The 115343-nt window shown below is 46.4% G+C and carries 95 protein-coding genes, 9 tRNA genes and 2 riboswitches (1 of these 106 running past the window's edge); of the genes, 14 read left to right on the plus strand and 90 right to left on the minus strand.

Going from position 1 to position 115343, the window contains the following annotated elements:
• Window positions 1–138: 138 nt before the first annotated feature.
• From DW694_RS07165 to tsaE, 8 genes are all read right to left on the minus strand, one after another.
• Window positions 139–227 (minus strand) — tRNA-Ser (locus DW694_RS07165).
• Between the two features lie 138 nt (window positions 228–365).
• Window positions 366–451: transfer RNA gene (locus tag DW694_RS07170), tRNA-Ser, on the minus strand.
• 190 nt (window positions 452–641) lie between these two features.
• A complete protein-coding gene (ispD, locus tag DW694_RS07175; RefSeq protein ID WP_059086829.1) occupies window positions 642–1346 on the minus strand; it encodes a 2-C-methyl-D-erythritol 4-phosphate cytidylyltransferase in 705 nt (234 codons plus the stop codon).
• A gap of 21 nt (window positions 1347–1367) precedes the next feature.
• The gene (gene tsaD, locus DW694_RS07180) at window positions 1368–2387 is read right to left on the minus strand and encodes a tRNA (adenosine(37)-N6)-threonylcarbamoyltransferase complex transferase subunit TsaD (RefSeq protein ID WP_015525918.1); all 1020 of its coding nucleotides are present in this window, start codon (window positions 2385–2387) and stop codon (window positions 1368–1370) included.
• 4 nt (window positions 2388–2391) lie between these two features.
• Window positions 2392–3303, minus strand: a complete 912-nt coding sequence (locus DW694_RS07185; protein ID WP_118752818.1) for a ribonuclease Z — start codon at window positions 3301–3303, stop codon at window positions 2392–2394.
• Window positions 3304–3380: 77 nt separating this feature from the next.
• Complete coding sequence (gene rimI / locus DW694_RS07190) at window positions 3381–3824, minus strand: ribosomal protein S18-alanine N-acetyltransferase (RefSeq protein WP_118752771.1); 444 nt, start codon at window positions 3822–3824, stop codon at window positions 3381–3383.
• The gene (tsaB, locus tag DW694_RS07195) at window positions 3821–4546 is read right to left on the minus strand and encodes a tRNA (adenosine(37)-N6)-threonylcarbamoyltransferase complex dimerization subunit type 1 TsaB (RefSeq protein WP_021651509.1); all 726 of its coding nucleotides are present in this window, start codon (window positions 4544–4546) and stop codon (window positions 3821–3823) included. The genes rimI and tsaB overlap by 4 nt, the downstream gene beginning before the upstream one ends.
• Entirely contained in the window at window positions 4543–4983 is a 441-nt protein-coding gene (tsaE, locus tag DW694_RS07200) for a tRNA (adenosine(37)-N6)-threonylcarbamoyltransferase complex ATPase subunit type 1 TsaE (protein ID WP_015525922.1), read from the minus strand. Before tsaE ends, tsaB begins: the two co-directional genes overlap by 4 nt.
• 93 nt (window positions 4984–5076) lie before the next feature.
• Here tsaE and DW694_RS07205 point away from each other — a divergent pair, with 93 nt between their 5' ends.
• Window positions 5077–5595 (plus strand): peptidylprolyl isomerase, encoded by a 519-nt coding sequence (locus DW694_RS07205; RefSeq protein ID WP_021651510.1) that lies wholly within the window; start codon window positions 5077–5079, stop codon window positions 5593–5595.
• Between the two features lie 104 nt (window positions 5596–5699).
• Here the strand turns inward: DW694_RS07205 and DW694_RS07210 are convergent, their stop codons facing one another.
• Complete coding sequence (locus DW694_RS07210; RefSeq protein WP_022426677.1) at window positions 5700–6356, minus strand: YigZ family protein; 657 nt, start codon at window positions 6354–6356, stop codon at window positions 5700–5702.
• 178 nt (window positions 6357–6534) lie between these two features.
• On the opposite strand from DW694_RS07210, the gene DW694_RS07215 reads away from it, so the two are divergent.
• Window positions 6535–9171 carry a PBP1A family penicillin-binding protein gene (locus tag DW694_RS07215; protein WP_118752772.1) on the plus strand — a complete coding sequence of 879 codons (2637 nt, stop codon included), beginning with the start codon at window positions 6535–6537 and terminating at the stop codon, window positions 9169–9171.
• Window positions 9172–9348: 177 nt separating this feature from the next.
• Here the strand turns inward: DW694_RS07215 and DW694_RS07220 are convergent, their stop codons facing one another.
• The 4 genes from DW694_RS07220 to ftsH form a co-directional block, all read right to left on the minus strand.
• Entirely contained in the window at window positions 9349–10284 is a 936-nt protein-coding gene (locus tag DW694_RS07220) for an ROK family glucokinase (protein ID WP_021651514.1), read from the minus strand.
• A gap of 13 nt (window positions 10285–10297) precedes the next feature.
• Window positions 10298–11245, minus strand: coding sequence for an HPr(Ser) kinase/phosphatase (gene hprK, locus DW694_RS07225; protein WP_021651515.1), 948 nt, complete (start codon window positions 11243–11245; stop codon window positions 10298–10300).
• Window positions 11246–11355: 110 nt separating this feature from the next.
• Window positions 11356–13203: an excinuclease ABC subunit UvrC gene (gene uvrC, locus DW694_RS07230; protein WP_118752773.1), complete on the minus strand. Its 1848-nt coding sequence runs from the start codon at window positions 13201–13203 to the stop codon at window positions 11356–11358.
• Between the two features lie 72 nt (window positions 13204–13275).
• Window positions 13276–15414, minus strand: a complete 2139-nt coding sequence (ftsH, locus tag DW694_RS07235) for an ATP-dependent zinc metalloprotease FtsH (RefSeq protein ID WP_021651517.1) — start codon at window positions 15412–15414, stop codon at window positions 13276–13278.
• Between the two features lie 175 nt (window positions 15415–15589).
• Between ftsH and DW694_RS07240 the strand changes: the two genes are divergently transcribed.
• On the plus strand, window positions 15590–17074 hold the full coding sequence (locus DW694_RS07240) for a DUF1846 domain-containing protein (RefSeq protein ID WP_118752774.1): 1485 nt from the start codon (window positions 15590–15592) through the stop codon (window positions 17072–17074).
• 110 nt (window positions 17075–17184) lie between these two features.
• Here the strand turns inward: DW694_RS07240 and DW694_RS07245 are convergent, their stop codons facing one another.
• The 4 genes from DW694_RS07245 to DW694_RS07260 are packed head-to-tail and all read right to left on the minus strand — an operon-like array spanning window position 17185 to window position 21102.
• Entirely contained in the window at window positions 17185–18033 is an 849-nt protein-coding gene (locus DW694_RS07245; protein WP_021651519.1) for an MBL fold metallo-hydrolase, read from the minus strand.
• Between the two features lie 13 nt (window positions 18034–18046).
• The gene (locus tag DW694_RS07250; RefSeq protein ID WP_021651520.1) at window positions 18047–18865 is read right to left on the minus strand and encodes a carbohydrate ABC transporter permease; all 819 of its coding nucleotides are present in this window, start codon (window positions 18863–18865) and stop codon (window positions 18047–18049) included.
• A complete protein-coding gene (locus DW694_RS07255; RefSeq protein WP_021651521.1) occupies window positions 18865–19752 on the minus strand; it encodes a sugar ABC transporter permease in 888 nt (295 codons plus the stop codon). Before DW694_RS07255 ends, DW694_RS07250 begins: the two co-directional genes overlap by 1 nt.
• Window positions 19753–19812: 60 nt before the next feature.
• Complete coding sequence (locus tag DW694_RS07260) at window positions 19813–21102, minus strand: extracellular solute-binding protein (RefSeq protein ID WP_021651522.1); 1290 nt, start codon at window positions 21100–21102, stop codon at window positions 19813–19815.
• Between the two features lie 156 nt (window positions 21103–21258).
• Between DW694_RS07260 and DW694_RS07265 the strand changes: the two genes are divergently transcribed.
• Together DW694_RS07265 and DW694_RS07275 are read left to right on the plus strand one after the other, a co-directional pair.
• A complete protein-coding gene (locus DW694_RS07265; RefSeq protein WP_118752775.1) occupies window positions 21259–23004 on the plus strand; it encodes a histidine kinase in 1746 nt (581 codons plus the stop codon).
• On the plus strand, window positions 23001–24572 hold the full coding sequence (locus DW694_RS07275) for a helix-turn-helix domain-containing protein (protein ID WP_182465484.1): 1572 nt from the start codon (window positions 23001–23003) through the stop codon (window positions 24570–24572). Before DW694_RS07265 ends, DW694_RS07275 begins: the two co-directional genes overlap by 4 nt.
• On the opposite strand, the gene DW694_RS07280 is transcribed toward DW694_RS07275, so the two are convergent.
• The 4 genes from DW694_RS07280 to DW694_RS07295 form a co-directional block, all read right to left on the minus strand.
• Window positions 24566–27850 (minus strand): SMC family ATPase, encoded by a 3285-nt coding sequence (locus tag DW694_RS07280; protein ID WP_021651525.1) that lies wholly within the window; start codon window positions 27848–27850, stop codon window positions 24566–24568. The two genes, DW694_RS07275 and DW694_RS07280, sit on opposite strands and share 7 nt — an antisense overlap.
• Window positions 27850–28995: an exonuclease SbcCD subunit D gene (locus DW694_RS07285; RefSeq protein ID WP_118752776.1), complete on the minus strand. Its 1146-nt coding sequence runs from the start codon at window positions 28993–28995 to the stop codon at window positions 27850–27852. Before DW694_RS07285 ends, DW694_RS07280 begins: the two co-directional genes overlap by 1 nt.
• A complete protein-coding gene (locus DW694_RS07290; RefSeq protein WP_118752777.1) occupies window positions 28992–30032 on the minus strand; it encodes an aldo/keto reductase in 1041 nt (346 codons plus the stop codon). Before DW694_RS07290 ends, DW694_RS07285 begins: the two co-directional genes overlap by 4 nt.
• Before the next feature lie 161 nt (window positions 30033–30193).
• On the minus strand, window positions 30194–31990 hold the full coding sequence (locus tag DW694_RS07295) for an L-fucose isomerase (protein ID WP_015525941.1): 1797 nt from the start codon (window positions 31988–31990) through the stop codon (window positions 30194–30196).
• A 206-nt stretch (window positions 31991–32196) separates the two neighbouring features.
• On the opposite strand from DW694_RS07295, the gene DW694_RS07300 reads away from it, so the two are divergent.
• Window positions 32197–33045 carry an AraC family transcriptional regulator gene (locus tag DW694_RS07300; protein ID WP_118368604.1) on the plus strand — a complete coding sequence of 283 codons (849 nt, stop codon included), beginning with the start codon at window positions 32197–32199 and terminating at the stop codon, window positions 33043–33045.
• 614 nt (window positions 33046–33659) lie between these two features.
• On the opposite strand, the gene recQ is transcribed toward DW694_RS07300, so the two are convergent.
• Window positions 33660–35489 (minus strand): DNA helicase RecQ, encoded by a 1830-nt coding sequence (gene recQ / locus DW694_RS07310; RefSeq protein ID WP_118752778.1) that lies wholly within the window; start codon window positions 35487–35489, stop codon window positions 33660–33662.
• Window positions 35490–35777: 288 nt separating this feature from the next.
• On the opposite strand from recQ, the gene DW694_RS07315 reads away from it, so the two are divergent.
• Window positions 35778–37088, plus strand: a complete 1311-nt coding sequence (locus DW694_RS07315) for a hypothetical protein (RefSeq protein ID WP_110104060.1) — start codon at window positions 35778–35780, stop codon at window positions 37086–37088.
• A gap of 110 nt (window positions 37089–37198) precedes the next feature.
• On the opposite strand, the gene DW694_RS07320 is transcribed toward DW694_RS07315, so the two are convergent.
• The 16 genes from DW694_RS07320 to DW694_RS07395 all read right to left on the minus strand — a co-directional run bounded on the left by DW694_RS07320 (window position 37199) and on the right by DW694_RS07395 (window position 52384).
• On the minus strand, window positions 37199–38425 hold the full coding sequence (locus tag DW694_RS07320) for a cob(I)yrinic acid a,c-diamide adenosyltransferase (protein WP_118752779.1): 1227 nt from the start codon (window positions 38423–38425) through the stop codon (window positions 37199–37201).
• Between the two features lie 344 nt (window positions 38426–38769).
• Window positions 38770–39921: a 1-propanol dehydrogenase PduQ gene (locus DW694_RS07325; RefSeq protein ID WP_118752780.1), complete on the minus strand. Its 1152-nt coding sequence runs from the start codon at window positions 39919–39921 to the stop codon at window positions 38770–38772.
• Between the two features lie 136 nt (window positions 39922–40057).
• Window positions 40058–40822: a DeoR/GlpR family DNA-binding transcription regulator gene (locus DW694_RS07330; protein ID WP_118752781.1), complete on the minus strand. Its 765-nt coding sequence runs from the start codon at window positions 40820–40822 to the stop codon at window positions 40058–40060.
• Window positions 40823–40894: 72 nt separating this feature from the next.
• Complete coding sequence (locus DW694_RS07335; protein ID WP_015525948.1) at window positions 40895–41443, minus strand: BMC domain-containing protein; 549 nt, start codon at window positions 41441–41443, stop codon at window positions 40895–40897.
• Window positions 41444–41459: 16 nt separating this feature from the next.
• Window positions 41460–42788: a 4Fe-4S dicluster domain-containing protein gene (locus tag DW694_RS07340; protein ID WP_015525949.1), complete on the minus strand. Its 1329-nt coding sequence runs from the start codon at window positions 42786–42788 to the stop codon at window positions 41460–41462.
• A 4-nt stretch (window positions 42789–42792) separates the two neighbouring features.
• Entirely contained in the window at window positions 42793–43059 is a 267-nt protein-coding gene (locus tag DW694_RS07345; RefSeq protein ID WP_015525950.1) for a EutN/CcmL family microcompartment protein, read from the minus strand.
• A 68-nt stretch (window positions 43060–43127) separates the two neighbouring features.
• A complete protein-coding gene (locus DW694_RS07350; protein ID WP_118368605.1) occupies window positions 43128–43772 on the minus strand; it encodes a phosphate propanoyltransferase in 645 nt (214 codons plus the stop codon).
• Between the two features lie 108 nt (window positions 43773–43880).
• Window positions 43881–44159 carry a BMC domain-containing protein gene (locus DW694_RS07355; protein WP_005427721.1) on the minus strand — a complete coding sequence of 93 codons (279 nt, stop codon included), beginning with the start codon at window positions 44157–44159 and terminating at the stop codon, window positions 43881–43883.
• Window positions 44160–44231: 72 nt separating this feature from the next.
• Window positions 44232–44573 (minus strand): BMC domain-containing protein, encoded by a 342-nt coding sequence (locus DW694_RS07360; RefSeq protein ID WP_118368606.1) that lies wholly within the window; start codon window positions 44571–44573, stop codon window positions 44232–44234.
• Window positions 44574–44616: 43 nt separating this feature from the next.
• Window positions 44617–44892 (minus strand): propanediol utilization microcompartment protein PduA, encoded by a 276-nt coding sequence (gene pduA, locus DW694_RS07365; RefSeq protein ID WP_015525952.1) that lies wholly within the window; start codon window positions 44890–44892, stop codon window positions 44617–44619.
• Window positions 44893–44977: 85 nt separating this feature from the next.
• Complete coding sequence (locus DW694_RS07370; protein WP_015525953.1) at window positions 44978–45292, minus strand: BMC domain-containing protein; 315 nt, start codon at window positions 45290–45292, stop codon at window positions 44978–44980.
• Between the two features lie 24 nt (window positions 45293–45316).
• Window positions 45317–46549 (minus strand): zinc-binding dehydrogenase, encoded by a 1233-nt coding sequence (locus DW694_RS07375; RefSeq protein WP_015525954.1) that lies wholly within the window; start codon window positions 46547–46549, stop codon window positions 45317–45319.
• Window positions 46550–46567: 18 nt separating this feature from the next.
• Window positions 46568–47956: an aldehyde dehydrogenase family protein gene (locus DW694_RS07380; RefSeq protein WP_015525955.1), complete on the minus strand. Its 1389-nt coding sequence runs from the start codon at window positions 47954–47956 to the stop codon at window positions 46568–46570.
• Between the two features lie 31 nt (window positions 47957–47987).
• Window positions 47988–48869: a class II aldolase/adducin family protein gene (locus tag DW694_RS07385; RefSeq protein WP_118368607.1), complete on the minus strand. Its 882-nt coding sequence runs from the start codon at window positions 48867–48869 to the stop codon at window positions 47988–47990.
• Between the two features lie 186 nt (window positions 48870–49055).
• A complete protein-coding gene (locus tag DW694_RS07390; RefSeq protein ID WP_118368608.1) occupies window positions 49056–49847 on the minus strand; it encodes a glycyl-radical enzyme activating protein in 792 nt (263 codons plus the stop codon).
• A gap of 11 nt (window positions 49848–49858) precedes the next feature.
• The gene (locus tag DW694_RS07395; protein ID WP_092070145.1) at window positions 49859–52384 is read right to left on the minus strand and encodes a glycyl radical protein; all 2526 of its coding nucleotides are present in this window, start codon (window positions 52382–52384) and stop codon (window positions 49859–49861) included.
• Between the two features lie 353 nt (window positions 52385–52737).
• Here DW694_RS07395 and DW694_RS07400 point away from each other — a divergent pair, with 353 nt between their 5' ends.
• Window positions 52738–53454: a phosphatase gene (locus DW694_RS07400; RefSeq protein WP_118368609.1), complete on the plus strand. Its 717-nt coding sequence runs from the start codon at window positions 52738–52740 to the stop codon at window positions 53452–53454.
• 107 nt (window positions 53455–53561) lie between these two features.
• Here the strand turns inward: DW694_RS07400 and DW694_RS07405 are convergent, their stop codons facing one another.
• From DW694_RS07405 to argC, 43 genes are all read right to left on the minus strand, one after another.
• A complete protein-coding gene (locus DW694_RS07405; protein WP_173723397.1) occupies window positions 53562–53849 on the minus strand; it encodes a cysteine-rich small domain-containing protein in 288 nt (95 codons plus the stop codon).
• Between the two features lie 266 nt (window positions 53850–54115).
• Window positions 54116–54286, minus strand: a riboswitch (cobalamin riboswitch).
• A gap of 231 nt (window positions 54287–54517) precedes the next feature.
• Window positions 54518–55978: a C40 family peptidase gene (locus DW694_RS07410; protein ID WP_110104064.1), complete on the minus strand. Its 1461-nt coding sequence runs from the start codon at window positions 55976–55978 to the stop codon at window positions 54518–54520.
• A gap of 283 nt (window positions 55979–56261) precedes the next feature.
• The gene (locus DW694_RS07415; RefSeq protein ID WP_270391069.1) at window positions 56262–57752 is read right to left on the minus strand and encodes an N-acetylmuramoyl-L-alanine amidase family protein; all 1491 of its coding nucleotides are present in this window, start codon (window positions 57750–57752) and stop codon (window positions 56262–56264) included.
• A 273-nt stretch (window positions 57753–58025) separates the two neighbouring features.
• Complete coding sequence (locus DW694_RS07420) at window positions 58026–59012, minus strand: diaminopimelate dehydrogenase (RefSeq protein WP_015525965.1); 987 nt, start codon at window positions 59010–59012, stop codon at window positions 58026–58028.
• A gap of 193 nt (window positions 59013–59205) precedes the next feature.
• Entirely contained in the window at window positions 59206–59853 is a 648-nt protein-coding gene (locus DW694_RS07425; protein WP_114002793.1) for a J domain-containing protein, read from the minus strand.
• Complete coding sequence (locus DW694_RS07430) at window positions 59847–60695, minus strand: DUF5685 family protein (protein ID WP_118608083.1); 849 nt, start codon at window positions 60693–60695, stop codon at window positions 59847–59849. The genes DW694_RS07425 and DW694_RS07430 overlap by 7 nt, the downstream gene beginning before the upstream one ends.
• A 1-nt stretch (window position 60696) precedes the next feature.
• On the minus strand, window positions 60697–61110 hold the full coding sequence (locus DW694_RS07435; RefSeq protein ID WP_118752782.1) for a hypothetical protein: 414 nt from the start codon (window positions 61108–61110) through the stop codon (window positions 60697–60699).
• A 74-nt stretch (window positions 61111–61184) separates the two neighbouring features.
• Window positions 61185–62387 carry a class I SAM-dependent rRNA methyltransferase gene (locus tag DW694_RS07440; RefSeq protein WP_059086808.1) on the minus strand — a complete coding sequence of 401 codons (1203 nt, stop codon included), beginning with the start codon at window positions 62385–62387 and terminating at the stop codon, window positions 61185–61187.
• A 232-nt stretch (window positions 62388–62619) separates the two neighbouring features.
• Complete coding sequence (locus tag DW694_RS07445; RefSeq protein WP_022426414.1) at window positions 62620–64323, minus strand: DUF1002 domain-containing protein; 1704 nt, start codon at window positions 64321–64323, stop codon at window positions 62620–62622.
• Window positions 64324–64568: 245 nt separating this feature from the next.
• Window positions 64569–65672, minus strand: a complete 1104-nt coding sequence (locus DW694_RS07450) for an ABC transporter ATP-binding protein (protein ID WP_021651559.1) — start codon at window positions 65670–65672, stop codon at window positions 64569–64571.
• A 3-nt stretch (window positions 65673–65675) separates the two neighbouring features.
• Window positions 65676–66695, minus strand: coding sequence for an iron ABC transporter permease (locus tag DW694_RS07455; protein WP_118608086.1), 1020 nt, complete (start codon window positions 66693–66695; stop codon window positions 65676–65678).
• 97 nt (window positions 66696–66792) lie between these two features.
• Window positions 66793–67938, minus strand: a complete 1146-nt coding sequence (locus DW694_RS07460; RefSeq protein WP_118608087.1) for an ABC transporter substrate-binding protein — start codon at window positions 67936–67938, stop codon at window positions 66793–66795.
• A complete protein-coding gene (locus DW694_RS07465; RefSeq protein ID WP_118608088.1) occupies window positions 67935–68834 on the minus strand; it encodes a hypothetical protein in 900 nt (299 codons plus the stop codon). Before DW694_RS07465 ends, DW694_RS07460 begins: the two co-directional genes overlap by 4 nt.
• Before the next feature lie 121 nt (window positions 68835–68955).
• Window positions 68956–70248, minus strand: a complete 1293-nt coding sequence (locus tag DW694_RS07470) for a sirohydrochlorin cobaltochelatase (protein ID WP_118608089.1) — start codon at window positions 70246–70248, stop codon at window positions 68956–68958.
• 161 nt (window positions 70249–70409) lie between these two features.
• Window positions 70410–70585, minus strand: a riboswitch (cobalamin riboswitch).
• Between the two features lie 319 nt (window positions 70586–70904).
• Window positions 70905–72284: an FAD-dependent protein gene (locus DW694_RS07475; RefSeq protein WP_118752783.1), complete on the minus strand. Its 1380-nt coding sequence runs from the start codon at window positions 72282–72284 to the stop codon at window positions 70905–70907.
• A 119-nt stretch (window positions 72285–72403) separates the two neighbouring features.
• Entirely contained in the window at window positions 72404–74680 is a 2277-nt protein-coding gene (locus DW694_RS07480) for a DNA internalization-related competence protein ComEC/Rec2 (RefSeq protein ID WP_118752784.1), read from the minus strand.
• Window positions 74681–74715: 35 nt separating this feature from the next.
• A complete protein-coding gene (locus tag DW694_RS07485; protein ID WP_118752785.1) occupies window positions 74716–75672 on the minus strand; it encodes a GerMN domain-containing protein in 957 nt (318 codons plus the stop codon).
• A 10-nt stretch (window positions 75673–75682) separates the two neighbouring features.
• On the minus strand, window positions 75683–77113 hold the full coding sequence (locus DW694_RS07490; RefSeq protein WP_021651567.1) for an ATP-binding protein: 1431 nt from the start codon (window positions 77111–77113) through the stop codon (window positions 75683–75685).
• A 3-nt stretch (window positions 77114–77116) separates the two neighbouring features.
• The gene (locus DW694_RS07495) at window positions 77117–77806 is read right to left on the minus strand and encodes a response regulator transcription factor (RefSeq protein WP_015525979.1); all 690 of its coding nucleotides are present in this window, start codon (window positions 77804–77806) and stop codon (window positions 77117–77119) included.
• 10 nt (window positions 77807–77816) lie between these two features.
• Window positions 77817–78644 (minus strand): ComEA family DNA-binding protein, encoded by an 828-nt coding sequence (locus DW694_RS07500; protein ID WP_118752786.1) that lies wholly within the window; start codon window positions 78642–78644, stop codon window positions 77817–77819.
• A gap of 110 nt (window positions 78645–78754) precedes the next feature.
• Window positions 78755–79186, minus strand: coding sequence for a DMT family transporter (locus DW694_RS07505; protein ID WP_118513181.1), 432 nt, complete (start codon window positions 79184–79186; stop codon window positions 78755–78757).
• Between the two features lie 109 nt (window positions 79187–79295).
• Window positions 79296–80612 (minus strand): nitrogenase component 1, encoded by a 1317-nt coding sequence (locus tag DW694_RS07510; RefSeq protein WP_118752787.1) that lies wholly within the window; start codon window positions 80610–80612, stop codon window positions 79296–79298.
• Window positions 80609–81952 (minus strand): nitrogenase component 1, encoded by a 1344-nt coding sequence (locus DW694_RS07515; protein WP_118752788.1) that lies wholly within the window; start codon window positions 81950–81952, stop codon window positions 80609–80611. Before DW694_RS07515 ends, DW694_RS07510 begins: the two co-directional genes overlap by 4 nt.
• The gene (locus tag DW694_RS07520) at window positions 81946–82713 is read right to left on the minus strand and encodes a nitrogenase iron protein NifH (RefSeq protein ID WP_022426403.1); all 768 of its coding nucleotides are present in this window, start codon (window positions 82711–82713) and stop codon (window positions 81946–81948) included. Before DW694_RS07520 ends, DW694_RS07515 begins: the two co-directional genes overlap by 7 nt.
• Complete coding sequence (locus DW694_RS07525; RefSeq protein WP_021651574.1) at window positions 82710–82979, minus strand: TM1266 family iron-only hydrogenase system putative regulator; 270 nt, start codon at window positions 82977–82979, stop codon at window positions 82710–82712. Before DW694_RS07525 ends, DW694_RS07520 begins: the two co-directional genes overlap by 4 nt.
• A gap of 27 nt (window positions 82980–83006) precedes the next feature.
• On the minus strand, window positions 83007–84014 hold the full coding sequence (hypE, locus tag DW694_RS07530; RefSeq protein ID WP_118752789.1) for a hydrogenase expression/formation protein HypE: 1008 nt from the start codon (window positions 84012–84014) through the stop codon (window positions 83007–83009).
• A 130-nt stretch (window positions 84015–84144) separates the two neighbouring features.
• Complete coding sequence (hypD, locus tag DW694_RS07535) at window positions 84145–85188, minus strand: hydrogenase formation protein HypD (RefSeq protein ID WP_110103326.1); 1044 nt, start codon at window positions 85186–85188, stop codon at window positions 84145–84147.
• The gene (locus DW694_RS07540) at window positions 85188–85397 is read right to left on the minus strand and encodes a HypC/HybG/HupF family hydrogenase formation chaperone (protein WP_022426401.1); all 210 of its coding nucleotides are present in this window, start codon (window positions 85395–85397) and stop codon (window positions 85188–85190) included. The genes hypD and DW694_RS07540 overlap by 1 nt, the downstream gene beginning before the upstream one ends.
• 90 nt (window positions 85398–85487) lie before the next feature.
• The gene (hypF, locus tag DW694_RS07545) at window positions 85488–87860 is read right to left on the minus strand and encodes a carbamoyltransferase HypF (RefSeq protein ID WP_118752821.1); all 2373 of its coding nucleotides are present in this window, start codon (window positions 87858–87860) and stop codon (window positions 85488–85490) included.
• Window positions 87861–87938: 78 nt separating this feature from the next.
• On the minus strand, window positions 87939–88976 hold the full coding sequence (locus DW694_RS07550) for a nitrogenase component 1 (RefSeq protein ID WP_118752790.1): 1038 nt from the start codon (window positions 88974–88976) through the stop codon (window positions 87939–87941).
• The gene (locus DW694_RS07555) at window positions 88973–90277 is read right to left on the minus strand and encodes a nitrogenase component 1 (protein WP_118752791.1); all 1305 of its coding nucleotides are present in this window, start codon (window positions 90275–90277) and stop codon (window positions 88973–88975) included. The genes DW694_RS07550 and DW694_RS07555 overlap by 4 nt, the downstream gene beginning before the upstream one ends.
• A complete protein-coding gene (locus tag DW694_RS07560; protein WP_021651581.1) occupies window positions 90274–91047 on the minus strand; it encodes a nitrogenase iron protein NifH in 774 nt (257 codons plus the stop codon). Before DW694_RS07560 ends, DW694_RS07555 begins: the two co-directional genes overlap by 4 nt.
• Window positions 91048–91518: 471 nt before the next feature.
• Window positions 91519–91875, minus strand: coding sequence for a heavy metal-associated domain-containing protein (locus tag DW694_RS07570; protein WP_021651583.1), 357 nt, complete (start codon window positions 91873–91875; stop codon window positions 91519–91521).
• 18 nt (window positions 91876–91893) lie between these two features.
• Window positions 91894–92091, minus strand: a complete 198-nt coding sequence (locus tag DW694_RS07575) for a FeoB-associated Cys-rich membrane protein (RefSeq protein ID WP_092070282.1) — start codon at window positions 92089–92091, stop codon at window positions 91894–91896.
• A 222-nt stretch (window positions 92092–92313) separates the two neighbouring features.
• Window positions 92314–94497: a ferrous iron transport protein B gene (gene feoB / locus DW694_RS07580; RefSeq protein WP_110103322.1), complete on the minus strand. Its 2184-nt coding sequence runs from the start codon at window positions 94495–94497 to the stop codon at window positions 92314–92316.
• 58 nt (window positions 94498–94555) lie between these two features.
• Window positions 94556–94774: a ferrous iron transport protein A gene (locus DW694_RS07585; protein ID WP_015525998.1), complete on the minus strand. Its 219-nt coding sequence runs from the start codon at window positions 94772–94774 to the stop codon at window positions 94556–94558.
• 103 nt (window positions 94775–94877) lie between these two features.
• On the minus strand, window positions 94878–95090 hold the full coding sequence (locus tag DW694_RS07590; RefSeq protein WP_015525999.1) for a FeoA family protein: 213 nt from the start codon (window positions 95088–95090) through the stop codon (window positions 94878–94880).
• 301 nt (window positions 95091–95391) lie between these two features.
• On the minus strand, window positions 95392–96396 hold the full coding sequence (locus DW694_RS07595) for a cytidylate kinase-like family protein (RefSeq protein ID WP_022426396.1): 1005 nt from the start codon (window positions 96394–96396) through the stop codon (window positions 95392–95394).
• A gap of 15 nt (window positions 96397–96411) precedes the next feature.
• Complete coding sequence (locus DW694_RS07600) at window positions 96412–97851, minus strand: sodium:proton antiporter (protein WP_118752792.1); 1440 nt, start codon at window positions 97849–97851, stop codon at window positions 96412–96414.
• 300 nt (window positions 97852–98151) lie between these two features.
• Window positions 98152–99342, minus strand: coding sequence for an aspartate aminotransferase family protein (locus DW694_RS07605; RefSeq protein ID WP_022426394.1), 1191 nt, complete (start codon window positions 99340–99342; stop codon window positions 98152–98154).
• The gene (argB, locus tag DW694_RS07610; RefSeq protein WP_022426393.1) at window positions 99329–100225 is read right to left on the minus strand and encodes an acetylglutamate kinase; all 897 of its coding nucleotides are present in this window, start codon (window positions 100223–100225) and stop codon (window positions 99329–99331) included. The genes DW694_RS07605 and argB overlap by 14 nt, the downstream gene beginning before the upstream one ends.
• A 694-nt stretch (window positions 100226–100919) precedes the next feature.
• The gene (gene argJ / locus DW694_RS07615) at window positions 100920–102143 is read right to left on the minus strand and encodes a bifunctional glutamate N-acetyltransferase/amino-acid acetyltransferase ArgJ (protein WP_118752793.1); all 1224 of its coding nucleotides are present in this window, start codon (window positions 102141–102143) and stop codon (window positions 100920–100922) included.
• A 101-nt stretch (window positions 102144–102244) separates the two neighbouring features.
• Window positions 102245–103285 (minus strand): N-acetyl-gamma-glutamyl-phosphate reductase, encoded by a 1041-nt coding sequence (gene argC / locus DW694_RS07620; RefSeq protein ID WP_110103318.1) that lies wholly within the window; start codon window positions 103283–103285, stop codon window positions 102245–102247.
• 528 nt (window positions 103286–103813) lie between these two features.
• Here argC and DW694_RS07625 point away from each other — a divergent pair.
• Both DW694_RS07625 and DW694_RS07630 read left to right on the plus strand, forming a co-directional pair.
• A complete protein-coding gene (locus DW694_RS07625; protein ID WP_110103316.1) occupies window positions 103814–105046 on the plus strand; it encodes an argininosuccinate synthase in 1233 nt (410 codons plus the stop codon).
• A 124-nt stretch (window positions 105047–105170) separates the two neighbouring features.
• The gene (locus DW694_RS07630) at window positions 105171–106118 is read left to right on the plus strand and encodes a DMT family transporter (RefSeq protein ID WP_182465485.1); all 948 of its coding nucleotides are present in this window, start codon (window positions 105171–105173) and stop codon (window positions 106116–106118) included.
• Window positions 106119–106176: 58 nt separating this feature from the next.
• On the opposite strand, the gene DW694_RS07635 is transcribed toward DW694_RS07630, so the two are convergent.
• Window positions 106177–106566, minus strand: coding sequence for a metal-dependent transcriptional regulator (locus DW694_RS07635; RefSeq protein ID WP_118752794.1), 390 nt, complete (start codon window positions 106564–106566; stop codon window positions 106177–106179).
• Between the two features lie 262 nt (window positions 106567–106828).
• Here DW694_RS07635 and DW694_RS07640 point away from each other — a divergent pair, with 262 nt between their 5' ends.
• From DW694_RS07640 to DW694_RS07650, 3 genes are all read left to right on the plus strand, one after another.
• Entirely contained in the window at window positions 106829–108580 is a 1752-nt protein-coding gene (locus DW694_RS07640; RefSeq protein ID WP_118368619.1) for an ABC transporter ATP-binding protein, read from the plus strand.
• Between the two features lie 11 nt (window positions 108581–108591).
• Window positions 108592–110478 carry an ABC transporter ATP-binding protein gene (locus DW694_RS07645; RefSeq protein ID WP_118752823.1) on the plus strand — a complete coding sequence of 629 codons (1887 nt, stop codon included), beginning with the start codon at window positions 108592–108594 and terminating at the stop codon, window positions 110476–110478.
• A gap of 201 nt (window positions 110479–110679) precedes the next feature.
• Window positions 110680–111672, plus strand: a complete 993-nt coding sequence (locus DW694_RS07650; RefSeq protein ID WP_353615805.1) for a transglutaminase domain-containing protein — start codon at window positions 110680–110682, stop codon at window positions 111670–111672.
• A 131-nt stretch (window positions 111673–111803) separates the two neighbouring features.
• Here the strand turns inward: DW694_RS07650 and DW694_RS07655 are convergent.
• The 7 genes from DW694_RS07655 to DW694_RS07685 form a co-directional block, all read right to left on the minus strand.
• Window positions 111804–111883 (minus strand) — tRNA-Leu (locus DW694_RS07655).
• Window positions 111884–111950: 67 nt separating this feature from the next.
• Window positions 111951–112023 (minus strand) — tRNA-Lys (locus DW694_RS07660).
• A 10-nt stretch (window positions 112024–112033) separates the two neighbouring features.
• Window positions 112034–112105 (minus strand) — tRNA-Gln (locus DW694_RS07665).
• Between the two features lie 10 nt (window positions 112106–112115).
• Window positions 112116–112189 (minus strand) — tRNA-His (locus DW694_RS07670).
• 5 nt (window positions 112190–112194) lie between these two features.
• A tRNA-Arg gene (locus DW694_RS07675) sits at window positions 112195–112268 on the minus strand.
• Between the two features lie 18 nt (window positions 112269–112286).
• Window positions 112287–112357: transfer RNA gene (locus tag DW694_RS07680), tRNA-Gly, on the minus strand.
• Window positions 112358–112384: 27 nt separating this feature from the next.
• Window positions 112385–112459 (minus strand) — tRNA-Pro (locus tag DW694_RS07685).
• 257 nt (window positions 112460–112716) lie between these two features.
• On the opposite strand from DW694_RS07685, the gene DW694_RS07690 reads away from it, so the two are divergent.
• Window positions 112717–113490: a hypothetical protein gene (locus tag DW694_RS07690; protein WP_118752796.1), complete on the plus strand. Its 774-nt coding sequence runs from the start codon at window positions 112717–112719 to the stop codon at window positions 113488–113490.
• A gap of 68 nt (window positions 113491–113558) precedes the next feature.
• On the opposite strand, the gene DW694_RS07695 is transcribed toward DW694_RS07690, so the two are convergent.
• Window positions 113559–115343, minus strand: the 3' portion of a protein-coding gene (locus DW694_RS07695; RefSeq protein ID WP_118752797.1) for an HD domain-containing phosphohydrolase. Its footprint extends 759 nt past the window's final position; 1785 of the gene's 2544 nt are visible here — the last part of the coding sequence; its start codon lies beyond the right edge, outside the window; the stop codon is at window positions 113559–113561.

A 115343-nucleotide genomic window follows, 5' to 3' on the forward strand; every position in this document is an offset into this window, starting at 1 on the left:
TATGTGTTTCACTGTTTAGTTATCAAGGTTTGTTGTGTCTGTCTCTCGGACAGCTTGTTCATTTTATCTCATTCTCAACTGCTTGTCAAGAACTTTTTTTAATTTTTTTGAAGTATTTAGTCTTCAAAAAAATCAAAACGGAGAAGGAGGGATTTGAACCCTCGCGCCGCGTTAACGACCTACTCCCTTTCCAGGGGAGCCCCTTCGGCCAGCTTGGGTACTTCTCCAAATTGCCCTACTTACTAAGTAGTTCCGATATTTATCTCTGCCGTTCTCAGCGACAGGTGATATTATATCTCGTATCTTTTATGTTGTCAAGTACTTTTTTAACTTTTTTAAAAAGTTTTTATTCTGTATTTGACAAACGGAGAGAGTGGGATTCGAACCCACGCGCCCTTGCGGACAAACGGTTTTCAAGACCGCCTCGTTATGACCACTTCGATATCTCTCCATATAATGTTTTTCAACATTTTTTGTGCTGTTTTGTCAGCGCATGTTGTATTCTATCATCAAATATCTCCCCTGTCAATAACAAATTTGATATTTTTTTCAAAAAATTGGACATATAGCTTCAATTTCTGCTATATGTCCATATTTACCGGGATTTTCACCCTGTTCTACTCTCTGTTCTACTCTCTATTCTACTCTCTGTTTTCCTTCAAAAATGCCTCCGCAACCACCAGATCTTCCGGTGTTGTGATCTTGATATTGCGATAAGAACCTTCTGAAAAGCGGATCTTCACCCCGGTCTCATGTTCTGCAACCATGGCATCATCTGTAATTCCTGTCATTTCCTTCTGCCGAATGCTGGTATATGCGCCATAGATCAGTGGGTACTGAAAGATCTGCGGAGTCTGGACGATCCATACACTGCTGCGATCCGGAGTTTCACTGACATTCCCATCCTCATCTGCGATCTTAACTGTATCCTTGGAAGGCATGCCTGTAACACTGGCACCTGTCTGTGCTGCTGCCATAAGTCCTCTTTCAATGATCCCATGATCAATAAATGGTCTGGCACCGTCATGGATCAGCACATACTCTGTGTCTTTACACGCACGAAGTCCTTCATAAACAGAATCGTACCGTTCTTTTCCGCCGGATACTACAGCAGAAATCTTTGTAAAACCATATTTTTCCACGATTTCTTCTTTGCACCAGAAAACATACTCCTCCCCTGTTACCAGGATCACATCCCTGATCAGCGGACTTTCCTGAAAACAGCGCAGAGAATAACAGAGCACCGGCATCCCGTCAAGCTCCATAAACTGCTTCTGTATTTTGCTGTGCATTCTCTTTCCCTGGCCTGCTGCCAGGACAATAGCTGTATTTCTGCACTCTCCCATGATCAATTACCCCGGATTCTTTTATCTTTCGCCAAGCTTCAGGTTCGGAACCGCATTCAGATCCCAGCTGTGGCGTGTTCCCCTGATATATTCATAGTAAGCTGCCACACCGATCATCGCTGCGTTATCCGTACAGAAGATCGGTGACGGACGGTAAAATTTGTATCCACGTTCTGTACATGCTTTTTCCATAGCAGTGCGAAGTGCTCCGTTGGAAGCAACACCTCCTGCAATGGCAACCTTTTTCATGCCAAAATCAGCTGCTGCCTGCATGGTATGCTCTACCAGTACGTCAACAACCGCCTTCTGGAAGGATGCCGCGATATCTGCACGGTTTACTTCCTCACCTTTCATTTTTGCCCCGTTTAAATAATTAAGAACTGCGGACTTCACGCCGCTGAAGCTGAAATCATATGGATTTTCGCCGATTTTTGCACGTGGAAACTCGATAGCGTCCGGATTTCCTTCCTTTGCCAGCTTATCGATCTTCGGTCCTCCCGGATATCCCAGCCCAATGGCACGTGCAACCTTATCAAATGCCTCACCTGCCGCATCGTCTCTGGTTCGGCCCAGGATCTCAAACTGGCCGTAGTCCTTCACAATAACAAGATGGGTGTGTCCACCGGATACAATGGCACAGAGAAACGGCGGTTCCAGATCCGGATGCTCAATATAATTGGCAGAAACATGGCCTTCTATATGATGCACGCCTACCAGTGGCAGGTTTCTTGCATAGGCAATAGCCTTGGCTTCTGCCACACCTACAAGAAGTGCACCGACAAGCCCCGGTCCATAGGTTACACCGATAGCATCAATATCATCCAGAGTGACATTTGCCTCGTCCAGCGCTTCCTGGATGACCTGGTTGATCCTTTCTATATGATTTCTGGAGGCGATCTCCGGTACAACACCTCCGTACAGTTTATGGATCTCGATCTGTGAGGAAATCACGTTTGATAAGACAGTCCTTCCATTTTTTACAACGGAAGCTGCCGTTTCATCACAGGAGCTCTCAATACCAAGAATTAATGTATCTTTCATTTTTTCAATCCTCTTCAAAATTCAGTTCCACACTCTTCCCGTCTTTTCCCGGCCATGCCTTCGGAAAGATCTCACGTACTGTATCCATGTAATCATCCGGACGTACCAGAGAAGGGCTGTAATGGGTCAGCCACATTTCCCCCACTTCCGCATCACGGGCAAGAGTGGCCGCTTCACGAAACGTCATGTGTTTGTAGCCTTTTGCCTTTTCGATCTTGTCATCTTCACCGTACATTCCCTCACAGATAAAAAGATCGGAATCTTTTGCATTACGTAAAATAGACTCTGTCGGTCTGGTATCTGTGGTATAGGTAAGCTTGATCCCTTTTCTTGGCGGACCAAGCACCATATCCGGTGTGTAGATCCTTCCTTCATCCTCCACAGTCTGTCCCTTCTGCAGCGGATTCCAGAATTTCAGCGGGATCTCATGTGCACTGGCACTGTCAGGAGAAAATTTTCCCTGGCGCAGGATCTCAAGGGTATATCCATAGCAGGTAACATTATGGTTCACCCGAAATGCAGTGATCCGGTAACCGTTCAGTTCCAGAACCTCCTCCGGTTTCGTGATCTCGATAAATTTAATTTCAAAGGGCAGCTCCGGTGCGATCACACGAAGTGCGCTTACCACACGTTCCAGTCCTCTTGGGCCTACCAGAGTCAGCGGTTCTGTGCGGTCTGCATTTCCCATAGTCAAAAGGAGTCCCGGAAGTCCGCTGATATGATCCCCATGATAATGGGTAAAACAGATCACATCAATAGGCTTGAAGCTCCAGCCCTTTTCTTTAATGGCCACCTGAGTGCCTTCCCCGCAATCGATCATCAGACTGCTGCCATTATAACGGGTCATCAGTGCGGTAAGCCATCTGCGTGGCAGCGGCATCATTCCTCCGCAGCCAAGTAAACAAACATCTAACATATTTTTCCTCTTTTCCTGTTCTGTGGCAAAGTTTAGCATACTTATCCCGTACAGACAAGTACCTCTCCCGGGTAAGCCTATTCAGAAGCTGCGGTGCGTGTCATAAGAACAGCATCCTCTGTGGGATCTGTATAGTATCCCTTTCGCAGGCCATCTCGCACAAATCCCTGACGTTCATAAAGCCGGATCGCAGTCTCATTTCCTGCCCGGACCTCCAGATGGATCATGGTGATCCCACGCTCTTCTGCCAGACGGATCATACTTTCCATAAGGAAATTTCCGATTCCCTCTCTCTGACGGTCTCTGCGGACAGCCACATTGGTCACATCCCCCTCATCCAGCACCGTAAGAAGACCACAATATCCCAGGATCCGGCCCTTTTCTTCCACAACAAGAAACATCCCATTCTCTTTCATAAGAAATGTCAGAAATCCCTCTTTTGTCCAGGGGACTGAAAAAAGTTCCTCTTCGATCTCCATAACCTGATCCAGATCATCCACAAGCATTTCTCTTAAGATCATGCGTTTTCCCCTTCTGATCCTTTTTTCAGTTTCTGGGCACGCTCCCGTTCAGCCTGTGAAACACGGAGATAATCCGGTTTGTGCTCAGCCGCTGTCTCGGTTCTGCCTTCTTTATAATAAAGGACACCAAGTGCACCTACAGCACCTGCTCTCTGTCTGGAAAGATGGGCCGGTGCAAAAGAAAACGGTACAGTAAGCTTATCTGCGATGATATCTTTAAATACCGGGACTCCGTCTCCGAGGAATGTTACGGCTTCTCCCATCTCATTCAACATGGAAAGAAGCTCCTCAATTCCCACTGCCATCTGATCCTTTACCGTCATGAGCCTGTGATCCTCGTAACGATAGATTCCCGTATAAACCTGCTTTCTTCTGGCATCCATGATCGGACAGATCAGTCCCTTTACATCATAGAGATTATAGGCCAGTGCCTCCACAGTCGGAATCCCGACCAGTGGTTTGTCAAGGGCAAGTCCAAGTCCCTTGGCTGTGGCAGAGCCAATACGGAGTCCGGTAAAAGAGCCCGGTCCCTTGGCTACCGCAATAGCGTCAATCGTCTTCAGATCCAGCTCTGTCATCTTCACGATCTCATCCAGCATGGGAAGAAGAGTCTGGGAATGTGTTTTCTTATAATTAACTGTATATTCCGCTACCAGTGTATCGTCCTCCACAACGGCTACGGATGCCACGATTCCGGAACTGTCCAGTGCCAAAACTCTCATTCTGTCTTTTCTCCTCTCTCCTCAATGGTGATCTTTCTGTATTCAAAGCCCTTCTCAAGATCTTTTTCAATGGTAACTTCGATCCTTTTTTCCGGCAGGATCTCCTCAATGAGTTCCGCCCATTCGATCAGACAGATTCCCTGCCCGAAAAAATAATCATCGTATCCGATCTCTTCCATTTCTTCCAGATCCCCGATACGATATACATCAAAATGATAAAATGGCAGACGTCCGTCTTCATATTCCTGGATAATGGTAAACGTAGGGCTGTTTACAGGTTCTGTAATTCCAAGACCTGCTGCCACTCCCTGTGTGAACACGGTTTTTCCAACTCCCAGATCGCCTGTCAGTGTGTAGATCTGTCCCGGCTTCGCATTCATTCCGATCGTCCTTCCGACCTCGAATGTTTCCTCAGGATCATGCGTTTCTATGACCATATTTTCCACCTTTTTCTTGCACAATTATTCTTTGCATATTATAATAGAGCGAACAGCGAAATACAATACTTTTTGAAAAGGAGTGCGAAAACTATGGCAAATCCTATCGTTACCATCACAATGGATAATGGCGATGTAATGAAAGCGGAATTATATCCGGAAGTTGCCCCGAACACAGTAAATAACTTCATCAGCCTTGTAAAAAAAGGCTTTTATGACGGCCTGATCTTCCACCGTGTCATCAACGGCTTTATGATCCAGGGCGGATGCCCGGACGGAACCGGTATGGGTGGCCCGGGATACAGCATCAAGGGTGAGTTCTCCCAGAACCGTTTCAAAAACGACCTGAAGCATACACCAGGTGTTCTCTCCATGGCAAGAGCCATGAATCCGAACTCTGCCGGAAGCCAGTTCTTTATCATGCACAAGGCTGCTCCGCATCTTGACGGAAGCTATGCTGCATTCGGTCAGATCATTGAGGGTATGGATGTTGTAAATGCTATCGCAGAGACAGACACGGACTACAGTGACCGTCCTCTTGACGAGCAGAAGATCAGCTCCATGACTGTTGATACCTTTGGTGTGGATTATCCGGAACCGGAGAAATGCTGACAGAAATAATTTTCTAAAATAAAAAAGCCCCGCGAAGAGCAGACTGTAACGCAGATCATCAGCCCTCTTCCCGGGGTATTTTTATACTGACATTCTCTTTTCTTTTACTTTTCGAAGGTCTTCACTTCTCCGTTTACTTTCGCAAAATACAGTTCTGCATCCTTCTCAAGTCCGGCTCTTCCGTTTGTTCCTTCTGTGATCGCCTTCTTCACCTCTTCGACCTGATCATCCGGCACAAGAAGCTTCAGGACAACCTTGTCGGTATATTCGGAATCCAGGATCGGCAAACTTCTTTCTCCTGCGATATACTGGATCTTTCCGATCCCTGTATAATCCGTCGTCACTTGAAGAGAGATCCCATGATGCTTCTCAATGACGGTACTTGCCGCCAGTCCTGCCTGGACTGCACCGGAATATGCCCGCACAAGCCCTCCTGTCCCAAGAAGGACACCTCCAAAATATCTGGTCACCACAATGGCCGCATTATAGATCCCGGCTCCCAGAAGCACATCCAGCATAGGCCTTCCGGCTGTTCCGGATGGTTCTCCGTCATCACTGCAGCGGGTGGCTTCCCGGTTCATCCCTACGGAATATACATAGCAGTTATGACGTGCATCCCAGTATTTTTTTTTCATTTCTTCGATAAAGGCAAGGGCCTCTTCTTCTGTTTCCACAGGACGGACGGTTGCGATGAAACGGGATTTTTTTTCCACAAGTTCGCCTTCGCCGCCTTCGTATATGGTTTTATAATGTTCCAGCATGGTTTACGCCTCCGTTATCTATATCCAACCCTCTGTTTCAGGCAGAGTTTTCTTTATTGTATAATAATTATCTTCATTGCACAATGTATAAGATATCATGAATTGTGAAATTTTTTTTAAGGCTTTATTTGGCTTTCCATATTTGTTATAATGAAACGGATTATAAAGGAGGAATATTATGAACTACGGAAAAAGATCCACTTCCAAGAAGCGGAATGCTCTGATCTCCCGTACTTCCATGCTGGAAAAAAGAGCACACGTTTCGTTTATCCGGGTTTTATTTACAGCTCTGATCGCAGTCTGCGTCATGGTTGTCTGCCTTGGTATCGGCTCCTTCCGGGGCGTGATCGCCGGAGCACCTGACGTCAACGATGTGGATATTTCACCTCTCGGATATGCAACCTTCCTGTATGATGACCAGGGAACACAGATGCGACAGCTTTCAGCCCCTACATCCAACCGTCTTCCGGTCTCCCTGGACCAGATCCCGGTCAGTCTGCAGCATGCAGTGGTAGCCATTGAGGATGAGCGTTTTTATGAACATAACGGTATTGATGTCCGCGGTATCGCACGTGCCGCAATGAAGGCGATCACCACCGGTAACTTTTCCGAGGGTGCCAGTACCATCACACAGCAGCTTCTGAAGAATAATGTTTTCACTGACTGGACCAACGAATCCACACAGCTGGAACGTTTCACACGTAAGTTCCAGGAGCAGTACCTTGCGGTACAGATTGAAAAAAAATATGACAAAAATGTGATTCTTGAGAATTACCTGAATACCATTAACCTGGGTGCAGGTTCCTACGGTGTACAGGCCGCTTCCAAAAAATACTTTAACAAAGACGTATGGGATCTGAACCTTTCTGAATGTGCCACCCTTGCCGGCATCACACAGAACCCTACCAAATTCAATCCGATCACCAATCCAAAAGCAAACTCCAAGAGACGGAAGGAAGTCCTGGATCACATGCTGGATCAGAATTACATCTCACAGGATGAATATAATGCAGCACTGAATGATGACGTTTATTCCCGTATCCAGGCCGCACAGCTTGAGAACACCGAAGAAGAAAGTACCGTTTACACGTATTTCGAAGATGAGGTTACCAATCAGGTCATCAGCGACCTGATGAACATTAAAGGATATACCAAGACACAGGCTACCAATCTTCTTTACAGCGGTGGTCTGAAGATTATGACAACCCTGGATTCCAACATGCAGCAGATCCTTGATGAGGAATATGCAAACCCTGATAACTATCCGGCCAATGTTCAGTATGAACTGGATTATGCACTGACTGTACAAAGCCCGGATGGAAAACAGACAAACTACAGCAAAGAAATGCTGCAGCTGTATTTCCGTGATCAGGATCCGGAATTTGATCTTCTCTTTGATTCTCCCGAGGAAGGTCAGCAGTATGTGGATCAGTACAAGGCTAACATCCTGGCAGACGGAAGCACCGTAGTATCTGAGCGTGTAAACTTTGCGCCACAGCCACAGTCTTCCATGACTGTCATTGACCAGCATACCGGTTACGTAAAAGCCCTGATCGGAGGCCGTGGCGAAAAAACAGCCAGCCTGACCCTGAACCGTGCCACTGATACGACCAGACAGCCTGGTTCTACCTTTAAGATCGTTTCCACCTATGCACCTGCTTTGAACGAAAAAGGCGATACACTTGCTACAACCTTTATGGATGAGCCTTACGAATACCCGGACGGATCTCCTGTCAACAACGCCTCAAGAAGCTACGGCGGCGAGACCACCATCCGCAAAGCGATCCAGAATTCCATCAACGTTGTAGCTGTTAAATGCCTGGAGCAGGTTACCCCGGCTCTCGGCCTTAAATATCTGGATGATTTCGGTTTCACCACACTAGCTCACGGAACTGAGGCAGATAAAGATGCCAACGGAAATATCTGGAGTGACGCCAACCTGGCTACTGCTCTTGGCGGTATCACCAAAGGTGTCAAGAACGTGGAACTTTGTGCTGCATATGCAGCCATTGCTAATGGCGGGAACTATATCAAACCGATCTATTATACACAGATCCTTGATCATGACGGAAATGTTCTGATCGAGAACTCCTCCGTTTCCAGATCTGTGATCAAAGACAGTACCGCTTATCTTCTTACAAGCGCCATGGAAGACGTTGTAAAAAAAGGTACCGGTACCGCCTGCCAGCTGGACAATATGACTGTAGCCGGAAAAACAGGTACTACAGAGGACTACAATGACCTGTGGTTCGTAGGCTACACACCGTACTATACCTGTGCAGTATGGTCCGGCTATGACAACAACGAAAAAATTCCGGAAGATGCCCGTAACTTCCACAAAAACCTCTGGAAAAAGGTTATGACCCGTATCCACGAGGGCCTGGAGGACAGAGATTTCGATATGCCTTCCAGTGTGGAAAAAGCCAGTGTCTGCGCAGAAACCGGTCTTCTTCCAAGATCCGGATGCCCGACTATCACAGAGTATTTTGATATCTCCAGTCTTCCCACCGAATACTGTGATCAGCATTTCTACGGCAGCAGCGATTACGATGAAGAGGACTATTATTATAACGAAGATACGGACGCCGATACCGATGCAGCAGCTGAAGCGATTCCAAGCGCAGCTCCGGACAGTACTGACAGCACCGACACTGACAATACTGACAATTCCGATGACGGTTCCGATAATACCGGTGATGATACTGACAATTCCGGAACAGACGACAACACCGGTGGTGATGACGGCAGCTATGATAACAGCAATGATACCGGTGGCGATGACACCGGCGAAGATCCGGTAGAATATTATGAATGATCTCCATTATAGGTATCTTTCATAAACAACATATAAAAAAAGTGGTTTCCTGAAATATGGAAACCACTTTTTTTACTTTTAATAACTTCTTACTGTCTCGCAGTTTATCAGTTCAGGCAAGTCCCACCCACCGCTTATTACTTTTCGCAATTGAAGCAGGGTACTTCCCTGGTTCGGTTAAAGTACCATCTTGGCTGCACCGTAGATTCCTGCATCATTGCCAAGTGTCGCGATCACGATAGGAGTATCCTTGCAGGATTCAAAAGCATACTCTCTGTAATATTTCCGGATACAGTCAATAAGCGGCTGTCCGGCCTTGGAAACTCCTCCGCCGATAACAATGGTCTCCGGATCTGTCACACAGCAAATAATGGCAAGAGCACCACCCAGCTGCTCTCCGACCTTTTCCATGGTTGCTACAGCTACCGGATCATTCTCCTTAAATGCGTCCAGAACTGCTTTTGCTGAAATCTCTTCGGCATCTCTGAGAACACTGTTCTCACCGGAAGCTGCAAGCTCTTTTTTTGCCATGCGGACAATTCCGGTCGCAGAAGCATACTGTTCCAGACAGCCCCTGTTTCCGCAGTTGCAGGATTCTGTTTCATGATGATCCACATTGGCATGTCCGATCTCACCGCCAGCTCCGTGATGTCCGGTCACGATCTTTCCATCAACAATGATACCACCGCCTACACCTGTTCCAAGTGTGACCATGATCACATCGGAGGAGCCTGCTGCAGCACCCTTCCATGCCTCTCCCAATGCCGCTACATTGGCGTCATTTCCAGCTTCCGCATGAAGACCTGTAAGTTCTTCCATCTCTCCCACAACGTTCTTATATCCCCAGAAGAGATTTACTGCACGTGATACTTCGCCTTTGGAGTTTACCGGTCCCGGAACACCGATCCCGACGCCTTCCACCTCCTCTTTGGAGATACCCTTTTCTTCCATCTTGGCATTTACTGCTGCTGCCACATCAGGAAGGATCTGATCTCCATTGTTTTCTTTACGGGTTGGAATCTCCCATTTCTCAACAAGAGTACCATCCGTACGGAAAAGTCCGCATTTTACAGTTGTTCCACCTACATCGATTCCAAAACAATATGTTCCCATTTCTTACCCTCTCTTATTCTTCGTCATCCGGATTTTCTCTTTTTTTCGCAAGATTTGCCTGTACACGCTTGTACAGAGCCTCTGCCGCATTGTATCCCATCTTCTTCTGTCTGTGATTGACAGCCGCTGCCTCAACGATGATCGCCAGGTTACGGCCCGGACGGATCGGAAGAGAATGGCATACTACCTTATTTCCAAGGTACTCTGTATACTCCTCATGCAGTCCAAGACGATCGTATTCCTTGTCTCTGTCCCACTCCTCAAGCTTGATCACGAGATCGATAGACTGGGTATCCTTAACGCTCTCAACACCGAACAGTGTTTTTACATCGATGATACCGATACCACGAAGTTCGATAAAGTGACGTGTGATATCCGGCGCAGATCCCACCAGTGTTACGTCACTGACCTTACGGATCTCAACAACATCATCACTGACAAGACGATGACCTCTCTTGATCAGCTCCAGGGCTGCCTCACTCTTACCGATACCGCTCTCACCTGTGATCAGGATTCCCTCGCCGTAAACATCAACCAGCACACCATGAATAGAAATACATGGTGCAAGCTGCACGCCCAGCCAACGGATGATCTCTGCCATAAAACTGGAAGTTGTTCTTTCTGTCACGAATGTCGGAACATTATATTTAACAGCCAGATCGATCATGTCCTGAGACGGACGAGTCATGGTACTGAAAATAACACATGGGATCTTGCTGGAAATGAAACGTTCATATTTAAAACGTCTCTCCTCCTCATTAAGCTGCATCAGATACGTATACTCTACATATCCGATGATCTGAACTCGTTCATTGGCAAAATGCTCCAGATATCCGGTAAGCTGAAGCGCAGGTCTGTTGATCTCCGCAGTCTTGATCACGATGCCTGACAGGTCGATCTCCGGAGTCAGATTATTAAGCTCCAGTTCCTGTACCATCTTTGTCAACTGTACACCCTTCATACTTTTGTCTCCTTTTCGCTGAAAGTTTGCATTCTCACTGCCGTTTTACCGAGGCGTGAGACACCTTATCTTTAATTATACACAATCACTGCTGAAACTGCAATGCAGCATCAGGATTTATGAAAAAATTCATAGACCTGACGGGCGCTTCTGGCATTCATGCTCTCTGTCTGTGCCAGTTCTTTCTCCGATGCATCCCGGATATTTTCCACAGATTTAAATTTACGCAGAAGGGCTTTCCTCCTGGTATCACCGATCCCCGGGATATCATCCAGGATAGAATGGACCTGTTCCCTGCTCCTGAGGGAACGATGGTATTCAATGGCAAACCGATGGGCTTCATCCTGGATCCTGGTGATCAGACGGAAGCCTTCGCCGGATGTGTCAATAGGAATCTCCACATTGTTGAAATACAGGCCTCTCGTCCGATGATGATCATCCTTGACCATACCGCAGACCGGGATGCTTATCCCAAGCTCATTCAACACCTTCAGAGCGATATTTACCTGCCCTCTTCCACCATCCATCAGGATCAGATCCGGAAGCCTTGCAAAGCTGTCAAATTCTCCGTTACTCTCATGAGTGAATCTTCGGGTCAGAACCTCTTCCATGCTGGCATAATCGTTGGGTCCCTGTACCCATTTGATCTTGAACTTACGGTAATCACTGCGTTTGGGACGTCCTTTTTCATAGACTACCATGGATCCCACAGACTCAAAGCCACTGATATTTGAAATATCATAGGCTTCCATGCGCACCACATTTTTCAAGCCCAGCCATTCTTCCACCTCGTGAACAGCTCCGATGGTTCGTCCTTCCTCCCGCCTGATCCGTTCTCTATCCTTGGCAAGTACCATACGGGCATTTTCCAGGGCAAGTTCTACCAGCTTTTCCTTGGTTCCCTTCTTCGGGACCCGAATGTGTACCTTCTGCTTTCTCCTTCCTGACAGCCACTCCTCTATGATATCTACATCTTCGATCTCACTCTGCAGCATGATCTCAGATGGGATAAATGGCGTTCCCGCATAAAACTGTTTCAGAAAGCTTGAAAGGACCTGCGCCTTTGTATCACCTTTTGCCACACGGAGATAAAAATGATCTCTGCCGATCAGCCTGCCATCCCGGATAAAAAACACCTGGACAACCGCATCCTGATCCCTGAGGTCTTCACTGTCATCCATGGCTACTGCAATGATGTCCCTGTCTTCCTGCCCGTAGCCGGTGATCTTCTGCCGTTCCCCGATCTTCCGGATACTGCTGATCAGGTCCCGGTATTCCATAGCATCTTCGTAGCGCATTTCCTCCGAAGCTTTCTGCATTTTTTCCATCAGCTCACTAATGGCGTCCTGAAAATCTCCATTCAGAAATTTGATCACCTTATTGATATTCTTCCGGTATTCTTCCTGGCTGACATATCCCTGGCAGGGTGCCTTGCACTGTTTCATATGATAGTACAGACAGGGCCGGTCCTTTCCGGTATCTCTCGGAAGACTGCGGTTGCAGGAGCGCACCTGATACAGCTTTCGCACCAGTTCGATCACGTCCTTTACTGCTCCGCCGCTTGTATAGGGGCCAAAATATTTTGCCTTGTCCTTTTTCATTCTCCTGGCAAAAAGCACTCTCGGGTATGGCTCATGAACTGTCACCTTAATAAACGGATAGCTCTTGTCATCTTTGAGCATGGTATTATATTTCGGACGATGTTCCTTGATAAGATTACACTCCAGCACAAGGGCTTCCAGCTCCGAATCCGTAATAATGTACTCAAATCTGGTAATATGTGTAACCATCCGTTCAATCTTGGCACCTTTATTACGACTGCTCTGGAAATACTGGCGCACACGATTCTTAAGGCTTATGGCTTTTCCCACATAGATGATCTCATCTTTCTCGCCATGCATGATATAAACTCCCGGTTTTGCCGGAAGCTTCTTTAATTCTTCCTCGATTATGAACATACTTTATTCTCCTGTTTTACTATTACAGTAATAAGAAAACCGGGATTTCTCCCGGTTTTCTTATGATCTGTTTTATGCCTGTGATCCCGGCTTTTCTTCTGTTTCTGCATGATCGCTATCTGTTGTCTGAGCAGATTCTTCTGTTTTCTCCGGTGCCTGCATATCCTCTGTCAGTTCCTGTCCGGATATCTCCGGTCTGAACTGAACCGATTCTGTACTTTTTGCAGCCTCGTTATTTTCCGCAATCATTTCAATATCCTGTTTATTGGACACTTCTTTTTCATCCTCGGAAAGTACCAGATCATCCAGATTCTCCGGGATATCCAGGCCCTGCTGAACTGCACGGAGGATCTTCATGAACTCTTTGCCTGTAATGGTTTCCTTGCGGATCAGATATTCCGCGATCTTATCCATCTCTGTTCTGTGACTTCCAAGGATCCTCTTGGCTTCCTCATAGGAATGGTGGAGAAGCTTCATCACCTCATGATCGATCTCTGTTGCGGTATCATCACCACAGTTTAAAACTGCTCTTCCGCTGAGATACTGGTTCTCCTGTGTGGCAAGTCCCATCAGTCCGAACTTCTCAGACATACCATACTGTGTGATCATGGCTCTGGCCACCTTGGTAGCCTGCTCAATATCATTGGCAGCACCTGTAGTGACTGTGTCAAAAACGATCTCCTCTGCAGCACGTCCGCCAAGATAACCTACCAGCATAGCTTCCAGCTCTTTCTTGGTGTTGAGATATTTTTCTTCCTCAGGTACCTGCATAACGTAACCCAGGGCTCCCATGGTACGGGGTACGATGGTGATCTTCTGTACAGGCTCCGCATCCTTCTGGAGTGCATTTACCAGTGCGTGTCCGACTTCATGGTAGGATACGATCCGGCGTTCCTGTTTGCTTAAGATACGGTCCTTCTTCTCTTTTCCCACCAGAACTACCTCTACGGATTCTTCCAAGTCCTTCTGTGATACAGCTTTACGTCCCTTCTTGACTGCAAGGATCGCAGCCTCATTGATCATATTGGCAAGATCAGAACCTACCGCACCGGAAGTTGCAAGTGCAATAGCTTCAAAATCAACGGTGTCATCCAGAAGCACGTTCTTGGCATGTACCTTCAGGATATCCACCCTTCCTTTAAGATCCGGTCTGTCAACGATCACACGTCTGTCAAAACGTCCCGGACGGAGAAGAGCCGGATCAAGAACCTCCGGTCTGTTGGTCGCAGCAAGGATCAAAAGTCCCTTGGATGTATCAAAGCCATCCATCTCCGCAAGCAGCTGGTTCAATGTCTGCTCACGCTCATCATTTCCGCCGCCATAGCGGGAATCACGGCTTTTACCAATGGCATCGATCTCATCGATAAATACGATACATGGAGCATTCTTCTTGGCTTCCTCGAAAAGGTCACGGACACGTGAGGCACCCACGCCCACAAACATCTCCACAAATTCCGAGCCGGAAAGAGAGAAGAACGGTACCTGCGCTTCACCTGCAACTGCCTTGGCAAGTAATGTCTTACCGGTTCCCGGAGGGCCTACAAGAAGTGCGCCCTTAGGCAGCTTGGCTCCGATGGCTGTGTATTTTCCGGGGTTGTGAAGAAAATCCACAACTTCCTGGAGAGATTCCTTGGCTTCATCCTGACCTGCCACATCCTTAAAGGAAACGCCCGTTTCCTGCTGCACATATGCCTTGGCTTTGCTCTTGCCTACGCCCATGCCCATGATCCCGCCGCCTTTGTTCATGCGGCGCATGGAGAACATCAGAAGTCCGAACAGAAGCAGTGTCGGCAGAACCACGCTCAGGATCATTGCAACAAACTCACCAAAAACATCCGGCGGATCAGTCTCAAACTTGATTCCCTTTCCTTCCAGTCTCTTGGTAAGTGCTGTACTGTCTTCGGTCTTCGTGGTGTAATAGCTCATATCCTCGTACTTGGAATTCTTTTTCTTGGGTACGATCGTCAATGTACTGGACTGGATCGTTACTTCCTTAACCTGGTCCTTATCCACCATATCGATAAATTTATCATAGGAGATCTCACTGCTGTTATCCTTCAGCATATTGGTAAACAACGCGAAGCACACCAGTGTGACCAGGAGGCATATCAGAAAAGCCAGAATCGACTGATGATTTTTACCTGATCCCTGCCTGGGATCTTTGTTGTCAGGTCGCTTCCCGTCCTGATCATTATTCAGTTGATTATTCATTTTTTTCCTCCTCTTGTCATTTCTTTATTATAAAGAGAAAAACCATATAAATCAACTGCGAGATTACAAAAATACCATCGAAAAAACACCGCATTGGATATTGCCAGTGAACGTAAAGTTGTAGTATACTGTTCCCAGTGAATTGGAAAATTAAAGAGGAGAGGAAATCAGACAAATGAAAATAGGTTTTGATAATGACAAATATCTGAAAATGCAGTCAGAACACATCCGTGAAAGAATCGGTCAGTTCGGCAACAAGCTTTATCTTGAATTCGGCGGCAAACTGTTTGACGACTACCATGCATCCCGTGTTCTTCCGGGTTTTGAACCGGACAGCAAGCTCCGCATGCTGATGCAGCTTTCTGATCAGGCGGAGATCGTTATTGTTATCAGTGCCAATGACATTGACAAGAATAAAATACGTGGCGATCTTGGGATCACCTATGACGAAGATGTACTCCGTCTTATGGATGAGTTTACAAGCCGTGGCCTGTATGTGGGAAGCGTATGCATCACACAGTACTCCGGCCAGGAAAGTGCCGATCTCTTCAAAAAACGTCTGGAGAAACTGGGAATCCGTGTCTACAAGCTTTACCTGATCCCCGGCTATCCAAGCAACACTTCCTTTATTGTAAGTGACGAGGGTTATGGAAAGAATGATTATATTGAAACTACCAGACCTCTGGTCGTAATCACAGCACCGGGACCAGGAAGTGGAAAGATGGCAACCTGCCTTTCCCAGCTTTACCACGAATACAAACGAGGAGTAAAAGCCGGCTATGCAAAATTTGAGACCTTCCCGATCTGGAACCTTCCTCTGAAACATCCGGTAAACCTTGCCTACGAAGCTGCCACTGCAGATCTGAACGATGTCAACATGATCGACCCGTTCCATCTGGAGGCTTACGGCAAAACTACCGTCAACTACAACCGTGACGTAGAAGTTTTCCCTGTTGTACAGGCCATGTTTGAGAAGATCATGGGCAGTTGCCCTTATAAATCTCCGACAGATATGGGTGTCAACATGGCAGGTAACTGCATCGTTGACGATGAAGTATGCCAGGAGGCTTCCCGCCAGGAGATCATCCGCCGTTATTATAAGAGCATGAACGCTCTGGTTTCCGGCTCCGGCACAGAGAATGAGGTACGTAAGATCGAGCTTCTTCTCCAGCAGGCTCATGCAGAGATCACTGACCGTAAGGTTGTTCCGGCTGCCCTCGAAAAAGAAAAAGCAACCAATGGCCCTGCCGCCGCTCTGGAACTTCCTGACGGAAAGATCGTATGCGGAAAAACCTCCGATCTTCTCGGCGCATCCGCTGCGCTTCTTCTCAATGCCCTGAAAGAGCTGGCAGGAATCGATCACGAGCTTCATGTGATCTCTCCGGATGCCATACATCCGATCCAGCAGCTGAAGACCAAATATCTTGGAAGCAAAAATCCACGTCTTCACATTGATGAGATCCTGATTGCCCTTTCCATGAGTGCCGCAACCAGCGATGCCGCACGCCTTGCCCTGGAACAGATTCCGAATCTCCGTGGATGCCAGGCTCATACTTCCGTAATGCTTTCCGATGTGGATGTGATCAGCTTCCGTAAGCTTGGTGTTGAGCTTACCTGCGAAGCCAAGGCTGAGAAAAAGAAAGAATATCAGAAAGTCTGATCTTATAAACACCAAAATCCCCTGTGCCGGATCTACGTACAAACGCCGAACCGTACAGGGGATTTTTTTGAGGGAATCTATAATCAATCAACTTGCCGATATTTTCCTATTTAATTCATCCTATCTTTCTGATAGACAATACCACCTGTTGTAAATTTCACAACACTTCCGTTTTCGACCATATGAAAATAAGGTTCACCTTTCTGTTCTCCTGAAAATATTTTCTCAATTCCGTCACAATATATATTTATAATTTCCGGAGATAACGCATACTTTTTATAACAGTCTTTTTCTTTTTCGCAGACATGAGCAGGAAAAACGCTGCTTACTTTTTTTCTGATTTTCTTCAATTTTAAAAGGCTTTCATAGTATACACGCAAAGAAGCAGATGGGGCAAGCGGACTTTTTCCAGGATTCAAATGTCCCCACACTTCCCAGGTGAGCATGATATCTCCTGTAAAAAGCCATCCTTTCTTCTCCTCAAACAATGCAATACACCCCAGGGTATGACTGGGAACTTCCAGAACTTTAAGTTTTTTATCTCCCAGATCAAAGATATCCCCATCCCTGACTGTACAGATTTTTCTTGCCGGTCCGGGATTCCACATTTCAAACGAAAATCCCTCTTTTTCAGGAATTTCAAAGAACATGAGCTCAGACATTTCTCTCAGCTCCTGGTCTACGATCTGATGGGAAAAAGGTTCGTCATACCTTCCCACACATACTTCTTCAAATTGATAATTTCCTGAATTATGATCCACATGAGCATGAGTATTTACAACAATCAGAGATTTTTCTCCACAAAGTTTCAAAACTTCTTCTTTTAAATCGGTAAGTCCCAGTCCCGTATCCAGAAGAAGAGCTCTTTCTGTTCCATTTATCACATACATAACCGTCTTATCTATTTCATTGATCGCCCACAGATCTTTTTCCAACGGAATGATCCTGAATAACTGCATCTTTATTCCTCCTTTATTTTACAGCTCCCATTGTCAGTCCGCTTGTAATATATTTTTGTGCACAGATGTAAAGGATAATTGTGGGAATAATACACAAGGTAAGTCCTGCAATAAACAGATTCCACTGTGTGCTGGTAGCACTTCTGAACATGAAAAGATTTACCGTCAGCGGTCTCAGTTCACTGTCTCCAATGAGAATACTGGGAAGCAGAAAGTCATTCCAGGACCACATAAAAAACAATACACCAATGGTAACCGTTGCTGGTTTAACAAGTGGAAATACGATCTGCGTCATAATTCGAAAAACTCCACATCCATCTATTGCGGCTGCTTCTTCCAGCTCCCGAGGTACATTTTTCAAAAATCCCGTAAACGTCAGAATTCCAAACGCACAGAAGAATCCAATATCAAGAATGATAATTCCTCCAAGGGAATTGGTAAGATTGGTATTTGTAGCAAGTACAGAAATAGGAATCATAACTGCATGAAACGGCACGATCTGTCCGAAAACAAAATACAGATACAGATTCTGTGAGATTTTCCCACGAAGATGTGAGATTCCGAAAGCACCGGCAAACGATACGAACAGCCCTCCCAGCATAGCTCCCAATGTAATCACAACAGAATTTTTTAATGCAACTAAAAAATTCATGCTTTCCATGGCATTTTTAAAATTATCAAGATATAAAGACTTTGGTAATGCCAGAAAATCAGCCGCAATTTCCGGACTTGTTTTAATTGAATTCATAACGATCCACAATACCGGTAAAATAAAAATAAAGCCTAATATAAACATTGCTGCGGTACCTGCAATTTTCTTTTTCCATGTCATTATGACTGCACCTCTCTTTTTCTAGTAATATTAAGCTGAATCAAGGAAATTGCTGCTATGATCAAAAACAGGATCACCGATTTCGCACAGCCATACCCCATATTAAAAGTTCCAAATGCGTCATCATAAATATTCATGGCGATCGTCTGTGTTGTTTTTGAAGGTCCGCCGCCGGTTAAAGCGTAGTTAATATCAAATGCTTTAAATGCATTTGCAATAGATACAAACAGATTGATCGTAATCGTTGGCATCAGAAGCGGAAGCTGGATTTTTATAATACGATTCAGTCCCACACATCCGTCAATGCATGCCGCTTCCATCACATCAAGAGGAATCGACTGCAAACCTGTGATGTAAAGGATCATCAAAAATCCCAGGCCCTGCCACACGGTAACCACTGATACCGCCGCAAATGCTGCCGTTGAACTCCCGAACCAGCTAAACCCTGTTACTGCTTCCGAATGTAAAAGTTCTCCAATTATTGGCGTTACTTTCTGAAAAATAAATGTCCACGCCAGGGCGATCATAACTCCACTGATAATATTCGGAATAAAAAAGAACGCCCGGATCACTGGCTTACCGAAAATATGTGTATTCAACGCCAGAGCTATAAAAAAAGCCAGTACATTGGTCAGAACAATCGTAACCACTGCAAGTTTAAACGTCAAAAACATAGATTGTATAAAATCTCTATCATGAACCAAATCGACAAAGTTTTTTATTCCGATCCAGTTATGCGTTCCTTTGATCAGATTCCAACTGAAAAACGAATTCGGGATCGTTCCAAAAATTAACGGTCCTGCCAGCGCAAAAGTATAAATACACAGTGCCGGCAGCACAAGAAGGAAATAATATTTTTTCTGTTTTCTGTATAAAATGTCCGACATGTTTCCTACCCCCGTATATAGCAGGCGGACTTTTAAAAGTCCGCCTGTTTTCCTGTGTGTTTATTCTTCTGCAAGCTTTTTAAATCCTTCATCAAGAGCATCCAGTGTCTGATCTTCATCGGTTATTCCTGCAAAATATCCCTGAACATCATCGCCCAGAACATCGCTTGCTCCGCTTGGAAGCTGATTCCACAAAGTACTTCTGACCTTTCCTGCATCCATATACGCTTTCAGATCTTTATAATAATCCTTACTTGCAATTTCATCATCTGCTTCAATGTCCATGCAAGCCATAAAGCCGCCGTAGCTGTTGGTCACTGTTTTCAGCCAGTCCCCGCCATCTCCGATATAATCAAGCACTTCCAGGGCTTCATCCAAGTGTTCCCCGTTTGCGTTGGCCACGATCGCATCTGTTGCACATGCCACAACTTCTGCATCATCTGCGTTATCACTTACTGGAACTGCAAAAAATCCGATGGGAAGATCCTGTGTTACACTTCCTACAGAAATCGTTGCCGCATCTGAAAGAAAGATCATTGCTGCTTCCTGGTTTGCAAATGCATAAAATCCTGTGGCCGCATCCGAATCCATATAATTCTGTCCGGAATTTTCTTTCATAAGATCCATAAAATCAAAAACTCTGTCTACGCCATCCACCTTAAAGCTCCCTTCTCCCTTATTCATGGAATCCAGCCAGCTGTCGATCTTATCTTTTCCACCAAGTACTCCTCCGAATAAGGAGCAGAATTCCTGACTTACTGTCCAGTTATCTTTATAAATAGCGGTAAATGGTGTAATATTCGCAGCCTGAAGTTTTTCACAAACTGCTTTCATCTCATCAAAAGTTTCCGGCACTTTTTCAATTCCTGCTTTTTTAAAAAGATCTTTATTATAAAGTACACCCCACCATTCATACATCTGTGGAAATCCCCACACTTTGCCATCATAAGTAACTGCTTCTTTTGCATTGTCATAAAGTTTGTCCACAAACTCATGATCGCTTACGTCTGCCAGCAGCCCGTTCTGTGCAAAATCATATACCTGGGAATAAGAACTTACTTCAAAAAGATCCGGCAGATCTTTTGCCGCTGTCTTTGCTCCAAGATACTGGTTATAATCTCCGGACTGCATCTCCACAGATAATTTTATATTATCATGAGTCTGATTAAACCCTTCCGCTGCTTTATTGTAAATATCCGCAGCTCCGGAAGTCCACACTGCCATCTTGATCTCAACTACATCGTCTGCATTTTTCAGATTGCTTTTTGCGTAAACCGGCATCACTGTTCCAACAAGCCCCATTGCCATGAGCGCTGCCATTGCGCACGCTGTCACCTTTCTTCTCTTCATTTGTAAACCCTCCGTTCTTTTTTGATGAACTCATTATATTATAATTTTTAATATCAAAACAGTGCACACTTCTTGACATTATGTGTCACTTTTCATAATATGTATTGGTTTTTTTCACTCATCATTATATAATAATGCCAAAAGGAGGGGTAAGAATTGTTTTCTATTACTGCAAAATTTAAAGAACACTCTATAAAATTTCGAATTCTTGTCATCGTTCTTCCAGTTGTGATCCTCAGTTATATCATTTTGTTATCTTCTTTTTATATGATTTATGTAAAAGAATCCCGTAACAATATTCTTCTGGAACATGAAAAGAATACTCTGTCTATCGCCAAAAATACAGCCAGTTATTTTTCCTCACTGAACTCCAACATTGATCTGTTGCTTTACGGAACAGAAATTCAGTCTCTGATCCATTCCTATGCAGATAAAAAGCTCAGTCCGGAAAAAGTTCAGTCCCAGTGTAACACCCTTTTCTCCACATATCTTTTAGGTGCTCAGTCTAAAATTCAACGGGTTTATATTGTTCTGACCGATAATGGGATCATTTCCAATCAGACTATTTATAATTCCACCCTGGAACAACAGGAGCAAAAACTGGAGCAGCTCAGTGAGTATCTAAAACAACCAAAGGGAACTCTCTGTTATTACTATTCTCCAAAGGAACCTTATACCATCACTGCTGCCAAAAATATTTTTGACATTCAGAAACCGGAAAAGAAGATCGGTATTTTACTGACTGAGATCAATATCCGGTTTATGGAGAATATGATCACGGAGCATCAGGATTCTGAATATAGTTATTATTCCCTTTTTCAAAATAGTGACCTGGTATATACAACTTCCCCCTATGCCCCACCCGTCACAGCAAGCATGAATATGAATTATCACTCCCACAGGGGGAATAGTAATTTTTATGCCATCCGCTATTCTGTAAACGATTTCTTACAAATCGGAGGGCTTCTCAACACAACCGGCGCATTTCATTCGATCAATCGTGTATGGCGTCAGCTACTGGTTATTTCCATATTTTTTCTCTTGATACTGGTTTTCGCTGTTATTCAGATTTCAAGAACCATATCCCAGGAATTTCAGGTTTTTATCACTAAGTTAAAACAAACTTCTGTTGCCGATGAAACCGCCCTGATCCACACAGTTTCCAGCAACGAATTTTCTGAGCTGACAAAGGAATACAACCATATGCTCCTGCGCCTTCAGGAATCCGGAAAGAAAATCACGGAACAGCAGATTCTTCTGAAAAACGCAGAGCTGAAAACGCTTCAGGCACAGATCAACCCACATTTTCTTTACAATACCCTGGACTGTATCTCAAGCCTGGCATCTCTTGAAAAAACAGCGCAGATCACAGATATCGTTCCAAAACTGGCTGATATCATGCGAATGAGCATCAAAGGCCCTGATCTTCTTCCTATTTCAGAAGATCTAAATTACGTAAGAGAATATTTGGATATTCAGAAAATGCGTTTCCAGGATCGGCTTCTTTTTCTGATCGAATGTAACGATTCCATGGAAGATCTGTATATCCCAAAACTGATCATACAGCCGGTCGTTGAAAATGCTATCATACATGGTATCAGTGAATCTGTGGAAAATGGCTTTCTTTCTATTCAATTATTTACTTTTAAAGACGATGTACTGATCAAAGTCTATAACACCGGCCCCCTGTTTTCTCACCAGGTAATTGAAAAGATTCACTCTGTATCACAAACTTCTTTTTCCGACCAGAAAAGCATTGGGCTTATAAATATTCAGATGCGGCTACGGTCCCAATTCGGAAATTCCTATGGACTGCTTCTTGAAAATATGGAAGACCGTACTTCTGTATGTGTTACGATCCGTATTCCACAAATACATCAAAGGGAGGACCTGACAAAATGAAAATTCTGATCGTTGATGATGAAAAGATCATCCTGGAAAAACTTAAAATGTATATTTCACAGATTTTTACAGAAAAAGAGAATATTTTTACTTCTGACAATGCAGCAAAAGCACTAGAGATCATATCCTCCCGGCAACCAGATATCATTCTTACGGATATCCGTATGCCTGGAAAAGACGGCCTGTATATTTCTTCTTTCGTGCATAATAATTTTCCAGATAAGATCGTAATACTGATTACCGGTTTTTCTGATTTCAAGTATGCACAGACAGCGATTAAAAACCATGTTTTCGATTATATCCTAAAACCAGTAGACGAAAACGTCCTGAAAGAATCCGTATTGAAAGCTATACATACTATCACAGAACGGAAAAATCAGGCGATCATGCGCAAAAAATATGAATCCTATCTAAAAGAAAATATCAGAAATCTTCAAAAAGATTTTTTTGAACGGTTGCTTTTCAGGAACACTACTTCCCTTTCTTCTTCTTTTCATGAAGAAGTCACCATGCTCCGCCTGGATCATATTAAAAGCTATTACCTTTTATACTGCAAATGTTCTACAACAGTTTCAAAAGATCTGGAAAAAGAATATTACTTTACGCATATCGCCGAACATTATCTTCAGGAACAGATTCCGGGAGCTCTTATTTTTTCTTATGGAAACGCTTTGTATTCCTTATGTCCGGACATTGATGAAAAACAACTTACAAAAATAACTAATTTCATACATGGGGAACTGAAAAAGAATCACGTTCTCATGTCCGCAGCCATCAGCAGTCACTCTGAGAATCTGTCTGAAATTCCCCTGCTTCGAACCCAGACTGTAGAAATTTTTAATACCCTGAAAAATTCCAGTCATTTTGTCATGCTCTACCGTGATCTGGAAACCAACCCCGTTGCTGTCATGTATGAAAAATCCAACTATTTTCAGGTTCTTCTCAATTCCCTGTCTTCCGGTGACAAAACAATGATTCAAAAGCATTTTGATGAGATCTCCCAGTTTTTCACCCGGCAAACTCCTGATGAGTTCAACAGTTTCATGTATAGTTTTATGACTCTTTTTCTTTCTTTTTTTCAGTCAGCTTCCACGGAACTGTCAGATTCGGTACGTCAGATCACCAAAACACAGAAAGAGCTTTTTTCAACCTCCTCACTTCCGGAAAAAAAGACTGAAATATTTCAGGACTGGATGTTTCAGATTGCAGGCCTTCTGAATACTGATAAAATTAATAAAAACAACTACCTGACCAGTCAGCTGATTGAATATATCCGCGCAAATTATGAAAAACCTCTGAGCCTATACAGTATCGCCGATGAATTTAACCGAAGTACTCCTTATATCAGCAGACTGATCAAACAGACAACCGGCAAAAATTTTACGGATCTTCTTACCGATCTGCGTATCCAGAAAGCTAAAGAATTGCTGAAAACTTCTTCCTATCACGTAAATGAGATATCCCACATGGTAGGATATCCCAATTTTCGTTACTTCAGCCGTATTTTCAAGCAGCAAACTGGTATGACTCCCAATGATTATCGGAAGATTTCCTGCCGTTTTCACTGAATTTTTATACTGCTTCCCACACCATCCCCACCACATTTTTTGGTGACGATGATCTTATTTTCGATCCGTTCCTTCAGTTCTGACACATGTGAGATAATTCCTACCAGACGTTTTCCGTCGGCCAGACTTGTCAGGGCTTTCAGGGCCTGTTCCAGGGATTCCTCATCCAAGGATCCGAAACCTTCATCTACAAACATGGAATCCAGCCGGATTCCCCCTGCGCAGGCCTGGATCTCATCAGACAGGCCCAGTGCAAGGGACAGAGATGCCTGGAAGGATTCCCCACCGGACAATGTCTTTACACTTCGTTCTGTTCCGTTATAGTGATCTATGACATTCAGATCGAGACCTGCTTTTTCTTTCTGATTTTTGCTCTGCTCCTGGCGTTTCAGTTCGTACTGACCGCTACTCATGGTCATAAGACGGAGATTGGCTCTTCGCAGGATCCGGTCAAAATATGCCATCTGGATATAAGTTTCCAGCTCGATCTTTGCCTTTCCGTTCAGTTTTCCATTGGCTGTATCCGAAAGATTTTTCATCCAGACATATTCTTTTTCCGCCGCAGTCATTTCCGTCTGACGTACCTGCACTTTCTGATATATTTCCTCATTTCCCTTCTGAACAGAAAAAAGTGCTTTTCGTTTTTCCGAAAGCTGTGTTTTCTCTTCCCTAAAACGGCTGTACTGCTCTCTGAGCGCATCCTCATCTACTTCTCCGATTTCTTTTTTCTGCTCCTCAAAGTTTTTTACAACCGCTGTTATTCTTTCCTTTTCCGCCCGGATCTCCTGTAATTTCTGTTGAGCTCTTCTGCTGCTTTCTTTCAGCTCTTCATACAGCTTCCTCTGTGTTTTTATTTCCTGTTCCAGAGATTCTTTTCCACCTTCTCCGATCTCTTCATTCAGCTCATCCACTTTCTGTGCTTTGTTCTTCCTCTCTGTTTCCAGACGTACGATGTCCTGTGCGGCTTCATTGATAACTCTTCCCAGTTCTTTCAGAGTCTTTTCTCTTTCTATGATCAGCTTCTCAAGATCCTGTTTCTGTTTTGCTTCTTTTTCCTTTCCCTGAACTTTTTCTGACAGGCAGCTGAGCATATCCTGTATCTGTCTTTCAAATCCTGCAGCTGTGTTGTCCGTCACTTCTCCATTTCCTGCCACCAGACTTTTCTGAATCAGTTTTCGGATCTCTTCTGCTGTTATCTGCTGCTGCTTTTTGTTTTCCACGTCTCTTGTCTGAAGACCGGCCTGTTTTCTGTCACATTGATTTTTCTCTTCCTGTAACTGAACGATCTCTGTTTCCAGCTTTTCGATCCACGTTTCTGTTTCGTTCTTCTTTTTTTTACGTTCTATTGCTATGCGAATCTCTTCCTCGCTATCTGCCAGCTGCTTTTCACATTGGTCCTGTTTTTCTTTCAGCAAAGGGATCAGCTTTTTCCATTCCGTCTCATGTAAAAGCTCTTGTGCCTCCCTCTGGATCTGATGCCATAATGTTTTCTGGCGTTCTTTTCGTTTTCCTGCTTCCACACTCTGCGTATTTGCGTCATTCTCCAGTCTGTCCAGTTTTTGTTTCTCTCTGTCCAGGATTTCCTGATCCACAACCTGTCCTTTGGGAAGTATTCCCGGACGCGGATGCTCGAAAGAACCACATACCGGGCATGGGCAGCCCTCTTTCAGTTCCTGCGCCAGGAGCCCTGCCTGCGCGTCCAGAAAACTCTGAAACAGTTTCTGGTAAACTTCTCTCTGCTTTTGTACTTTTTCAATGGAAATCTTATATTTTTCCTGCTGCTCTTTCGTGGCATTATAAGCCCCTTGAAACTCCTTAACCAGAGCAATCAGTCCTTCTAATTCTTTCTTTTTCCGAAGCCCTTCTGTCTTTTTCGTCTCTGCCTTCTGAAGTTCCAGCTCCGCGCTGTCCAACAGCGCCTTGTCTTTCTTTTGCTGCTCCAGCTCTTCCTTCTGCTGCGTTTCTTTCCGGATGATTTCTTCCTGCCATCCATCTATCTGTTTCTGTTCTTTTTTGATCTCTTCTTCCGTCAGCAGACAGCTGTCATAGCTTCGTTTTTCACTGTCCAGTTTATCGTACTCAAACTTGTATTTTTGTAGTTCTTCTCCTGCATCTGCCAGTATTGAAAGGCGTTTTTTTTCTTCCTCATCTTTTTTCTGCAAAAGCTGCTCTTCGGAAATATCCTTCTCTTTTTTTTCACTGACTGTTTCAAGCTTTCCTTCGATTGTTTCCAGCTCTTTTTTCAGCTTTTCCAGCTCCTGATATTTTTTCAGCTTTTCTTCTTTTTCACGGATCCTGATTCCAAGCTCTTCACATCTGTGATCTGCATCTTTATATTTTTCCGCCTCTTCTACTGCAAGCTGTAGAAGTGGTGTTAATTCTTCCAGATCTTTTTCCGCTTTTTTCTTTTTCAGCTCCAGATTTCGTTTCTGAGCCACAAGATTTTGTGCCTCTTCTGCTTTTCGTATATCCTGATTAAGCGAGTCTTCTTTTTCCCGGAGCTCTTTTTCCTGTGCTTCACCATATTCCAGAAACTGCTTCAGAAGTTCCAGACTCCGCTCCAGTTTTCCCTCGAATTTTATCTTTTTCAGTTCATCAAATTCCTCTGCCTCCTGCCATGAAGCAGTCTCCGTTTTCACTCCATCCAAATACTGGGCAATACTGCGGCGCATTTCATCATATTCCTTATATCTGGCTATTGACGCATCCTTAAGTTTCATCTGAATCTGCTGATAAAGTCCTGTGTGAAAGAGCTGTCGGAAGATCTCTCCTCTCTGTGTAGTTCCTGCCAGAAGTAATTTCTGGAAATCCCCTTGGGCGATCATTGCGATCTGTGTGAACTGATTATAACTCAGTCCCAGAAGCTGTTCCACTGCCGCAGTAACATCTTTTGCCTTTGTCACCGGCTGACGTTCATCCGGATAGATCAGCTGTGCTTCAGCTTTTCTAAGAGTCTGTCCGGTGCCTCTTTTTTTCGGAGCCATATATTCCGCACTCCGGCGCACGTGATAATTTTTCCCCTGATAGGAAAAAACAAGCTCCACAAAGGTCTCTGTGGAAGGCTCTGCATATTTGCTCCGAAACATGGCCGGATCTCTTACCTCTCCACTGGCTCTTCCATATAACGCAAAGGTGATCGCATCAAAGATCGTGGTTTTTCCCGCTCCGGTGTCACCGGTGATCAGGTAGAGACCTCCCTCTCCAAGCTTTGAAAAATCAATCTCTGTTTTGTCCGCATAGGGCCCGAAGGCACTGATGGTCAGTTTTTCCGGTCTCATTATTTCACCTCCTGGATCTTACGGATCAGGTCTTCGGAATATTTCCGCTGTTCTTCATTCATGGGCTGGTTATTCTGCAGTTCAAAAAATTCCTCGAAATATTCCAGCTCGGATTTCCTTTTCACCGTTTCTGTACCTGCGATTTCCTGGTTTTCTCTTGTACGTCGGTTATCATATTCCAGCCTCATCAGATTCGGATAAACAGTACGGAGCTTCTGCATTCCATCTACGATATCTTCTTCATCTGTCAGCGTGATCTGCACATAATCCTCTGTGTTTGTGTCCTGATAACTGGACAGTGATGTGATCTCCATGTATGTGCCTTTCAGTTTTCGCATATCCCGAAGAGGCTTCAGCGGAATCGCCCTGATCCTGAAATTTCCTTTTTCCAGAAGCTCCACAACTGTCACGGATTTCTGCTGTCCTGCCTCGGAAAAAGAATATTTCAAAGGAGTTCCGCAGTAGCGGATGTGCTCGCTTCCCACATTCTGAGGACTGTGGATATGGCCAAGTGCCACATAGTCAAAATCCCGGAACACATCTGCCTCCACCTGGTCGATACCTCCAACGGAGATCTCTTCAGAATCACAGCGCATGGCACCGACCACAAACTGATGGGCGATCAATACATTGCGATAACGTTTATCAATCTCCATATGTGCAACTGCCGCCTGCACTGCCTCCTGGTAGGTACGGATCTCATCCACCTCTTCTTCTCCTTCCAGTCCGTGCCTCACAGTTGCCGGACGCACAAATGGAAGCAGATGGATCCAAACTTCTCCATAGCTGTCCGTTAAACAGTACTTTTCTGTTTTTCCATCGTATACCGGGGACATACAGATCCCGCTGCTGCTCATGATCTGTGAACCGAAAGCGATCCTTTCCGCACTGTCATGATTTCCGCTGATGGCATACACCGGGAGCTTCCGCTTTGCAAGCCTGGTAAGAAACCGGTCAAAAAGCTGCACTGCCTCCGCAGAAGGAACCGGCCTGTCATAAAGATCTCCCGCAAGAAGAATTCCATCCGGTTCTTCTTTATCAATGATTCTCAGAATTTCATTCAAAATATATTTCTGATCTTCGATCATGGAAAACTCATTGACTCGTTTTCCTAGGTGAAGGTCTGATAAATGGATCAGTTTCATCGATCACCTCCTGCGCTCACCCAGCCTCCGAACAGTTCCGGTGCAAGATCGATCTCACAGGCATCCAGTACATCTTTTAGCTGTGAAGGATTGCTGACGCCGGTTACAGGCACAGTCTGGAATGGCTGATGGAAAAAGTATGCCAAAGACAGGGCCTGCAGGCTGTGGCCGGTTTCTTTCTGCAGCTTTAACAGCTTCTGATAGGTGCGAAGGTTTGTCTCGTTCCAGTAGGATCTTTTCATACTTTCTGAAAGACCTGTGATCTGTGTTTCCTTCTCCCGCATCCAGGATGCATCCACCTCTGCATCTGTACAGGAAAGCCCCATTTTCTGAAGTTTTGAAAAAAATCCCATTGCAGTGGAAGAAAACGGAACGGAAGCAGCGCCTGTCTCACAGTGCCACTGATATTCTTCCCTGGAAAACTCCACAAGTGTAGGATCCGGATTTGTATTTCCTCCGGGATTGATTCCTGCAAGACTCCACTGATTGGATACTGCTGTGATCCCTGAAAGACTTCGTTCTCTCAGACACTGCGCAATTTCTTTCAGCCTCTCTGTGCGGTAATTGGAAAATCCATAATAACGGATCCGGCCTTCTTTTTTCAATTCTTCCAGAGTATCCACGATTTCCTCCACCGGTTTTTCCGGATCATCTCTGTGAAGCCAGTAAAAATCCATCTCATCTTTTCCCAGTGTGCGGCAGCTCTCATCCAGGTCCATGCGGATATCTTCTTTGTTCACTCTGCTGCGGCCCGGATCCTCAAAGGAATAGTGCGCGCCCTTCGTTGCCACAATAACTTTTCCCTGCATGCCACTCTCTTTCAGCCATTTTCCTATGATCTGCTCACTGCAGTTTCCATGTCCTTTTAGCCATTTGCAATAGACATTTGCCGTATCAATAAAATTTCCGCCTGCCCATACAAAGGCATTCAGAATCTCAAAGCTTTTTTCCAGGTCTGATTTATCTCCAAATCCTGCTGTTCCGAGGCAGATAGGACTGATGTTCAGATCTGTATTGTTCAGCTGTATATATTTCATCTACGTAACCTCCCGTATTCATATATATCTTTTTCTATTATAACTTTTTTCCGTAGATCCGAACAGTATATTTCCCAACTATCCATATACTATGGCACAAAAAAATCCTCCGGCACATGCATGCCGGAGGATTTGATATTCCGTTATCTTAACAATATGATTTATTTGTAAAGTGGTCCATAGTTCTTGCAAGCGCGGAAGTCTGCACCCTCTTTTTCCATACCGAATGCGTTCCAAGCTGCCGGACGATAGATATCCTTCTCAGGAACGTTGTGCATGGATACCGGGATTCTCAGCATAGAGCACATTGTGATCAGGTCTGCACCGATGTGTCCGTAGGAGATCGCACCGTGGTTAGCACCCCAGTTGTTCATTACATCGTAAGCTGTTTTGAACGGTCCCTCTTTGCCATCGCATCTTGGAGCGAACCATGTACATGGCCATGTGTAGTCTGTACGTTTCCAGAGCTTATCAGATACCTCTTCCGGAAGGGCTACTGTCCATCCCTCTGCGATCTGAAGAACCGGTCCAAGTCCTTTTACAAGGTTCAGACGGATCATAGTTGCAGGCATCTGAGCACGTGTTTCATAACGGCTGGAGTATCCGCCTCCACGGAAGTATCCGTTGTCGGCCATACACCACTCTGTGTTGTCCATGATCGCTTTCTGGTCTGCCTCTGTAACATCCCACCACTGTTTCATAACTGGTGTTCCGTCAGCCTCTTTAGCCTGTCCGTTAGCATCCAGGCAAGCAGCACCGGAGTTGATCAGATGAAGGAATCCGCCAGCTTCTTTGGCAACACCCTCAAGGTCATATCCTGTAGCTTTCTTAACTGCCTCCGGGCTCCAGTATGTACGAACATCAGCGAAGATCTGAGCACGTCCTGTAAGAAGTTTCATGAACAGCATTCCAAGTCCGTTGAGAACGTCGTTCTCTGTAGCAAGGATGTACGGCTCACGAGCGCCATTCCAGTCGAAGGATGTGTTCAGCATAGCCTCTGCGAAGTCACCGTTCGGATAGAAGTCTGTCCACTGTCTCTGGCCCTGGAATCCAGCTGCAAGAGCATTGTGTCCGATTGCTTCCTCGGAGAATTCCGGAGCAAGATTATCACAGCCGTTCATCAGCTCTTTGATGATAACTGCCATCTTAACAACAAACTCGAACTGCTCCTCTTTCTTCTCTGGTGAGAACTGAAGCTCTTCCGGGTTCTTGTCCCAGCCGATCTTGCAGGTCTCTTTTGCCCATTTGAGAGCTTTCTCAAACTCTTCATGATCGTAGATACCCTCTGTCATACGACGGATGATCTCTACCTCATCAACAGACTCAACTCTCATTCCGAGATAGGACTCGATGAAATCAGAATCGATGATAGATCCGCCGATACCCATTGTTACAGAACCGATCTGCAGGTAGGATTTACCTCTCATGGATGCAGCTGCAACTGCTGCACGGCCGAATCTTAACAGTTTCTCTTTAACGTCTTCTGGAATGGATGTGTCGTCAGCTTCCTGAACGTCATGTCCGTAGATACCGAATGCCGGAAGGCCCTTCTGTGCATGTGTAGCAAGAACGGATGCCAGATATACAGCACCAGGTCTCTCTGTTCCGTTGAATCCCCATACAGCCTTGATGGTCTGTGGATCCATATCCATGGTCTCAGCTCCGTAGCACCAGCATGGTGTAACTGTAAGAGTGATATCTACACCCTCTTTACGGAATTTATCCGCACATGCGGCGCTCTCACCAACACGTCCGATGGTGGTATCAGCAATAACAACTTTTACAGGCTCACCATTTGAATATTTCAGGTTCTCCTCGAAAAGCTTTGCTGCGGATTTGGCCATGTTCATAGTCTGATCTTCCAGAGATCCTCTTACATCGAGGGCTCCTCTACGTCCGTCGATGGTTGGTCTGATACCGATAACCGGATAGCTGCCTACTAATCTGCTCTTTGCCATAGTAACAATTACCTCCTAAATTTATATTCACTATTATAACTTACAGTTTTTTTACGTTCCAACAACTCCTGTCCGAACTATGCTTTTATTATACGATTGCATCTTTTAAATTACTTGTGTTATAATAGCAAAAAACAGTACAATATTCACTTTTTCATATGAGTTCCCAAAAAAACTATAAAAATTTAAGAAAGAAGGGTTGTATTTTGCACGATCTTGGAAGAAATGAGGACAGACTTCGAGGTACCTATGAATTTCCTTTTGAATTCCACCACATTGACAGCAGCCATCCACGCTATGTCATGTCCTACCACTGGCATGTAGAATGTGAAATCATGCGTGTATTACAGGGCACTCTCACCGTCACTTTAGACGAAAAAAGTTTTACAGCAAAAGCCGGAGATGTGATTTTTGTCAATAGCGGAGTTCTGCATTCCGGAATTCCTCAGGATTGTATCTATCAGTGCATTGTTTTTGATATGAACATGTTTCTGAAATTTAATTCCATCTGCACAGAATATATGCAGAAGATCAGCCACCAGGAGCTTCTGATCTATCACCATTTCACTGAAAAGCAACCTGATATCCAGAGAGCAGTGAACTCTCTTTTTGATTCTTTCTGGCAGAGAAAGCCAGGATATGAGCTGGTTGTGTTTGGACAATTTTACCACTTTTTCGGATTGGTTTTTGGTAATCATTACTACCTGGAAAGCCTGCGGAAAACCAGACGAGATTACAAGCGCATTGTCCAGCTGAAGCAGGTCGTGGAATTTATTGAAAAGAACTATGCCAGCCCCATTACCCTACAGGAGCTTTCCGCTTCGGTTTCCATGTCTCCCAAATATTTCTGCCGGTTCTTTTCCGAGATGACGCATCAGACACCAATGGATTACCTCAACCGCCAGCGGATCGAGCAGGCCTGCTGCCAGCTGGCTACCACCGATGATTCCATCACGGAGATCGCCTACCGGAATGGCTTTAATGATCTGAGCTATTTTATCCGTACCTTCAAAAAGTACAAGGGGATCACCCCCGGCAAATATAAAAGACGCTGAAATATTTTTCCACATCTTAATGGCACATATCAGTGTATTACATGACAAAAAGCAGGATCTCGCACATATTGCGGATATCCTGCTTTTTGAGGAATTGGGCTGTTTTATGTAAATACAGCTTTTTCGGCCTGGCGGAGAACAGTCATGCCGGAACGGATTCCCGTTTTGCAGACGGGCTATGTTCATGTCTTTATGAATACATGCTACTCTTCTGTATGAGAAAAAAAGCCGGCAGGGCAGATTTTCTGCATGAAAAAGCCGACGCAGATCGTGAAGGAGCCTGATCTCTGTTTACGCAGTGACCAGCACCAGATTATGTCGTAATTGAAAGCGGATACGATCATCCACCTCACTGCTTGCTTCTGACCAACGGATATCTCACACAGTTGGTCCATCTACTCGAAGGGATTCCACTGCTGCATAGAACTCTGCTTGCGAAATGCCTGTACGCTGCACCGGAACGTGCAGCAGAATATGATACAGTTAAAAACGATCCGGCCGCATTATAGCCGCCGGATGTTTCCTGCTTGTCTTATTCTAACAAATGCCTCTTTAAAATGCAAGAAATTTCAGAACATTTCGCTCTTCATTTTCCGACGGCAAAAGTCTATTTCCTACAGATTTTTCACCGCGTCTATAAACCTTTTTCCGTATTTTTCGTACTTGTGCCTGCCGACTCCTGTCACATTCAGCATTTCCTCCTCGTTTCCGGGCTTCAGAATGCACATATGGATAAGGGTTTTGTCGGAAAAGACCATATAAGGGGGGATTTTTTCCTCTCTGGCGATTTCCAGGCGAAGAGCACGGAGCTTCTGAAAAAGGGGCTCATCCTGTTCTCCCAGCTCCCCGACTGCAGATTTCGGAAGTCTGCTCCGTTTCTCTTTTTTCTTCGTCTCCAGCTCTTTTGACATTTTCATTGTGAGGATATGCGCCTCCTCCAGAAGTGACCTGGAAGCGGCGGTCAGCTTCACAATCGTATATCCGTCATCCGTCAGATAAAGATATTCCTTCAGTACCAGATAATTAAAGATCTGCCGCAGCCGGTGTGCCGGAATCTTTGCACAGACTCCATATTCCGGATTTCCATCCATCTCATACTGCCGGATCTTCGCCGTAGATGCGCCGCGCAGAGTATCCAGGATCACGTTCACCCCGTATCTCTGACCACTGCTTTCCACGCACCGGATCATTGCCCTGGCCTCCTGGCTCACATCCTGCTCTTCAAACTCGGTCTGACAGTTCAGGCAGTTTCCGCAGTAGCTTTTTCCGTATTCCCCAAAATATTTCAGGATGTACTCACGCAGACAATCATGGGTAAAGCAGTAAAAGGTCATCTGCTTCAGCCTCTCCTGATCACGCTCCCGGACAAGGCGCCAGACTGCCGCTTCCATTTCCTGGTTATCCTGTCCTCTCTCGATAAGATACTGATTGGTAACCACATCCTTCCCGCTGTAAAGCAGGATACATTCCGCAGGATCGCCGTCACGGCCCGCACGGCCTGCTTCCTGATAATAGCCTTCCATGTTCTTCGGCATATTATAATGAATGACATAACGCACATCGGACTTGTCGATTCCCATTCCAAATGCATTAGTGGCTACCATCACACGACAGCGGTCATAAATAAAATCATCCTGATTGTTCCGGCGTTCCTCATCGGAAAGTCCTGCATGATATCTGGTGGCCGTGATGCCGTCACGGATCAGCTTTCCGCAGACCTCCTCCACCAGCTTTCTGGTGAGACAGTAGATGATTCCACTGTCGTCCGGATGCTCCAGTATGTAATCGTGTACTTCCTTATATTTATCTTTCGGTGTTTTCACTGCAAAATAAAGGTTTTCCCGGTCAAATCCTGTGGTTGTGCAAAAGGGATCCTGAAGCCCCAGAAGTCTTGCAATATCCTCCCTGACCTCCTTCGTGGCTGTAGCTGTAAATGCACCGATCACCGGTCTTTTTGGAAGCTGTGCAACAAACTCTGCGATCTTCAGATAGCTTGGCCGAAAATCCTGTCCCCACTGTGATACACAGTGTGACTCATCCACTGCGATCATGGAAATATCCGCACTCAGCGCAAAATCCAGAAACGCCTCTGTGGTAAGCCTCTCCGGTGCTACATAGATGATCGGATATCGTCCTGCCTTTGCATAGCGCAAGGCTGTGAAATACTGCCCCTGCGTCAGAGAGCTGTTGAGGTATGCTGCTGAGATGCCGACCTGGTTCAGGCTTCTCACCTGATCCTTCATAAGGGAGATCAACGGTGATATTACCAGTATGATCCCCTTCATCATCAGTGCCGGTACCTGATAGCAGATGGATTTTCCTGCGCCGGTTGGCATCACTGCCAGAACATCTTTTCCTGCAAGAAGCGCATCGATCACCGCTTCCTGCCCTTCTCTGAATGTATCATACCCGAAATGGGTCTTTAAAAGTTCCTGTTTCGTCATAAATCGACATGATCCTTTCTGTTACGTTCCCACCGGAACTGTAACGCTTCTCTTTTTCATTGTCGAATCGCTGCTGTTTTCCGAATATTTCATTTTAACATATTTACAGATAAATTGCCAATTGATACAAAAAAATCACAATGCACTTCCTACCTGGTTTCCTGTTATAATGATATAAGAGAAAGAGTCTGTTTATACTGTTCCGCAGCAGAGGACCATGAATTCATGGAGTACCCGGGCCTCTGTTCAGTAACAGCCGGTATGCTCATAAAAAAAGGAGGGTTTGTTATGTGTAAAAGAAAAATAAAAACCATCGAAACAATTTTTTTCCTGATTCTTTTTTCCTTTATTGTGCTCCTGCTTCCCCAGGATGCTCACGCCAGAGTCCGGGTCGTGACCAAAGGAACCACTTCCACTATCCGTGATACCGACGGTGTGATCGAAGATGAGTCTTCAGACATTAATTTCCCGATCAACATCAAAAATGCAAACTGCCAAAAACGGGTCTATGCCGTGACAGTTCGTGTAAGCTTTTATTCACCCAAGGGAGTCATCCCAAAAAGCACCACATTTTCCATCGATGGGATCAATGTGGTTAAGCTGAGCACTTCAAATTATACACCACTGGCATACAAGGAAACCTTTTTCACCTACGATGACAACATAGAGGATGGCTACCTGGAGTTCGATTTCGGCAATAAAGAATGTCCGGTACCGGTAGACTGTGACTATGAGGTTACCATCAAACAGGCTGTTCCGGAAATTTTTATCACCAACAACAATTATCTGAACCAGAGCATCCGGACCGGAAAAACCACTTCCATCGGAATTGAGATTTCTGATCCCTACGTAAAAACCATCAGCAAATCAAAATTCAAGGTTACTTCTTCCAACAGCTCTGTTCTCAAGGTACAGAGCATCACTCAGGATTCCAAAAAACGCAGCCGTTTCACAGTTACCCTGAAGGGCATGAAAGCCGGATCCGCAAAGATCACTTTATCCTATCCAAAGGCCGCAGCCTGTAAGCTGACCGGAAAAGTAACCTCGCCTTCAAAAACCGTAGCAACCTTCCGCGCTTCCAAGACTACACTCAAGGTTGGCTCCAAGGTCAGCATGCGTTCCCTCATCAATCTGAAGGGCGGTACCAGTCTGACCATCAAAAATGCAAAATCCAGCAAGCCTTCTGTACTTGCCATTTCCGGAAACTATCTTGTCCCAAAGAAAAAAGGGTCAGCCACAGTTACCGCAAACTTAAACGGTGTCAATCGTAAGATCACTATTACCGTATCCGCACCGGCCGCCAAACCTACCGTCAAAAATCTGAAGATCAGTGTTGCCCGTATCAAGTATGGCCCCAATGACATGAAGACCTATTATACCTTGAAATTCACCAATACTTCTGCAAAAACCATCACTACCGCAAAAGTACAGATCACCACAGGTTCCGGTATCTATGACCAGATGTACTGGACCAAGAACCTGACACTGAACCTAAAGCCCGGAAAATCCATGACAAAGACCTATTTCATCCAGAACATGGTCCAGGCGCCGGAAAAAAGTGATATTTCCGTTAAATGCCTGAAGATTAGCTGGAAATAAATAATTCAAAAGGGACGTGCCGCAGTATTGATTTAAAAATCATCACTGCAACACGTCCCTTTTATTTATTCTCTCTGAGCTGTCTATACGTTTTGTTTTTATCCTGTATCCTACAGTACCTCATTCAGTACCTGCAGTCCATACTCTGCGAGGCTGTTATCCTCTTCGCCGGTACCGCCGCTGATACCAAGACCGCCGATGATGGTGTCTCCAACCTTCAGGGGTACACCACCTCCGAATATCACAATATTGTCACTCATTTTTCCAAGACCATAAAATGTCTGGCCCGGTTGTGTCAATCTGGAAAGCTCCATGGTGGACATCTTCACTGCAACCGATGTATAGGCCTTCTTCAAAGCCACCTCAAAGCTTACAAGAAAAGATCCATCCATCACATGAACCGCAACCGGATTTCCATCCGGGCTGCATATCGCAATTACGGAAGGCTTGTTTCTTCTCAAAGCTTCCTGCTCGATCTTCTCAATAAGCCTCTTGGCAGAATCCAATGTGATACGACCCTGGATACCCATACGCTTCAGCACTTCCTGGATCATCGCCGTGTTTGCTGCTATACTGTCATTCTGTGCCATCGCCGTATTTCCTCCCACTGCTGTCGTCACAGTCCCATTCTGCGCATTAAAAGTCTGTACATCCCTTTTCTGCACCATCTGCGAATCCTGTGCTCTTACATCCACCGCCGATGTACCCACTGCAACATCCGCACTACTTCCAACAGTTCCTACAGCCTCTACCCCAACATTAGCTTCAATCCCAGCAGTCTCTGCTTTCACAGATTTCTGAACACTTCCAGAAATATCTGTCTTCTTCTCTTCGATCTTCGCAACATCCACATACCTTGCCAGCACATAAAAATAATCTGACAGACGGTTCATATATTTCTTGGCTCCGGTATCCGATCCAAACTTCACACTGACCAGCGCAAGCTCTCTCTCAGCCCTCCGCGCCACAGCTCTTGTCACATCGATCTCAGCCGCAACTCGGGAATCCCCCGGAAGAATCGGAAGCCTCTCTCCGGAAAAAATCTCTTTCATCCGGCCAATCTCCTCCTCCAGAAACTCCGTCCGGTCTTCACTGACCTTAAACTCCCGATTATAAGGATCAGAAACCCCATCTATAATCTTCTTCAAAGTCTCCGAGATCTTCTCCAGCATCCGGACAACATCCACATCATCAACCAGAACCCGCACAAGCCCAATATGACTCATCAGCTCCTCAACCGACCCCATCAGACAAATCCGATCATCCGACTTTGAAACATTCTTCGTATGGGAAAGATCCGTCATCCCCTTATCACCATACCCGGTATAAACCTCCATCCCAGCTCAACCTCCCAGCAACTCCTGATAAATAATCCCACCCATATCAGACCAATTTTACAATCCTCGAAATGCTACGCATACCACACATACGTAAACACACACCACAACCATCCCGGCAAACCAAGCGCGGCGTTCACAAACGCGCCAGCCCCTGCCAACAACGTCACACATCCAAAGCGCCCACGGCGCCCCATCGGCACAACGTTCAACCCGGAACAATCGCAGCATACAGGCACAAGTCAATACCCTTCCGCCCGCCACAGTCAAGCACTCTAAAAAAAGCCCGAGGGGTGTGCAGAGGGGCCGCGGCTTTGCGGCCCCTTTGCGGTTTTCATCTTTTATCAAAAAGACCAAAGTTTAGTATAAATCTTAATAATATCCTCTTTCTTCGGTACACGCGGATTTGCCGCTGTGCAGGCATCCGCAAGTGCCATATCCGCCATCTTATCAACCGCCGCAAAATAAGCATCCGGTGTGATCGTCTTCATCTCTTCGATGGTAAGCGGGATATTCATCTCTTTCTGCATAAACTGAATCCAGTTTACAAGAGATCTTACGCTCATAACTTCGTTATAATTGCTCAGTCCAAGAAGATGTGCAATATTGGAATATCTCTTTACTGCCGGAAGATATTCTTTCTGGCTTCTGCTGCGTTTGTTGATATTTGCATTATATTCAACAATATGCGGCAACAGCATCGCATTAGCTCTTCCGTGAGGAATATGGAAAATAGCACCCAGCTGATGAGCCATACTGTGAGTAATTCCAAGACCTGCTGCATTGAAGGAAAGTCCTGCCAGACAGGACGCTACATGCATCTTCTGTCTTGCATGCATATCATTACCGTCAACATATGCACGATAAAGATATACGCCACAGATCTCGATTGCTTTCTCTGCAAGTGCAGATGTAAACTCATTATGGTTGATGCTGACATAAGACTCAATTGCATGAGTCAGAACATCCATACCTGTATCTGCTGTAATCGCAGGCGGAACACTACGTACAAGCTCCGCATCCAGAATTGCCTCATCAGCGGTCAGGCTGTCTGAGATCAGCGGATACTTCACATGTGCTTCTGTATCATTTACAACTGCAAAAGAAGTAACCTCGGAACCGGTACCACTTGTTGTAGGAATGGCAACCAGTCCGACTTTTCCGTAATTGTTGATCTTCAGGGCAAACTCACGGATTGCCTTGGAGGAGTCGATGGCAGAACCACCACCTACTGCAACAATAGCTTCCGGCTGATACTGAAGGAATTTTTTGACTCCTTCGGCAATTTTTCCAACCGGTGCATCCGGAACAACATCACAGAAAATATCAAATTCTTTTCCACCTGCCTGAAGCGGTTTTGTGATCATATCGATCATTCCGCTTTTTACAACAAACGGGTCTGTGATAACAAGGACTCTTTTGTATGGAATTTCTTTCAGTCTTCCCAGGGCATCAGCTCCAAAATGGATGGCTGTTTTCATTTCAAATGTATTCATAGAAACTGCTCCCTCTCGTCATACCGGAACACAGGTCTCTTTTGTCTGCCTGTGGCCGGATAAAGTAAAGCGGATCTCCGCATTCCGCATACACTGCATGCTCATGAACACAATCGTTTTCCGATATATGTCCAACCTATTTCGGGTAGATGCATTCGATCTTATGCGCGCTGAAATGCTTCAGCCACTTTTCAGACGGCTTTTTGTCTGTGATGACCGTCTCGATATCCCGCAGCTGTCCTGCCACGGAAAAAGCAGTCTGATCAAATTTCGTGCTGTCTACCACCAGAATACGCATTTTTCCGGAATTGATCATGGCTTTTTTTGTTGTTCCAAAGGCTTCTTTGGATTCCATGATTCCCAGATCCTCATTTAATGCTTTACAGGAAAAAATAACCTTGTCCACATAATAAGAGCGGATCACTTCCTCGGTTCTGGCACCCAGGAATGCAAGATACCCTTCCTTCATCACTCCACCGGTGGAAATAATATTCCAGCCGGATACATCCGAGAGCTCCAGAAGGATCTCCATAGAATTGGTAACAACGGTGAGACGTTCTTTTTCTTTCAGCGCCTTGGCCACAAAAACTGCCGTTGTGCTGGCATCCAGAAAAATGTGATCTCCGTCATTCACCATGGAAGCAGCAATCTCCGCCATTTTCTGCTTTCCCTGTACATTCTGGTTTTTACGAACATTAAATGGTAAATCAATACCGACATCTTCGTTGATCACCGCACCGCCATAACTCTTTGTGGCAAGTCCCTCTTTTTCCAGCTTGTCCAGATCACGGCGGATGGTTTCTTCTGAGACACTGTAAAGCTGGCTTAGTTCACTTACAACAACCCTTTTCTCTTCCTGTAATTTCTCGAGAATCAGATTTCTTCTCTCTAATGCTAGCATAAGATGCCTCCTTTTCAGATGTCATTGCAGGGATACCCTTCAAAAGGATATCCCTCAGATATAAAGACAATATTAAAGGATCGTATCGATCATTCTCTTGTCCGGATGAGCGATCACTGAGGAATCCATGTACATTCCTTTTTCAGCTACCAGCTCTTTTGCTCTTTCGATAGAAGCCTCCACTGCAGAAACCTCGCCGGTAAGAAGCATGTATGATTTACCGCACATACCCTTGGCGATACGAAGCTCGATCAGATCAACGATAGCTGTCTTAGCTGCCTGATCTGCCGCCTCGATGATAGATGCTGCATCATAAGTCTCAAGAATTCCCAGGGCACTAATCTCCTCGACCTGTGTGGTTCCGTAAATTGCCGGGAAAATGGACTCATGTGGATTGCCCAGTACAAAACTGTCAATACATTTGTCCTCGTATGTTGTTACAGCTGTGTCTACAGCAGCTTTTACTGCGCTTAAATCTCCGGTGATAATTGCAATATATTTTCCCGGACATACTGTCTGCGCCTCCACGATCTCTACTTCAGATGTCTTAACCATGGCATCTGCTGCAGTGATACCAGCTGGTGTGGTTTTAAACTCAATCATTCCGATTGCTCTACTCATTTTGTGCACGTCCTTTCTAATTTCTTGCAATTACAACATGGCGGTCTGTCACTTCTGTAACCTTACCGCTGATGGTTGCATGGATTCCGACACTTAATCCCTGTGCAGGCTGTGCGATCATCTGGCCTTCTGTTACCATATCGCCTACATTTACGATTGCCTGTGCCGGTGCACCGATATGCTGGCTTAAGAGAACCTTTACCTTCGATACGTTTACAAGTTCTTCCTGAAGCGGTGCATCCTTGTCATATTTGGTAAGTCCCAGACGTGCCATCAGACGCTCCTCAGGAACCTTGCGGTATTCTCTGGACTCCTGAACCGGCTTCGGCTGAACACCCTGAGGTGGTCTAATCCCTGCCTTACGAAGTCCGCCCTTCATATCTGCAAGCAGTGTTCTCGGAGCCAGGCTCTGCGGACACGCATACATCTCGCAGACACCACAGGAGCTGCAGAATGCAGAATTGATATAAGGATTTACATTTCTGAAATCCTGATTAGATGCTGCCATCATGAACATTGCCGGATCGATCGGGTGTCCCAGATTATGTCTCGGGCAAAGATCTGTACATGTATGGCAGTGGCAGCAAATCGATGCTGCTCTCTTCAGATCTATAGAAGAAGTCCGCTGCTTCTTCATGACAATAACATGGTCCTTTGGAAGAACCAGGATTGCATTCGTTGTTTTTGTAACCGGGTCTGAACCATTTCCGATACGTCCCATCATCGGGCCGCCAACGAAATATACAGGATCCTTTACAGTTGTACCGCCTGCCTGGGCAACAACCTCTTCCAGTGTACATCCCAACGGAACCTTCACTGTAACAGGGTTCTCAACCTCAGCAACAACGGAAACATATTTACATGTGACCGGTTTATGTTCTTCTACCGCGCGGTATACATTGTAGAGAGTCTCTACATTAAATACGGCTACTCCCTGCTCGATCGGCAGTCCTCCGGGCCGTACCACACGTCCGGTTGCCTCATAAATAAGAACAACCTCATCACCCATCGGATAAACCTCATCCAGAAGATGGATCTTAACCCTCGGGAATTCTTCAATATGCTGATTTAAAGCATTGATCGTCTGTACATAAGACTTTTTGATTCCGATAATGGCCTGTGAAGCTCCTACCGTCTCCGCAACCATATCGAATGTTTTCATGATCTCGTATGCGTGCTTCTCCAACAACTGTCTGTGAAGTTTCAGTAATGGTTCGCACTCTGCACAGTTCATAAGAATGGTATCCGCTTTGTCTGTCAGTTTCATGTATGTAGGGAAACCTGCTCCACCTGCTCCGACAACACCATTCTCCTGCATAATTTTCTGTAATTCTTTGATATCCATGGCGTTACTCCAATCCTGCACCGTCGTCTACGATACCGACGATGGCGGCATCTACCGGTGCTGTTTCTACGCCGCAGCCAATTCTTGCTGCGCTTCCTTGTGCCACCAATACATATTCGCCGATTCCCGCACCGATGATATCGATGGCAACAATCTGGCTGTGCTCGGCCTTCATATGATGCACCGGCTCCACGATCATGAACTTATTTCCTATCAGTTTTTCACTTTTTCGTGTGGAAACAATACTTCCAACTACTTTGCCTACAATCATATGAGCCTCCGTTTTTCTCTATATCCTCTGCTGGGGATGCCGGAAACGGCATCCCCGAAGGAGGAATATTATTTGATTATGGTAACTGTATTGCCTGTGGCAATTCTTGCTGCATTTGCTTCATCTGTATCAATATGCATTTCCAGTGTAAAGCTGTCATCAACACGGATCTTAACCTGATTAAAGATCGTTCCGCGCTCATTGTCAGCTTTGACGGAAACAACATCACCATCATGTACACCCGCAGCCTGGGCATCCTTCGGAGCCATGTGAATGTGACGCATAGCCACAATACATCCCTCTTTCAGATAAATGGCACCTTTCGGTCCGACGACGGCGATCGGTGCACTTCCTGCAAGATCACCGGACATACGTACCGGAACCTTCATTCCCAGCTTGATCGCATCTGTTGCGGAAACCTCAACCTGTGATTTACTGCGGACAGGTCCGAGGATCCTTACATTCTCGATCGCACGGAGCTTCAGTCCCACAATGGTAACTGTTTCGTTGGATGCAAACTGTCCGCCCATCAGATCCTTTTTCTTTGTGAGCTGATAGCCTTCTCCGAACAGCGCCTCCACATGCTCCTGTGTCAGGTGAATATGTCTTGCGGAAACTCCGATAGGAACAACGAAACCATTGCCCTTGTCTTCGTTTTTGTTGATCGCATCGATCACCATTTTTGTGATCATTTCAATATTATTCGTTTCCAAGAGTACACCTGCTTTCTTTCGGTTTCATGACTGAACTTAACTCAAAACACACCGGCCGGAAGCCTTAATGGCCCTCAGGCCGGTGCGTCTTGGAACTGATCAGTTAGATTATTTAAGAACCGGAAGGATTTTCTCTACGTCTGTATGAGGTCTCGGAATTACGTGTGTAGCTACAAGCTCTCCAAGTCTGGATGCTGCTGCGCTTCCGCTCTCTACTGCAGATTTAACTGCTCCTACATCTCCACGAACCATAACTGTTACAAGACCGGAACCGATCTTCTCTGTTCCTACCAGAGCAACGTTAGCTGCTTTACACATCTGGTCAGCTGCCTCGATAGCTGCTGTAAGTCCTCTTGTCTCAACCATTCCTAATGCTTCCTGTGTCATGATCATATCCTCCTTGTGGATTATAAATGCTTTATTTGTTCTGTTTACTTCTGACTATTTTGGTGCAACAGCTTATTTTTTGCTGCTGTTTTTGCTTTCCAGTGCTTCTTCCGGATTTTCCTGCTGTCTCTTTTTCCATCGGCTTGCACTCAGCTCAACCAGTTTGACGATTTCCTCGTGAGGATTGGCAATTACCGCATAGCTGGCAGGTTTTTTGATTGCCTGCTCCACTGCTGCATTGACAGCTGCTGTAACTGCTGATACATCGCCTTGTACGATCAGGGTCACCAGTCGTCCGCCCAGCTTACGCTCCCATGACGCCAGCTCAACGTCTGCCGTTTTGCACATGATGTCCAGGGCATTGATCGCCGCAACTACACCAGTGATTTCTATAAATCCATATGATTTTCCCATGAGCGAACTCCTTAACTAATTTCTATTCCTCTCAAAGCCTGAATCAGAGCTTTGGAAGGATTTTCTCTACGTCTGTATGAGGTCTCGGGATTACGTGTGTAGCTACGAGCTCTCCAAGTCTGGATGCTGCTGCGCTTCCGCTCTCTACTGCTGCTTTTACAGCGCCTACGTCTCCACGAACCATAACAGTTACAAGACCGGAACCGATCTTCTCTGTTCCTACCAGAGCAACCTCTGCTGCTTTTGTCATTGCATCTGCTGCCTCGATCGCAGCTGTGAGGCCTCTTGTCTCAACCATTCCTAATGCTTCCTGTGCCATGATTCTATCCTCCTGAATCTTATCTTCGTTACATTTTTATCATATATGATTCCGCCACTTTTGTAAAGTGAACTTCGGAATCCTCTCAATCTTTATCCAGGGCGCTGATTTTCAGCATTTTCTGTGTACCTGGTTCCGGGTTGGGGATTATGTAATGCTGTACCACGCCTGTCATGCTCTCTGCGACTTTCATGCCGGCTTCTACCGCTGCCGTGACATCTGACACGCTTCCGCGGTACTTGATGCAGACAAGAAGCGGTACTGGCAGGCTGTCCGCATTCGCCGGTTTATTCTTATCGAATACCTCCAGGTGGACATTTGCAGCCTTGCACCCGGCGTCAGCTGCCACAAAGGCTGTCGCAAGTCCGAAGACCTCCAGAATTCCTACAGCTTCTGCCATGTTGCTTCTCCTTTCCCGTTAAGGTTATTTGTTAACAATCGCGATCTTAAGACCTGTCATTGCCAGGTTTGTCTCAAGTGCCTCGTTGATCTCCTCAAGCGGGAACTTGTGTGTGATCAGCTCAGACATTGGAAGTCCGATTGCTTTTGCTCTCTTAAGGAAATCAAATGTTGTTGCATAGTCTCTGAGGTTGTATACCCAGGAACCAACAAGGTTGATCTCTTTGGAGCAGAGGTCGAAGTGCGGGTTGATGGTAGCGTCTCCACCGTTGATGAAGAAACCAAGCTCGCAAAGACCGCCGCCGTTGCGGATAAATTTGTAGATGTTGGAGTGTGCATGAGGATTTCCAGTACACTGGAAAGCGAAATCTGCAAGATGTCCGCCCTGAGCCTCTTTAACAGCCTCAGTAAGTGCCTCAATGCCCTTGAAGTTCATGAAGTTAACGGTTGTGTTTGCTCCCATTCTCTTGGCAAACTCAAGACGTTTCTCATTTCCGTCTACTGCACAGATATTATGAACGCCCATTGTATGGAGAACTGCGATGCAGATAAGACCGATCGGTCCGCAACCCTGAACAACAACTCTGCTGTTGAATTTCAGGATTCCTGTTGTTTTTGCTCTCTCTACAGCATGTACAAGTACTGCACATGGCTCGATGAGGATACGGGAATCAAGATCCAGGTCACTTACATTAAAGAATGTAGAACCGAATTTTCCGCCTCTGATGAAGATGTAATCAGCGAACCAGCCGTTGAATTTAACGTCGTCATCCGGAAGAAGTCCATATACGTCAGCGCCGCCTACGTTCTTCTTGTTAAGGTCGAACATTGTGATTTCCGGATCATCTTTGAAGATCATACAGGTAACGATCTTGTCGCCGACTTTAACCGGTTTACCAGCTGTATCAACTTTAACGTTTTTACCCATTTTTACGATCTCACCGGTTCCCTCATGTCCGAGAACTACTGGGATAAGACCAAACGGGTCATTTTTGTACTCATGAGCATCTGTTCCGCAGACGCCGCAGCCCTCAACTTTAACGAGGATGTCGTCGTCACCAACTTCTGGAAGATCATACTCCTGAAGCTCAAAATGTTTCTTCTCTGTCATCATTGCTACTCTTGCTTTTTTCGGAATTGTGTTTCCTGCCGGAGCAGCCGGAGCGCTTGTTGCAGCAGCTGCTGCAGGAGCGTTTCCTGTCATGCCGGAGAGAACCTGTTTAACGATTTCTTCGATATTTACATTGTTCATATCCATTGTTTCTGTTCCTCCTGATTAACGAATGCAAAGGCTGTCTGTCATTACGCAGCGTCTTCTCTTTGTGAATGTGCTTGCGCTTGTAAGTCCCTCACCGGTACGGCTTGCAATGGTGAATGTACAGAAACCTTCTCCGCCAAATCCAAGTGCGGAATAGGACGGGCCGTTCTTTACAAGGATTGCGGTATCAATTGCTTTCGCATATTTTGTAATGTTATCAATATTCTTGGAATGAATATGTGCGGAATGACGGTTGCCATGCTCAAGCCATACAGCCTGCTCTACAGCATCGTCAAAATCCTTAGCTCTTACGATTCCGAGGATTGGCATCATAAGCTCTGTTGTGATGAGCGGATGTTCCTTCGGTCCTTCGAAGATAATGCAGCGGGTATTTGCCGGTGCCTGAACTCCGATCATGGAAAGAAGTGTCTTCGCGTCACGTCCTACACATTTACGGTTCAGCTTGCCACCTGCAAGTACAGTCTCAACAAGTTTGTCCTGCTCTTCCTTGGATGCAAGATAGCAGTCATTCTCTGTGATCATGTAGTGCATTAACTCATCAACTACGGAAGATACTGCAACAACTTCCTTCTCAGCGATACATGGAAGATTGTTATCGAATGTACATCCGTTTACGATATCCTGAGCTGCCTTACGGATATCAGCAGTATCATCAACCAGTGCCGGTGGGTTACCTGCTCCTGCACCGATTCCTCTCTTACCGGAGGAAAGAACTGCTGTTACAACACCAGGGCCGCCTGTTGCTGCGATCAGATGGATATCTTTATGTTTCATCATAATATTGCTGGTCTCAAGTGTTGGTTTCTCAACTGTGACAGCGATATTATCCGGGCCGCCTGATTCCAGGGAAGCCTCATTTAAAAGATTGATTGCGTAAATAGAAGTTTTAACTGCTGCCGGATGTGGGTTGAATACTACTGTATTTCCGCCTGCCAGCATACCCATTGTGTTGCAGAGAACTGTTTCACTCGGGTTAGTACATGGTGTGATCGCGCCGATAACACCAAACGGTCCCATCTCGATCAGAGTCAGTCCTCTGTCTCCGGACCATGCAGTTGTTGTAATGTCTTCTGTTCCAGGTGTCTTGTCTGCTACCAGGTGATGCTTCAGGATCTTATCTCCTACATTACCCATACCAGTTTCCTCAACACCCATACGTGCCAGTACTTCCGCATTTTCTTTGATCTTCTTGCGGATGCAGGTGATGATCTTTTCTCTCTGGTCCATAGACATTGTCTTAACTACCAACTGAGCCTTCTTGGCTGCTTCGATAGCATCATTCATATCCTTGAAAACGCCATGTTTTCCGGCCGGAGCATCTGCGATCTGCATTTTTGCCATAACTTCCTGTACAATTTCCTGTACCATATTCTCACTTATTGGCATGAGATGTCCTCCTTAATATTCCGTCAAAAATTTATTTCAGGCCAAGCTGAGCCATAACCTGTTTTGTGATCTGAGCAACAAGCTCTGCATCATTCTTTGCTGCATCTGCTGCAGGAGCTGCATCTTTATCACAATCACAGTCTTTTCCAACGAAATCATACTGATATCCTGGGAACTGTTTGTAGTCCTCGCTGTGGCATGCACCGCCGCAGTTGTGGCAGTTCTTGCCGTCTTTGTTCAGGCAGAGGCTTGCCGGATGTTTTCCAGGCATACCGAATTTACGACGGATCGCATAGAGCTTCTCGATGTTCTCTTTGTCGAATTCCTTCGGTCCGCCAAGGAGCTTGGTCTGATACAGAAGCTGTGCGTAGAACTCTACAGACTCCATCTTCATGTATGCAGCGTTAAGGTCTGTGCTCCATGTAAGTGCTCCGTGGTTCTCAAGAAGTACTGCATCAAAGTATGGAAGGTATTTCTCAAGGTTGTCCGGAATCTCCATTGTGGAAGGTGTACCATACTCAGCGATCGGAACACATCCAAGAGCGATAACTGCCTCCGGCATGATCGGCTGTGTAAGCGGAATACCTGCGATTGCGAAAGATGTTGCATAGATCGGATGAGCATGTACAACAGATCCTACGTCCGGTCTCTTCTCATATACTCTCATGTGCATCTTGATCTCAGATGATGGTTTGAATCCCGGGTTAGCCTGGATTACATTACCTTTACCATCTACTTTACAGATGAACTCTGGTGTCATGAATCCTTTAGATACACCTGTTGGTGTGCAAAGATATTCATTCTCAGCTACTTTAACAGAAAAGTTTCCGTCGTTAGCTGCAACCATGTTACGGTTGTAAATTCTCTTACCGATGTCACAAAGCTGTTTTTTGATTTCAAACTCGTTTACCATGCTTAATTTCCTCCTTGAGCATTGGATTGCACTATTTTGTTTCTGAGAACATTTTACCCCATACCACAAAATAAGTCAAGGACAATCCGTTGTTTTATGTTGGTTTCTTGTTGTATTTTGTGTTGTTTTTATTGTTTTTTATATTTTCTGTTTGTAAAGGATCTTTTTTCTGTAATCCTGTATCTCTCAGCCGCCGATCTGGCAGTCCAGGCTGCATACCGCATGCACTGCATTCTTTAACATCTGCATATGTTCTGCTGTAGGCGGAAGGATTCCTTCCATTAAATAGGGTCTGCCAAGTCCTTCATATTTATCCTGCCCCAGTCTGTGGTACGGAAGAAGATGGATCTTGTTTACGCCCGGAAGGGATGCTGCAAATCTTGCGATCGCCTGGATTTCTTCCACAGAATCATTAAATGTGGGGATCACCGGAACGCGGATCACCAGTCTGGTTTTTCCGTAGAGCGCAACCCTTCTTGCATTCTCCAGCATCAGTCCGTTGGCCCGTCCTGTGAATTCTTTGTGTTTTTCCTGATTCATATGCTTGATATCCATCAGATATACATCCAGATAGGGAAGTACCTGTTCGATCTTTTCCCATGGGGCACAGGCCATACTTTCTACCGCTGTGTTGATTCCTCTCTCCTTTGCCGCGCGAAGAAGATCTCTGGAAAAGTCCGCCTGACACATACATTCCCCTCCGGAAAGGGTGATCCCGCCTCCGGAACGATAATAATAGGCACGGTCTTTTTCCACCTCTTCGATCATCTCACGAACTGTCACGTCGCGGCCGATCACTTTATCTTCTCCCAGAACCTTCATGTTCTGAATCCGGTATTCCTGTGATTCCGGATTACAGCACCAGCGGCAGCGAAGAACGCAGCCCTTCAGGAACACGATGGTACGGATACCCGGTCCATCGTGTACTGAATATTTCTGAATATCAAAGATCCTGCCCTTTGTATCCAAATAGTCCATTCGTTACTCCTTTAGAAGCCCTGCTCAGTACGTCTGATGATATCGTCCTGCAGAGATCTGGAAAGTGTAGTGAACAATGCGCTGTAGCCTGCAACACGTACAACCAGATGTTTGTACTTCTCCGGATGCTTCTGTGCATCCAGAAGTGTTTCTCTGTCAACAACGTTAAACTGCATATGCATACCCTTCTGATCAAAGTATCCGCGGATCAGTGCTACGAATTTCTCCAGTCCTTCTCTTCCTGCAAGTGCTGACGGATGGAATTTCTGATTGAACAGCGTTCCGTTGGATACGATAAAATGATCCAGGCGGGATACAGAAGTTGCCGCAGCTGTCGGTCCCTTCACATCCTTGCCGGCTGACGGGGAAACACCATCTGCTACCGGAGTATGTGCGTAACGGCCATCCGGTGTTGCACCGGTCTGTCCGCCAAGAGGAACGTTTGCAGATACAGGATAAAGTCCTGCCTGATAATGTCCGCCTCTCGGGTTCATATATTTCTGAAGCGGCTTGGTGTAAGTATAAGCCACATCTCTTGCAAAATAATCCACATCCGGGATATCGTTTCCAAACTTCGGAACCTCCTCGATCATCTTGTGGATCTCTTCGAATCTTGCTTTCTTCTCCGGAGATGGCTCTGTTCCGAGAGCTGCTGTCATAACAGCTGTTGCGGTCTGCTCATTTACGCGGATGCCATTCTCCTGAAGCTTCTGCATAACAATGGTGGTGATATCTGCTGCAGACTGTGCATCGATACCCTTGCCGTAGTTCCATGCCAGAGCCTCCTTCAGCTCTTCCATGGTCATCTTCTTTTCTTCATATACAAGTTTGCGGATCGCATACAGAGAATCTGCCATGTTTGCAATACCAAATCCCTGAGGACCTGTAAAGTTATAAACAGCTCCGCCTTCCTGAACGGATTTGCCTCGTTTCAGGCAGTCATCCACCATACAGGAAAGGAATGGAAGCGGACATCTCTCCGCATGTGCCACATCAATGGCATTATCAGCATTTACAAGCAGGGAAATGAAATATTCCATCTGTTTCTTATATGCATCATAGAACTCATCGAAGCTCTTCATCTCTGTAACATCGCCGGTCTGGACACTGATCTGTACCCCTTTGTCCATACCATTAGAGAAAACCATCTCCAGCGGACGGCACATGTTAAAGAATGCAGCGTCATGCCAGCCCTCTGTCTTACCTGCCTTCTGCGGTTCTACACAGCCGATGATGTTATATTCTCTGGCATCTGCAAGAGAAAGGCCGCGGTTCTGCAGTGCAGGAATGATAACCTCATCATTGTAATAAGCCGGAAGTCCGATTCCTGTTCTTGTAAGCTCTGCAGCCTTGATCAGGAATTCATGTGGTGATCCGTTCCATACTCTTACAGAAAGAGACGGTGCCGGAAGGTGCACATGCATAGACGCCTGGATGCACATAAAGGAGAGATCATTGGTCACATCCTCGCCATCCTTGTTCTGACCACCTGCGATCAGGTTCTGGAAAAGGCTGTAGCCTGCAAAGCCTTCTGCAGATGCAGCATCACGGCATTTATTCAGGTCGTTTAATTTTACCCATATGCAGTCCATCAGTTCCTGGGCAAATTCTCTGGTAAGATTGCCTGCTTCCATATCACTCTTGTAATACGGATACATATACTGGTCAAAACGTCCCGGAGAAATAGAATGTCCGCTGCTTTCCATCTGGATCAGCTGCTGTACAAACCAGAAGGACTGGCACGCCTCATAGAAGTTACGGGCGCCCTTCGCCGGTACGCGTGTACAATTGGATGCGATCTGAAGGAGTTCCTGTTTTCTGGTCGGATCCTGACACTGATATGCCATCTGCTCTGCGAGCTCGGCATAGCGATGTGCATAGTCGATAACTGCCTGACAGCTCATGATAACTGCTTCCAGGAAACGGGATTTCTTTGCGTAATCACCATCTCCTACATTACACTCATCCAGTTCCTTCTGAGCTTTGGCAATGATCCCTTCATAGCCGATCGCCAGAACTTCTTCATATTTAACGGTTACGTGTCCTACACCATTGTAGAAATAGTTTCCGGGTGTAAAAATATTGTGGTCAATGGCAAGAATCGCTTCCGGTGCCATATAGGAGGTTGCAAGCTCACTGGTAGTCTTGCCTTTCCAGTATTTATGTACCTCACGGAGCTCCGCCTTGGTTTCCTCCGCAATATAAAATGGATCGGCTGTTCTGGTAGCCACTGTATCCAGCTCATCTTCCAGCCACTGGAAAGAATACTCCGGAAACGTCTGACATCCTCTCGGCGCCAAAGTGCTGCTTCCGACGATCAGCTCCTCATCACGGATGATGATCGGAATGTTGTGCAGGATGTGGGCAAATGCCTTGGCTCTGCGGGTGATGATCGGCTCGTCTTCTGTTGCTTTGTAAGACTCTGTGATCAGTTTTGCTCTGGCAGATTCGATCACCGGCATCTTTGCATAAAGATTATCTACAAGATGTGTGATCCTGTCTGTTTTCGGAACATCTGCTATATGAAATTTCTCCATGATTCTCCTTTCTCATAACCGGTTGTTTCTGGTGATCTGTCTGCCTCTACGCTTCCAGAACCGCTCCTGTCCGGCTATGTGCTCATGTAGTTTTATTATACCTTACCCCTACTGCGATGTCAACGAAATCCAACATGTGTTTCTAGCTGTTTTTGTGGGTTTTATCGGTTGTGCCCTGTTGATTTTATTTGTTTTTTGTATTTTTATGTTTTTCTCTATTGACTTTGTTTTTCTGCTCTGCCATACTTGAATTTATATAGGAATTCCTTTGTTTTTCAGAAAAATTTATGCAAAGCGGACATTCGTATTCCGCTCTGTCACATGTTCTCAAACAGTAAAAGAGGTGTATTTTTATGTATCTTTCTGATATGCATACCCACTCCATCGCCAGTGGTCACGGCACGGAATGTACCATCACAAACATGGCACGCGCAGCTGCCGAGAAAGGTCTCCGGCTTCTCGGGATCACTGATCACGGTCCCGGCACTCTGGCAGCCGGAACTTCCTCCTATTTCCGCAGCCTTACCTATTCTCCCAAAAAACATTTCGGTGTAGAATTACTCTACGGAATTGAACTGAATATCCTTGACCGCAACGGAACGGTAGATTTAGATCAGGAATTATTATGTAAACTTGATTACGCCATTGCCAGCATGCATGCCTGGAATTACCGCTGCGGTACCAGAGCCGAAAACACAGAAGCTTTTATCAATGTAATGAAAAACCCCTGTGTAAAGATCCTCGGACATAGTGATAACACTCATTACCCGGTTAATTATGATGCGCTTGCAAGGGCTGCCAGAGAAACCGGCACGATCTTTGAGATCAACGAAGCTTCTCTTGCACCTTATGGCTATCGTGGCGACACAAGAGAAAACTGTTTCGAGATCCTTCGATGCTGCCGCAAATATGATCTGCCGCTGCTTCTTTCCAGTGACAGCCATGGCCCGGAGCATATCGGAGATTTTACCTGTGCTGCTGAGTTTGTTCATCAGGCCATGTTTCCGGAACAGCTGATCCTCAACAACCAGATTCCCAGACTCAGGGTTTTTCTCCAAACCAGAGAATGATCTTCTGTATCTTTTCCGACAGATAACAGATATTGTCCACTCCAAACAAAACAGGCCAGTTCAAACACAGGAATATACATTTTCCTGTATCTGAACTGGCCTGTTTTTTATTTTTCCCGCTGCTTCCGTACAATTTCCGCAAGCTCGCTATATTTACCTGTAACATATCCAAAATTTTCTCTTCTGTGAGGAAGCTTGCACTCGGTGCAGTCTTTAATCCCGCTTTCCGTAAAGCGGAAATTACCACCACATTTATCTCCCAGTGCATATAAAGGACAATAGCAGAACAGACAATTGAAGTTCTCCGGATCTGCTCCTTTATGGCACGGAAAATACTCACAATTTTTGTGGCTGAAGTAAGAGTATTCTTTGCCTTCCCAGTATGGTTTCTCCATGGCTCTTTTCTCCTCTCCTGACATAACCACACATAACTTTTTCCTATAAAAAAGAGGTAGCGATGCCACCCCGGGGTAGAAATATAATCCGTTCATGAGTGCGCGGAGGGAACGAATGTATCCGGAGTAGTATCGCCTGCCATTTAATCATGTATAATTCATATGAACAGGCGCATTCCATAAAAAAATGCCTACTCTCGTAAAAAAGTAGACAACGTCCCAGGGGTGCGGAGTCCCTGAAATGGTTGTTACACTTTACACGGAAGTTTAACCTCGCCATAACAAGCAGGTTTCCTGGCTCCGGGATCATGGCTCCTCTCTCCTTCTCATACATACGTACAATGGACTATGAGATTCGCTCCTCCGTTACAGTGACCGGATCGCTCAGGTTTCACACCTGATTCCCTTTTCTGTGGACTTCTGATAATCAATATATAACTGTCAGCTATCCTCAGCACTTGCTATGTTCAATATGGAATTATACTGACATTATAATAACATCCTGTTAATTATATGTCAATACTGTTTTCAATATTTATACATTTTTGAGCATATTTTATTGCTGTTCACTCCGTTCCATGGGTTTTCAATATTTTTTCCGACGTCAAAAACAGCCCGACAAACTGCTGTCGGGCTGCTGTATTTTTATTTTCTATTGTACGTTCTTATTATACAAGACGTCTTACAGATACAATTGTTCTGTATGTAGCATCATTGCTGATCTTGATCCCATCCTGAGAGTTCGATGCATGAACGATCTGGCCATTACCCATGTAAATAGCCACGTGTCCGCCATAGCAGATCAGATCTCCCGGCTGTGCATCTGCGTAGGATACTTCTGTACCTGCATTCTGCTGCTCATAGGAGGTTCTCGGAAGGCTGACTCCGAAGTTCGCATAGACACTCTGTACAAATCCGGAGCAGTCTGCACCATTGGTAAGGCTTGTTCCGCCCCATACGTAAGGATTTCCCACAAACTGTGTAGCATAATTCACAACAGAAGATCCGGAACCACTGCTGTAAGAAGAACTGTCACTGTCTGAAGATGTATCCTCTGCATTAGATGTGTCCTCTGCACTTTCTTCAGATGCGTCTGTGCTGTTATCGTAATCTGCGTCTGCATTATCCTCTGTATTCTCAGTATCCTCGGACGCATCATCATTCTCACCATTGTCTGCATCTTCATCCACATCCTCGGTGTCATCTTCTGCAGTATCCTCATCTGCATTCTCGATCACGTCGCCGTCCTCATCGTACTGTCCGTCTTCGCTCTCGTCCGCCTCATCCTGCTGTGCTTCCTGCTCTGCCTGGCGTCTTGCTTCCTCTTCTGCCTCAGCCTGTGCTCTCGCTGCTGCTTCAGCCTCGGCCTGACGTCTTGCCTCTTCCTCTGCTGCAATACGCTCAGCCTCTAATCTCTGAAGCTCTGCAGTCTGCTCTGCAAGAAGGTTGGCATAATCTGTAGCCTGCTGCTGTGCGTAGGCGATCTCATTATCATAATCTGCGGATGTGGCACGCTTCTCATCCAGCTGTGCCTGCAGGTTCTGGGACTCTGCCTCATATTCCTGCTTCATTCCCTCCAGCTCTGCCTTCTCCTGTGTGTACTGTGCCTCCAGGTTTGCCACCTGCTGGATCGTATTGGAATATTTTTCAAGACTCTTACGGTCCTGCTCATAAGTCTTCTGTGTGTACTCTGCTCTTGTAAGAAGGTCAGACAGGTTCTCTGCATTCAGCATCATCTGGAACCATGCATCGTCTCCACCCTTCTCATAGAGATACTGGATACGTTTCTTCATTGCCTCATACTGTTTCTGCTTGGCATTTTTGGCCTTCTCAAGGTTGGTCTGTGTAGATGCAATGTCGGCTTCCTTATTGGAGATATCTCCCTCCAGTGTCTGGATCGAAACCATCACGTTTACAAGATTGGCATCAAGAGTTGAAATCTCGCCTTCAATCTGTGACTTCTGTGAGGAAAGCTCATCCAATCTGGAATAAGTCGCATTCAGCTGTTCGTTGGTCGCATCCATCTCCTGCTGAAGTGCTGCCTCATCTTCTCTTGTTGCGCTTACGCTGACTACCTGTGCTCCGCTGATGATGAGCGCCAGTGTCAGACATAATATCCTTTTCTTCATGACTGTTCACCCTCGCAATCTGATTCTAATTTAATACAGCGGATCTGACCATCCGCTTCGTTGGTTTTCTTTGTAATACTTTTGCAATATCTTGTTTCAATCTTTTTATATATTAACACAGTGTTATTTGGATTGCAAGGATTTTCTATTAATTAGTTTAAAACTTTGTAACATTTATTAATGATTTTGACATTAAAAAAGGAGAACCCGGGTTATCTCAGGTTCTCCTCTCACGTTTCTTATTTCTATTTGTTACATACAAATTTCTTTCAGCACATCCTGATCAGAACAGATCTGCAAGGATCTGATTGGCTGTCTTATTCAGATATCCGTTGGGATCGGAAAGAGTGCTTCTGTTCCATCTGAAGTAAGCACCGTTTCGGATATAGTTACCACTGGATTCATGATAGTCATATTTGCTGGCTCCAGGATACCTAGACATATAAGTTTCTGCCAGTTTGATCGCCTGGCTTCCGTAAGTTCCGCTTGGTGTCGGTGTTCCGGAAATCTGTACGCCGGCATTCGGTGTACAGTGGAGGATCACAACACTCTTATCGGAACACTGTCCGAGAACGATCCAAGTATGTCCGCTGTTGTATCCGATATCTCCCGGATAAAGCTTCCAGTTTGAGCTTGCCAGCTGAGACTGGGAAACAACGGTACCCATTCCCTTGCCGGAATACAAAGATCCAAGATTTCCGGAAACATCCGTGTACATAGGTCCACCGGATCTGCTCTGCATGATCTGATATACAGACCATCCTACAAAGCCGGAGCAGTCAAGGCCCTTCTGTTCTGTAGCTTCACTGAGATCCATATAATATCTGTAATTATAGGAGCTGGAATTGCTGTCATACCACTGTTTCCATTTTGGACTGATGCCCTTTCTGGTCGCATCTGACCAGTTGTGGCCGCCGCCCCATACGTAAAGAGTCTTTCCTACCGGAAGCAGTGCATTAGCAAGGAAATTCTTGATGGTCCTGGAGCTTGTAGCTGTAGTAGTGCTTGGGTTGGTATCCAGGACACCATTGCTGCCAAATGTATACTTCTTGCCATCGATCGTCTTCGTTCCCGTAGCCATGACACCGGTTGACGGATCGAAATAATATTTATATCCTTTTTTGGAATTTGTGACCCAACCGGTAGCCATCACGCCGCTCTTGCTGTAAAAATAATAGGTATCGCTGCCGATCTTCTTGAAGCCCTTATACATAGCTCCCGTGTTTGGATCAAAATAACGCTTCTGCTGTTTCTTATTCGTTGCCCAGCCCTTTGCCATAAAGCATTTGCTGGTAAAATATCTGGTCACATTCTGCTTGTCTGTAAGGAATACGCTTCTGGCTGCAGCACCACTGCCGCTGTAAAAATAATATTTCTTATTACTGATCGTGGCCCATTTCGTTGTCATATATCCGCTGGTGGGATTAAAATAGCGGGTATTGTTCTTACTGTCTGTAAGCCAGCCTGTTGCCATATAGCCCTTGGCACCGTTGACATTATAAAAATATCGTTTGCCCTTGGAATCCTTAGCCCAGCCCTTCATCTGCACGCCTGTGGATTTATTAAAAAAATATTTCTTCCCGTTCAGTGTAAGCCAGCCTTTTACCTTCTGGCCATTCTGATAATAATAGGACTTTCCTTTTTCTGTTTTAAAGCCGTTTTTGGTCGCAGCCTGTACATCTGTTGCCGTTGTATGTACAGTTGCTCCGGCTGCAAAGAACATCAGAACAAAAAAAAGTCCCCAGAGTTTCCATTTTCTGCTTAATTTTCGCATACATACCTTCCTTTGATAGATAGATCATTGATATTTACTATTTCTTAAGTCCGGCCGATCGTAAACGTTACAATTTTGTTACAATTTTACGTCCATATTATATAACATTCTTTACGGTCCGTCAACTCTTTCCTTTTCTTTCAGAAAAAACATCATCTAGGTATTACCAATGTTGATTTTATGCAGAAAAAAGCCCCGAAACATCAGAAATATTCACCGATGCTCCGGGGATATGATCCTTTATGCAGTTTTGCTCCTGTCCGTTACAGATCCTTACAGAAATTTTTTGCGAAGCTCTGCTCCATCAAGGGCACTTAAATATGCAGGTGCAACATCAAATACGGTCTTGCAGCCCTTCTGTCCTTCCTGGTTCATGCGGTATGCAGCTCTTGCATAGGCAACGATCACAGAAGATGTGAACTCAGGATTGGAATCCAGCTTCAGGCTGTACTCGATCACATGGCTGTTCTCATTGTTCCAGCCTGTCTTTCCGCTGCGGATCACAAAACCGCCGTGCGGGATACCGCTGTGGTCACGGTCCAGCTCTTCCTGGGAAATGAAATGTACCGTTGTATCATACTCGTCAAAGTAGTTCGGCATGGTCTTGATCTCTTCCTCGATGCGTGCAAGATCAGCACCTTCCTCAGCGACTACGAAGCATTCTCTTGTATGTTTCTGGCGTGTGGTAAGCTCCGGATTTTCTCCGTTTCTTACTGCCTCAAGTGCAGCTTCTACCGGAATGGTGTACTGCTTTGCATCCTTTACGCCTTTGATGCGGCGGACTGCATCAGAATGTCCCTGGCTGACACCCTTGCCCCAGAATGTGTAGTCGTTTCCATTTGTAAGGATCGCATTTGCATACATACGGTTCAGAGAAAACATTCCTGGATCCCAGCCTACGGAAATGATTCCTACATGTCCACTCTCTGCTGCTGCCTTGTCAACATTTGCAAAATGCTCCGGGATTTTCTTATGTGTATCAAAGCTGTCCACAACATTGAAATATTTTACATACTCCGGTGTCTGAACAGGAAGATCTGTAGCACTTCCTCCACAGATGATCAGGACATCGATCTCATCCTTCAGCTTCTCCGCATCTTTTACAGAATAAACCTTTGCGGTCTCTGTAAGGATCTTTACAGTCTCCGGATCACGTCTGGTAAATACTGCAACCAGCTCTGTATCCGGATTATGCTTGATGGCGCACTCCACGCCGCGTCCCAGGTTTCCGTAACCTAAAATACCAATTCTTATACTCATAACGATTTCCTCCTCTTTTTCTCTGCAGTATGACATTTTCCGGACAGCATTGTGAATTTCTGTCAGAAAAATCCCTCTGCGATCTATATCGCAAAACGGATCTGACTGATCCGCCTTACAATCATATGGACATGCTGCCTCGGGATATTCCGATTCTCAATTCCGGGATATCGATGACCGCTTTGTTCCTGCATCAGCAGCAGAAAAAGCCGCCCGGCCAGCACATGAAACAGGCCATGGTCCTGCAGCAGGCATCACACATATCTCCCCCTGCGGTCGGCATTCCCCCAAAGGGATCCTGCCGCTGCTGATACCAGCCGCCACCGCCTTCCATTCTCTGGAGCAGCATACGGTACTGCATATTATCCGGTTCCTGACGGACTGCTTCACGGATCTGATCCAGAGCTGTTACATTATTTCCCATTCCCATATTTGCCATAGCAGCCAGGTAATACCATTCCCCATTTTTCTGACCAAGAGAATCCAGTACATTCATAGCTTCCTGAAAATGACCGCTCTGCACATAATTGGCGGCCGCCCTTCTGCGCATACTTTCCTCATCCTGATAGGCACTGGAACCGGCATTTCCGTAATTTCCAAAACCACCGTAATTTCCGTAGCTGCCATAACCATTCTGGGAACTGCTTCCGTACTCACGCTCTTTCATGATCTGCTCGTAAGCCTGCTGCACTTCTTTGAATTTTTCTTCGGCCTGATCCTTATTCGGATTATTGATATTGGCATCCGGGTGATACTTTCGGCTCAGCTTCCGGTATGCCTTTTTTATTTCATCATCAGATGCGTTTCTGGGAACTCCCAGCACGCTGTATGGATCTAACATTTTTTCTCTTTCTCCCGTTCTTCCCTGCGCTTCTGTCCGATCGCCGCAAAGCGGCACCAGACGCCGGAATATAAAATATTTCGAAGGATATCTCCGTATCGGAGGATCGGCAGCTTTTCAAATTCTCTGCAGCATTCTGCAAGCATCATCATAAGAAGCCGACGTACCTCTTCCTCGAACCCTTCTATCTTATATTTTTCAAGGAAAGGATTGTAATTTCCGTTTTCTGCATCTTTTTCCACATCGTCATAAGCATCCAGGATGTAGATAAATTTTCCGAGATAAAATCCCAGACGGCGCAGGGACGATTCCCAGACATCCTTACGGAAGGCCAGAATCTCTTCCATGATACGTCCGGAACACCCGGCTACACGGTCCACATCGGTTTCCCCCTGTTTTTCCAGGGAAGAAAGCTCCTCCAGCGCGTTTCGGATTCTTTGGATCTTCGCCGGATAAGCGGACATATGCATATTTCCGCAATTCTTCAGAATTCCTGCATATGCATAGCGCAGTGGTTTGTGTTCATCCTGCCAGTCATCCATACATTTGTAATAGGTAAGGATCACATTCATATCCGCACAGTACTCAGTTACTGTATTTTTACGTACCGGCTGGGGCTTCAGCGGATGGACCACACACCTGGAGGTTCCCTTCTTCGTTGGCGGCTCATAAAGGCCGCTTAAAAGAAGGACCACAAATGTCATATCATAAGTCAGTGAGATCTGTCCCGGTATCCCGTATCTCTCCCGCAATTCTCTGCAAAGACCGCAGTAAAAAGAACGATACACATCAAAATCCTTGAATTTTATTTCCGGTTTATTAACGGTCACATATCCGAACATGTCAGCTCCTTTTTACGAATTTTGTGTGGCATTTCGGACATTCGATCTCGATCTTGCCCTTTCCCTTTGGAATACGTATCTTCTGTCCGCAGCCCGGACAGCTGTAGATGTGATGGGTCTTTCTCTGCTTCATCAGATTCTTTTCTTTATTAAAGCGAAAACGGAACTTCGACGTCATCTGAAGGAATTTTTGATTTTCGGCATAACGCTGCTGGATATTTCTGGAAAAAATACGTATATATGCATATACGATTGCTGCGACTCCGAGAATGTCAAGGGTGCTGCCGACAGTTCTGCTGAATATATTAGCAAACATTGCCAGAATGATCAGAACCAGTGCGACTCCCATGGTGAACCTGGAAAGATCATCCACTCCATAACGTCCCTGCATAAATTTATTGAATTTGTCTCTCATATGATCTGCATCTCCTTTTCACTGCCAGACGGCACTGCCCAAAAATTTCCGTAAAAAAATCCGGATGGCAGTTCCTAACGGTCATTGCATACCTGGAAAATGTAGAATTTCAGATAATAGGACTCATCTGCTGACCAGAGGATCGGATGATCCGGTGCCTGTGTACGGTACTCTACCTGGCGCAGTCTCTTATGGACATTCTTCGCTGCCTGACCGATGGTCTGTGTAAACAGCTCATACGTCATAAAATGAGAGCAGGAACAGGTTGCAAGAAATCCGCCGTCCTTTACAAGACGCATTGCACGGAGATTGATCTCACGGTATCCCTTGATGGCATTTTTTACAGAGCTTCTGGATTTCGTAAATGCCGGAGGATCCAGTACCACAACATCAAATTTCTCTCCCTTCTCCTCAAGCTCGGGAAGAAGCTCAAAAACATCCTCACAGAGGAATTTCACTGTTCCGTCCAGGCCGTTCAGACTGGCGTTTCTTCTTGCCTGCAGGACTGCAGTTTCCGACGCATCCACACCGAGAACACTCTGTGCCCCTGCAATTCCCGCATTCAGGGCAAAAGAGCCGGTATGTGTAAAGCAGTCCAGAACCTTCGCCCCCTTGCAGAGCTTCTGGATAGCAAGACGGTTATATTTCTGATCCAGGAAAAATCCGGTCTTCTGCCCGTCCCTGATATCTACTTCATATTTCACACCGTTCTCTTCAATCTGAACAAGTGTCGGAAATTCTTCTCCGATAAATCCCTTGGTAAGTTCCATTCCTTCCTGGCGGCGTACCTTTGCATCACTCCGCTCATAGACTCCACGGATCCGGATCCCATCCTCAGCAAGGACTTCCTTCAGTGCATCTAGGATCGTTTCTTTAAGACGGTCGATTCCCAGTGCAAGAGACTGTACAACAAGCACATCTGAAAACTTATCCACAACAAGCCCCGGAAGAAAGTCTGCTTCTCCGAAGATCACACGACAGCTTCCGGTATCTACTACCTTCTTACGATACTCCCATGCGTCGCGGACACGTTGTTTCAAAAATTCCGGACTGATCTCTGTACGCTCATCTCTGGTAAGCATACGGACTGTGATCTTGGAATTGGTGTTGATAAATCCTCTTCCCATCGGATATCCGTCAAAGTCCCGGACCAGAACGATATCTCCGTTCACAAAACTTCCCATGATGCTTGCGATCTCATTGTCATATACCCAGAGGCCTCCTGATTTCAGGAATCTGCCTTCGCCTTTTTTTAATGTTACTACTGCCAGGCTCATAAATTCTACCTTTTCCCTTTCTCGTTTCCCTGTCACGGTTTGCGATGTATGAGTCCACAAAACCGATTTACGGTCAATTTTATCACAGAAAAATCCATTTTTCCAGTGCTTACACAAATCCTTGTCGTAAATCACAAAATTTTCATGATATCTTTCCTGCACGACAAAAAATACCGCAGCAGAGGTTGTTTTCTCTGCTGCGGTATTTTTTATCTCTTTTTCTGTAAATCTTTTATTCTGCTGCGGATTCCTCAGAAGAGTCCGTGTTCTCGCCGTAAAGACCTGCCAGATATTTCATGGTTTCTTTATAAAGTGTCTGCTTATCTTCCTGGGGAACATCTGCAAGAATAGCTGCTGTCACGTCTGTGGCCTCTGTGGCCTCCTGGGAACTGTCAATACTGAACAGCTTCTTCAGCTTCTGATCCATCATATTCAGCTCTGTACTCTGATATTTTTCTGTACCATCTGCCTCATAGGATTCTGTACCATCCTTCAGGATATCATAATAATCCTTCTCAACAGTTTCTGCCACACTCTTCGCTGTCTGCTCATCCAGTGTTACCGTTGCCACTGCCTCTGTATCCTCCGTTGCAGCGAGAAGGGAATCTGCATCTCCCTCATACTCGCCTTTTACAAAGAGGACAAATTTATCATAATTGTTCTTTGCTTCTTCACTGAGCACGGAAGTATCGTTTTCTGCACTATCTGCCTGGTCTGAGCCCTCTGTACTTTCTGAAGATTCTGTATCTTCTGTTGCCTCCGGGATTCCGGTCTCATCGGATGCAGCCTCATCAGAAGCGCTTTCATCTGTGCTGTTCTCGTCAGAAGCACTTTCGTCTGTACTGCTCTCGTCGGATGCACTATCCTCTGTACTGCTCTCATCAGAGGTACTTTCGTCTGTGCTGCTTTCGTCCGAGCTTTCCTCATTGCTATAGGTTCCGTCGTCGGTAGCATCCGGGATTCCGGTCTCATTGCTTGTATCCTGAGAATCTGCTCCTGTTTCTTCCTCAAGACCCGGATCCTCTGTGGAGCTCTGGATCACATCGTCACCAAGAATGCTGTCATTTACATTGTTGACGATATCATCAGAAGAATCTGCATCCACATCTACGGTTTCATCACTGCTCTCGCCATCCAGCGTATCATCAGAGGAAGAAGTCTGGCCTGTGGTATTGGCATCTACCTGCTCCAGTGTTTCCTTCACATCATCATAATTGTAATCCTGCTGTGAGATCTGCTTCAGAAGAGACACGATCCTGTCAATATCGTCCTGGCTTACGGAAATATTGTTCTGCTCAGCCACATTGATGACAATATTCTGAATCTCATCTGCATTCTGTACTCCGTTCTGGATCACATCCATCTTGGACTGGTTTACAACTGTTGTCGCCTCATTTTTACCAACCTTATCTGCAAGCTCACCGGTGGTTACGATCTCCTGGTTGGCAAGCTTCGTCTTGGTCTCATCCAGCTTCTCTCCACTGGCCTTCTCATATGCCATCTGGATGCCGGTAAGTGCACCTGTTCCGGATACTTCCATCGGGCAGGCAGCAACTACTTCACAGTTCTTCACACCGGATGTGGAAAGTGTCGTTGCGATCATATTACCTGTCACCCAGTTCAGATTTGCTGTGCGGACCTTGATCCCGCCGGACTGTGTAGGCTTCACATAGGCACAGCTCAAAGTTCTGGAACCGATCTGTGACTGTGGTGCGATATTATCCAGGTGTTTATGCTCATCCTCATTTGTAATGGTCATCACCTGCACCTGATCGGAACTTACATTAAAATATTTCATCATTGTCTGCTTCTGGGCATCCGTAAGATCTGCTCCAAGTGTTACTACCTTCGAGGCATCTGCAAATACGGGATTTACACTTCCTGCCACAAGGCATGCACTGCAGAGCAGAGCTGCGATCATGTTTCTTTTTTTCATTGATCTTCCCTCCATATATTTTTTCGGATCGATTGTATCTACTTAACTTTTGCGGTGTAAAGCGGACATTCCTCTTCGTTACTTACATCTCCACGAATGCGAGCGCTTCACGATCTGTCGTTCTTGTCATATTATAACACAGCTGCTGAAATATTTGTAATTTATATTATATAAAAAACGCTGCCGGAAATTATATTACTCATTTCTGACAGCGTTTTATTGCTTTTCTCATTTTCCCAGAGAACTTATCTGATCTGGTTTAATTTTCCGGTTTCTTTTGCTTTTTTCAACAATTCCCGGTTTTTTTCATTCATGATACCAAAATCCTTCAGCGGACAGTACACTTTTTCACATTTTCCCAGGAACTCCAGTGCTTCTTCAAAGGCAGACTCCGAAATGCATTCAAAAGGCTTCTCCGTGATCACTTTTGCAGCCAGTTCTTTTGCCACCTGATAATCCGCATCATTGGTATGGAGAACTCCGGTCACAAAAGGAATCCCCTGTCGCTGCAGCTTCCGATATACCGGAATCCCGCTTCCATTTCCTCCGATCACAAACACCTCCGGTTTTCCGGCCGGAGGTTCCATTTCCACGCAGCCGAATTCTGCATTATAGCTTCCACGGGTGATGCCATAAAGCTTCCGAATATAATCGGAAGTAAAGATTTCCTCCGGTGCACCATATTTCTCAATGTGATCTCCATGAACACAGATCACCTGGTCAGAAATCTTCTGGGCAAGATCCAGCTCATGAAGGGACATGATCACCGTCATCTGTTTTTCCAATACCATCTTCTTCAAAATGGCAAGAAGCTCCAGCTTATGCCGGATATCCAGGAAGGAGGTCGGTTCATCCAGGATAATGATCTCCGGTTCCTGGCAGATGGCGCGTGCCAGAAGGATACGCTGTCTCTGTCCGTCACTGATGGCTGTAAAATCCCGATCCTTCAGATCCCAGGCGTGAACCATCTCCATGGCACTTTTAACTTTTTCCTTGTCCTCTGCGGAAAGGATCCCGAGAGTTCCGGTATAGGGATATCGTCCGGTGGATACCACATCCTCACAGGTCATAAGCTCCGGTCGCATGCGCTCGGTAAGTACTACAGCCAGTTTTTTTGACACTTCCCTGTTGGTCATCCGGCTCATCTGTTCCTGTTCCAGATATACCGTTCCGCTGATCAGGGAAAGCTGTCTTGTGATACTCTTCAAAATAGTAGATTTTCCGGCACCGTTGGGACCGATCAGTGTCAGGATTTCTCCTTTATTCAGCTGAATATTGATTTCTTTGATCAGCGGTTTTCCATCATAGCCTACGGTCAGCTGATCTGTATAAAAAAAATATGATTTCATCGTTTATATCCTCTGCTGTCTGTGAATCATGATATAGATAACTACCGGTGCTCCGAAAACTGCTGTCACAGAACTGATGCTCAGCTCCGTCGGTGCAAATACAGTTCTTGCGATCAGATCACAGAACAGGCAGAACACTGCACCGCCCAGAAAACAGGCCGGGATCACAAGCAGCGGTTTGGCAGTCTTCAAGAGACTTTTTGCAATATGAGGCACAGCGATCCCCACGAAGGAGATCGGCCCTGCAAAAGCGGTCACACAGGCAGAAAGAATACTGGAAAGCAGGATCAGAAGTATCCGGAAAGCCTTGATATTAACTCCCATATTCTGCGCGTAAGTCTCCCCCAGCTGATAGGCGCTGATCGGTTTTGACATAAAAAATACGATCACCATAGTAAGAAGTACCACAACAGCCATAGTCTGCACATTTCCCCAGGTCATACCGGAAAAGCTTCCCAATGACCAATTGTGAAGATTGACTATGTTGGAATCATCTGCAAAGGTCACCACAAAGTCTGTGATGGCCGAACAGATATAGCCGATCATAACACCACTGATGACCAGCATGGACATATTGTGGACTTTTTTTGCCACAAGGAGCACAAAGCCCATGGAAATCATTGAGCCTGCAAAAGCAGCCAGGATCATGGCACCGGAACCGATGGATACCGATCTGCTTAAAAAAAAGATCATCAGAAGCGCCACGATCAGCTTGGCACCGGAAGAGATTCCCAGTACAAAGGGTCCCGCGATAGGGTTGTTAAAAAAGGTCTGCAGCAAAAATCCGGAAACAGAAAGTGCTCCGCCAAGAATGATCACTGCCAGTATCCTGGGAAGACGGATCTCCCAGACGATATTATAAGAAGTTTCATCTCCCTGATGCCGGAATATGATATTCAGGATCTCCTTCACAGAGAGGTGGATACTTCCGGAATTTACATTCCATATAAATAAAAAGATCAAAAGTACCGCAAGGATCACAAAAGAGATCCCGTATCGGACTGCGCGTTTTCTGTCATTCATTTTTTCTGGTACACTCCTCTTCTGTTTTGTTATCCTGTCCTTTCGTTTCCTGCTCACAGGTGGAAACCGGCAAAGGAGTTAAAACGAACACTGGAATTTATTTCAGTTTATGCATATAGGTCAGATCATCCAGAGAATCATCATCTGTAGTCAGCATGGTGTGGATATCCTCGATCATGGTTCCAAGTCCGGTAGTTTCCTGGAAGAGATTTTTGCCTGTGCACCAGACATTTCCGTTCTTCACTGCCTTGAAATCTGCAAGAAGCTTACTTTTGGAAAGAAGCTCATCAATGGTCTTAAGTTCCCCGTCAATCGTACTGTTATAGATGATATAGTCTGCATCCTTCGCCTTGGCATAAAACTCTTCCATCTGCATATTCATGGTGGAAAGAGCATTGTCATTTACTCCCGTATCCTCCGGAACATAATTTCCTCCTGCGAGAGAGATCATTTCTGAAACATAGTCGCCGCTTTTTCTTATATTTACCGCACCTACGGAGTTGATATAAAAGAACGCTACGGTCTTGTCTGTTTTATCTGCTGTGAGAACCTTATCCAGCTTGTCCGTCTGCTCTTTGAAAACCTTTTCTGCTACATCTTCTTTTCCCAGAAGAACTGCGTAAAGCTTCATCCACTCGGTCCTTCCAAGAGGATGACTCTCATAGCTGGAACGCTCTACCATTACAGGGATCCCGAACTGCTCCAGCTTCTCCTGTACCTCCGGATTGTGATGGATCATGGTGGATTCAATGGCAAGGTCACAGCCCTCGTTCAGGATCAGCTCGTAATCCGGAGCATTGTACTTGCCGGCATAGATCATCTTTTTCTGTTCCATGGCGTCCTTTGCTTCCTGGATATACCATCCGTCTTCCTTGGTTCCGGAAAGCTTGATGCTGTCAATCCCGTCGATAGCGCGGAAAAGATCCATGGCCGAGGTTGCTACCAGATAGATATTGTTTATGGGCTGCTGCAGAACCGCAATGTCAGGATCCAGCCCCTCCGGTGCTTTCTTGCCTTCGGGAACTACAAGAAACTGTCCTTCCTGATCAATGGTGAGCAGCGCATAGCCATCGTTGTAGTAATCCACATTAAATTCCTTTGCGTAGGAAAGCTCCATACTGTGGTCAAAGGTAAGGCCTGGAATATCCGCAGGCTTATGTTCTGTCTCTGCTGCCTGCACTGCAAAAGCACACCCCAGGATCAGGGTCAGCGTCAGAAATATGTATGAAATTATTTTTTTCATTTTTCTTCCTTTTTCATGCTTGAAGAATCAAAATTCAGGGTATACTCAATCTCGTGAGGAGTACTCATGGCTACAGTATCTGCAGTCACTTCCATTTCTGCGTCAAAGACTGTGACCGGGATCTCAAATGTGGAGTTTCCGTCTTTGTTCACCGGCTCATATTTTTCGCCGTCCACGATCATGTAATCATAATTCGGACTGCTCCAGATGATGGTTGCCGTAGCTTCTTTGTCCTTGATCTCTACTTTAGCTGGAGATTCTACAGATGCTCTTCCTGTTCCGCCTGTAAGGGTTACATCCGTCTCATAGGTTCCGTCCTCCAGCTTCAGCTCTTCCGGTTTTTTCCCTTCGGATTTTTTGTCGTCAGAGGTTTTTACAGGATTCTTTACGCTGACTTTATGGTCGTACCATTTGCCTTTTTCTCCCAGGATCGCCACGTTAAATTCCTCACCAATGGCCGGTACCGGGATATCAAATCCGTAAACCTCCTCTGTATAACCATCGCTGTACTTCACTGTATCTGTGGTCGGCTCAATGATCTCTGCTCCGTCCTTCTGGGCATCCTCGGCAGTTCCCGCAAACAGGTTAACGATCTTCTTGGAAACCAGACTTACGTGGATGGTCATTTTACCATCTTTGACCGTGAGCTCTCCTTTTTTGTCATTGGCCTCATTTACATGAAACATGCTACTGTCTGTCTCAAACTCTGCTGTATAAACGCCATCTTCCAGGGTATCTGCTTTGGCTGCATCTGTATCCTTTTCTTCGGAAGCTTCTGCTTCCTCACCGGACTCTGTTTTTGTTTCATCTGTTTTTGCCATCGCAGGTACAGAGCCCAGCACCAGGACTGATGCACTTGCCATTGCAAGAATTAAGTTTACATAGCGTTTTTTCATGATAATCTTCTCCCTTCCATAGATACAGCAATCTGCCCGGAAAACAGTCTTCCTGATCTTTCCGGGCAGTTACATTGATTTCTTATAGGTATCTGAACTCACTCAGATATTTTTATATTTATTATTCTGCGGACTCCTCAGCAGAATCAGCCTCTGTATCTGCTGCTGCATCAGAATCTGCGGACTCCTCAGTGCTTCCCAGAGAATCGATGGCTGCCTTTGTATGCTCTACATAAAGCTTCTCAACTGCTTCGATTCTTCCAAGACCCTCGATCTGGCAGTCAACCTTATCGAAGTTTCCGGATGCTACAAACTGGCTCTTCCAGGAATCCTCATCATCACCGGCCATATCGTTATTTGCATGGTCTCCGGCAACAACCATCAGCGGACGAAGAACAACGTTCTTGTATCCTGCTTCTTTTACTTTCTCGATAACCTTGTCGCAGGCTGTATCTTCCGGCTTCCCCTCTACAGTACCGATGAATGCGTTCTTCAATCCAAGATTTTCCATCTGTGTCTGCATCTGATCGTATGTAATATTAGCTGTATGGGATGTTCCATGTCCCATGAATACGAATGCTGTGCCAGCCTCAGCTGCTGCATCCATGCTGTCAAATCCGGCCTCTTTGCAAGCCGTATCTGTGATCGCCTGAGCAACGGCTTTCTTGTCATCATTGATCACAGTTGCATCGTCTCCAACCTCACCGAGCATTGGCTCTGCGATAGCTACAGACTCGAATTTATCTTTATAGCCATTGATCGCTTCTGTCATCTCATCGTACTCAGCACCATGCATCAGATGGGTAGGCTGTACAACCAGATTCTTAACACCATTCTCTACTGCACGGTCAAGAGCCTGCTGCATGTTATCGATCACTTCATCATCTCTTGCCTCTACATGGTTGATGATGATCTGTGCTGTAAATGCTCTTCTTACAGACCAGTCCGGATAAGCTTCTGCAAGAGCATCCTCGATTCCCTTGACATCCTCTGCACGGCTGTCATTGAAGGAAGTACCAAAGCTTACAACAAGAAGTTCATTCTCACCGATCTCATCCTGGTTACGCGGATCGTCCTTGGAAGCATCTCCTGTGTCACGTCCGAAATAATCCGGATCTGCATTCTCACCCTCTACCAGCTCTTTCTGAGCATCTGTCAGAGCATCCCATGCTTCTTTGGCTGCCTTGCAGTCCTCATCTGTTGTGTCGTTTCTTTCCTGTACATAGATCTTGTCGATCAGAGCTGCTACATTATCTGCTGCTTCCTGATCTGCATCAGAAGCCTCTGTGGTATCAGCTGCCTCAGCGTTCTCTTCTGTAGCAGAATCCTCTGCTGCCATTGCTGTTGTAGCTGCCCCCATAGAGCATGTCATGGAAACTGCGAGCATCAGAGCTAACATTGTTTTTCTTTTCATTTCTTATTGTCCTCTTTTCATGTATTTCCAGAATACTGATATGTACAAAAAAACAGCAGCTCTCTGCGGCCGCCTGCTCACACATGATTCTCTGCGCAATACAAATACATAAAAAGAAGTTCTGTATTGTTATGGAGAATACCGATTCGTAAACCGCGAATCCCTGGATCTCACAATAAGGCAGTTCTCCTGACTTGGTTCCACGCTGCTTTCCCTTCCCGGTCTCCCAGTGGTTATAAAAGCAGCTCCCCTTTCACAGTGACGGTATCGTTCCGGATTCTCACCGGATTCTCTTTTGCACATCCGACTGGATGCAACCTTATCATTATAACATTTGCACATATTTTCTTTTATCTGGTTATCTAACTTTTACCACAAACTCACATATTTGTCAAGATTGATGTCAGACGATTCACGGTTTTCTGTGATCTTCGCTCACAAAAAACACCTCGCGAAATATTACCAGTGAACAGTAACCGGTTTTCTCCCTGTATCTGTCAGTTATTATCAGAATATTTTCTCCAATATTCATGCACATCCTGCATAAAAAACAGCCCCTTTCTGTCATCACCCTGATATCAGAAAAGGACTGTCTTACACTGGATATTCGCAATCCGCTTTGCTACTTGCTCATAACAAATAAACTGCTTTGCAGTTTATCTGGTAAAATACTCCTGCTCCAGGTATCTGGCTACGTAGATTCCGCTGGCAGATGCATGGGAAAGAGAGTGTGTCACACCGCTGCAGTCTCCGATAACAAAGAGACCCTTGTGGCAGGTTTCCAGATTTTCGTCGATCTCAACCTCCATGTTGTAGAATTTAACCTCCACGCCGTAAAGCAAAGTATCGTCATCCGCTGTTCCCGGTGCGATCTTGTCCAGGGCATAGATCATCTCGATGATGCCATCCAGGATACGTTTCGGCATAACAAGGCTTAAATCTCCCGGTGTCGCAGAAAGTGTAGGTGTTACGAAACTTTCCTCAATACGGGCTTTTGTGCTTCGTCTTCCGCGAATCAGATCTCCAAACCGCTGTACCATAACACCACCGCCAAGCATATTGGAAAGTCTTGCAATGCTCTCACCGTATCCGTTGCTGTCATGGAACGGCTCTGAGAAATGCTTGGATACCAGAAGGGCAAAGTTTGTATTGTTGGTATGCTTTGCCGGATCTTCGTAGCTGTGACCGTTTACTGTGATAATACCGTTGGTATTTTCATTCACGACAACACCTCGCGGGTTCATGCAGAAGGTACGAACCATATCCTCAAACTTCTCAGTTCTGTAAACGATCTTGCTCTCATAAAGCTCATCTGTCAGACGGCTGAAAACCTCCGCCGGAAGCTCCACACGGACTCCAATGTCCACACGGTTGGAAAGAGTCGGGATCTTAAGCTCTGTACATACCGTCTCCATCCATTTACTTCCGCTTCGTCCTGCGGAGATGATACAGTAAGTTCCCTCGTAACGCTCATCTCCTACAAAAACTGCATAACCGTCTTCAGTTTTTTCTACTTTGTCAACAGATGCGTCAAAATAGAAGTCCACATGGTCTTTCATTTTTTCATAGAGGTTCTGAAGTACCACATAGTTGATATCTGTTCCCAGATGGCGGACTGATGCATCCAGAAGATGCAGGCCGTTCTGAAGGCAGAGCTTACGAATCTCGCTGTTTGTGGTAGAATAAAGTTTGGTTCCCTCACCGCCATGCATCAGGTTCAGTTTATCTACATATTCCATCAGCTCTGTGGCTGTATCCTTGCCGATATGCTGGTACAGAGTTCCGCCAAACTGATTGGTGATATTATATTTCCCGTCGGAGAAAGCGCCTGCACCGCCAAATCCCTTCATGATCGCACAGGTTTTGCAATGGATACAGGATTTTACTTTCTTTCCGTCGATGGGACATTTTCTTTTTTCCAGAGGATGACCAGCTTCAAAAACCGCAATCTTTTTCTCCGGATCATTATTCATCAGTTCATAGGCCGCAAAGATTCCACCGGGACCTGCTCCTACGATCAGTACGTCATATTTCATAAATAAAAACTCCTTATCTTGTATTGCACATTTTCAGTATTTTGTTTTTGCACAAACCCTGTCTATTTTACAACAAACGTGTTCAAAAGTCATCGTTTTTTTCGATTTTGGAAAAAAACTCAATCCTTCCGGAACCTTCCGATCTTAAGCTTTTTTCCATCTGTTTCCACGGTAATAGCACCGTTTTTCATGGTGTATTCCACCTGACTTCCGGCCGCTTTAAGCCGCTCTACGGTTTCCGGTGACGGATGTCCGTAGGTGTTGGTAGAAGAACAGGAAATGATCGCCACTTCCGGCTTTATTTTCTCAAGAAATGCTTCTGTGGTAGAATAACGGGAACCGTGATGTCCCACCTTCAGACAGTCAACATCCTCAAGCCCCCCGGCTACCAGAAGCTTTTTCTCTGTATCTGCACCGATATCTCCGGTAAAAAGCATCTGAAAATCTCCAAAAGACAATTCCATCACCATAGCTTCCTCATTCACATCTTTTCCTGTGGCATTTTTCTCCGGCCACAGAACAGAAAAAGATACTTTGCCGCAAGGCAATTCATCCCCTTTTCCTGCTGTCACGACCTTAACTCCGGCTGTTTTTGCTGCCTCTGCAAGCTCCCTCCATGCATCTGGTCTTTCCGCCCAGGCAGGCAGGATCAGATATCCGGCCCGGATGGTTGTAAGACCTTTTCCCATATATTCCAGAAGCTCCTTCACACCGTTGATGTGATCCTGATCTGTATGGGAAATAAAAATCCCATCCAGCCAGGAAATCCCCTGACTTTTCAATGCCGGCAAAAGGCAGTATCTTCCAAGCTCCGACTGGCTGCTGCTTCCTCCGTCGATCAGAAAATGGTGATCCTCCGGGGTCTCCACAAGAATACCGTCACCTTGTCCTACATCCAGGCAGATCACCTTCAGGCTTCCTGCTGGATGATATCCCAGTATCAGGATTCCGACTGCCAGAAAAATACCGGCTGTTATCCGGATAGCATATAGCTTCCGGCAACCTGCTTCCGCCTGCTCCTCTGCTAGCTCCGTTTCCTCACTGACTGCTTTTTTCTTCCGGAACTGTTCTTTTATATACTGTCCCATAAACAGGACTGTGATCAAAAAGCCATAATATACCAGGATCTGCCATATTTCCGGCTCCCCTCCGATCCAGGTACTCCATCCTGATCTTCCTGCCAGACTGCAGAGATATTCATAAAAAAGCAGCAGTACCCTTGCCGGCAGGATTACCAGTTTTGCCGCAGGAATACTGAGAATTCCCAGCAGCAGCGCCGCCATTCCTCCAGTCAGCACTACCCCCACACTTGGAAGCACCAACAGATTCAGGATAAATCCGGCAATAGAGACTTCTCCGAAAAACTTCAGCATCACCGGCAGAGTCACAAGCTGAAGAGCTATAGGACTTACCAGTGCCTTTGTCCATTTTTTCTCCGCTCCTGCAAGGGCACAGATCTTTTCCGCAGCGAGCCCCATTCCCAGAACACAGCCAAAGGACAGAAGAAATCCGCTGTCCAGGAGATAGGCCGGAGATTCCACAAGGATCATCATGGCAGTTACGGAAAGAGCACTCATCATATCATAGATCCGTCCGGTGATTCTGGCTCCCATGGCGATCAAAAACATAGTTACTGCACGCATGGTGGAAACACTCCCTCCGGTCATGATTCCATACTGCAGCATCACTCCCAGAGAAAAAATCCCGGCAGGCCAGATTCCCAGTCCCATCTTCTTTAGAAGGTTATAAAGCCCCATTCCCAGAATACTGATATGAAGTCCGCTGATGGCAAGGATATGTATGATTCCGGCCAGCTGATAGCGCATCTGTGTTTCCGGATCCAGTTCCTGTTTGTCTCCAAGCGTCATGGCACAAAAAACAGGTGCATCTTTTCCTGCTGCTTCCTTCAGGATCTGTCTGCAGCTTTCTTTTATCTCCAAAAGAAGCTGCCTGTAGCCGGAATACACTGCTGTTTTCTTTTGGAGCACAGCCTTCTTCATAAAATAATAAATATGACGACAAGCATAATACTGTTGACTGTCAAAGCCCCCCGGATTCGCAGGACCTTCCACTCTTTTCAGTGTTCCCTTGACCAGAATCCGCATTCCCGGTTTCAGATCTTCTTCTTTTTTGAGAAATATTCTTACATTTTCAATTGGAAATTTTTTTGACTGATGGATAAGATATGTTTTTTTCAGATAAACAGACTGGGAAAATTCTGTGTTTTCATACTGTTCCACCTCCCCGCAGATCATGGAACCAGGGTGCGCTTCGATCTGCTCCTGCACATTTAACGGAAGGGGATTCCCCCTGATCAGAGGAATCCCCATAAGCTCCAGTGCGCCAAGACTCAGCACCATAAGAAAACACAAAAGCCACATCGGCCTTTTCGCCATAAATGTTCTCCCGTTTTCTGATATTTTGAAATGTTTTATTTTTTCTGTTCTTTTTTAGCCTTTGTATGTGCCAGCAGGCTGTCGTTCCATTCATAGAACTTATAAAGCTGCATATTCTGGCCAAAGGTCACTTCCTTGTTTCCTTCGATGGAAATCTCAACTTTGTCCACATCCGTTGCCGCGATCAGCGTATTTACCACCGAATACACGGCAACCTGTTCCGAAACATCCAGCGCATAATCCTGAAATACGGAATTATAATCCACATAGCAGATTCCGTTTGCTCTCGTCAGGGAAAGTACCTCTGAATTCTCCGGTATTGTAGGATAATGTCCTTTTTCCAGCGGACCTCTTGCAAGCTGCTCCAGAACCACCGTAGCCTTCGGAAGATTTCGTCTGTAGCGGACACTTCTCTGTTCCGCTACCAGTTTATCTCCGTTTTTATTTGTGAAATACAGAGTAAAGGTGTCATAGCTGTACACATCCCCATCGGACCCGGAAAACTCCACAAAGGTGTCGTTGTTCATGGCTCCCACTTCCTCACCCCTGGTATCTGTCAGCGGCTTTTTACCCACATAGATCTCCACAGAATCCACTCCTGGAACCTGTAAAAAGATCTTCACTATACCTGCCCGCACCAGAAGTTCTCTGGTACGTGACATTTTATCATAGGCCTCATTGAATTCTACGTTCAGGACTCCATCCTGTATAGAATAAGAAGAAATCTTTACCCCATCCGGAAAAAGTGAGATTCCGTCTTCCCGGGTCTCACGGTTATTCAGACTCTCGGAAAAATTGCGCAGCATCACTTCTGTTGTTTCCTTCTCCGGAGTATATTTTTCTTCTTTCAGTCTCGTTTCATCGCTGTTGATATAATAAAATCTATACTGCTGTTCTTCGTTTTTATTTCTTCCCGACAAACCTATGAAAGCAACCAGACCAAAAAGGATGCAGGCAGCGGCCACACAGATGATCAAAATCGTTTTTTTCATGCTGTACCTCCTAGGACGGGATATAGGACAGCGGGATCTTCACGGTAAATGTGGTTCCCTCGCCCTCTTTGCTGGATACCTTGATGATCCCATGATGCATGGCTATAGAACTTCTTGTAATAGCAAGTCCAAGACCGGTTCCGCCGATCTCTCTGGAATGGGATTTATCCACACGATAAAAACGCTCAAAGATCCGTTCAATGGAATCTTCCGGTATTCCCAGGCCGGAATCTGCAACCGTCACATAGAAATCCTTATGATCCGCATCCAGTGTTACGCGGACCCATCCCTCATCTACATTGTATTTGATACCATTTTCGACCAGGTTACTGATGGCAAGGGTAAATTTCACCTCATCCACATCTGCGGTTACCGGTCGGAACGAATCCAGGATCAGGTCAATCCTTCTCTGATCTGCAATAGGACGGAGACGCTTCAGGATATTCTCCAGCAGCTCATTGATATTCATATTACGGATATTCATATCTGCTGCTTTTTTGTCCATTTTTACCAGGGAGAGCAGATCGGTGATGATCTTGTTCTCTCTGTCAATCTCTTCTGTGATATCAGAAAGAAATTCCTGATACAGTTCCTCCGGAACCCCCTGCTGTCCTACCAGCGAATCCGCCAGAACCTTCATTGAAGTCATAGGTGTCTTCAGCTCATGAGACACATTGGATACAAACTCCTGTCTGGATTCATCCAACGTCTTCATTCTGGAAAGCATCTTGTTAAATGCATCTGTGATCAAAGCTGTCTCTGTATAATCCGGTACCGAAATCTCCTCATTCTGATATCCGTCTGTAAGGTCCTCGATTGCTTTCGTTACCCTGGCAAATGGCTTCACCAAGATCGTGGAAAGAATATACCCCAGAAAAATGGCCAGCACTACAATGATACCGATGATCAGAATCCCTTTCTGCTCCAGTTCATGGATGGTTGCTGTCACCTCACTGGAAGATGCCATGATCATCATGGCACCCTGCACCTGTTTTACATCCGGACTTTTTACCGGAACTGCCAGGATCAGCTTCTGGCTGTCAGAATCATATTGGTAGGCATCTTCTCCTTTAAAACAGTTCAATACTTTCTGGGAAACCAGAGTCCTGCCCTCATCCACGCCATAGGTATCCTTGATGATCCTGAAATCCCTGTCTACAATGAGAATCCTGCCACCATAGCTGTTGGACAGTAATTCCAGCTTGCTGTTCACCGTCTGAGAGCTGGTGTCATTCAGATAATTCTCCTTGATCAGCAGGTCGCACATAATGTCACAGATGTTCTCCATGCTCTGCACACGGTTGGCAATGGCACGATCTTCATAGTTGGCAATAACCATTTCCGTTACGATGACACTCGGTACGATTCCCAGTATGATCAGGATGATCAGAATACGAAAGCGGAGACTTTTGAAAAATTTGCCGTTCTTTTTGAACTTCACAGGTTATGCCTGGAAATAGTAGCCCACACCCCATTTGGTGTGTACATATTTCGGCTCACTGGGATTGGCCTCGATCTTTTCTCTCAGGCGGCGGATATGTACATCTACGGTACGGACATCTCCCGGATATTCATAGCCCCATACGATATTCAGAAGATTTTCTCTGCTGTATACCTTGTTCGGATTGAATACCAGCAGCTCCAGCACATCAAATTCCTTGGCTGTGAGGTTGATCTCTTTTCCGGAGATAAATACGCGGCGTCCTTCGCAGTCCAGCTTCAGTTCTCCGACTTCCACAGTCTTGGCCTTCTCCTGCTTGTCCTGTTTGCTGCCTGCACGGCGGATGATCGCCTTGATGCGGGCTTTGACTTCCAGGATATTGAAAGGCTTGGTGACATAATCATCAGCTCCGTATTCCAGACCCAGGATCTTATCCATATCTTCTCCTTTTGCTGTAAGCATGATGATCGGAACATTGGAAAATTCACGGATCTGCTGGCATACCTCAAGACCGTCCATTTTTGGAAGCATCAGGTCAAGAAGGATGATATCGTACTCTCCTGCTTTTGCTTTTTCCAGTGCTTCCTCTCCGTCATAGGCACAGTCCACTTCCATTCCGTCCTGCTCCAGACTGAAGCGAAGTCCCTTGACAATCAGTTTCTCATCATCTACTACCAATACTTTCCTGCTCATTTAGCGCTCCTTACTTTATTGCTATTTTATCCTTTATCTTCTCATAGGTTCCTTCTTTGATGCCTGGTACATTCATGATATCCTCTGCTGAAGTAAAGGGACCGTTCTCTTCCCTGTAAGCGATGATCGCCAGGGCCTTGGACTCCCCTACACCTGTGAGAGTAGTAAGCTGGGATACATCAGCGGTGTTCAGATCGATCTTCTGCTCTGTGGAAGATGCAGTCTCAGCTTCACCGGAATCCTCTCCGGCGGATTTCTGTCCGCTCGCCGTTTCGGTACTGTTTTCTGCTGTGACTTTCGATCCATCTTGGGTAGCTGCGATCCGCTGGCTGTCCACCTCCGCCTGGGTAGGCACATAAACCTGCTGTCCATCGGAAAGTCCCTTAGCACGGTTGAGATAGCTTGCCGCAGCTTCCGGAAGATATCCTCCGGCCTGCTCGATAGCCTGAAAAACACGGCTGCCATATGGAAGCTCATAGACTCCCGGACTGGTCACTGCTCCACATATATCTACATAAATGGTCTGAGGGGTGTCTGAGATCTCCGGCAGCTGTTTTTCAACCTCCGGATCCGGTTCCTCCGCAGACTCATTCTGTTTCTTCTGTGATATATCTGCCGCAGCCCCTGCGGATGCCTTCCCGGATACTTCACTTTCCGTATCCTTCAGTTCTTCCTGCTCTGCATCCATTCCGGATGCTTCCGTACTTTCTTCCTGCACCAGTTCTTTCTCCAGAAATTCTGTTCCGTCATCCTTACAGCCTGTCAGCCCTGCCAGGATCTCTAACAAAAATATGGAAAAAACAAGCCGAACACTTCTGATATGTGATCTTATTTTCATAGGTAGGCGGTTCACTCCTTTCCGCCGATGTGGCGGCAGGTGCCCCGTTACTCATGCAAAACCATACCTTATTTTAACGAAGTATTACAAATATTACAATACTTTTATTTCTATTTCCATTTGAAAATAACCACACCTGCAATACAGATCAGCATTCCCAACAGCTTTCTCCACTGAAAATCTGCTCTTTCCACACCGAAAATCCCCAGCAATTCTATAAGATAAGCCACCGCAAGCTGAGAAATGACAATAAGCATAACCGCCCGCGCAGGCCCCAGACTTCCCATACTCCGGATCACTGTGATAGTGATAAATGCACCGATCACTCCTCCGAGTAAATTATATTTATCCTCTACCTGCCACAGCATGCCGATACTTTCTCTGCCTGTAAAAAACCATGCTGCCACACAGACCAGAAATGCAGAAAACTGTACCCAGCCGGTTGAAACCCACAGACTGGTCTGTTTTGTTACATTTGTGTTAAATACCCCTTGAATACTCATCAGTGCACCTGAGATCAGTGCTGACAAAAATCCCCACATAAAAATCCCTCCATATATACTCCATTTCCGGTATTACTGCTGGAAAAAGGCGCTGCATATTTCTGCAACGCCTTTACGGTTTCTTATAGTTTATGTTGTTTTTCTGAAATTATTCCGGAAAATATTTTCTGAGATATATCCTTCCGGAAAACGCAATATGCGGCATCTCATAAAAAATGGCTGTTTTCGGACAGATCGGACGATAGAGTGGGTCTGCCACAATGATCCTGGCTGTTTTCAGCTTTTCTTCCATGGCTTCCTCGCCACAGATGACTTCATCTCCCTTGCGCAAAAGTCCCTCTGTGATCTCCAGCGGACAGAGTAGCTGAACCTTTTTTCCGTATTTCTGCTCTATGACTGCTGCCAGGGAGCCCATGGTAACCGGTTCTCCGATGATGGTAATGTCCGGTACGGAAAAAAATACCTCATCTTTGTCGGGCATTTCCCTGCTTTCTCCTGAAGGATCAGATACTGCTGACAGACTGTTCCTTCCCTGAAAATAGATTACCTGCTCCGGAGTTACTTTCCACAGTTCCTCCTGTTTCCCTAAGATCTGCCCTCCGCTTTCCTCTGTGGAGTCATCCTTCTTATTTACCCACTCTCCACAGGATCTATCCGCGATCCGCTCAAGTGCATCTGAAATCTGCCCCTCATAGCCTTCCACAGGAGTCCCCACGAGAAATGGCGTACCGAATTTTTCTTTCAGCACATTGGCCGCCGGGATTCCCACAGAGGATACCACAAGGTTTACCGCTGCTTCATCGGCACAGGACAAAGCTTCCAGCGTATCCCCCATAGCCCAGGTGGAAAGTATCTCCCAGCCATAGTTTTTCAGACGTTTTTTCATGGCATCTACTGCAGACTGCGGGCCAAGATCAAGGGGGGTTGCTCCAAGAATATTTAATTTCCGGTTTCTCTTCTCTGTAGATCTTTCAGCAGATCCTGTGGGTGCTTCTGAACACCTTCCGGTTTTCTCTGCAGCTCCTGTAAAATGTCCGGCGATCTCTGCCAGCGCCAGCCCTGCTCCGTATACATAGTCATGCATGCCGCTGGTCGGAACCGAAAATGCCGGGATTCCGATTCTTGCCGTAAGTGCACGGGCCAGTCCCGGAAAATCCGTTCCATTCATAAAAGGGATCGGAGAGCTTGCAAGTGCAATAAATTTCGGTTTCAGCTCCTTTGCCGCCTCTTCGATATCTTGAAGAAATTTCTCATCATTTCCCATAATGGCATCGATATCCGTAAGACCTGAGATAAAGATCAGACTGTCCTGATCGTACCACCGGATCTCATCATGGGTATTATAGGTAGAATTACAGCCGGAGGGATCATGCATCACTGTCATTCCTCCAAGCTCATACAATGCAGAGCAGACGCCGGACACGTCTGCCGTGTAGATCGGTATGATCCGATATGCCTGTCTCATATGCAGCTTTCGCACCCCCATCCCTTTCGAACGATCAGATCCTCCGGAGCTTTTTCCTCATTAAATGCCTCCAGCATCAGCTGTGCAGTACGTCTAATCCCGTCAAAGCCCCAAAGCCCGCCACCCTGTACCATATTGACAAAATTCCGACTTCCGGTAAACCAGGCTGCTTTTTGTCCGACGGCAAGGATTTTTTCGGAATGCTGCCGTGGCCGCACTCTCATCTCCGGGCGGACAGTCGAAATCAACATGAGTTCCGGGTAATTCTCCTTCAGCCAGAAAAATACTTCTTTTTCTTCCGGGCTGATACTGTCCAGAAAAACGGACTGTACCTGAAATCCATGCGTAAGGAGAAGCTTTGCAAGTCCCAGAGGTCTTGGATGAAAAAGATAATCCACAGCTACGGGAGTGTCACCGATGATCTGGTGTGCATGGAAAAGAGCTTCCTCGCATTTTCGGATCTCCGTTTCGATATCCAGGCCATTTTTACCGCCACTTTGCTGATCCAGCAGCTCCAGCAAATACTTTTCCTGCGTCTCTATCTCCTCATAGTCAAAGCTTCCGGGCAGGTATAAAAACGGCCTTCCAAGTCTCTCCGCCTGCTGCTGTACTCCGAATTTTCCTGCCGGATAACAGTTAAGGATCAGGCTTCCCTCTCCCAGGCTCTGATAATCCTCCCAGGTCTTACAGGCCGGTGCTTCCCGGAGACGGATTCCGTTCTTTTTCAGGATCCGGCAGATATCTGCACTCTCATCCAGCACAAAATCACTGCCCAGGACTGTGACACATTCCGGATCTGCTTTCCTCTCCGGTACTGCATCATACATGGCACGGCGCAGCTTCTGATCCGGAGTCGGACCTGTTTTCTGCATGACAGGATCCATAAAGCATCGCATAAAAAAGATCTCCGGAAATCTTTCTTCCAGTTCTCCGTAGATGCGGTCCAGATCACTTCCCAGAAAATGATGAAGACACACGGTAAAAAGCAGTACTGCCTTTGGCTTCTCATCCAGCCGGTTCAGAATATCCGTCACTCCTTCAATGGTCACATCCTCCAGATTTCCGCCCAGAAGATCCTTTTCCTCCACGATCACAAAGGAAAAACGGTCTGCCGCATTCATCTCTGCGGCAGTCAGCACAACGCCACGCATGCAGTTATCCGCACAGACGTAGATCTGCCTTGCTTCCGGAACCAGCATTCCCGTATGTACGATATTCCAGTTTCCATGGACTGGTGAATTAAATTCCAGCCCCGACTGAAAGGGAACCGGAAAAGAGGCTTCCTTTATAAATATTTCTGTTTTTCCCGAAAGCTCTCTGTTACCAACTCTTTTTAACATGAGCCTTCCTCCCTGCATGCACTCAGGATCTGCTCGGCCAGTGTCCGGTACTCCTCTGCCATCTCACAATCCGGATAGGCTTCCAGAAGAGTTTTTCCTCGATTCTCTGCTTCCAGGACCAGTTCACTTCTGGAAAGCGTTCCCACTACCCGCGTATGAAAATCCTCTGCCAGCTCCCGGACTTTTTCTTCCTCTCCCGGCACGTTCCGCCGGTTCAGGATCACGCCGCCAAGAGATGCATATCCTCTGTTTCTGAAATTATCCACTGCCATGGCAATATTTGCCCCTGCATGGATGGCCATGTTTTCTCCTGAGGTGATGATAAATACCTTATCTGCATACCCCTTTCGCATGGGCATGGAAAATCCACCGCAGACAACATCTCCCAGTACGTCATAAAAAACAATGTCCGGTTTATAGGTCTCATAGGCTCCGTTTTCCTTAAGCTTCTCGAGAGCAGTAATGATACCTCTTCCCGCACATCCAAGCCCAGGTGCAGGACCGCCGGCTTCCACACAGACTACACCCCCATATCCGATCTGCACCATATCCGTAAGCTTCAGCTCCTGGCGTTTTTCGTTATACAACTCCAGCACAGTGGGAACTTTTTTTCCATGCCTGAGAAGGATCGTGGAATCTGCCTTGGGATCACAGCCGATCTGCATCACTTTCATTCCCTTTTCCGCAAGGGCAGCTGCCACATTGGAAACCGTAGTAGATTTTCCGATGCCGCCCTTTCCGTATACCGCAACTTTTATCATTTTCTGTCCTCCGCTTTTGTGATCACATTGGAATATGCCGTTTTGGCGGAAACTCCACTGAGGTGGCCGATCTTTCCGGATAAGGAGCTGATCACATCCTGTGGTGCGTCAATGGCAATACTGATGATATTGATGCCTTTTTCCCGGTAAGGGATCCCCATTCTCCCGATAATATATTTTCCCGCTTCATGAAGAAAACGGTTGATATCATCGATCACGTCATTGTTTTCCACAATGATCGAGATCAATGCCACTCTTGTCTCCATAAGATCTGACTCTCCTTTCCGGTATTATCAGCAGATCCTCGGCAGAAGCTCTCCTCCCGGCTGCGGAAGAAGTGCCTGCGTTCCGATCTCCGTAATCATGACAACCTTTCCCGGCTGGTCTTCCGTAACTTCACCGATAATGGCTGCGTCCCTGGAATAAGGACATTTACGCAATGCTTCCACGATCCTTCCTGCCTCTTCCTTTGGTGCCATGATCACCATGCGTCCCTCACATGCCAGATAAAGCGGCTCCAGGCCAAGCATGCCGCAGACACCCTTTACCTCCGGAGCTACCGGAACAGCTGCTGCATCCAGGCGGATCCCTACGTTACTCTGTCCTGCGATCTCGTAAAGAACCGTTCCGACACCACCTCTTGTGGCGTCACGGATCACATGAATGTTATGGGTGGCATCCAGCACTTCTTTTACAGCTTCCCACAGCGGTGCGCAGTCACTTGTCACATCTGCGTCAATGCCGAAATCCTCTCTTGCCAGAAGAATGGTGCATCCATGTCTTCCCACATCACCGGTTACAATAATGGCATCTCCCGGTTTTGCCAGCTCACCGCCTACCTGAACGCCCTCCTGGATCTCACCCATTCCGGTTGTTGTGATAAACACACCATCAACCTGACCTTTTCCTGCCACCTTAGTATCTCCGGAAACAATACGCACTCCGGCTTCTTTTGCTGTTTTTTCCATGGCTGCGGCAATCTCCTCCAGCTTCTCCATGGGAAAACCCTCCTCAATGACAAAAGCGCAGGTAAGATACATCGGTTTTGCTCCCATACAGGCAAGGTCATTAACGGTTCCGCAGATGGAAAGCTTGCCGATATTTCCCCCCGGAAAAAATGCCGGAGAAACAATAAATCCATCGGTGGATACTGCCATTTTTCCTGCAGGCGGAACCAGCACGGCCGCATCATCGGCTGTGAGATCCGGATTTGCAAAATGCGCTTTGAATACTTCATCGATCAGTTCTGAGGTCTGACGGCCTCCGGCACCGTGTGCCATGGTCACTGTTTTATTTTCCATAATATTATCTTCTTTCTATGCTGGGTCAAAGGAATTTCATATCGGTTTCATCCTGTCAGATCTTCCGGATACGATCCTTCGTTTGTACTATATGTAATGTATCATATTTCGCAGTCCATTAAAGCGGACATCAGTTTCCGTACATAAAATATGCGGAACACGCTCCTTCATTGGATACCATACAGGCACCTACCGGATGCTGCGGGGTACAGACCTTTCCGAATACCTTACAATCTGATGGTTTGCATTTCCCCTGAAGCACATCCCCACAGCGACAGGCCGGATTTGGTCTGCCCTGGATCGGCGGCACTGCATATTTTTTTCTGGCATCAAAGGCTTCCCACTCCTTCCGGAGCACCAGGCCGGACCCCGGGATCACACCCAAACCGCGCCATTCGGAATCACAGGGCTCCATCAGTTCTTCGATTAGCTTCTGTGCCTCCGGGCTTCCCTCACTTTTTACCACACGGGGATAGCAATTCACAAAGAACGGTTTTCCTTCCTGAAAACGTACCAGTGCAACAGCCAGTGCCGTAAGCAGCTCCTTCGCTGTAAAGCCTGCCACCACACCACTGATGCCTTCCTCTGCCAGCTGCTCGCAGAGCGCAGTTCCTGTGATCGCATTGACATGTCCAGGATAAAGGAACACATCCGCACTGCCCTTTAATGCCTGATAAGCCTGGGGCATGGTCTTGTTTGCCACAAGGAGCGAATAATTGGAAAGTCCGTCCTCTCCGGCCTTTTTCACGGAAAGACAGCCGGCAGGCGTGGTGGTCTCAAAGCCAACGGAAAGAAATACCACCTGCTCTTTTGGATGCTCTTTCGCATATTTTTCCGCATCTGCCGGTGAATAGACGATCCGTATCCTGGCGCCTTCTGCCCTGGCATCTGCAAGGCTTTTCTTTGTTCCCGGTACGCGGACAAGATCACCGAATGTGCAGATCGTCACCTGTTTTTTCAGAGCAAGATAAACGGCCTCGTCAATAAACCCTACCGGTGTTACACAGACCGGACATCCCGGTCCTGAGATCAGCTCCACCTGCGGCGGCAGAAGCTTGCGGATCCCCAGACGGAAGATCTCGTGGGTATGTGTTCCGCAGACCTCCATGATCCGCACCGGCGGCCCCTGATATCCTTCTATGATCTCTCTTGCTGTTTTTTTCCTCTCTTCCATCACAGCAGTTCCTCCATCAGCTGGTCTGTCTCTTCCTCGTCATCATCGGTGATCTTTGCAATGGCAACACCTGCATGCACCATCACATAATCCCCCGGCTCCAGGTCTCCCAGGAGCTGGGCGGAAACCTCTCTCTTTGCGCCGCCTGCATCCACCACTGCTGTTCCGTCACTGATCTTTACTACTTTTGCTGATAATCCTACACACATATCTGTGCCTCCCATCCTGCATTTCTGCTGTATGCTCCATGCGTTATCATAAAACATTTATGATCCGTATCTGCATGATCTCGTCTATATTTATCTGTGCCGCTGCACATAAGCCATCCCATACACCGCCTGTCCCAGTGCGATCCCTCCGTCATTCGGCGGGATCAGGCTGTGCTTCAGAACTTTAAACCCCATTTCCGTAAGGCCGTCATCTACCAGCTCCAGAAGCAGCCGGTTCTGAAAGACACCGCCACTTAATGCCACTTTCCGGATTCCGGTCTGCCGCTCTGCTTCCTCACAGGCTGCAAGGATCTCATCTGCCAGTGCCCGGTGAAATCCATAAGCCAGCTTCCCGGGATCCTCTCCTGCAAGCCTTGCCCGGACCAGATATGCAACGATCTCACCTGTATTTAAAATAAATTTTCGTTCATCTTCAGACGCTTCTGAGATGCCTGTGCCTTCCGGAATGTCTTCCTTTTCTGACATCCGTATCTTCAGATTTTCTTCCGGATTTTTCTTCTGCATCTCCCGCTGCTTTCTCCAGGCCTCCGCCGCAAATTCCAGTGCTGTGGACGCTTCTCCCTCAAAGGTGGACGCTCTCCGGATCCCCAGGATCGCACTAACTCCGTCAAAAAGTCTTCCTGCACTGGTGGAAGTCACGGCATTGATCTTCCGCTGTGCCATAGTCACCAGTACCTTTGCTTCCTGGTCTGTGCAAAGTCCCAGTTTACGGACAGTGTTCAGGGTTCTTTCCAGATCTCCCGTATTCTGCCAGATCAGGGAAACGGCGATCCGCCAGCCTTCTTTTGCAGAAATATCTCCGCCAACCTGGACAAAGGGTTCTATACTTCCAAACCTTGTAAATCCCTGACAATCTGCGGTCAGGATCTCTCCGCCCCAGATGGTTCCATCGGTTCCATAGCCTGTTCCGTCAAAGGAAACCCCTATCACCTTTTCTTTGCAGTCATTTTCTGCCATGCAGGATAAAATGTGTGCATAATGATGCTGCACCCTCAGAACAGGAAGCCCAAGCTCCTCTGCCACTACTGTGGAATTATATTTAGGGTGAAGATCACAGACCACTATCTCCGGCTGCACCTCCAGAAGTGTTTCCAGCCGCCCAATCGTCTCCTTCAGGGCTTTTACCGTTCGAAGATCCTCAAGATCTCCCACATAAGGGGAGGGATAAAAACGGTTATCCACACCAATGCAGAAGGTGTTCTTAAGTTCTCCACCTGCTGCGATCACCTGGCCCTTCCAGGGTGTGGAGACCATAAACGGCAGAGGTGCATACCCGCGGGAACGGCGGATCATATAGGGTTCACCCTTATAGAAATCCATCACCGAATCGTCGGCCCGGATACGTATCTTCCTGTTGTGGGAAAGGATGCAGTCACAGAGATGGGAAAGCTCCTCTGCCGCCTCCTCATCATCTCTGCAGATAGGCGCCCCGGAAGTATTTCCACTGGTCATTACCAGAAGCCCGGGCATCCGGATCCCATCATCATAATGAAAAAGAAGCAGCTGAACCGGTGCATAGGGAAGCATGACACCCACCTTGGGATTCCCGGGTGCAATGCTCTCACAAAGCCTCGTTTCTCCCGGCAGCTTATCCAATAGCAGGATCGGCTTCTGATGCCCGGTAAGGATCTTCTCCTGCTCCTCACTGACCTGACAGATCTCCTTCACAGCTTCCATATCCTGTGCCATCACTGCAAAAGGCTTCACCGGACGCCGTTTCCGCTGCCGCAGCCGCTGTACTGCCTCCTCACTGGTAGCATCACAGCAAAGGTGAAAACCACCGATCCCCTTGATGGCCACGATTCCGCCGGAAGCAATGATCTTCCTTGTATAAGTGATAGCCTCCCGGCCCCGTTCCTCTCTTCCCGCCAGGTATACCTCCGGGCCGCAGTCATTGCAGCACACCGGCTGGGCATCATAACGTCTGGTATCCGGGTTATGGTACTCATCTGCACAGGAGGGACACATGGGAAATTCCTTCATACTGGTCCGTTCACGGTCATAAGGAAGCGAATCCAGGATCGTCAGTCTGGGACCGCAGCAGGTACAGTTGATAAAGGGATGCAGATACCGCCTGTTTTCCGGATCAAACATCTCCGCCTTACATTCATCGCAGATTGCGATATCCGGGGAGACAAAAATCTCCCCCTTTGTCTTCTCACTTTCGATGATATCAAACTGTGTAAATTTCTCCGGCTCCTCCACCGGTTCTTCAAGAAGCTTCAGGATAACGGCACGCTTCGGTGGCTTATTCCCGATATCTGCGATAAAGGCATCCACATCCTGCTGCTTACCCTGAGCAAAAATCTCCACATAGGGTCCTTTATTGGACACACTGCCACGGATTCCTCTTGCCATAGCATGACGACTCACCGTAGGGCGAAATCCCACTCCCTGTACGATCCCGTAAACACGGATCATTTTCGTAATTTCCCGCTCCATATGTTTCTCCATTCCCTGCAGCTTTTTCCACTGATCCGGCTGCAGCATGCATGTAACTTTATGTCCTTCCCTTATGGTCTACCTGCATTTTCCGGATACTGCAAAATGCACTGTATCCACAAACACTCCTGAAAAAGCCTTTGTCATCCGCTTCATACATGGATCTGCAAAGATCACGTCATATCCGCCCTTCTCTGCCAGTTCCATGTGATCTTCCTCATCCCTTAATGACACATCGCCCTCCTCCAGGAGATCTTTTTCCATGGAAAACCAGCTTGCCACGGTGATCTCTCCGTCCGCACCACGTTTCCGTAGCTCCTCTCTTATGGAACCGGCCATCACCTGCTGCTGCACGATGAGAATCTTTTTTCCTGTATAATCCATATCAGGAACCAGCTCTTCCGCCAGAGGATATCCCACCTCATAAGGTGTTCCGAAGGTTTTCTCCAGATATCTGGCACATTCCAGTGCCGCAGGAGAAACCACGATATTTTTTTCCGCAGAGGAGGCTTTTTTTACCTCATCAAGCCCGTCTCCCATTCCGTAGCAGACTGCTCTCTGTCCTCTGGCACGGAATTTTTCACGGATCTTGTCTGCTGCTTTCAGGTCACTGACATCCTGAGGTGTCATTCCGAGAACTCCTGTCTTACCAGCCTCCACAGGCAGCTTTTCCCGGGCAAAGGCTTTAAAAAGCTCCAGATAAGCCTTCCGCTCTCCCGCATCATAAAGCTCCATTCCGTTGGTATTTACCGTAAGCACCGGAAGATCTGTTTTCTTCTCGCACATCCGCCGCAATGCCTGATGATCCGTTCCGATCACAGCCGGTACCGGTGTTCCGATAATGGCTGCAAAGCCTGCCTCCACCTTTACTGCTGCATCCACAAGCTTGGCAACCAGGCGGTCATCCCGTCCCAGGATGGCATCCATATCCCGAAGTCCTGCGCTGAATACCGCGCTTTTCTGTTCAAACCATCTTGGTTCATCAAAGCCGCAGACATTTCCCGCACATCCTCCTGCATCACAGATCACGATGATCCCGCCAAGCTCATACAGCACTGACACGGCTCCGGACTGATCCGGTGCAAAGGGTGTCAGATATTTCCGAAGTCCTCTCATACCTTTTCTCCCTTCTGCAAAACTTTCTCTGTCAGTGTTTCAAACAGCCTGCGTACCCCCGCATAGCCATAGGGCTGCCGGTCCTGATTCCACACGGCATTTGGCTGATCCCGGTGATAATATCCTGCATCCTTTCCTATGGTAAGGTTCACTCCGCTCCCGGACGGATCGTAATACAGCATGGTGGGTTCCATATTGGAAAAAACCTTTGTATCCGGACTCAATTCCGCAAGATGCCGTATGTATACAAAATTCTCGGCTGTGATAGTTCCGTAGATCTCCGGCACCCGGAAACCATACCGCACCAGGGCCAGGGCCAGCTCAAAGGGATCTCCGTTCATGCACTCCCCTACAGCAAAAGACGCATCCGGACAGACCTCCCGGAATCGCTCCACTGCCTCTTCTGCTGCTTTTTTATACACTTCCTGATCAAAAGAGACTCCAAGAACCTGTCCCAAGGCACGATACTGATTTTCGATCTTATCTGTCTGGTAGAGCCTCCGAAGCTCAATAAAAGGAATCTTCAGCCGGTCATGAAAATCCTCCGCTGCAAACCTTGCTTCCGGATGAAGCACCAGATTAAAATTGGCCTGTGACATGGTCTGATATTCTTCATAATCCTTACATCTTGAGATCTCATGGATGGTCTTTACGCCTGCCTGCTGCAGCAGCTCATACATCTCGCAGTCATCAACCAGCGGCGAAAAAAATCCCAGAAGATTGACCACATTTCCCTTTTTCTTCTGTGGCTCAAGGAGGGAGTATAAGGACTGGCGCACATGGACCATAGGCGGCTTTCTGCCCTCACGTGTCAGTGCGTACATGTAACAGGGACGCACCGGAATATCCACCTTTTCCTCTGCCTTCCGGCAGACACGTTCCATATCCGTTCCCAGAAGTGCATCCACACAGGTGATACAGATCATCACCACAGACGGCTTCTTCTCACAGCAGTCGCAGATCTCTTTTACCGCTTTCGGGATCTTTTTCAGGTGACGGCCTGTAACAATATCCGTCTCGTCCATCATCAGATAAAAAAATCGATCATTGTACTCCGGCATGGAGCTGATAAGAGAAGTATTTCTTCCGCAGCATCCCGGTGCCACGATCAGCATAATGGAATCCGGCACTGCAAGCCCGGCCCGCTTTACGCCAAAGCCCTCCGCTCCCGGAGAGTTAAATGCCAGAGTTGCAGGAGAGCTGTAGATCAGATGCTTCCCGGAGATCATCTGCGGAGGGATCGCTTCCAGCCCGGCCCGGGCCAGTTCTTCTGCAGTTGCAAAATATGCTTTCTTTTTCATATATCCTCCTTCTCCGTTTCTTCACTTTCCAGTAGCTTCCTCGCCAGTGCAAAAAATTTCTCACTGATCTCAGAATTCTCGTCTCCCTCGATCACTGTTTTGCCCTGATCCTCCCATCGGATGATCTCGTCACTTCTCGGGATCTCACCCACGATCGGGATATTGTTTTTTTCTGCAAAAGCATTTACTTTTTCCGTTTCATTCTCCACATTCCTGTGATTCAGCACGATCCCAAAGATCCTCGCATAGCTTCGATCCTCAAAATTCCGCACAGCGCTGGAAATATTATTGGCTGCATAGAGCGCCATTTTCTCTCCGGATGTAACAATGAGTACTTTTTCCGCATAGCCCTCTCGGATCGGTGCCGCAAAACCGCCGCATACCACATCCCCAAGAACATCGTAAAGCACTACATCCGGCTTCCAGGTCTCAAAAAGCTTCAGATCCTCCAGAAGCTGAAAGGTTGCGATGATACCTCTGCCTGCACAGCCAAGTCCCGGCGTGGGGCCGCCGGTCTCAATGCAGAGGACTCCACCAAAGCCCTCCTTTGAAATATCCTCCAGCTTTTCCGGCTCCTCATCCTCTTCCCGCATATAATTCATTACCGGCCGTAGAGGTTCTCCCCCAAGAAGATTGATGGTGGAATCCGCCTTGGGATCACAACCGATCTGGATCACTCTCTTCCCCATGGCTGCAAAAGCCGCCGCCAGGTTGGACGTCACTGTAGACTTTCCGATACCGCCCTTTCCGTATACTGCTACCTTCAGCATAAAATCCTCCCTAATTCATTCTGTCCGCTCCCGCAGGTATTTTTCATAAAAAAAGCTCTTTCACGCACAAGGTGAAAGAGTCCCGTATTCCGCTCACAAAACATAGTCAGGCGGATATTCGCGATCCGCATTTGCTGCTTGTTCATAACCGAATAACTGGCTTCGCAGTTGATTCGGTTAAGCTGTGCCGGATGAACAACGATTCCTGCTCGGATATTCCTTGCCGTCAAAGTCTGTTTCCTGCTGTATTTTGTTTTAATGCCTCATCCGGATAGAAAGAAAATCTTTCATTCCGTCTGAATTTTTCTGTTTTTATTATACAATGGTGTACATTAGTGAGTCAATTGCAACTCTGACTTTTTATACAAAAAAAGACCCCCAGGCGAAATATTTTTAAGCATTTCGCCGAGAAGTCTCTTCTCTGATCTGCCGGCTCAGAAGCCGCGGCAAAGTTATTCTTATGATAAAGCTTTACTGGATAGAAACTACGTGATATCCTCTGTCTTCCACTACCTTCTTAAGCTCTTCGTTGGAGATCTCTCTGTCATAGGAAACCACTGCCTCACCTTTTTTCAGGCTTACTTTTGCTGCCGCACCGTCAATGCGGTTGATCGCTCTTGTGACGCTGGCCACACAGTTCTCACAGTGCATGCCTGTGATCTTCATGGTTTTCTCACCCAGCTTGGTTCCATCCAGCTTCTTCTTCGGAATCTCCGGCTTGCTGCCGCCTCCGCAGCAGGCGCCTTCGCCCTTCAGATGTTTATATGCGCCTTTTCCGGCAAACAGCATAATGATGATAACAACGATGACAACAATTGCATTTGCCATGATTTCTTTCCCTCCTGGTTACTTATGCATTCCACTGCAGCCGGAGCAGCCGGAACAATGACCGGAGCAGCTGCCGCCACAGCCTCCTGTACGTGTGTTACCGGCACAGCCGACACAGCTGAGCCCCTGTTTCTTTCTTGAATAGAGATAACTGATCACAAATACGCCATATGCGATCACCAGTGCCAGTACAATAATATCCGCTATCATACTCATATCTGTCACCCTTTCTTTCGCTGTACAGCCTATGAACTGCTGCCAGCCTCTGATGAATACTTTTGTAAAAAAACTTCCATATTTCTTCAGGCTTATTATAGCACAGAAGACCAGGTATTTACATCCCCGGTCTCCTGCATTTCTTATCATTTCAGCTGTTCTTACAGCATCATTTCAAAGCTATCATATGTACCGGATCGTTACTGTATGACCGGTTTTCAATTACTCTGCTGCCTGTACAGATCTCTTTGTAACATCGTTCTGGTTCTTGTACGGATCTGGTCTGAACAGAAGGAAGAGCAGGATCGCTGCAAGAATCAGCGCTACGATCGTTCCAATTCCGAAGGAACCGGCACCTGTGACAACAAGACCGATCTGGTATACACAAAGTGTTACAACATAAGCAAAAATGTTCTGGAAGAGAATTGCAAACCAGAACCATTTTCTGGACTGCATCTCATGTGCCATTGTAGAAATAGCTGCAAGGCACGGAGAATCAAGCAGGTTGAACAGCAGGAAAGAAAATGCTGCTACTGCTGTCGGGAACCATGCTTTGATTGCTGCACCAACGATCATGGTATCCTCTGCATCATCACCAGCTACGTTTGCAAGAACACCCATTGTACTTACGATGGACTCTTTTGCGGAGAATCCGGAGATGGAGGCTGCAACCGGCTGCCATTTGCCAAATCCAAGAGGAGCAAAGATCGGAGCAAGGATACCGCCAAGGATAGCCATGATACTGTCGTTGCTGTCCTCAACAAATCCGATTCCGCTTCCTGTATTTCCGATACTGGAAAGGATCCACATGATAACGGTTGCAAGGAAAAGAATGGTACCGGCTTTGATGATGAAGCCTTTCAGTCTCTCCCAAACATGAAGCAGAACTGTCTTTACAGACGGAATGTGATACTGTGGAAGCTCCATTACGAACGGAGCAGGTTTACCGGAGAAAGGTTTTGTTTTCTTCAGGATGATCGCAGATACAAGAACTGCTACAACACCGATAAAGTACATCAGTGGTGTGATGAAACCAGCAGCTACGTAGTCACCGGTTACATAAGCTGTCATGATACCACCCATAAGAGCGATAACAGGAAGCTTGGCACCACATGGAATAAATGTTGCTGTCATGATCGTCAGACGACGGTCATTATCTGCCTCGATCGTTTTGGAAGCCATGATTCCAGGGATTCCACAGCCGGAGGAGATAAGAAGCGGGATAAAGCTCTTTCCGGAAAGTCCGAAATGACGGAATACACGGTCCATGACGAATGCGATACGAACCATGTAACCGCAATCCTCAAGGATGGAAAGGAACAGGAACAGGATTGCCATCTGCGGAACGAATCCAAGCACTGCACCAAGACCACCGATGATACCATCTGATACAAGGCTTACCAGCCAGTCCGCAACGCCGGCATTGCCGAGTCCATCCGATACAACACCCTGGATGGTTCCCACAAAGCTGTCGTTTGTCCAGTCTGTTACCATGGTACCAACTGTTGTTACCGATACATAATAAACGATGAACATGGTAAGGATAAAGATCGGAAGACCGAGAACACGGTTTGTTACGATACGGTCGATCTTATCGGAAACTGTCATCTTATTTCCGCTTCTCTTAACGTTTGCAGAAACAACCTTCTGGATGTACTGATATCTTCCATCCGTTACGATACTCTCTGTATCATCATCCTCTGCCTTCTCAAGGCCAGAAGCAATCTCCTCGATCCTGGACTGTGCAGAAGCCGGAAGGTTCAGACCTTCTTTTACCTTGCTGTCTCTCTCAAGAAGCTTTACTGCATACCATCTCTTGTTCTCCTCAGCGATGTTTGCAGGAACAAATCCCTCGATCTCATTTACAGCTTTTTCTACTGCTTTCGGAAATTCCATCTGCTTAGATGGTACTCTGTGCTGGTTCGCACATTTGATTGCCTCATCAACAACCTCTTTAAGGCCTGTTCCTTTAAGAGCAGAGGTCTCAACGATCGGGCATCCAAGCGCGGAGCTTAAGCCTTTTACATTGATATGGATGTTGTTCTTTTTCAGAAGATCCACCATATTAAGAGCGATAACAACCGGGATACCGATTTCAAGAAGCTGAGTTGCAAGATACAGGTTTCTCTCGATGTTTGTTGCATCCACAAGATCGATGATCACATCCGGTTTCTCTTTCAGAAGGTAATCACGGCTGACAACCTCCTCAAGTGTATACGGGGAAAGTGAATAGATACCCGGAAGGTCTGTTACCGTTACATCCTTCTGGTTTTTCAGCTTGCCCTCTTTTTTCTCTACAGTAACACCTGGCCAGTTACCAACGTACTGGTTTGCGCCTGTAAGAGCATTGAACATTGTAGTCTTACCACAGTTCGGGTTTCCGGCAAGAGCTATTGTTACAGACATTTTGCATCCTCCTTTTTTCAGGTCAGAGCCTGACGCTCTGTCATTTTTCGAAGCTTATTTACTTTACTTCCACACATGCTGCGTCATGCTTACGCAAGGAAAGCTCATAACCTCTGATGGTGATCTCAACCGGATCTCCAAGAGGAGCTACCTTTCGGATATAAACCTCGCTGCCTTTTGTGATTCCCATATCCATGATACGACGCTTGTAAGCCGGGTCGCCGGTGATCTTGGAAACAACTACTGTAGAACCTACTGCTGCATCACGTAAAGTCATTTCTCTTTTCCTCCCTGTTCATATTCCAATTCCTAATCTATCCTCAACTGCACCTTCCGCAGTTTGGGGCAAATTCACTACCGGTCACTGCCTCGCAGTCCGGTCACACCATAATGTGTCTGGCCATTTCCTTATTGACTGCTACTCTGGAATCCTTGACATTTACGATCAGATTGCCGTCAAACTGAGAAATAACTGTCACTTCCGCATTCTCAACAAAACCAAGGCCTGCAAGAAATCTTCTTGTATCCTCCGCTCCGGAAATACGCTTGATCGTGCCAGTATCACCTGACTGTAAAAATAAAATCGGCTGCATGGAATCCCTCCGTTTCTTTCTATTAATTAACTCAGTCTAATTAGTTATACCTAACTCATAGGTTAGTTTATACTAAGTTTTTTCGAATGTCAATCCCCTAAATGAAAAAAGTTAATCAAGATTAAGTTTTTATAAACAAAATATAAAAAAAGTTCCTGCATTCTGAGGTATTTCTGTCTGGCAGAAGGTTACCTCAGAATGCAGGAACTCTGTTCTGATTCTTTTTCTGTTTGCAGCCTGTTAAGCTAAAAACCCCTTCCGGAACTTTTTCTTTCTTCCGTGCTGCTCATATTTTTATCTCTTAGTGGATCTGATCATTCAAAAGCTTCAGGATCAGATTCTCCGTTTCATTGATTCCGTAGCTTGCACTGTTGATACAAAGATCGTAGTTATCCGGCTTGCCCCACTGAGCTCCGCCGTAAAAATTGTAATACCGTCTGTGCTGGCTGTCCATCTTCTTCAGGAAACGGACTGCCTGCTTCATATTCATCTTCCTTACATCCATAACATGCTGCACACGGATAGCAAAAGGAGCTGTGATAAACAGACTGATATGCGGAATGTGATTGTTCTTGAGGATCGCATCCGCACACCTTCCCATAATGATGCAGTCCTCTTTTGAGGCCAGATCGCAGATCAGGTCACTCATGTTAAAGAATACCGCATCCTGTTTCGGAAGACCATGGTAACGGTTGAATTCCCGGAACCAGCCCTTGGGATCAAATTTATGCTTCTTCTCATATTTATTGAAATCCGCAAAATATTCCGCATCGTTGACCGCGCCCTTTTCCGCCTCAAGACGCCTTAATACCTGATCAAAGATCTCCACATCATAATAGTTGATCCGAAGCTTGTCTGCCAGTCCGAAACCGATATCATTACCGGCACTTCCCTGTGTACGACTGATGCAGATGACCAGATGGTCATTCTCAGAGATTTTTTCCCTCCGCTTGATCATATGATTCAGTGCCACACGTTCCTTATCCATGATATCCGTAGCAACAAAAGTCTCTGGCAGCGTCAGGATCTCCTGAAAGATCTCATCATATTTCTTCATGAGACGGCTTTTTTCTTCTTTATCCTTGATGGTCCTGGCCATGTTGCTGATCAGTGCCATCTCGCTTCGAAGAAGATGTCCGTCCGGTTTGGTATACATCAGAGCACTTAAGTTCCGGATAGTGCCTTCTCTGTCACCGGTGAAGGTACGTCCAAGGGAAGATCCTACGCTTTCATAAACCTCGCCATCCAGTTCATAAAGTCTGGTGGCAAGCTCTCTGCATTTCTCTCGAATGTTATTATCCTGCATATTGATCCTCCTCCCTTATAAAAAGAATACCAGCATATCGATGATGAACACCGGTACCAGGAAACAAATGGACCATGCCATATATCCGAAGAAGGACGGCATGTTGATACCATTTTCGTCAGAAAGTGTCTTGACCATAAAGTTCGGAGCATTGCCGATATATGTATTGGCGCCCATAAATACAGCACCGCAGGAAATCGCAGAAAGAAGCTTTACGGGAACCGTTCCCAGCGTTGTTGCGATTCCGTTTGTAAATCCGAGAGTTCCCGCTGTTGTCAGAAATACCAGATAGGTCGGTGTATTATCCAGGAAGCTGGACAAAGCTCCGGTCGCCCAGAACATCTGGTACGGCTCGGTGATACCGAGATTCGGTCCTACTGCTTTCAGAAGCATCAGGGCCGGCTGCATGGTGATAAAAATACCGATGAAAAGTACTGCAACCTCCTTGATCGCACCCCAGGTAAAATGGTTCCGCACACGGATCCTTTTATCCGTTGTTTTAAAGGACAGAAATGCAGCTGCCAGGATCAGGACGATCTCAATGATCGACGGGAAGCTTAAAGTAACCTCACCGAAAATATGAATCCCCTTTACATTTCCGGCTGCATCCTGGAATACAGGCATACCTGGAAGCATTCCGCTTAAGATAACACCCACAACGATCATCACAAGGAAGATGATATTATGAAGACCCTCGATCTTAAACTCGGTACCCGGTTTGCTGATATCCGGTTTACGTCCCTCTGCGATATCCTTCTTGTAAGAGCGCATATCCAGATGATAGAACACAAACAGAAGAATCACCATATTAAAGATCAGTACCGGAAAAAGATGCAGGCTCCAGAAGAACGGAACTCCTCGCATGAAGCCCATCAGAAGCGGCGGATCACCGATCGGTGTCAGGCAGCCACCCATGTTGGATACCATAAAGATGAAAAAGATCATGATATGACCCTTTCTCTTTCTCCAGGAATTCATTTTGATCACCGGACGGACCATCAGCATGCTGGCTCCGGTAGTTCCGATACAGCTGGAAAGCAGGGTTCCCAGTGCAAGAAGTCCTACATTTACTCTTGGCGAACCCGCAAAATCACCCTCAACTGTAATGTTACCGGATACACAGAACAGTCCGAATAACAGGATGATAAATGTAAGATAGTCATTGATCACGCACTCAAGTACTGTTTCCGCAGTTTTTCCGGCACCGTAAACAACTGCAAACGGAATGATCATAAGAACGATCCAGAATGCAACCACAACGGGCTGATGTGACTCCCACCACTCACCCTTTACCAGCGGCATCACTGCAACACACAGAAGAAGGCCCGCAAAAGGGATACAAAGCCACACCGGCACACCAGATCCTGTCCCACCGTTTCCGGCTGCCCATACACCCACAGGACATGCCAGAAATACTGTCAGAAAAGTACACATGACGGTTAATAATTTTTTCAAAATTCTCACCCCTCACATAAATTTTTTTACCAGTGAAATTATAACATATGGCGTTCTAAAATCAACTGTGTAGATGTGCAATTTATACTCGAACCCTCTCTCTTTTTTGTGCATTTTGTCGGTGTATCATAGCAGTTTTTGTTTGTTTTCAAACACACGACCAGATTTTCGGATACTGTTTTCTATATCTGTTATATAATTTATATACATTTTCTCTCTGACAAAAAAGCAGCCGTATTCTCCATCGGCACACTACCCTTTCCGGAAAATACTGCTGCTTTTGTATCTGTTATTTTTTTATTATTCCATACACTCGTCAAGGATCTCTGCCATCTTGTCGATATCCTCTTTTGTGATCACAAGAGGAGGAACAAGGCGGAGAACATCACTTCCTGCTGAGATCACCAGAAGGCCCTTTGCAAGAGCTTTTTTCACCACGTCTCCTACCGGACGCCCCTTGATCACGATACCCTGCATGAAACCTTTGCCTCTTCTTGTTTCTGCACAGTCATGCTTTGCAACCAGTTCGTCCAGCTTCTCCTCAAAATACGGAGTAAGTCCCTGCACATGGGAAAGGATCTGATCTTTTTCAAAAATGTCAAATACCTTGCTGACTGCTGCACATACGAAGGGATTTCCACCGTAAGTGGTTCCGTGGTCGCCTGGCTTCAGGGAAGCTGCAGCTGCTTTTTTGTTCAGCACAAAAGCACCTACCGGAACTCCACAGCCAAGTGCTTTGGCACAGGTCATGATATCCGGCTGTACTCCATATGCCTGCCATGCAAAATAATGTCCGGTACGTCCCATACCGCACTGGATCTCGTCCAGGATCAGGATGATATCCTTCTCATCACAAAGCTTACGTAAGCCTTCCAGGAACTCTTTTGTAGCCGGATAAATACCTCCTTCTCCCTGTACGGTCTCGGTGATGATGGCACAGGTCTTATCTGTGATCTGAGCCTTTACACTCTCAAGATCATTGAAATCTGCAAATTTCACCCCACCCATCAGAGGCTCAAAGGGTTCTCTGTAATGTGCATTGCCTGTCACGGAAAGAGCGCCGATGCTGCGGCCGTGGAAGGAATGGTTCATGGCAATGATCTCATGGTCTGCATGGCCATCTCTTTCGTAGGCATATTTCTTGGCAGCCTTCAGAGCACCCTCAATGGCCTCTGTACCACTGTTTGTGAAGAAGGCCTTTTCCATATGGCTTGCCTGTACAAGTTTGGCACCCGCCTCAATGATCGGCTCATTGTAGTACAGGTTGGAAATATGCATCAGCTTGTCGATCTGGGATTTCAGTGCTTCGTCATAGCCCGGATAATGATAGCCCAGGGCATTTACTGCGATACCTGCCGCAAAATCCAGATATTCCTTTCCTTCGGAATCATAGAGGTAACAACCCTCGCCTTTTTCAAAAACTACCGGAAAACGGTTATATGTATGAAGAATACTGGCTTCAGATTCTTCCATCTGTTCATTCATGCTCATTGTAATATTTCTCCCCATCATCTTTTAAAATTGCAGTACCAATACCTTTGTTTGTAAAGATCTCAAGCAGTAAGCTGTGCGGGATCCTTCCATCCAGGATATGAACTCTGTTTACACCATGCTCGATAGCATCGATACAGTTTTTCAGCTTCGGGATCATACCGCCGCCCACAGTACCATCTGAGATCAGATTCTCAGCCTCATCTACACGAAGCTCGGAGATCAGAGTGGAGGGATCATCTGCATCCCTGTAAACGCCCTCAATATCGGACAGGAAGGCAAGCTTCTCTGCCTCAACTGCCTCTGCAATGGCGCAGGCTGCATCGTCCGCATTGATATTGTAGGAATCAAAATTTTCGTCAAAGCCGATCGGGAATACGATCGGAAGGAAATCTCTTTCCAGAAGGTCATGAAGGATCTTCGGATTAACCTTTGTAACCTCACCTACGTAGCCGATGTCTTCGCCTTTGGAAAGCTTCTTTTTGCACTGGAGAAGACCGCCGTCCTTACCGCTGACACCTACAGCCTGTACGCCGAGAGATTCTACCAGAGTAACAAGCTCCTTGTTTACTTTTGCAAGAACCATCTCTGCGATCTCCATAGTGTCTTTGTCCGTTACACGGAGACCGTTTACAAAATGCGGCTCCATGCCGACTTTACCGACCCAGCGGCTGATTTCCTTGCCGCCGCCGTGAACAATGATCGGTTTGAAACCGACTAATTTCAGAAGGACTGCGTCCTTGATGACGTTACGCTTTAATTCTTCATCAAGCATGGCGCTTCCGCCGTATTTGATGACTACGATCTTGCGGTTGAACCGCTGGATGTATGGCAGGGCTTCTATGAGAACCTCTGCTTTGTCAAGATATTTCTGATTTACCATGTGGGTGTCTCCTTTTTTTGAAAAATGATATGGATTGAAAAAGGTTTTGTTGTTGTATGTTGGAGGGATTTCTTTTTTATTATAATTTTGTCTCAGCTGACAGCTGTGGATTTGCGAGGAGGGGAGGCACTCGGAGTTCCGAAGGCCGTTTCCCCTCCTCGCGCTCCTCCCCTCCGGCCACGGGGAACGGGCTGTTGCCCGCGTTGCGGGCAAAGCGCCTGCTGCGGACAGGCTGTCGCAGACAGCCGCTTCCGACGCGCTTTCGCCGAAGGCGAACAGCTCGTCAGTCTGCCTTCGGCGACTGACGTTTAACCCGACATAACTTCCAGGCTCCCGCTCTGAGGGTTCTCACGTTCGTCACTCAGTTTTCATCGACTGAAGTTCAACACGCCTCAACTTCCAGGTTCCCGCACTGCGGGTTCTCACGTTCGTCACTCAGTCTTCGTCAACTACACCTCAACACGCCTCAACTTCCGGGCTCCCGCACTGCGGGTTCTCACGTTCGTCACCCAGTCTTCGTCGACTGAAGTTCTACATGCCACAGCCAAGCGTGCCCAACGGAGGGGGTTCTTAGGGGGAGCGTGCGGGCTTCGCAACTTTGAGCTCGCTCCCCCTAAGGGTTTTCTCAGCTTACAAACTGAAACAAAATCGCAACCAAAATCCAACACAAAAAACATTCTACAAAGCTCTTACATCAAGAACGATAATCCGCATTGATCTTTATGTAATCATAGGTGAGGTCGCATCCCCACGCAGTTGCGGATGCATCTCCCATCTTCATATCCGCGATGGCTGTCACTGCCTCTTCTGAGAGGATCTTAGTTGCTTCCTCTTCGCTGTAGCCTGTAGAAACTCCATTTTCAATGATCTTGATCTTTCCTGCTTTGCTCTCAAAGTAGAGATCTACCTTTTCCGGATCGAACTGGACGCCGGAGTAGCCGAGGGCGCAGAGGATTCTTCCCCAGTTTGCGTCGTGGCCGTAAATGGCTGCCTTTGTTAAGGAAGAGGTTACTACGGATTTACTTAAGGTTACGGCTTCTGCCTTGGTGGCTGCGCCGATGACCTTGACCTCGAAGAGTGCAGTTGCGCCTTCTCCGTCACCTGCGATCTTTTTGGCAAGGGTTGTGTTTACGTAGTTAAGAGCCTTTTTGAACTCTTCATAATCTGCGTTTTTCTCTGTGATCTTCGTATTGCCGGCCTGTCCGTTTGCAAGGAGGAGGACAGTATCGTTTGTGGAGGTATCGCCGTCAACGGATACCATGTTGTAGGTGTCCTTGATATCCTCGCTGAGTGCTTCCTGAAGAAGTTCCTTTGAGATATCCACATCACTGGTGATAAATCCAAGCATCGTGCACATGTTGGGGTGGATCATTCCGGAGCCCTTGCACATACCGCCTACCGTTACGGTTTTTCCACCGATCTCGATCTCTACCGCTGCCTCTTTCTTCTCGGTATCTGTTGTCATGATGGCTTTTGCTGCCTCAAGGCCTGCCTCGCGGCTTCCCGCAAGCTTCGGTGCCATGGCTTTTACTCCGTTTGCGATACGGTCGATGGGAAGCTGCATTCCGATGACACCTGTGGATGCTACCAGTACGCTGTCTTCCGGAATCCCAAGGCTTTCGGATGCTGCCTTGGCTGTTTCCCTGCAATAGCCGAATCCTTCCTCGCCGGTACATGCGTTGGCGATTCCGCTGTTGCAGATCACAGCTCTTGCACCCGGGTGATTATATACAATGTCCTGATCCCATCTTACAGGAGCTGCTTTTACCACATTGGTCGTGAAGGTTCCTGCAGCCACACAGGGAACCTCACTGAATACCATGGCCATATCGGTACGGCCTTTATATTTGATCTCTGCTGCAGTTGACGCTGCCTTAAAACCTTTTGCGGCTGTAACGCCGCCGTCGATGATCTTCATATTATATATCTCCTCTCAATGGTGATGCCAGATCGAATATCGCCGTTCATTCGTTTAAAGTCCTTCGGCATCTCCCATATTTTATTTGTGATCTGCCTGTTTTACGGACACATCGGAATCTGTTTCAGTCCTTCGTTCTCGTCAAATCCAAACATCAGGTTCATGTTCTGAACAGCCTGTCCTGCTGCACCCTTTACCAGGTTGTCGATAGCGCCCATCATGATGACTCTCTTTGTTCTCGGATCGATCTTGAAGTTCACGTCCACAAAATTGCTGCCTTCTACATTTCTTGTCTGCGGGCATACATCCTTGTTCAGGACACGTACAAAGAACTCGTCTTTATAATATTTGTCATAGGCTGCTTTTACTTCCTCGTAGGTAACATCCTTGGTCAGGGAGGCATATGCTGTTACCAGGATTCCACGGTTCATCGGAACAAGATGCGGGGTAAAGTTGATCATCACTTCCTGTCCGCATGCATATCCAAGCTGATCCTCGATCTCCGGTGTATGTCTGTGTGTGGCAACACCGTAAGCTTTGATGCTCTCGTTTACCTCACAGTAGAGATTCGGAACCTTGGCTCCTCTTCCTGCTCCGGAGGTTCCGGACTTGGCATCAATGATAATGGTATTCGGATCAATGAGGCCTTCCTTTAACAGCGGATAAATAGACAGTGTGGAGCATGTCGGATAACATCCCGGGTTGGCGATCAGCCTTGCCTTTTTAATATCCTCACGGTTGATCTCGCAGAGACCATAAACAGCTTCCTCGATAAACTGCGGAGCCTTGTGCTCGATCCCATACCACTTCTCATATTTTTTTACATCTTTAATACGGAAATCTGCGCTTAAGTCGATCACCTTACATTTGGAAAGGATTTCTTCATTAATAAGGGATGCACAAAGGCCCTGTGGTGTTGCGGTAAAGATCACATCCACCTCATCTGCAAGTGCAGCCATGTTGTCATCCATACATTTGGCATCCACCAGCCTGAAAAAGTTCTGATAAATATCTGCATACTGCTGATCTATGTAGCTTCGGGAGCCGAACCATTTGATCTCAACGTCCTTGTGTCCAAGAAGAAGTCTTACGATCTCATTTCCTGCGTATCCTGTCGCACCGATAATTCCTGCTTTAATCATCTTTCACATTCCTCCTCTGCCATTTTCCTACGGCTTAATACACCCTGCAGAAGCGCTTGCTATTCTTATTTATGCCTCTTTTTTATGTCTTCTGATATCTGAACCTTCTGCACAGGTCAGACGGACATCTTAAACCTGTCTGTACTGCCAGCTCATATGTCCATCTTATCAATGGATAGATTATACATCTTCTCTGCATATTATGCAATAGTCATTTTCTTTGATTTTTCACGGTCTTTTCTGTTTTTCCTGTATTTTCTTATAATATCGCCTACTTTTAGATGTATTTTTATGCAAAATTTTTTTCATATTTTTCAAATTATCTCTTGCATATTTATAAAATCTGGTGTATATTAAGCCATGTCGACAGGACAGCCGAAAATTTTGTTTTGTTGTACATGAATATTTATTCACTCTGGTAAAGTTATAAAACAGCATAATTTTTTTCCAGATAACGTAAAAAAATTCACCGTCCCGGAAATGTCCGGAGCGATACAAAATCAAAAAAATCCCAGGAGGACATATATTATGAAAGAAAAAGTTGTTTTAGCGTATTCCGGTGGTCTTGATACCACAGCCCTGATCCCGTGGCTGAAAGAAACCTTTGATTATGACGTTGTCTGCTGCTGTGTAAACTGCGGACAGGGAAACGAGCTGGACGGTCTTGAAGAGAGAGCAAAAATGTCCGGTGCTTCCAAATTATATATCGAGGATATCGTCGATGAGTTCTGCGATGATTTCATCATGCCGTGTGTAGAGGCTGGTGCTGTATACGAGCATTCCTATCTTCTCGGAACTTCCATGGCTCGTCCGGTCATTGCCAAGAAGCTGGTTGAGATCGCACGTAAAGAGGGTGCCGTTGCTATCTGCCATGGTGCTACCGGTAAAGGAAATGACCAGATCCGTTTCGAGCTTGGCATCAAGGCTCTCGCTCCGGACATCAAGATCATTGCTCCATGGCGTATGACAGATCTGTGGACCATGCAGTCCCGTGAAGATGAGATCGAGTTCTGTAAGGCTCATGGCATCACTCTTCCATTTGATGCAAACCACAGCTACAGCCGTGACAGAAACCTCTGGCACATCAGCCATGAGGGACTTGAGCTTGAGGATCCATCCCAGGCTCCGAACTATGATGACATGCTTGTATTAAGTGTAACACCTGAGAAGGCTCCGGATAAAGAAACTGAGATCACCATGACATTCGAGCAGGGTGTTCCGAAAACACTCAACGGAAAAGCAATGAAGGTTTCCGAGATCATCACAGAGCTGAACAAGCTTGGCGGTGAGAACGGCATCGGTATCGTTGACATTGTTGAGAACCGTGTTGTTGGTATGAAATCCCGTGGCGTTTATGAAACTCCTGGCGGAACGATCCTGATGGCAGCACATGACCAGCTTGAGGAGCTGATCCTTGACCGTGAGACAATGGAAGCCAAGAAAAAGCTTGGCAGCCAGTTTGCACAGGTTGTTTACGAAGGAAAATGGTACACACCTCTCCGTGAGGCTATCCAGGCATTTGTTGAGTCCACTCAGAAATATGTTACCGGTGAGGTTAAATTCAAGCTTTACAAAGGAAACATCATCAAGAATGGTACAACCTCTCCGTACAGCCTTTACAATGAGTCTCTTGCTTCCTTCACAACCGGTGATATGTATGATCATCATGATGCAGACGGATTCATCACTCTGTTCGGTCTGCCGCTGAAGGTTCGTGCCATGAAGCTTGCAGAAGTTAAGAATAACCAGAATCAGAACTAATTTTGTTGAACATTGTTCCGACAGATCATAAAAATGCCCCGGGAAGCTATATAAGTTCCCCGGGGTCTTTTGTTATATACTGCTTTGATCACATAATACCTAATAAACGAAAGGATTTTTTATCATGAACTCACAGAAAATGCCTCTGAAAAATTCTCTCTGCCTGCTTCTGGCCGCAACGATCTGGGGAATCGCCTTTGTTGCCCAGAGTGTGGGCATGGAATATGTCGGCCCCTTCACCTTCAACGGCGTCCGTTCCCTGATCGGCGCCGCTGTCCTGGTTCCGGTGCTCTTTATCCTGAACCGTTCCGGAAATAAATCCTCTGCTGCCACAGACTCCGCAATACCGGAATCCTCATCAACACCTTCAGAAAAAGCTGTATCCCCCACGCCATATAACAGCCGTGACCTGTGGCTGGGCGGCATTGCCTGCGGATTTGCTCTTTTTGCTGCCAGCAACTTCCAGCAGTTTGGCATCCAGTACACAACAGTAGGAAAAGCCGGCTTCATCACCGCCTGTTACATTGTCATCGTCCCGATCATTGGAATTTTCCTGAAAAAGAAATGCAGTCCCTTTATATGGGCAGCCGTTGTCATGGCACTGGTCGGACTTTATCTTCTCTGCATCACAGACGGATTTTCCATTGGCCTCGGAGATATTCTGGTGCTGGTATGTGCTTTTCTCTTTTCCCTGCACATTCTGGTGATTGACTATTTTTCCCCGAAGGCAGACGGTGTAAAGCTTTCCTGTATCCAGTTTCTTGTCTGCGGGATCCTGTCCATGATCCCGGCACTTATTCTGGAACATCCGCAGATTTCTTCCATTCTCACTGCCTGGCTGCCGATCCTGTATGCCGGTGTGATGTCCTGCGGTGTTGCCTACACCCTGCAGGTCGTAGGCCAGAAAAATGTGAATCCCACCGTTGCTTCTCTGATCCTTTCTCTTGAATCCTGCATCTCCGTGCTTGCAGGCTGGGTGCTCCTGGATCAAAAGCTTTCCATAAAAGAGCTTCTTGGATGTGTCATCATGTTTGCAGCCATCATCCTGGCCCAGCTGCCGGAAAAAAAATAAGTAAAAAACAGGCAGCCGGTTTGGTATTTTACCTTCCGGCTGCCTGTCTGCATGTTTCTTATTCTGCTGTTTCTTCCTTCTTAACGAAGTTATTATAATGTGCCTTGATCTTCTCAAAGCTCTCCTGGCTGATGTCATGCTCCATCTTGCAGGCATCCTCCATTGCAATCTCTGCCGAAACCCCAAGTCCTTCCAGCATCCTGGCAAGAACAATGTGACGCTCATAAATCTGATTGGCGATCTCCGCCCCCTTCTCCAGAAGTGTCACGGTACCGTAACGGTCCATGGCAATATAACCATCCTCACGAAGAAGCTTCATTGCGTGACTGACGCTTGGCTTGGAAACACCAAGTCTGGTCGCAATATCAATGGAACGAACTCCTCCTCCTTTTTTGGATAAAACCAGAATTGATTCAAGATAATCCTCCGCTGACTGTCTGATCTCCATATAAAATCCTCCCTGCAAAAATTTAACTCTATATAGACCCTCTAAAGGGACCTGAATCCCATTCTTTCCCTGTTCTACAGGCGAATATTAACTTTTAATATACCGCTTAAAGGATGTTGTGTCAAGCATTTCGCACATGTTTATCTTGACATTAAAAATAATTTCCCCGATAATAGTAGCTGAACAATATATCTGTTCTATAGCAGCCCGGAATCCTTTCCAGTAGTGCTGTCTTTTGAACAGTAAAGAAAGGAGATTTTTTATGCTCAAAACCCTTCTGGCCCAGGTCAGGGAGTTTAAAAAGGCATCGTTTCTCACGCCTTTTTTCATGATCCTGGAAGTTCTCTTTGAAACTCTGATCCCCCTGGCCATGGCTTCCATCATTGATAAGGGTGTGGAAGCCGGAAATATCGGCCATATCTATCGGATGGGTGCAGTCATGGTAGCTCTTGCCCTGTGCGGACTCTGGTCCGGCGTCATGGGAGGAAAATACGGAGCACTGGCCTCCACAGGCTTTGCCAGAAACCTCCGAAAAGCCATGTACACCAACATCCAGACCTTTTCTTTTTCCAACATCGACAAATACAGCACTGCCGGCCTGATCACCCGTCTTACCACAGATGTGACCAACCTGCAGAACGCTTATCAGATGATCCTTCGTATGTGTACCCGTGCACCGGCCAGTCTGATCTGTGCCATGGTCATGGCATTTCTTATCAATGCAAAGCTTGCAAGCATCTACCTTGTCGCTGTTATCTTCCTGGGAGGCTGTCTGATCTTTATCATGAGAAAAGCAACGGTATATTTTCAGGCCGTATTCCGTAAATATGACGACCTGAACGCAAGTGTCCAGGAAAACATCGGCGCTGTACGCGTGGTCAAGGCCTATGTCCGCGAAGACTACGAGATCAGCAAATTCCAGAAAGCCTGCAACAAAGTATACGAAATGTTCTTAAGTGCTGAGAAGATCGTTGTCATGAACATGCCCCTGATGCAGTTTACCGTTTATGCCTGTATCCTGGGGATCAGCTGGCTCGGCGCCAAAATGATCGTAGGCAGCTCCCTTACTACCGGTGAGCTTATGAGCCTTCTCACCTACTGCATGAACATTCTCATGAGCCTTATGATGCTTTCCATGGTTTTTGTTATGGTAACAATGAGTATTGCCAGCGCAGAGCGTGTTACGGAAGTCATCAATGATACTGCTGACATCACAGATCCGGAGGATCCGGTAACAGATGTCCCGGACGGAAGTATCGTCTTCGATCATGTGAATTTCAGCTATAAGAAAGACAGTCAGGAACCCGTTCTGAAAGATATCAATCTCTCGATCCGTTCCGGCGAGACCATAGGGATCATCGGCGGTACCGGAAGTGCAAAATCCAGCCTTGTCAACCTGATCAGCCGTCTTTATGACGTAACGGATGGTTCTGTTTCCGTAGGAGGCATCGATGTCCGTAAATACCATCTGGAATCTCTCAGAAATCAGGTTTCCGTTGTTCTTCAGAAGAATGTACTCTTCTCAGGAACCATTCTGGAAAATCTCCGCTGGGGTGACAAAAATGCCACAGAGGAGGAATGCCGCCGCGCATGCCAGCTTGCCTGTGCCGATGATTTCATCGAAAAAATGCCGGACAAATACAATACCTTCATTGAACAGGGCGGCTCCAATGTTTCCGGAGGCCAGAAGCAGCGTCTCTGTATTGCCCGCGCTCTTCTGAAGAAGCCGAAGATACTGATCCTGGATGACTCCACCAGTGCGGTAGATACTGCCACAGATGCAAGGATCCGCCGTGCCTTTGCCGAGGAGATCCCGGATACCACCAAGCTGATCATCGCACAGCGTGTTTCCAGCATCCAGAACGCGGACCGGATCATCGTTATGGATAACGGTGAGATCAACGGTTTTGGTACCCACGAGGAGCTTCTTAAGACCAACGCCATTTATCAGGAAGTATTTCATTCACAGACCGGCGGCGCCGGTGATTTTGACGAGGGAGGTGAGCCGGCTTGAAAAAACAGAACATGAAAGGCCCGGGCGGTCCTGGCCCAAGGGGTATGGGAACACCGGAGCAGCAGGGAAAGCTTCTGGGACGCCTTGCCCGTTATATCTTTAAAAACTACAGTATCCATATCGTGATCGTGGTGATCTGCATTTTTGTCAGTGTTCTTGCCAATGTACAGGGAACCATGTTCATGAAAACCCTGATCGACCAGTATATCACACCGCTTCTCTCAGCAGATACACCGGATTTCGGGCCTCTGGCTGCAGCCATCGCACGTGTGGCATGCTTTTACGCCATTGGTGTTATTGCCACCTATACTTATAACCGTATCATGATCAATGTTTCCCAGGGAACCTTACGTAACCTCCGAAACGATATGTTTGCAACGATGGAAACGCTTCCCATCAAATATTTTGACACTCACGCACACGGCGATATCATGTCCATCTACACCAACGACATTGATACCCTGCGCCAGATGATCAGCCAGAGCTTTCCGCAGCTGCTTTCCAGTGTGATCACCATCGTCAGTGTTCTTGTAAGTATGCTGATCCTGAATGTTCCGCTTACTGTAGTTACCCTGCTTATGGTTGCCATTATGATGACTGCCAGCCGGAAGCTTGCAGGCTTAAGCGGAAAATATTTCCTGGAGCAGCAGACCAACCTTGGTATTGTCAATGGTTATATCGAAGAGATGATGGAGGGTCAGAAGGTTGTCAAGGTCTTCTGCCATGAGGACGAAAGCATCCGGAAATTCGATGAACTGAACGACCAGCTTTTCACCAGCGCAGACAATGCAAACCGTTTTGCCAACATCCTGATGCCTGTGGTCGCACAGCTTGGAAATGTCAGCTATGTGATCTGCGCCATGGTGGGCGGTATCCTTGCTATCAACGGCATCGGCAGCTTCACACTTGGCGGGCTTGCCAGCTTCCTGACCTTCAATAAGAGCTTCAACATGCCTATCAACCAGGTCAGCCAGCAGTTCAACAGTATTGTTATGGCTCTTGCAGGTGCAAAACGTATCTTTGATCTTCTGGATGAAAAACCGGAAGTGGATGAAGGCTACGTTACTCTCGTCAATGCAAAAGAGGAAAACGGTGTTCTTACCGAATCCGACAAACGTACCGGCCGCTGGGCATGGAAGCATTTCCACAAAGCTGAGGGTACCACTGATTATATCGAGCTGAAGGGTGATATGGTCCTGGAGGATGTAGACTTTGGTTATAATTCCAACAAGATCGTTCTCCATGACATCAACATGTATGCACAGCCAGGCCAGAAGATCGCTTTTGTAGGCTCTACCGGCGCCGGAAAAACCACCATCACCAATCTTCTGAACCGTTTTTACGACATTCAGAAGGGTAAGATCCGTTATGACGGCATCAACATCACCAAGATCAAAAAAGATGATCTCAGACGCTCCATGGGCATCGTTCTTCAGGATACCAACCTGTTCACAGCAACCGTTATGGAAAATATCCGCTACGGAAAGCTGGATGCCACAGATGAGGAGGTTATCGCAGCAGCAAAGCTTGCCAACGCCGACGGTTTCATCCGCAGGCTTCCGCAGGGTTATAATACCCTTCTCCGCGGAAACGGTGCAAACTTAAGTCAGGGCCAGCGACAGCTTCTCTCCATTGCCCGTGCAGCCGTCGCAGACCCACCCGTCCTAATCCTGGACGAGGCCACCAGCTCCATTGATACCCGTACCGAAAAGCTTGTACAGGATGGTATGGATAAGCTGATGGAAGGCAGGACGACCTTTGTGATCGCCCACAGACTTTCCACAGTACGCAACAGTGACTGCATCATGGTCCTGGAGCAAGGACACATCATCGAGCGTGGTTCCCACGAGGAGCTGCTTGCACAGAAGGGCCGGTATTATCAGCTGTATAACGGCTGATCCAGGCTCACAGTTATTTTCGATCTAAAATATTCAATACCAAAAACATGCAGGGTGTATCTTTTCTGATAGTCCTGCATGTTTTTTTATGCTATAATCTTTGATTGAAATCTATTTTTGCGGAAAGGAGTCTCCGTATTTTTATATATGAAACAAACTGAAGAATATTACTACGGCAAAATGTCGAAAGATAAACAAAACGTGTACCGTGCAATGCTTCACGGGCTTATGGAGCTTTCCGACGAGTTCCTGATCCCGCAGGTACCAACCACCGATGGAAACTGGCTCTATGATGTATTTTTCCAGCTTCGTCTGGATCACCCGGAGATTTTCTGGGCTGTGGGGTTTAAATACCGTTATTACAAGGACTCGCCAAATCTGATACTGATTCCTGAATATATCTTCGACAAAAATAAAATCCGGGAGCAACAGAAAGCCCTGGGAGCCCGCGTAGACAAGCTTGTGCGCACCGCCATGAAGTTTTCCGAGTGGGATAAGGAAAAATATGTCCATGACTTCATCTGCGAAAATATCCGCTACGACAAGCTGAAAAAGCCATATTCCCACGAGATCATCGGGCCTCTGGGCCATGGTGTCGGTGTCTGCGAGGGAATTGCCAAATCTGTAAAGGTCCTCTGTGATACTCTCGGTGTGTGGTGTATTATCGCCATCTGTGGGAACAATCCGGAAAAAGGGATCAAATACCGTCATACCTGGAACATTGTCCGGATCAACGGACAGTACTATCATCTGGATGCCACCTTCGATAATACTTTGGGCAAAAACGAAGACGGCTCAACCAGTATCCGTTACGATTATTTTAATCTGGATGACAAAAACATCTTCCGTGACCATGAACCACTGATCGCTCCGGCACCTCGCTGCCCGGATGGAAACCACTTTTATTACCGCGAGAAAAAGCTGTCCTTCACCAAATTGGAAGACGTATACAAACGTGCCCTCCAGGCCGCAAAAAAAGACCGCGAATTCACCTTTCACTGGCGAGGCGGATATCTCACCCGCGAAGTCCTCGCAGACCTTGTAGATCAGATCCAGGCCGCAGGAAAGACACGGGACAAAAAAGCCATCATCACACTCAACTGGCCTCAGGCTGTACTGCGATTTCATTTTACGGAACAGCAGGCGGAAGGGAAGGTGTTTATTGAGGAAGTGAATGAAGGGGAGAAACTGTAACGTCATTTAAGAAATTCGATAGAGTCAAAATGCCACATATCATTATGCATATGTGGCATTTTTCTGTGAATATAATTCTAAAAATTAAAAGACTTTCCATAAATCAGATTTATAGAAAGCCTCTTGATCACTGCGGATAACAGGACTTGAACCTGCACGGTTGCCCACTGGTACCTAAAACCAGCGCGTCTGCCAATTCCGCCATATCCGCATATTCAATTATATTATCATCCTGTCTGATGATAAAAAAATAACGGAAAGCAAATGCTTTCCGCTAATGAGGCATCGGGGATTCGAACCCCGGACAACTTGATTAAAAGTCAAGTGCTCTACCGACTGAGCTAATACCCCATAAAAAGGACTGGGCTAGCTGGATTCGAACCAGCGAATGCAGCAGTCAAAGTGCTGTGCCTTACCGCTTGGCGATAGCCCAATGGGCGAAGGGTGGATACAGGGATTCGAACCCTGGGCCTCCAGAGCCACAATCTGGCGCGCTAACCAACTGCGCTATACCCACCACAACGTGCCTGAAGGGATTCGAACCCCCGACCCACGGCTTAGAAGGCCGTTGCTCTATCCAGCTGAGCTACAGACACATGCTCTCTTCTCAGAGAAGCGGGTGATGGGAATCGAACCCACGTATCCAGCTTGGAAGGCTGGTGTTCTACCATTGAACTACACCCGCATGCTTGCGGTAATAAGTTTACAGCAGTCGGGGTGACAGGATTCGAACCTGCGGCCTCCTGGTCCCAAACCAGGCGCTCTAGCCAAACTGAGCCACACCCCGATGTACCATTTACTTATGGTTTTTATTAAGTTGTTGTCGTCTTCGTTTGTGTTTCGTTTCCTGCCTGACGACAAGTGATATTATATTATAGCAATCTACAAATGTCAACACCTTTTTTGAATTTTTTTAAAAAAACTTTTTTTCACGTTTTTTCCGCCTATTTAAAGGTTTTCTTGTCATTTGCGACTGGCTTATGGTATCATGAAACCATAATTAAAGTCAAGAAAAAAAAGCAAATAATAAGGAGATGTTTTTACATGGATATAAAATTATTTCAGCAGAAGCTTAATGACATCTGTGCCATCGCTGAGGAAAACAATAAGCAGCTCTCACAGCAGCAGATCCGTAACCATTTCGATGAATCGGATCTAAGCACTTCACAGCTTGTAAAGATCCTGCAGTATCTCAAATTAAAAGGGATCACCATCGAAGGCGCCGATGAAGGCACCGGTGCTGCTAGAGCAGATGCTGTTTCATCCGAATCCAGCGACAAGGAAGAGCTTCCGGGTACCCGTGCTGCTCTTACTGCCGAAGAACAGGCTTATCTCAGTGACTATATGGAAAGCTTTTCCCCGGAAGGACTTGATCCGGATGATCTCGCGTCCCTCTTTCAAGCCTTTGCAAAGGGCGACACTGCTGCCGAAGGTGCACTGACACAGTTCTACATGGCTCAGGCAGCCCAGATGGCCGCTGAACTGAACTGTGAGGAAATCCACCTGGCCGATCTCATTCAGGAGGCAAATCTGGCCCTTCTGGCGTCTCTCAAAGAGACTGCCCCACAGGAGAAAAACGATACCTGGATGCGTGGTCGTATCCGCAGTGGGATCCTCCATGCCATTGAGGAACAGACACAGCAGAAATTCCGTGACGACTATCTGGTATCCAAGGTAGAAAACCTGGAGGCTGCGGTTAAAGAACTCACAGACGATGATGACGCCACCAAATTCACCATTGATGAGCTTGCCGTGATCCTGGATATGAATGTGGATGAGATCCGGGATGTACTTCGCCTTACCGGAGATGATAAATAAAGCTTTCTTCATATTCTTCACAAAAACGGGTCTGACATAGCTTGTCAGACCCGTAATCTTAATATTCTTTATGCTTTTTCTTCCCGTTTCAGCTCCGCCGGTTCTGCCAGATGGATCTTTCCTTCCCGAAATATGTGGATAAATACCTCCGCCATATCCGGATCGAACTGTTTTCCTTCCTCTTCTCTTATGATCCGAAGAGCTTTTTCCACTGGCATCAGTTCTTTATAACAACGTTTGGATGTCATGGCATCAAAGGAATCTGCGATGCAGAGGATCCTTGCAGATGCCGGGATATCTTCTCCCGCGATCCTCCTTGGATAGCCGTTTCCGTCATAACGTTCGTGATGACCAATAACCGCAGGGATAACATAATCCAGCGACGGAAGGTGACGGATGATCCCGATGGACGCTTCCACATGACCTTTCATGATCTCATACTCTTCATCCGTAAGCTTGCCTTCTTTATTCAGGATATGCTCCGGGATCCCGATCTTTCCAACATCATGAAGAAGCGCCGCCTGACGGATGATCTCCACCATTTCCGTTGTATAGTTCAGCGCCTTCGCAAGACTTGTTGCGTAATAAGCCACATTGTTGGAATGTCCGAAGGTATAATGATCTTTGGTATCAATGGCTGCAGTCAGCGCATAGATCGTGGATTCATAGGACTGATAAATATGTTCATGATCGGATTTCTTACCCGCATTTTCTTCATCCAGGCTTTCCTTCAGCATGGTGTCAAAAATCTCGATGCCGTTTTTACCGCTGCGCTTTACATGATATACTGCCAGGTCCGCATTATCCAAGAGCTCCTTTGCTGAGCGTGCCGCATAAGGCGCCGCACTGATCCCCACGCTTACCGTAAGGATCTTCAGCTTGTAGTCTGCAGAATCGTTGCGCATATGCAGGATCTGCTTCTGTATGGATTCTGCCAGATTTCTGGCGGAAAAAACATCGTAATTTGGCATCAGGACCGCAAATTCCTTGGCACTGTGACGTGCCACATATCCCTGTTCTCCCACACTTGCCTGGATGATATCTGCCACCTTTCGAAGTGCAACATCTCCCTGCTGATTTCCGTACAGCTGATTGTACAGCTTGAAATCATCAATATTGAACAGGATCAGTGCAAGCGAACCCTCTTTATTTTTTTCGTATTCCTCATCCAGGATCTCATAAAAATATTTCCGGTTCAGAAGGCCCGTCAGTTCATCGGTCCTTGCCTCAGTCCATGCCGCCTCATAAAGTCTGGCATTTTTGATGGCAATGGAAGCTACTGAGCTGACCGAAGACAGCATGGCAAGGTCATTATGGTTCAGATTCCTGTGTCCGTCACCGGAAATCGCAATGATCCCGGCCAGATCATCATTTTGTCGAAGACCTGCACAGTATTCGATACCCAGCTCTGAAAACATATGTTTCTCCGACTCCCACATGGATTTGTAGGCTGTGGAAGAACGAAAATCCCGGATCACCACACAGTCCTCATTTCTGGTAAGCCAGGTGACCACCGGATTATCCGCTTTCAGCGAAAAGGTCAGATCGTTCAACGGACGGTTGCTGTAAACAGCCTGATATTCCCCTGATTTTTTGTCTCTCAGACAAATATAGATCCGTCCTGCATTGGTAGTTTCCTTCAGCACATTTACCGTATTGCGCAGGATCTCTCCTACCCGGAGTGTCCTGGATACTGACTGGCTGAAATCTTTCAGCTCCTGAGACTGCTGGATCTCTTTTTTGATAAAAACATTGTTCATCAGACATTTCCACAGCACTGTGACCAGCCATGCAGATATGAGAAAAACGAAAGAAAAGATCAGCACATGATACTCACTGGCTGCAGGGAGCAA

Origin of the sequence: Ruminococcus sp. AM26-12LB (assembly GCF_003480785.1) — a bacterium.
Lineage (GTDB): Bacteria > Bacillota > Clostridia > Lachnospirales > Lachnospiraceae > Blautia_A > Blautia_A fusiformis.

Coding starts and splice junctions, on each gene's coding strand:
- ispD (WP_059086829.1), bottom strand. CDS start 1,346: ATGGGAGAGTGCAGAAATACAGCTATTGTCCTGGCAGCAGGCCAGGGA.
- tsaD (WP_015525918.1), bottom strand. CDS start 2,387: ATGAAAGATACATTAATTCTTGGTATTGAGAGCTCCTGTGATGAAACG.
- DW694_RS07185 (WP_118752818.1), bottom strand. CDS start 3,303: ATGTTAGATGTTTGTTTACTTGGCTGCGGAGGAATGATGCCGCTGCCA.
- rimI (WP_118752771.1), bottom strand. CDS start 3,824: ATGATCTTAAGAGAAATGCTTGTGGATGATCTGGATCAGGTTATGGAG.
- tsaB (WP_021651509.1), bottom strand. CDS start 4,546: ATGAGAGTTTTGGCACTGGACAGTTCCGGAATCGTGGCATCCGTAGCC.
- tsaE (WP_015525922.1), bottom strand. CDS start 4,983: ATGGTCATAGAAACGCATGATCCTGAGGAAACATTCGAGGTCGGAAGG.
- DW694_RS07205 (WP_021651510.1), top strand. CDS start 5,077: ATGGCAAATCCTATCGTTACCATCACAATGGATAATGGCGATGTAATG.
- DW694_RS07210 (WP_022426677.1), bottom strand. CDS start 6,356: ATGCTGGAACATTATAAAACCATATACGAAGGCGGCGAAGGCGAACTT.
- DW694_RS07215 (WP_118752772.1), top strand. CDS start 6,535: ATGAACTACGGAAAAAGATCCACTTCCAAGAAGCGGAATGCTCTGATC.
- DW694_RS07220 (WP_021651514.1), bottom strand. CDS start 10,284: ATGGGAACATATTGTTTTGGAATCGATGTAGGTGGAACAACTGTAAAA.
- hprK (WP_021651515.1), bottom strand. CDS start 11,245: ATGAAGGGTGTACAGTTGACAAAGATGGTACAGGAACTGGAGCTTAAT.
- uvrC (WP_118752773.1), bottom strand. CDS start 13,203: ATGTTCATAATCGAGGAAGAATTAAAGAAGCTTCCGGCAAAACCGGGA.
- ftsH (WP_021651517.1), bottom strand. CDS start 15,414: ATGAATAATCAACTGAATAATGATCAGGACGGGAAGCGACCTGACAAC.
- DW694_RS07240 (WP_118752774.1), top strand. CDS start 15,590: ATGAAAATAGGTTTTGATAATGACAAATATCTGAAAATGCAGTCAGAA.
- DW694_RS07245 (WP_021651519.1), bottom strand. CDS start 18,033: ATGCAGTTATTCAGGATCATTCCGTTGGAAAAAGATCTGTGGGCGATC.
- DW694_RS07250 (WP_021651520.1), bottom strand. CDS start 18,865: ATGACATGGAAAAAGAAAATTGCAGGTACCGCAGCAATGTTTATATTA.
- DW694_RS07255 (WP_021651521.1), bottom strand. CDS start 19,752: ATGTCGGACATTTTATACAGAAAACAGAAAAAATATTATTTCCTTCTT.
- DW694_RS07260 (WP_021651522.1), bottom strand. CDS start 21,102: ATGAAGAGAAGAAAGGTGACAGCGTGCGCAATGGCAGCGCTCATGGCA.
- DW694_RS07275 (WP_182465484.1), top strand. CDS start 23,001: ATGAAAATTCTGATCGTTGATGATGAAAAGATCATCCTGGAAAAACTT.
- DW694_RS07280 (WP_021651525.1), bottom strand. CDS start 27,850: ATGAGACCGGAAAAACTGACCATCAGTGCCTTCGGGCCCTATGCGGAC.
- DW694_RS07285 (WP_118752776.1), bottom strand. CDS start 28,995: ATGAAACTGATCCATTTATCAGACCTTCACCTAGGAAAACGAGTCAAT.
- DW694_RS07290 (WP_118752777.1), bottom strand. CDS start 30,032: ATGAAATATATACAGCTGAACAATACAGATCTGAACATCAGTCCTATC.
- DW694_RS07295 (WP_015525941.1), bottom strand. CDS start 31,990: ATGGCAAAGAGCAGATTAGTAGGCAGCTATCCGGTTATCGGTATCAGA.
- recQ (WP_118752778.1), bottom strand. CDS start 35,489: ATGACGAAACAGGAACTTTTAAAGACCCATTTCGGGTATGATACATTC.
- DW694_RS07315 (WP_110104060.1), top strand. CDS start 35,778: ATGTGTAAAAGAAAAATAAAAACCATCGAAACAATTTTTTTCCTGATT.
- DW694_RS07320 (WP_118752779.1), bottom strand. CDS start 38,425: ATGGAGGTTTATACCGGGTATGGTGATAAGGGGATGACGGATCTTTCC.
- DW694_RS07325 (WP_118752780.1), bottom strand. CDS start 39,921: ATGAATACATTTGAAATGAAAACAGCCATCCATTTTGGAGCTGATGCC.
- DW694_RS07330 (WP_118752781.1), bottom strand. CDS start 40,822: ATGCTAGCATTAGAGAGAAGAAATCTGATTCTCGAGAAATTACAGGAA.
- DW694_RS07335 (WP_015525948.1), bottom strand. CDS start 41,443: ATGAGTAGAGCAATCGGAATGATTGAGTTTAAAACCACACCAGCTGGT.
- DW694_RS07340 (WP_015525949.1), bottom strand. CDS start 42,788: ATGGATATCAAAGAATTACAGAAAATTATGCAGGAGAATGGTGTTGTC.
- DW694_RS07345 (WP_015525950.1), bottom strand. CDS start 43,059: ATGATTGTAGGCAAAGTAGTTGGAAGTATTGTTTCCACACGAAAAAGT.
- DW694_RS07355 (WP_005427721.1), bottom strand. CDS start 44,159: ATGACACAGGAAGCATTAGGAATGGTTGAGACAAGAGGACTTACAGCA.
- DW694_RS07360 (WP_118368606.1), bottom strand. CDS start 44,573: ATGGGAAAATCATATGGATTTATAGAAATCACTGGTGTAGTTGCGGCG.
- pduA (WP_015525952.1), bottom strand. CDS start 44,892: ATGGCACAGGAAGCATTAGGAATGGTTGAGACAAGAGGCCTCACAGCT.
- DW694_RS07370 (WP_015525953.1), bottom strand. CDS start 45,292: ATGGCAGAAGCTGTAGGAATTCTGGAGGTCTTCGGACTTGCGACAGCC.
- DW694_RS07375 (WP_015525954.1), bottom strand. CDS start 46,549: ATGGATATGAACAATGTAAATATCGAAGAAATCGTTAAACAGGTTCTC.
- DW694_RS07380 (WP_015525955.1), bottom strand. CDS start 47,956: ATGCCAATAAGTGAGAATATGGTACAGGAAATTGTACAGGAAGTTATG.
- DW694_RS07385 (WP_118368607.1), bottom strand. CDS start 48,869: ATGGTAAACGAGTTTGAAATCAAAAAACAGCTTTGTGACATCGGTAAG.
- DW694_RS07390 (WP_118368608.1), bottom strand. CDS start 49,847: ATGGACTATTTGGATACAAAGGGCAGGATCTTTGATATTCAGAAATAT.
- DW694_RS07395 (WP_092070145.1), bottom strand. CDS start 52,384: ATGGAGAAATTTCATATAGCAGATGTTCCGAAAACAGACAGGATCACA.
- DW694_RS07400 (WP_118368609.1), top strand. CDS start 52,738: ATGTATCTTTCTGATATGCATACCCACTCCATCGCCAGTGGTCACGGC.
- DW694_RS07405 (WP_173723397.1), bottom strand. CDS start 53,849: ATGGAGAAACCATACTGGGAAGGCAAAGAATACTCTTACTTCAGCCAC.
- DW694_RS07410 (WP_110104064.1), bottom strand. CDS start 55,978: ATGAAGAAAAGGATATTATGTCTGACACTGGCGCTCATCATCAGCGGA.
- DW694_RS07415 (WP_270391069.1), bottom strand. CDS start 57,752: ATGCGAAAATTAAGCAGAAAATGGAAACTCTGGGGACTTTTTTTTGTT.
- DW694_RS07420 (WP_015525965.1), bottom strand. CDS start 59,012: ATGAGTATAAGAATTGGTATTTTAGGTTACGGAAACCTGGGACGCGGC.
- DW694_RS07425 (WP_114002793.1), bottom strand. CDS start 59,853: ATGTTAGATCCATACAGCGTGCTGGGAGTTCCCAGAAACGCATCTGAT.
- DW694_RS07430 (WP_118608083.1), bottom strand. CDS start 60,695: ATGTTCGGATATGTGACCGTTAATAAACCGGAAATAAAATTCAAGGAT.
- DW694_RS07435 (WP_118752782.1), bottom strand. CDS start 61,110: ATGAGAGACAAATTCAATAAATTTATGCAGGGACGTTATGGAGTGGAT.
- DW694_RS07440 (WP_059086808.1), bottom strand. CDS start 62,387: ATGAGCCTGGCAGTAGTAACATTAAAAAAAGGCGAAGGCAGATTCCTG.
- DW694_RS07445 (WP_022426414.1), bottom strand. CDS start 64,323: ATGAAAAAAAGAAACATGATCGCAGCTCTGCTCTGCAGTGCATGCCTT.
- DW694_RS07450 (WP_021651559.1), bottom strand. CDS start 65,672: ATGAAATCATATTTTTTTTATACAGATCAGCTGACCGTAGGCTATGAT.
- DW694_RS07455 (WP_118608086.1), bottom strand. CDS start 66,695: ATGAATGACAGAAAACGCGCAGTCCGATACGGGATCTCTTTTGTGATC.
- DW694_RS07460 (WP_118608087.1), bottom strand. CDS start 67,938: ATGAAAAAAATAATTTCATACATATTTCTGACGCTGACCCTGATCCTG.
- DW694_RS07465 (WP_118608088.1), bottom strand. CDS start 68,834: ATGAAAAAACGCTATGTAAACTTAATTCTTGCAATGGCAAGTGCATCA.
- DW694_RS07470 (WP_118608089.1), bottom strand. CDS start 70,248: ATGAAAAGAAAAACAATGTTAGCTCTGATGCTCGCAGTTTCCATGACA.
- DW694_RS07475 (WP_118752783.1), bottom strand. CDS start 72,284: ATGAAATATGACGTACTGATCGTAGGAGCAGGTCCCGGTGGAATCTTT.
- DW694_RS07480 (WP_118752784.1), bottom strand. CDS start 74,680: ATGGCGAAAAGGCCGATGTGGCTTTTGTGTTTTCTTATGGTGCTGAGT.
- DW694_RS07485 (WP_118752785.1), bottom strand. CDS start 75,672: ATGAAAAAAACGATTTTGATCATCTGTGTGGCCGCTGCCTGCATCCTT.
- DW694_RS07495 (WP_015525979.1), bottom strand. CDS start 77,806: ATGAGCAGGAAAGTATTGGTAGTAGATGATGAGAAACTGATTGTCAAG.
- DW694_RS07500 (WP_118752786.1), bottom strand. CDS start 78,644: ATGAAAATAAGATCACATATCAGAAGTGTTCGGCTTGTTTTTTCCATA.
- DW694_RS07505 (WP_118513181.1), bottom strand. CDS start 79,186: ATGTGGGGATTTTTGTCAGCACTGATCTCAGGTGCACTGATGAGTATT.
- DW694_RS07510 (WP_118752787.1), bottom strand. CDS start 80,612: ATGAGACAGGCATATCGGATCATACCGATCTACACGGCAGACGTGTCC.
- DW694_RS07515 (WP_118752788.1), bottom strand. CDS start 81,952: ATGTTAAAAAGAGTTGGTAACAGAGAGCTTTCGGGAAAAACAGAAATA.
- DW694_RS07520 (WP_022426403.1), bottom strand. CDS start 82,713: ATGATAAAAGTTGCGGTATACGGAAAGGGCGGCATCGGAAAATCTACT.
- DW694_RS07525 (WP_021651574.1), bottom strand. CDS start 82,979: ATGGAGACAAGAGTGGCATTGATCTCGATCATTGTGGAAAACAATGAC.
- hypE (WP_118752789.1), bottom strand. CDS start 84,014: ATGGAAAATAAAACAGTGACCATGGCACACGGTGCCGGAGGCCGTCAG.
- hypD (WP_110103326.1), bottom strand. CDS start 85,188: ATGGAAGAGAGGAAAAAAACAGCAAGAGAGATCATAGAAGGATATCAG.
- DW694_RS07540 (WP_022426401.1), bottom strand. CDS start 85,397: ATGTGTGTAGGATTATCAGCAAAAGTAGTAAAGATCAGTGACGGAACA.
- hypF (WP_118752821.1), bottom strand. CDS start 87,860: ATGGAGCGGGAAATTACGAAAATGATCCGTGTTTACGGGATCGTACAG.
- DW694_RS07550 (WP_118752790.1), bottom strand. CDS start 88,976: ATGAGAGGACTTCGGAAATATCTGACACCCTTTGCACCGGATCAGTCC.
- DW694_RS07555 (WP_118752791.1), bottom strand. CDS start 90,277: ATGAAAAAGAAAGCATATTTTGCAACTGCAGAAGAACTGGCCCGGGCC.
- DW694_RS07560 (WP_021651581.1), bottom strand. CDS start 91,047: ATGCTGAAGGTAGCAGTATACGGAAAGGGCGGTATCGGAAAGTCTACA.
- DW694_RS07570 (WP_021651583.1), bottom strand. CDS start 91,875: ATGGCAAATGCAATTGTTGTCATCGTTGTTATCATCATTATGCTGTTT.
- DW694_RS07575 (WP_092070282.1), bottom strand. CDS start 92,091: ATGAGTATGATAGCGGATATTATTGTACTGGCACTGGTGATCGCATAT.
- feoB (WP_110103322.1), bottom strand. CDS start 94,497: ATGTCTGTAACAATAGCTCTTGCCGGAAACCCGAACTGTGGTAAGACT.
- DW694_RS07585 (WP_015525998.1), bottom strand. CDS start 94,774: ATGACTTTACGTGATGCAGCAGTAGGTTCTACAGTAGTTGTTTCCAAG.
- DW694_RS07590 (WP_015525999.1), bottom strand. CDS start 95,090: ATGCAGCCGATTTTATTTTTACAGTCAGGTGATACTGGCACGATCAAG.
- DW694_RS07595 (WP_022426396.1), bottom strand. CDS start 96,396: ATGCAGGATAATAACATTCGAGAGAAATGCAGAGAGCTTGCCACCAGA.
- DW694_RS07605 (WP_022426394.1), bottom strand. CDS start 99,342: ATGAGCATGAATGAACAGATGGAAGAATCTGAAGCCAGTATTCTTCAT.
- argB (WP_022426393.1), bottom strand. CDS start 100,225: ATGGTAAATCAGAAATATCTTGACAAAGCAGAGGTTCTCATAGAAGCC.
- argJ (WP_118752793.1), bottom strand. CDS start 102,143: ATGAAGATCATCGACGGCGGCGTTACAGCCGCAAAAGGTTTTAAGGCA.
- argC (WP_110103318.1), bottom strand. CDS start 103,285: ATGATTAAAGCAGGAATTATCGGTGCGACAGGATACGCAGGAAATGAG.
- DW694_RS07625 (WP_110103316.1), top strand. CDS start 103,814: ATGAAAGAAAAAGTTGTTTTAGCGTATTCCGGTGGTCTTGATACCACA.
- DW694_RS07630 (WP_182465485.1), top strand. CDS start 105,171: ATGAACTCACAGAAAATGCCTCTGAAAAATTCTCTCTGCCTGCTTCTG.
- DW694_RS07635 (WP_118752794.1), bottom strand. CDS start 106,566: ATGGAGATCAGACAGTCAGCGGAGGATTATCTTGAATCAATTCTGGTT.
- DW694_RS07640 (WP_118368619.1), top strand. CDS start 106,829: ATGCTCAAAACCCTTCTGGCCCAGGTCAGGGAGTTTAAAAAGGCATCG.
- DW694_RS07645 (WP_118752823.1), top strand. CDS start 108,592: ATGAAAGGCCCGGGCGGTCCTGGCCCAAGGGGTATGGGAACACCGGAG.
- DW694_RS07690 (WP_118752796.1), top strand. CDS start 112,717: ATGGATATAAAATTATTTCAGCAGAAGCTTAATGACATCTGTGCCATC.